Origin of the sequence: Pseudoalteromonas porphyrae, assembly GCF_001298125.1 — a bacterium.
In the GTDB taxonomy this organism is placed as follows: Bacteria; Pseudomonadota; Gammaproteobacteria; order Enterobacterales; family Alteromonadaceae; genus Pseudoalteromonas; species Pseudoalteromonas neustonica.
In genome coordinates, this window is the sequence record NZ_LHPH01000001.1 from 288,358 (window position 1) to 403,700 (window position 115,343).

Below are 115,343 nucleotides of genomic sequence, written 5' to 3' on the forward strand. Positions count from 1 at the left end.
CAATATTGCTACGCCCTGATACCCGCGACGCTTCGCTCTTCGTGGGTAATTTAAAGCGGGTCTGGGTGCTTTAAATAACGGCAACGTATTTACGTCAATAACTTGGTTTTTTAATGAATGTTGCTTTGCAATAACAGGTGCACTTGAAGACGGCGCGGCCATCGTTGGCTTTTTTTGTTGTATAGCAAGTTTAACTTTAGTGGGTGGCTCAACTTTCTTAGGGCTTACAGGTTTATCTGGGACTGGATTAAGTTGCTTTATGGTTGGCTCAGATAAGGCTGACTTTGTCGTTATGATTTGTTCTTGTGGTTTTGCTGCCAACTGTATTTTTTTACCGCTAAATTGGGTATTTGCCGCCTTAGTGCTCTTAACTACAGGTTGCACTTGGATCTGCGTTTCTACTGTTGGCTGCTGCATTTTTGAATTTACAATATTTATCGCAATGCGCTGCGCAGGTTGCGCTGTGCTCAATTTCAGTATTAAAGGCGTCGCAGGTTGATAAAACAACCACGTTAAATGACCACTAATAGATAAAATAAGGAAAATAATAAACTTCATAACTTTTAAATATAAATGCCAACTGTTAGTATTTGCATTAAATAATATCAACATTGGACTTTTTATGAAACCCCTCCTCACGTATTTAATTTTTATGATATTCGCTACGGCCTTCCCTCTAAGTGCGGCCACACAACCAGATAGTCCGCACAGAGTTGTTGTCTCCGGTGGTTCTATCACCGAGATCATTTATGCTCTTCAAGAGCAACAACGTATTATTGGTGTAGATAGCACCAGCGTATTCCCAGCTTCTGCCACTCAAAAACCACAAATAGGCTATGTACGCAGAATTAGCGCTGAAGGTATTTTGTCGTTAAATCCAGATTTAGTGCTTGGCGAGTCCGATACAGGGCCTAAAAAAGTCGTTGAACAGTTAAAAAAGACAGGGGTTAATTTAGTTATTCTCAATGAGCACGATAACTTTTTAGGAATTGAAAAAAAAATAAAAAACATTGCTCAGTTACTCAATGTTCCAGCCAAAGGTGACGTATTAGTTCAATCACTACAAGCAGACCGTAATGCACTAGCGCATATTTTAAAGCAAGCTAAAACAAAACCTAATGTGCTATTTGTACTTAGCGTACGCAGTGGCCAACCTATCGTTGCGGGTGCTGGCACATCTGCGAATGAGTTAATCACGGCTGCTGGCGGTGTTAATGCTGCAGCGAGTGCGATCACCAACTGGAAACCGCTTTCTACTGAAGCTGCATTGGCTATTAATCCTGACATCATCATTACAATGGGCCGCCATGGCGATGATCCACTGCCTAAAATAGAGAAACTCGCTCATTTTAAATACACTAACGCAGTAAAAAATGGTCAAGTACACAGTTTTGATGGCAGCTATTTATTGGGAATGGGCCCGCGTACGCCACAAGCTGTGGTTGAATTAGCACATACTTTTCATCCAAAAACACGCTTGCCTAGTGGCTATAACTACCAATTTTTACAAACAGCACAAAGCACCACTGATAAAGCAACAAACAAAACAAGTGACTTATAACGATGTTAGCTCTTGGTAGTACGCTCATTACCCAGCAACAGCAACGCCGTTTTGCTATTCCTGCTTTGTTTATAGCCTGTGTGCTGGTGTTTTTTATTGCACTAAGTAAAGGCGGTGTCGCCATTAGTATTAGCGAGATCATTGGCATAATTAACCACACTGCTGATGATCAGCTAAAAAATGCGATTATCTGGCAAATTCGCTTGCCTCGTTTAGTTCTTGCAATGGTTGTGGGTGCAGGTTTGGCTGCCTGTGGCGCAGCAATGCAGGCAATATTTAGAAATCCATTGGCTGACCCAGGTTTAATTGGCGTCTCTAGTGGTGCTGCCCTTGGCGCAGTCGCTACCATCGTATTAGGTACAAGCTTATTTGCAAATTTTAGTGATAGCTTTGGTATTTATGCCGTTCCTGTTGGTGCATTTTTAGGGTGCATTGGTGTATGCGTATTTATTTATCGGCTGAGTGCGCATAGTGGCCAATTTACGATTATTAGTTTGTTATTAGCAGGCATTGCTGTAAACGCGATTGTGGGTTCACTCATTGGCGTTTTAACATTAATAAGTAATGATCAGCAACTGCGTGATTTAACTTTTTGGAGTATGGGTTCCCTCGCCGGAAATCACTTTGCAATGATGACACCCACACTGTGTATTATTATAGCCAGTTGTATTGGTTTACTGCGTTTATCAAAGCCGCTTAATTTATACTTATTAGGTGAAGCACAAGCAAAGCATCTAGGTATTAATGTCACTAAACTTAAAAAGCAGGTGTTTATTTATACAGCACTATGCACCGGTGCAGCTGTGGCAATTACTGGAATTATTGGTTTTGTCGGTTTTATTGTGCCACATATTGTACGTTTAGTTTTAGGGCCCGATCATCGCTATCTCATGCCAGCCAGCATTTTAGGCGGAGCCTTAATGCTAGGACTAGCTGACTTATTTGCACGCACGGTGATGCTACCTGCCGAAGTGCCCATAGGCCTTATTACAAGTGCTATTGGCGGACCATTCTTTTTAATTATGTTATTAAAAACCTATCAGCAGCGAGGATAAATTATGCTTTCAGGCAGTAAATTAATGGCCAAAGTAGGTCAAAAAGTCCTTCTTAACAATGTTGATTTTACGGTAAAACCCCATGAAGTTGTGGTAATAATTGGGCCTAACGGAGCTGGTAAGTCATCGTTATTAAAAGCCTTGTGTGGTGATATTAGTTTATCCGGTGGGGTTGTTAGTATTAATCAACGCACATTGAACGAGTACACTATCGCTGAGCTGGCCAAACTTCGCGCAGTGTTAACACAAAGCTATGAATTAGATTTCCCATTTACGGTTAATGAAGTAGTTGATATGGCTCACTTTGCGCATCAAGAGCAATACAGTGCATTAGCGCTAAAGCAGTTTTCTCATGATGCAATGCTGGCTTTAGGGATAGATCATTTAGCACAACAATGCTTTACCCGTTTATCTGGGGGGGAAAAACAACGCACTCAACTTGCCCGTGTCTTGTGCCAATTACAGCCTAGCCTAGCGAATAAGCAAAATGCTTATTTACTGATTGACGAACCAACATCAAGCCTCGATTTATACCATCAATATGAAGTGATGGCTCAAGCACGCTTAATTGCAAAGCAAGGTGCTGGAGTTGTTGCCGTGGTGCATGATCTATCGTTAGCAGCGAGTTTTGCTGATCGTATTTATATGTTAAATAAGGGGGAGGTTGTTGCGCACGGCACCCCAGAAGAAGTACTTATTAATACTCGGTTAAATGAGGTATATAACATTGATGCTCGGCTGCAAGCTAATTTAGAAAATGTACTACCCCATATAGTTGTCGCTAAAACAGCGAGCTATAGTTAATCTTTACAAAATATGGATCGCATTAATAGTACGCTAATGCGATTCACTCTGAGTGAGTAAGCTGTGAGTCTACAATACAGCGGTTACGACCACTTTTTTTAGCTTTGTATAAGGCTTGATCGGCTTGTTTAAGTACCTCTTCAACGTTCAGTTGGTTCTGTGGCCAACCTGAAATACCTATCGAAATATTTATGCAACCAACAGGCTCAATGATTGTTTCTGATACACGCATACGTAGTCGTTCAGCCAATAGGTATGCGGATTCTCCTGTTGTACTAGGCAGTATAATGATGAACTCCTCCCCGCCTGTACGCGCTACAAAATCACTTTCACGGGTTACGTCCAGCACAACTTTTGCTAGTGATTGCAATACTATGTCGCCAATATCATGGCCGAATTCATCGTTAACCCGTTTAAAGAAATCAATATCGACGGCAAGTACAGTAAACGAAGTGCGATTAAAAATAAGCTGATCAAGCATTCGCTCTAAACTACGGCGATTGTGTAAACCTGTTAACGGATCTGTTTGCGCCTCATGGCGCAATACACCGATTTGATTTTGTAATAAGCCAACTCCCTTTAACATTGCTAAACGCAGTTCTGAGCTTTCATAATACCATGAACGAACCAGCTTTAAGTCTTGTGATGCAGCGGGGTTATCTAGTTTTTTTGCAGTTTCTGCAAGGCGCCTTAATGGTTGAGATATTAATTGTGCAAACACCCAAATTAAAATGAAAGTTGCAAAGCCCACTGGAATTGTACGATAGAGCACGTTCAACATGAGTCCATCAAGCGGGACCAATGTTGAGCTAATAGAGCGTTGTGTCACAATTCCCCACGGGGCTGATTTTAACAACGCATAACCGGCTAAAATAGCAGTGCCTTGACTGTTTATAATTTCCTGGGTACCACTTTCGCCTTTAAGCACGGCTTCTATGACTGAATTATTATAAACTTGCTCACCAATGCGCGAAACATCGGGGTGATAAAGCAACCGCCTATTTTTATCAACAACAAAAAGATAGGAGCCATCTTTATGAAAATGCACTTGCAGTAGGTCATGTAAAATACTGCTTTTCTTTAAATATAAAGTACCGCAGACATAGCCTATATAATTACTGTTGCGATCAAATAGCGGATGAGAAATAGAAATAATTAAATTACCTGCAGCCGACATATAAGGCTCACTTATCATCGCCTTTTTATTTGATAAAGCCTGTTTTGCCCCATAACTTTGCAGTGTTTCCCCTTCGAGCTGTAAACTCATCGGCGATAAACCTAAAACTAACCCCTGATTATCCACAATTACAATTGAATTAAAGCTATCTGTTTGTAAACGAAGACGATCAGCTTCTTGCGCTAAAATATTGCGGTCATTAAAGTGACTTTCTATTATTTTTGCAGAATAAGCTAATTGCTGCTGGGCTGATAGCAAGAAACGATCCGTAACAGACACTAATTTGGCAGCATAAGCATTATGATTTATTAACGTTTGAGATTGTAATTGTTGTTTTTGAACTTGATAACTGGAGTAAAAACTATTTAAAAACGTGATAATCGTAACTGAAATAGCTAAAAATAATATTAATTTTTTTAAATCTAGATTGATGTTGATTAGGCTTCGCAAAATAATATGTCTCTTTATATTAGCCTTACAACTCCCTGGCCATTATTTACGCGGTGAATACTAACAAGTTGTGTGTCTTTATTCTAGGAGCAAAAACTCTAAATATGATTTAGTACAAATTTAGAGTTTATCTGCGCCTTTAGTTATTCGTACTACACGCTAATTTAGATTGCGCAATGCACTGTTGTTGCGCTTGCTCTACACTTTCACCACCCATGCAATAATCTATACGGGTTGTTCTTTTTTCAACCCCTGCATTTTGGCCATCAGCGATTTTCCACTCACTATTTCTTAAAAGTTTTTTAGCTTCTTTTGGTAAGACTCTAGTAGGAATCGCAGATACCAATTCAACATCACTAACGTCACCGCTACTGTCGATATTAAAGGTATAAATCGCGCACCCTTTTATGCCTTTCTTAGCTAGAGCTATAGGGTATTTGGGTGTGTTGTTACTTTTACGTAGCCAAATTGCTTGAGCTACATCAGGGTAGAGGTGGGTTATTTGTACATCAGCAAAATGTGTTTTAGCAAAAAGCACAGGACTAAACAGCACCACCCCTACACTATAAAGAAAGCATTTCTTCGTCATTATTTATCCTTAATTAATAAATTACCTAAAAAGAGTACTTTATAGCAACTGCCAACGCAACCTGCTTTTTAATTTTATTATATAAATTCAAAGCCTTATATAAACTTTATAATCTCATTCCCAATGAAAATTTAATAAACACTACATGGGCTCAGCCGTGCCTAAAAAACATACTACTGCAAATTCAGCCACGAAAAATAAACAAGCCCTAAACTGAATGTGTATTTATACCCAGACCACCTCAAGATGCAGACTTCAGCGTTTCACAGGTGTTTAATATCAAGGCGTTACTTTGCAATAATGGCAGTCCCTTTTAAGAAGTAACAACGCTGAGAGTAAGCGCCTGTGAAACGCCCAACGTGTTGGTTTAAAAGCGATTTATACTGCGTTATTGATTTTAACAAGGGAACAACCATTATTTGCAATCAATGCCTTGCCTGAATCGCTTTTAACTCCAACTGAAACTGCATCTTGAGGTGGCTTGGGTATATTGCTACCGCCCCCATAAATTCCATACATACTACAGGTTGGAATATATTATTACGGAAAATTTAAAGTTCGAGTCCTTTCAGCTCCCTCTAAGATTTAATCTACATGCTTTATTTAAAGAAAAATAGCGTTTAACGATACATTTTGAATTTATATTTAAAATATGAGTGTGCTAGAATCAGTTTGCTTTTTAATCTTTTTTAACGTTATTATTAGGAATAAATTATTCAAAACAACAATAAGCAATTTTGCTTAGGAGCCTTCTGTGTTAAATAAGTTTGCCATATCATCAATTATCTTTGGACTAGGGTGTTTATTACCAATGAAATCGACCTTTGCAGCGACCACATTAACTCTTGAGCAACAGCTTGGCCAAAAGCTAATGCTTGATTTTCGTTATTATTGTGAACAAGACAGCGAACATTCTATTAAGAAAAAGTGCCGTACCCCTGTCACTCACTTACCTGCAGACTTAGCTAAAGTAATCACCAAACATAATATTGGTGGAGTTATTTTGTTTGCTGAAAATATTGAGAATATCTCACAAATCGTTAAATTAAATAACGCCATGCAACAAGCGGCTGCAAAGTCTAGCTTAGGTGCCCCATTATTTATTTCTATTGACCAAGAAGGCGGACGTGTTGCCCGCATTCCTCGAGATATTGCCACCTCATTTACCGGTAATATGTCAATTGGTGCAAGCTATGCAGTTCACGGAACTAAGTTTGCAACACAATCTGCGCAAGTGATCGCAGATGAGCTAAAAGCGGTGGGGGTTAATGTTAATTACGCACCAACAGTTGATGTAAACATGAACCCTGATAACCCGGTGATCAATGTACGCTCATACAGTGAAGACCCTGCATTAGTGAGTATTTTAGGTGCTGCCCAAGTAGCAGGTTTTGAAGGTAGTGGCGTTATTACTTCACTAAAACATTTTCCGGGGCATGGCGATACCAGTGTTGATAGCCACACAGGTTTACCAAAAGTAATGCATGATAAAGAAACGATTTGGCAGCAAGATTTACCGCCATTTCAACAAATTATTAAAGATCAGAACCCCGGTATGATCATGACAGCGCATATCCAGTACCCAGCGCTTGATAGCAGTACATTTGTTAGTAAAGATGGCAAAACTATGATCAAACCAGCCACTATGTCGCGTAAAATAATCACCAAATTATTACGTGATGAGTTAGGTTATCAAGGTGTTGTGATCACAGATGCGCTTGATATGGCAGGTATTAGTCACTTTTTTGAGCCTATAGAAGCCGTTGTAAACACCTTTGCAGCCGGTGTTGATATTGCTTTAATGCCGATTGAAATCCGTAGCCCAAAGGATTTAGTCGTACTTGATACGTTAATAACGCGATTAGTCAGCGAGGTTGAAAAAGGTAACTTAAATGCCAAAGAGATAGATATATCTGCTCAACGTATCATTAATTTAAAAAATAAATTTAAACTTACTACCGAGCTGAATGAATCACTCGCAACACAAAAAGCACACCATATTTTAGGTAATGCTAGTCATCGAAAGGTCGAAGCCGAGCTTGCGCTTGCGGCAATTACTGAAGTTAAAAATGATAAAAACACTTTACCGATTAAGCTTACGGCTAATAGCAAAGTACATATCATAATGCCCGATACGCGTAAGTGCATTGCACTTCAACAAGCAATTGCTGCGCAGACCCAACATATTGTTTCGTTCAGCTGTACCAGCTTGCAAGGGTATGAGCCAGCAACTACATTAAAAGCCATTACTGAAGCTGATATTATTATTGCTGGTAATGCGTTTCCAAATCAAAGCGCGGTAGAAATTGGCGGTATGGATGACCTTGCTGATAACCCAGCATTTGCAATTGCTAAGTCAGCGCAAACCGCGGCGCTTGAGAGCCTTCTTAAGCAAGCGCAACAGGCTAATAAAAAGACCATTTTTATTAGCCTTAGAGCGCCTTATGATATTGCGAAGTTTGGCCAATTTAGTGATGCAATTTTAGCTACTTATGCGTATAACATAGATGTAGATAATAACATTAAAGTATCAGGCCCTGCTTTCACTGCGCTTGCAAAAGTGCTTGTAGGCAAAGCACCTGCGCAAGGTGTGCTACCTGTGACAATTAGTGAAAATAACCACTAAATTTACGCTTAAGAGGATACTATGCAACATAATGCTTCGCTCACTACGCCTTACGCTATCAGGAATATGATCCGTAATGAAGATTACACAGGCCACACATCAGGCTTTGTACCAGGCTTTGTACAAGCTAACTTAGTGATCTTGCCCAAGCAGTATGCTTTTGATTTTTTACAATTTTGCCAAGCAAACAAAAAAGCTTGCCCGATTGTTGCTAGTAGTAGCGCTCCTGGTGCTATCACGATCCCAAATGTTGCGCATGATTTAGATATTCGCACAGACTTACCACGTTATCGGATTTTTAAACAAGGCCAATTGATTGAAGAAGTCACTAATATAAAAGAGCACTGGCGCGATGATTTAGTAACTTTTTTAATTGGCTGCTCGTTCTCTTTTGAAGAGTCGCTGCAAGCAGCTGGTATTGAAATTCGTAATATTACAGAACACAAAAATGTGCCTATGTATATGACTAATATTCCCTGTGAAAGTGCAGGTATTTTTCAAGCAAATATGGTTGTGAGCATGCGACCAATGAAGCCTGCTGATGCCATACGCGCGATTCAAATTTGTAGTCGTTTTCCGGATGTGCATGGTGCTCCTGTGCATTTTGGCGATCCGACGACTATCGGTATAAAAGATATTAACCGCCCAAACTTTGGTGAATCGGTAACAATAAAAGACGGTGAAGTACCTGTATTTTGGGCCTGTGGTGTTACACCTCAAGTTGCAATTGCCAATGCCGCACCTGATTTTTGCATAACGCATAGTCCTGGTCATATGCTGATCACTGATATTCAAAACGCTCATATATCTGCATTTTAAACGGAAACAAACATGAAGCTTAATTGTGATTTAGGTGAAAGCTATGGAGCATGGAAGATGGGCCTCGATGAAGCTGTTATGCCGCATATAGATATGGCAAACATTGCTTGTGGCTTTCATGGCGGTGACAGCGATGTTTTGGCGTATACTTTAGCGCTTGCTAAACAGCACACTGTAACTATTGGTGCCCACCCTAGTTACCCTGATAAGCAAGGGTTTGGTCGGCGTTCAATGGCATTAACACCGCAAGAGCTGACTAATTGCCTACACTACCAAATTGCCGCAATTGAAGGTATGGCTAAAGTGCAAGGGCTAGCACTTAGCTATGTGAAGCCACATGGTGCGCTTTATAATGACATGATGACTGATGAAACAATATTAACCACCGTCATGCAAGCCATTGCCAGCTATCCAAGTCCATTAAAGCTGATGCTACTTGCCACTGCGAATGCAAAAAGCCATCAGCAACTGGCAAAAAAGTACCACTTAACATTAATTTTAGAAGCCTTTGCTGATCGCCAATACACCGACGATGGACTTCTCGTTTCACGAAAAGTTGCCGGCAGCGTGCATGATAAACCGGCATTAATTTCGCAGGTCAAACAACTGCTCGCTACAGGTTGTGTAACAACACAGTCTGGTAAAAAACTCCCTTTACATGCTGATAGTCTATGTGTGCATGGCGATAACGCAGCTGGCATAATTCTTATTCAAGAGATCAAAGCACTATGCCAAACTTAGTAAGTGATGAGCAGCTAAGTCATACCATTGAGAACATGATGATTGAACAGAATTTGCGTGGTATGCAAAGCCTGTATGCGCACCAACTTACCGGCACTTATTTACGCGCTGCAAAGTCATTATTTAACGCAAAACAAACGGTGCTAATTGGCACAGGCTTTGCTGTTAAGCAAACCTTTGAAACTGATGGCCCTGTGGGGGCAATTGCTTTATATAACGCATTAATAGCACTTGGTAAACAGCCGATTCTAGTATGTGGAAACCCCCTTTACACCGCCTTAAAAAATGACTTTAATTGTTTTGAACTCCCCCTTAATAACTTTGTTGATGCTATGGCCTTTAGCAAAACAGCACTGGCTGATTTAAAACCAGATTGTGTATTGTCAATAGAGCGACCAGGGCTATGCCATGGTAATAAGTATTACAATATGCGTGGCATTGATATATCTGCAGATTGTGGTTGTTTTGATTTTTTTGTGAGCCAAGCCCCCTGCCCAACTGTAGCCATTGGCGATGGTGGCAACGAAATAGGTATGGGCAACTTATCACAATATATGTCTGAGCTAAGTATTACGCCTAGCCTTACTTGCTGCGATGAACTGCTGCTAGCTGATGTATCTAATTGGGCTGCTTATGGCCTGATCGCTTTTTTAAGTCGTTGGCACAACCAAGACTTACTCGCCAATATTAATACGCTGGGTATTTTACAGTACTTAAGTGAACGTGGCAGTGTAGATGGTGTTACCCAGCAAAATGAATTAACCGAAGATGGCTTACATGCCACGCATGGCCAACAACTCATCGCAAGACTACGTCAGCTTAGCGGTGTTGCCAATCAGAATGAGGATTTACAATGAGTACGGTGTATTTAAATGGCGATTATATGGATGCTGAGCACGCCAAAATCTCGCCTATGGATAGAGGCTTTTTATTTGGTGATGGTATTTACGAAGTGATCCCAGCTTACAATGGTGACATGCTTGGCTTTACCGCACACATAGAGCGTATGAACAATGGTTTAAATGAACTGGAAATTGTGCTTAATTATACGCCAGATACATGGCGTATAATTTGCGATCAGCTATGTAACAAAAACCAAGGTAAAAACTTTGGTATTTACCTGCATGTTAGTCGCGGTGCTGATACAAAACGAGCTCATGCATACCCTACTGGTATTACACCCACTGTATTCGCTTATGCGTTTGAGATACCCGAACAACCTGTAAGCATTATAGAGTCAGCCACAACATACACGGTTTCACTTGAGCAAGACAAGCGATGGCAACGATGCCATATAAAATCAACCGCATTATTGGGTAACGTAATACATTACCAACATGGCGCGGCGGCCGGCAATAAAGAAACTATTTTATATAATGGTCTTGGTGAACTTACCGAAGCCAGCTCAAGTAATGTGTTTATTGTTAAAGATGGCGTAATAAGTACGCCACCGTTAGATAATCAGATTTTGCCAGGGATCACCCGCTGGTTGATTATCAATATTCTTCACTCACACAGTGAGCTTAAAGTACACGAGCGCAGGATCAGCAAAGAAGAACTTCTTGATGCTGATGAAGTATGGATCACCAGTGCAACTAAAGAGGTCGGGCCTGTGATAAAAATTAATGACACACTTATTGGCACCGGTAAACCTGGTAAAACTTGGCAACGAGTGCAAAGTCTTTTTACCTTACATAAGTTTGATTATTAACAGCGGTAAGCGGTAAGCGGTAAGCGGTAAGCGGTAAGCGGTAAGCGGTAAGCGGTAAGCCATGTTTGTTTAGTCAAACATGGCTTTTTAAGTCCTAGAATTAACCAGTTGCCTAGGGCGTGTTGACCTTTGTGGATTGAAATTTGTTCAACCTAGGGGCGATTTAATCGCGGCGCGAGGTTTGTAACCTAGCGGGCTAAGTAAAAACCGAGTAACAAAGAGTCAATCGCCCCTAGGAAGAACCCTTTGGGCAACGCATGTTTGGTATTTATACTGCGTTATCACCTATTTATGGGGAACAACCACACGACATAGGCTCTGCCTTGCCTAAATACCAAACATACTGCTGCAAAATCAATCACGAAAGGTCAACACGCCCTAGTAGTTTTATTTTCTTGCCAGTTTTGCGGCTTGGTTTAACCACTCAACCCGCAGCTCTGGCGTTGAACTGATAATTGGACCGAAATATGCAGTTGAGATAACTTTAATGCCAGAAAAGCCTAAAATAGTGTGTTTTAGCTGCTTAGTCACTGGAGCACCTTGGACGAAACGATAATACCAAGCGGGGGTGTCAAGGGTTAACACAACTTCAGCTGTGCGGCCTTTTAATAGTTTATCGGGAATGGTTTTATTAGGCTGATATTTAAATGCAAAACCAGGTAGGAAAGTACGGTCAATCAACCCTTTAAATTTTGCAGGTAAACCGCCCCACCAAACAGGGATAAACAATACAATATGCTCAGCCCATTGTAACTTTGCTTGAAATTCGACTAAATCAGGCTCTAATGGCTGTCCGCTGTCATAACCATTGCTTAAGTCAGGGTTAAATTGCATAGTACTGAGAGACAGGTATTGTACTTCACTATGACTTGCCGCTACATATGCTTTTGCCAATGCATCACAAAAACTGCTACTTTTTGGATTTGCATCAATCACTAATATATTTCTTTTCATACTAACTACTCCTTTAAAAGCAGCAGCATACACCCTCCCCTAGAGGGCAGAGTCAAGCTTATCTAAGCATATTTTTATGTCTTGATGATAATAATCTAGCAATTTTTTTTGTTGCTCAAGTGCAGCTATATCATCCAATACTTGCTGCTTTTTTGCTTCGAGTAATTCCACAACAGCTGGCCAATCTAAGTCATGACGAGTGACTTTTAAACTTTTTAGTTGCGCTAAACTTAAACCCAATAACTGCGCGCGCTTAATAAGGGTGACAAACTCGACATCAGCGTTATCATAAATACGGTAGCTGCCTTGGCGTGTTATATCTGTTAGCAGTCCAATGTTTTCATAGTGTCTAATCGCCTTGACCGAAACACCTGAGCGCTTTGCCATTTCACCTATAAACACAGCTTACTCCTTCGCCTGCTTTTGCATAATATTAATGTATGAGTCAACGTCATACTTATTTGTATTAGCTGCTAAATAATCCAGTAACTGTGCATGCGCATCAACCGATACACTTAAATGATCCCCACCAACACCATGAAAAATAATGTTTATAAGTTGCACTTGGCTTGAGACATTGCGTACATAATCAATGAGCTGTTGCCCTGTAACATTCGATGGAGCCCATAAAACTGAGCGGCCATTATCATCAACCCCTTTAATTGCGATAAAATGCGCCTTAAGCGGCTCTATAAAGTCTTCACCTGCTGCTTGTGTATCAAAGCAAGGCGGTGTGAATGTACGCTGCGTTTTACCATCTATTGCATGTAAAAATACATTCGCGCTAAGCACCTCACGTATTGCACGTGCACGGGTGTAGCGATCTAAATCATGTTCATCACTGACCCATTCACGGTAAGGTTTTGAGCCACTGCATGGATGATATAGGCTATGATTACCTAGCTCATGGCCTTGTTTGGCAACAGCTTTCCACTCATTCATGCGTAATTGCATCGTTTGCGCATCGGGCAAGATATAAAACGACGCCTTAAAACCAAGCTTATTAAGCGCAGGTATTGCGTTATCAAGTTGGCTCGCTAAGGCATCATCATACGATAAGCTCACCGCAATCTTATCATCCTTGTTAGAACCGTGTGTTTGCGCGCCAGCAGGCATAGCAAAAACTAATGCTAACCACAGCGCTGCTGATCTTCTCATCTTCAATCCTTGAGTATAAAAATTTAAGCTGTTTGAATAAAACAAAATACATTGAGTTTATTGCCGTCTAAATCACGGAAATAGCCCGCATAAAATCCAGGCATTTCACGCGGACCAGGTGCGCCTTCATCTGTTGCACCTAATGCAATTGCTTTGGCATAAAATGCGTCAACCTGATCTGGGTTCTCTACAGCTAACGCGATCATCGTACCATTGCCCACTGTTGCAGACTGTCCATCATAAGGTTTTGTTATTGAAAAACCAGCCTTATCTGCACCACTGCTCCACGCGACAAAATTATCGGTCTCTAAAAAACGTGTCGCTCCTAATAAAGCGAGTAACTCATCATAAAACACCACCGCTTTGGCAAAATTATTCGTGCCAAACATTGTATAACCAATCATATATATTCCTTTTTCTTTACGATTAAAAATGCATCTCCAAGTTAACGTTAAGAGTGATGCTCGTCTACTGCTAATATGCTAAAAGGTAACAATTAAGTCGTGGCGTTTACTGTATTTATTATATTTTTAACGTATTATCAAGGTGTTAATTTTACTCTAAGAAGAAGTGTAAATCACTCATGGAATTTTCCCTTTATACTCAGCTTCCCCCCCAACTTCCCTACAACGCTTTTTGTTATGAGTTTGATAATAATTTTCTTGTTGAAAATGACTTTTTTCGTTATCAGATTTTTTCACCGCCACAACTACAAAAAGCAGTAGCAAAACGAAAGGCTGAATATTTGGCAGGCCGTTTTTGTGCAAAACAGGTACTTAGTTCACTCAATATTCACCCTTGCGATATTCTTTCAGGTAATGATCGCGCGCCAATATGGCCAGATAATATTATTGGCAGCATTACTCACACGCAAGGAATCGCCATGGCGATGGCATGCCACCGTGCGGATATTGCAGGAATAGGCATTGATATAGAGCAATTGATGAGTGACAAACAAGAACAAGAACTACAAAAGCAAATTTTGCATCCAGAGGAATACTCACAATTTAAGCAACTGGCTGAGCAAATATCGCACCCACTAACGATTGTTTTTTCAGCTAAAGAAAGTATTTTTAAAGCGTTATATCCAAGCGTAAAGCAGTTTTTTGGTTTTGAAGCCGCCAAGCTTATTGCTTTTAATGAGCAACAGCTACAATTTAAAATAACGAAAACACTCTCAGAGCAAGTGCCTCAAGGCACTTGCGTAACCGTATTTTATCAATGTAATAATACTGTTGTACTCACGGAGTGCGAATTTAAAACGCCCTTGTGAACTCAGCCATCCAGCACTTTTTCTACCTCAACAATTAAAGCTATATAGTGAATATAGTTACACTATTAATACGCACTTAGTGCAAATGCGTATTTAACTTGCCTTTTCAAGTTCAAGCTAGCCAATTTATCACCAACAACCAGCAGAATAAAATGTAACAGTATAGTTGTTGCACAAAATAAGTAACAAAAGTACAATTGATAATAATTACTATTACCACCACGGAGAGAAAGTGAAAATTAAGGACGTTTTAATCCCTGTTGCAGCATTAGTATCAACTACAGCATTAGCAAATACTGAAGAAACTAAGACTGCAAATCAAATGACTGTCATAGAAGTTACCGGTGAATTGTTATCAAGAAGCTTGCTACAAAGTGGCAATAGTGTTGTTGTTTTTGATGCCAAAACACTCGAAAACCGCCCTGAGCTTAGAACCGTAAGAGATGTTTTAAGTGAAATCCCTAATATTACTATGGTCACAGGCACTGGCAAAGCCCCCACAGTTCGAGGGATTGATGGTACTGGCGCCGCTGAAAATGCCAACGCATTTTTTGCTGGCAGCAGAGCACGACTAAACTGGCAAATTGACGGTAGATCAGCTACTTATAACGAAATAGTATTTGGCGATTTAGGTATTTGGGATCTCAATCAGATTGAGGTACTCAGGGGGCCACAAAGCACACTCGCTGGACGTAATGCTATCGCAGGTACTATCCGCGTTGAAACGCAAGATCCAACGTTCGAACAACAGTTTACAATTCGCGCCGAAGGAGGAAATTTAGACCAAAGACGCCTATCAGCCACTTATAATCAGCCGCTTACAGAGCAATTTTCTTTGCGTATTGCAGCTGACCAATTTGAACGTCGCTCTTCTGTTGATTATGACCCCTATGTTGGCGTTGAAGACCCTGCAGACATGGAAGGTCGTGCTATCAGAGGCAAGTTACTCTATGAAGGCGATGACGAATATAATACACGTATTGTAATCACACTAAACGACAACAAGTACAGTGGCCCAAATGGTGAAATTATTGATTACCCGTTTGGTGAAAGACGCTCTAATTTTCCACAACAGCCTGTGCATGTTACACATACAAAAAGCTTAGGCATTGAATACAGCGCTTCAATAAATGAGCAACTAGAGCTGGAAGTAACGGCATCAGCAACAGACTTTAATTTTGAGCGTAAATCAACACCTGACGGCTCTAAAGCTAATGTTGATACTAAGGAGTTTGTGGTAGAGCCGCGCTTACGTTATCAAGGTGATAATGGCGCACAATGGGTTATTGGTAGTCGTTACTATAGCTCTAAACAAGATGATTGGATTCAGTTTATTGTAAAACAGAGTTTTACTGATGATTCCAATAATTTTGCAATCTACTCAGAGGGCGCATTTCCATTTAGTGAAAACTTTGAGCTAACCGCGGGTTTACGCTACGAAAAAGAAAACCGTAAACGTGAAGGTGGCGATCCAGATAGGGCAATAGCGAAAATTGAATCAGATAATGATTACAGCGCCCTCTTACCAAAGCTTGGCCTTAGTTATCAAGTCAACGATGGACATACAATTGGTTTGCAATTATCTCGTGGCTATAACGCAGGAGGTGGAGGTATTTCTTTTGGTGCACCTATTGTGAACTATGAATACGACGAAGAATACGTAAACTCATTGGAATTATATGGTCGTCAACAATGGGCTGACAATAGCGTTAGCACATCGCAAAATTTATTTTACTCGCAATATAAAGATATGCAATTGCCCTTTGATTTAACACCCGAAAATACGCGTGATGAAGCTTATGTGGTAAGAAACGCAGACGAAGTTACCACTGTTGGTTTTGAATTTAGCGCAGATTGGCGTATTGATGAGCAATTTAACCTCTACGGTAGCTTCGCACTATTAGACTCCGAAATCACTGATTATCCAGGCTCAGGCTTAGAAGGTAACTCATTGTTTATGGTTCCTTCTGCTTCGATGAAGTTTGGCGGTACATGGCAGTCAAATAACTGGATTGTTAATATGAGCGGTCAGTACACTGATGGTTGGTATACCAATATTTCAAACGATGAAGGCAGTAAAACAGGCGCATTTGCCACCTTCAATACCAGCTTAAGTTACTCAATATCAGAGCAAGCTAAATTGTACCTTACAGTACGTAATATTTTTGATGAAGATGCGCCTGTTGCGCTATACCCAGGTACAGCACCTGCTGACAGTAATGAGCCAGACAGCCATTTTGATAAAGCAGTTTTAACTCAACCAAGAACCATTAGCGCAGGTTTACAGTATACATTTTGATCTAACTAATAATTTACACGGCAGGCTCGCTTGCCGTAAACCCTTCATAAAAACAATAACTAGGAGCCATACAATATGGCAATTCTAAAGCACGATAATAGCCTTTGGCCATTAGCCGTCACCGTTGCAGGCGGTGAATGCACACTCGAGATGCATTTAAACTCATTGCACGCATGGGATGATTGGTTTAAAAAAGCTGAGCCCTTTGTCGTTGTTCGTGTTTACAACGATGAAGAGTCTTTACAGCATCCAAAAGGAGCAGGCCCAGCTACGCAAAAGTGGTTAAAAGAAGGAGCGGCAGAGCAAATGCAGCAACATGTTCAAGCTATGTTAATTGTGGTTCCCGAACAGCAATTTGAACGAATGCAAAACATGAGTGTACAAAAAGCCTTTGGTATACCCGGTGCAGTCGTTGCATCACTTGATGATGCCCATGCTTGGCTAATGAAAACATCAAACCACAATAAGACACTTGAGAAAACAAGGTTTATGCAAATAGAGAGGCTTGTTCACACATTGATTCTTTAACCTGATGAACTCAGGTTATTTAGCGCTATTAGCTGCTGATTTTAAAAATCTATATTGATATCCATCAGGTAATTGCGCTTGAGGATAAAAAGCATGTGCTAATTCAACGAGAGCTTGCGGCGTTCGAGGGCCCATACTTAGCAAATAAGCAACATCAAAATTATGCACGCGTTTATTTTTAACTGCATTGGAAAACTTAAACGCGTTTAAAAGCTCTGAATTTGATTGCTGATCATGCACACCAATACTCATGGTAATAATCACATCGGGGTTTAAGACTAACGCAGCTTCACTAGATATTGTCTGCCAGTTAGTTACGCTAGACGCCATCACATTCTTACCGCCAGCAATACTAACGAGCTCATTTACCGTAGTATCAGCTCCTGCGACCATTAGTTGATTACTGCGAATAACCAAGACTTTAGGTTTAGTCGTTGCTTGTTCTAAAATATGCGTTAAGGCATCACGATCTACTTTTAGCGCTTGCGCTAACTCCGCTCCTTTGCTCTGGACTTGCAACAGGCTGGCTATTTGTTCTATTTTATTTTCAATACGCCAAAAGCTATCATTTTCATGCAAAATAACCAAATTAGCAGCGGTACGTTTTAATTGCTCTACTACTTTTTTAGGGCCTATATCGGCTTCCGCAAGGATAATATCAGGGTTTAATGACAATATCCCTTCAACGCTTATTTTACGCACATAGCCAATTTGAGGCTGTGTAGTGGCGACAGCAGGAAAAATACTACTGCTATCAACCCCAACAATGCGCTGTTGTTCACCAAGCGCATAAATAACTTCCGTTATTGAGCCCCCTGCAACCACAATTTTTTGTGGGTTAAAAGGTTGCGGGCTTGCATGGACGTAGCTATTAGCAAGTAAAGTAACAAACAAAATAAGGAAAAACACAAAGGGTTTCATTATCATCAAATCCAATTTGAAAACAAAAATAATAACAGTTTCTATTTTCAACTTATAGTTTTTGATTATAATTTTTTAAAGCACCATCAGGTTTGATATATATTTGGAAGCACAAAGTTCATGCTAGATCATTGCTTACAAAGCAACTTTTTAAATAACGCAAAATAAATATTCGTTAAGTTGCTAAGCTCACTAAGATGAATACGTTCATTTTCTTGATGGATGGTCCCATTAGTTAAACCTAACTCAATTACTTGCGGACAAATGTCGCTGAAAAACCGGCCATCGGAAGTTCCCCCTGACGTTGAAGTTTTCGCAAATAATCCTGTGCATCGATTAATTACTGTTTGGCATTCTTTTATTAGCGAAAGTTTATTTTTACTAATCTCTGCAGAGTAATAAGGGTTGCAAGCATGCGATGTCGTTAGTAAGAAATCGTTAGTCGTTCGCGTTACAATATGAGTAACTAAATGAATTAGATCATCTTCACTGTAAGCCGTGGTATAACGAATATTTAAATTAATTATTACACTATCAGGAATGACATTATCGCTGTACAGGCCTGAATCTATATGAGTAACTTGCATTGTTGTACCTAGCTGATTACTATCTCTATTATCCCAATCAAATTTCATTAAATCTTTTACAATGCTACAGGCATGATGGATAGCATTAATACCTTGAGTCGGATAAGCAACATGCGCACTTTTACCATTAATTTGAATGGCAAAACTCAACGCCCCTCTGCGTCCAATCTTTAGCATGTCACCGCACTGCTTTATTGATGTCGGTTCTCCAACAATACAATAATCCAAGTCCTGCTTTACATCTTTAAAGTGTTTTACAATTTCACATGAGCCGAATAAGGCATCGCCCTCTTCATCGCTGGTTATTAAAAACCATAGTCGCCCAACAAAGCTCCCTTCGAGTACTAGCATCTCAGCTGCAACTAAGGCTGCGGCAATACCGCCTTTCATATCTGCGATGCCTCGACCGATCAGGTAATCATTTTTAATTTCACCTGCAAAAGGTGGTGCTTGCCATTTATTAAGATTACCTACGGGCACAACATCCGTGTGCCCACAAAAACCTAAATTGGGTCCATCACCATTAGATATAACAGCAATTAGGTTACTCACCCCATGACTTTCAAATGTATCGATTTTTGCACCCAGCATTGATAACTTTTTTGCAATCCATGCTTGGCAACCTGCGTCATCCGGTGTTACCGATTCAAATTGCAGTAATTCACGTGCATACTCAATGACTCGACTTTGGTATTCGCTCTTTAACTCAGCCGTTAAAGTAAATTGTTCATCGATGATAAGGCTCACCTCATAATTAAATAAAGGGTATTGAGGGAGTTTGTTGCAAAAAAAGTTAAACAACAAACTCCCAGTAATAACTAATACTTTAAACGCACTATCAATCCACTGTTAGCCAACAATCAATATCATTACCTTGCCCATATTCAGCAGCCAGACATTGCGGTGCATCCTCTGATGATAATTGCGTATTATTAGTTTGATTCATACTGTTTGTATTTCTTGGCGTTGCTTATTAAGCTCAAGGTGAATTTGTGCAGATAGTTTTTTACGCGCAATTTTACCTATAACAGTTAATGGAATATATTCAACGTACGTCACTGTATCTGGCAGCATATAGCGTGCAACCCCCTGCGCTGCTAAGTATTGCCTTATGTCTTTGAGTGTTAATTTTGGCAAGTTTTGGTCTTGTGAAACAATAACTGCGCATGTTCGCTCCCCGAGTTGTTCGCAAGGTAGTCCCACAACAGCAACATCTTTTATGCCATGATGACAGGCTAAATGAGCTTCTAATGTTTCAACCGAAATTGTCTCTCCACCACGACGAAGAACCTCTTGGATTCGACCTTCAACAATAAGATGACCACTGCTTAGCCGCCTGACCTGATCCCCAGTACGATAATAACCATCTGTAGTAAATGATTTTTGATTGGCCGACTCCTCTTTATAGTAACCACGAATTGTATATGGGCCTCTAGTCAACAGCTCGCCACACTTTCCTTGTGCAACATCCAACCCTTGCTCATCCACCACCCTAACCTCATCCAAGTCAGATAATGGCCGCCCTTGAGTCTTGAACTTTAAAACGTTGGGATCTGAATCTCGAGTAAAATTAAGAAGTCCCTCAGCCATACCAAACACCTGTTGTAAATTACAATTAAGTTCATTACCGATTCTGCGTGCTGTCGCTTCATCAAGTTTAGCACCGCCAACTTGTAATAAATTAAGGCACGCCGCTGGAGGTGTTACTAATGCTGCATAATTAAGCCAAGTTTTCACTAAAGTCGGCACTAACGCCGTCATCGTAACTCCTGCGTTTTCAATATATTCAAATGCAATTTCAGGACTCGGCACTGGACACATAACTACACCAGCTCCCACCTCAATTGCGCCTAAAATACCCGGGCAGGCTAATGGAAAATTATGCGCCGCTGGTAATGCAACAAGATAGCGGTCTTGTGAACTCAACTCACAAAGCTTAGCACTGGCTTTTATATTATAGAGGTAATCTCTATGTGTTCTTGGAATTAACTTCGGTATTCCTGTTGTACCGCCTGAGCATAACAATAAAGCCATTTCAGCAGGATCCGCTGCGAGACCAGGAAACTCAAGTGCTGTAATTTGAGCTTCAGTTGCCTTAGTAAACCCTAATAAAGATAATATTGACGGATGCGGCTTTAAGTCTAGGCCATCCACAACAACATGTTTAAGTGTTGGAACTGTATTAAGTAGCTCATTAGCAAATACATGACAATCGAAACTAGTCGATTGTGCACTAACAAACCAAGCACGTGCTTGTGTTAATTTCACAAAATGCAAAATTTCACGTTGTCCATGTCCAGGTAACGCCATGACAGGAATAACGCCTAGCTGGAGTAAAGCGAAAAAGGTTAATACGAATGCATTATTATTACCCATTTGCATCACTACTTTATCTCCTCGCCCAAGACCAATACTGTGGCAATGCTCTACTATATTATTCACGACAGCGCTTATTTCTTGGCCTGTCATCTGTTGCCATTCACCAGATTGAAGGTCGGGGCCGCTGAGCAAAATAACATCAGCATATTGCTTAAGTTTTGCAGTTAACCAATTTGCAAAGTTTTCATTTCCCCACACCCCCTGCTCTTTGTACTTTCTGCTTATTTCTTCTGGCCAAGCATATAATCCGGCTTCGGTAGGCACAAACTCAGTCATAGTGATCCCTCCATTTCCAATTCAGCACTGAGTGCGTCATCATCTAAATCTAAGATTTCACAATACACTTGAGCAATTTGTAATACTTCTTCAACATCGGTCGAGTAAGTAATTGAAGCGGCAATGCCTGCAATAGAAGGTGAACTAAATAAGCTTTTCATGTCTATCGAATTGGATCCGAAGATTTCCCTAATTTGCGCGATTAACGAACTTGCTAAAACAGAATCCCCACCCGCAGCAAATAAGTTTTGATGAATATTACTACCATCCCCTCCGATCACTTCATGCCAAATAGAAGCTACCACACGAACTACTGGCATACTTAACGAGGTTTCATCATGTTTCACATTTTTAGTAATTACTGGCTCTTGGAGCTCAGCAACTGCTCTATTTTTGGGTAACGTATCACCAATATAGGTATTCCAATAATCCGGCTCAGTGACGAGGTTTACCACGGTATTACTGAAAAAATTAAACATTGCATCGAGCACACCATCAACAAAAGCATCCTCTCGACAATCCCAGTTAATTAAAATACCACCATCAAGTTCAGTTACTTGCGCATCAAGTAATACCTGTGGCCCTTGAGAAATAATCCAAATAGGATCCCCAAATACTCGGCGCACATTTGCATCAAATAACTCACCTAAATTTAATGCGCTTGTAAATACAACAGGCGCTGTTACTTGCTGCCCACGAGCACGCCCTAAATCTCTTAAAACATGAACTCCACCGTAGTCTGCGCGCGCTGCTCCCTCGTGCATACTAGATTGAACATCACGCGCTCGTGTTACAAAAGTTGCAGTCGGGCCAGTATCAACATCGAGGAGTATTGAACTACTAAAGTCGCCTACCACCTCTTTAATATTAGGGCCTGCGAGTGGACGTTGAAATAAAGGAACATTAAGAATAAAACGTGGATCTTTGCTCCATCCAGCCAGGGTTTCTGCCAGCACGGTTGCTAACACCACTGATGGGGTTAATCCATACTGACGACATTGCGCATATAATTGTGCTTTACGCTGCGGATCAATATTAAAATGGCGTCGTGTTGTAATAGGATGCTGCGATGAAGCTGCTTTTAAAGGTAGTAATGGGCCATTGGGTAAAGAAGCTAGCTGTGTTTGCCACCACATTCCCGAGCTTTCTTTTATTGACTCCCAATTATGCTCAATGGCCATTCGGCAATCTTTATAACTTATTGCTAAATCAGCAAGTTCTACATCAGGGTCATCGTATAACAGTGCAAGATCACGCAGTAGCGTGCGATAACTAACGGCGTCTGCGGCTATCATATCAATGTCTAAATGCAGGCGACTGTTACCATTTTCTAATAAGCTTAAAGCAACCGCAAATACTTCTCCTGACTCAATATCTAACATTTGTGATGAATAGGTCGAGCGATACTGCTCCAGTAACTGCTGCGCAACATCTGTAGGTTTATCCCGCAAATCATTAAAGATGACATGCACTGTATTATTACTTGGATTATGTATTTGCTGTCCGCTGGAACACACTTGTAAACGCAACGAGCTATGACGTTGAACAAGTTTCTCTATTGCTAGCGTCAAACGGGCTAAATCTAATGGCTGTGACTTATCATTGATTGCTGACAACTCAAATTCACAATACAGATGCGCTGATACACCGCCAAGCGGTTGATTAACATCACGTCCTAACCAATAAGCGTACTGCATAGGCGCAAGTGAAAAAGGCGCATGAGGAAGTTTCCCGATTTTTATTTTTGGGATCCCAAATATAGTGTCTTGTGTATTATCAGCAAGGCTGGTAGCCGATACCCTAAGATACTCAACCCATGCCCCCACAAATGGTTTTTTAGCTAAATCTGCAAAGTTAATATCATAACCAGCCGCTCGCCAAGTTGACACTAAGTTCATTAATGTGATCGAATCAAGCCCTGCTTCAATTAGGTTACATTCTGCTGATACAGCTTCAGGCTGTAAATTTAACGTATTACTAACGACAGCAAGTACATCTTCTAATAGCGAGGCTGAATTACTATTTTTATTCATTTGGGTAGTTTCCATTCTTAATGTTTGTCTTTACCAAATCATGTTGCTGACTTGGCGAGGATGTCTTGTTGCTTCAAACGCAGCAGCTCTAGCCGCTGTTGATGCAAAGAAGAAGTGCTTTTTTGATTTGCTTGCCACTGCATAAGTAACGCTTTTTCATCCAGTTTTCCGTTTACTGTTAGCGGGAATTTTTTAACAAATAGAAAGTCTGAAGGTAAATAGTGAACAGGGAGATGCTGAGATAGATAGTTTCTCAATGTTGCTATTGGTTGTGCGGTAAATGATTCCTCTGTCGCGATTAAAATAGCAATTAAGCCATCTGATAAACCACTGTCGAGGCATGGTTTTGCTATCACGGCTGCTCTTTGTATCTTTGCATGAGATTCTAAAGCAACTTCTATTTCACTCGGCTCAATACGAAACCCCCTTACTTTCAATTGCCTGTCTGCGCGACCAAAATAAAAGAGTTGACCATCAAGTTGCTTCGCTAAGTCACCCGAACGATACATCCGCTTCCCAGTGTGAAAAGGACTGGCAACAAATCGCATTGCGGTTAGATCAGGACGATTGATGTAACCGAATGCCACTTGATCTCCTGCTACATAAATTTCACCAATTTCACCATCAGCCACTTTTTCTAGATTTTCATCAAGTAAAAGCACCTCCAAACTAGCTAGCCCTTCACCTATTGGACTATTTTCAGTGCCACAAAGTGAATCACTTAGTGTTAGCCATGTTACGTGCACCGTTGTCTCTGTGATCCCGTACATGTTTATCAATTGCAATGTTTCGCAAGGGTAAAGCTGCCACCATTTTTTTACTTTATCCAAATTAAGTGCTTCACCACCAAAGACCACTTTGCGCAAGCATAGTGGTTGCTCACTCATTTTTAGAGCCTTACTTTCTGCGTCAATTAAGGCATAAAATGCTGAAGGCGTTTGATTAAGAATAGTGACCTTTTCTGCTCTCAAATATTGCACTAAGGCGTCTGGTGACCAAATTACACTTTTTGGAATAATCGTTAGCTTGGCTCCTGTGGTCAAGGCTCCCCACACTTCCCACACTGAAAAATCAAAAGCCAGTGAATGAAACAAAGCCCAAACATCAGTATGTGTTGCATCTAATAAAGGCATTGCCGCATTAATTAAAGCCAGAACTTGCTGATGCCCTACAACAACTCCCTTAGGGTTTCCCGTCGACCCTGAAGTAAAAATAATATAAGCGAAAGCACCTGCGGCTCTGTAAATAGGTTTCTCGTGCTCATCTGGAACAAAGTTAAATTGGTCCTCGACAAACAACAAATGACTCATAGCTTTAGTAAGTGAATCGTTCCCCCAAAGCGTCATGCTCAACTCTCGCTGAGTAACAATTACACTAGGCTGACTACAAGCAATTATCCAATCGATCCTTTCTTTGGGGTAGTCGGGATCAATCGGCACATAGCACGCTCCAAGTTGCAATATTGCTAACACGTGAATGATTTGCTCACAGTTTCTAGGCAATATTAAAGCCACGCAGTTTCCTGTACGAACACCACTTGCATAAAGTCGATGTGATGCCAAGTCAGCTTTTTGTTTAAGCGCTTTATATGTCAAGGAGCTATGTTCATCACTAACTGCGATGCGATTAGGGTGCATAACGGCTTGTTCAGTAAAGGATTGATACAGGCATGCTGTCCCTGCTGGCATCCCCTTATTAATCTGCTCCATATTAATTCCCATCCATCTCTATGAGTGATTTAGGACGTAAATCTGTCCAATTAGCATTTAGCCAACTCAAACAAGTATCACGTGTTTGAGGGCCAAAAACCTGATCCCAACCAGAGGGAATAGTTAATACTTCAGGCCATAACGAATACTGTTTTTCATGATTGATAAGGACTACAAATGCCATTGATTCATCATCGAAAATATTTTCACTCATGATTTAACTCCAAAGAGACTGTTGATGGGGGGTTTAATTCGCTGTTATTAAGTTGCGCAGAATTTTCGGCTTCATGACTTAATTTGTCACAACTATCGACAAGTGCTTGCAAATAGAACTCAAAATCAGTTAATAGCTGAGCGCTACGTTTTTTGCCCACTGCATGCGGGTCAAAGCTCAAACGGATCTTGGTTGTTGCACCAGGGTAAATAAATAAAGCAGCGGTTTGGCCAACCGAATCTTGCCACTTAACATCCTTCAACCCTGCCAATGCAACTGGTAATGTAAGTCCTTGAGATGAATTAACTTGTTTAATTGGCTCTGCGGTTTGTGTATCCGCATCAAGGGCATTTTCAATAACTAATAAAGTATCAAAAAATTCACCAAAACGATGAGTCGCCTCCAAATTATCCAACCTAACCGGAGCTAACGCTTGCCATTCAAATTGTTCAGTTTGCAACTGCTGCAACAAGTTAATTGGACTACTCAAAGGATCAGTCTTAATCCGTATTGGTACTAACTGAGTAACCAATCCAACAAGTGTTTCAATACCTGCTAACGACGCTGCACGACCAGAATCAAATAAACCAAATACAACATCGTCCTGATTAAGTGCATTACCCACTGTTTTAGCCCATGCCAATTGAAATAGCATGGCCGTAGATACATTAATCTTTGCAGCTAATGCTTTAACGTCTGCATTTACAGCAGCACAAAGCACACTAGATAATTCTTGTGAAGGAAATCGTTGTTGTCTTGTCGGGCATAATAATGAAGGAGCTTTTAAGCCATTTAGCGCTTTATTCCAATATTGACAAGCTATTGTAGGATCTTGTTTTTGTAACCAATCAAGATATTGACCCCAATGTAAATTTGGATAAGCTAAAGTGGCTTCAGCACTCATTCCTCCAAGCCACTCTTGCAAAATTCGAGGGGCTGACCAACCATCCAGCAGTAAGTGATGACAATGAATCAAAATTAGCCATTGAGTATCACTTATACGTATAGATAAAAATCGCATGAGTGGCGGAGCATCAAATTCAAAGCGATATTGGTACCATGCTGTGCGATGCTGCGCTAACAATGCTTCATATTGATCACTTGGTTCACCACGTAAATCTAAAGTTTCCCATACAGGATCGAGTATATCGGCAGTGAAAGTAGAAAATGTTTTCACAAAAAAGCCTGATCTTAGCGCGTCATGACGACGCAGGAGATCCGCGGCCCCAGCTTTTAAAGCACTTTCAGATATGCCTGGGGTGTGTTGATTAGAAAGAGTTATTTCCATTTGTGTTGTCCATGGATCTTCTAGTCCATGACAGTGGCGAAGCATTTCAACTTGTAGTGGCGTAGCTGGTTTAATTGTCAAATTATTACTATCAATAAGACCTTGCGCTTGTAGCCGTTGTTGTTCTTCAATAAAACAGTCGTGTAGTTGATGAAAAAGCTTATTTAACTCAGCTTTAAATCGTAGTAGATCACTATGGTGCAATTCGCTACTAGGTGCTATCGCATTAAAGTGAAGAGTTTTTATCCCTTTTTGTTGACAGTAGTAGGCTGTTAAATCTAAAGAATTTAGTAACGGCCAGTGATCGGAGCAAGCTTCAGTGAGCTGCTCAAGAAGCGGAGTTACTGACCATAAATCTGAATTGGAGGATAAATTTAAATCACCAAGAAAATTAAAACCGACTAACCATCCATTTACACCTTGTTGAGCAGGCGCGACACCTCTTGATGATACAAAAGGAGAGTCTTGCTGAATAATTTGACCACACCATTTGCGCAACACTGTTTCTATCAACTGGCTCGACATTTCATCCGATTTAGTCTTTAAAACATCACTATTGAGAGCCACATAAACTTCACGGGCAAACCAGCCAATAGTCCTGCTTAAATCTTGTGTTGGTTCCTGTACTTCTCGACCATGCCGCTCTAGTACCAAGGTAGGACAGCGATTATCTAGCGCTGGTTTTAATTTTGATGTAATAGCAGCTAAGCAACTTATAGCAGGTAATAGACTAGCCAGTGGAAGCGCTAACCTACGAGCGACAGTTAATGCAGGACATGTTTTATTATACGGTTCCAAGCTCCAAGTTAATGTGTGAGCGCTTGCTAACGTTCCAAAATTAGTTAAATTTGGCGCAGGTATATACTGCTGGCTTAATTTATTTATGTGATTGGACCAACTACGCCATGATGTTGGTACGGGAGGTAATTCAAGTTTTTCATTACTCACTTGCTGATTTCGGACAATCGCAAGGTCTTCAGCCAAAATATGCCATGATGAGGCATCTATGACTAAATGGTTTATGGCAAACCAAGCCCTTTGGTTATTATTTTCATTTTCTTTAACTAACAATACGGCAACCATAACACCGTTTTTAGGACTTAAATTACTACATAGTTGTTTTGCCAACTCTGCTGCTGATAATGCACCTGATTTTTCTAAAGTGGGTAAATCAGCATTTTCAGAATACACTCTATACTTATCATCACACTGTTGATAAGTTTGCTCACAATAAATAGTTTGGGTATTTTCAATCGGAACATTTAGGGATAACCCCCCCGTATCCGATTGCACCAATTGAGCTCGCAACAACCCATGGCGATTAAGTAAAGCATACACAAGCTCTTTTAGTTCACCAGCCGTCATACTTTCAGGCACTACTACACTTGCTAGTTGTGCAAATCGATCAAGCGGCGTCGCTGCATTAAGGTAGCGCTGCATTAATAAAGTTGAAGTAAGCTGGCCTTTATCATTACTATCGTGGCTAACCGCTTTACTATTTTGACTGTCTCCTAGGGGATCAACTTCGTGTAATTCTTTAACCAAATTCGCAATGCATTTTGCATTAAATACTTGACGAGGAGTTAGGTGGATCCCTTCTCGACGAGCGCGGCTGACTAATTTTACAACTGAAATACTATCGCCACCCACTGCAAAAAATCCATCGTCAATGCCTATTGTCTCAATCCCTAAAACGTCACACACTAAACTACATAGCTTTTTTTCCAGTTCATTGCGAGGGGCTCTTTTGGCAATAACACCTAAATCATCAGGTATCGACAGCGCTTTACGATTAATTTTTCCATTAGGTAATTTAGGTAGTTTTTTATTAATTACAAAATACTTGGGGACTAAGTGAGGAGGTAGAGCTTGCTCACATATATAGCGAAAGCGAGCTATTAAGTTTAAATTAGCCTCTTGATTGTCGCTGAGTTGCTCCATTTCATTTTCAATATAACAAATTAACTCCATCGCATTTTGAGTAACCGCTCTGGCAATTACAGCGCAAGGACATTTAATTAACAGCTCAATGGTTGACTCAACTTCGAGCGGCTCAACACGAAAACCTCTAATTTTTACTTGCTCGTCTATACGGCCAATGTATTCAATATTTCCTTGAGTTGTCCATTTTACTCTATCACCACTTAGATAAAGCCTTTCACCTTGTGCAGCAAAAGGATTAGCAATAAACTTGCTTGCTGTTAAATCACTACGATCAAGGTATCCTCTTGCTAATCCAGCACCAGCAATTGCAAGCTCACCAGGCACCCCTAAAGGCGCTAATTGCAAGCAACTATCTAAAACATATACTTGCCCTCCTGCAACCGGCCCACCTATTACCGGCTTTTCAGCTGCATTGGTTTTAGCAATCATTGCATCCACTGTTGCCTCTGTCGGGCCATATAAATTAAAGCCCAACGTACTAGGAAGGCTCTTTATACGTTGCCAAAGCTCTTGTTTTACCGATTCACCACCAAAACCCAATATTGCAGGTATGTGAGGTTCAATAAATTGCCCATTTGTATCTGTAAGTCCTGACTGTAACCACGGTAATACTTCATCTAGCATACTGGGCGTTAACTCGATAAAATCCATTTTTTTAAGCATTATCTCTTTGGCAAGAGTGACCGCGTCTTGCATCGTATTTGCATCAAATAAATAGACTTTATGGCCTTCAAACATCCACAGTGTAGGTTGCCATGAGGCATCAAAAGCCAAAGACCAAGCATGGCCAACTTTTAGCTGATTATGTTCTACAAGCGCAGAAGCTTCGCTATAGAGATCGTGTTTATGACTAGCAATAAGGTTAACCAGAGATGCATGTTTTACAACAACACCTTTTGGCTGCCCTGTTGAGCCTGATGTAAACGTAATACAGGCTGGATGAGATGGGCGCAATGGCCTGCATCTCTCTTCATTTGTAAGATTAAGATCACTATTTTTTAAACTTAATGCCTTATTCTCAATAACTAACAGACTGATTGTTTTAGTTTGTAATTCAGTCGCTTTAGCTGATTCAAATAAATGTGTATCACCGTTATTAATTACTATATTTGGCGCAGCCAATGTAAGTACTCGGTTAATGTAATCCTCTGGATAATTTGGATCTATAGGTACAATAGCGGCACCCGCCTTGAGTGTACCAAGCATCACAACGAACCATTCCAACTGGCGAGGCATTATTATGGCAACCCGATCTTCTGGCCCAATCCCTTGCGATACTAGCCACCTTGCGACTCTATTTGCTCTTGCATTGAGCGTTAAAAAACTGAGGTCATGCAGCACGTTTTGTTTTTGCAAAACACTTTTTATCGTTTCACTGCCAACTAACTCAACGGCAGTTCGATTTGGATATTTACTCACGGTACTCTCAAACCAAGCAACGAGCGTTGTTACTGGGCTTACAAAAGCATCGCGTTGACCCCATTTTATTAATTGATTTTCATCGGGTAATACAGTGGTAATGTTAGCTAGTGCAACATCTGGTTCTTGAACACAATGTTTAAGTAACTGTAGCAGCCGTTTTAAATGATTTGGTATGGTTTTTGGTCGATATAATGAAGCACGCCAAGTGGCTTGAAACTGAAGGCAGTTATCTTTTAATAATGCGTCAAAAGAGAGATCTGTTTGCGTTGTACCATTAAAATACTTTTCCCAATGTACATCTAAGTCATCGATTACGGGTGGAGCCATCCCATGGCTTAAGAAAGTCACCATAGTGTCTAATAATGGGTTTTGCGATTCCCCTCGTTTTATTTGTAATTTTTCAAGTAATAATTCAAAGGGTAAATCTGCATGTGAAAAAGCAGCACGACATTGTGTCGCACAATCACGGATCAGTTCACGAAAACAAAGTTTATTATCAACCTTAATCCGTAGTGGAATAACATTACCAAAATTACCTATCAGGTCACTCAGCTCAGGTAAATTACGATGCGAGGCCACTGTCCCTATCGTCACTTCTGATGCCCTAGAAAGCCGAGTCATTAATAAAGCAACCACCGCAATAATAGCTTCAAAAGTTGTAACTTGCTCTTCTCGTGCTAACGTAAGTAGCGTTTGTGTTGTTGCTTGATCAAGATTATCACTGTGCCAGCCACCATTTTCATTTTGCCTCACTCCCCGAGGGAAATCAGTTGGAAAATCAATAGGCTCAGGTAGCGGTGTAAGCTGTTTTTGCCAGAACGTAACCTGCTCTTTGCTTTGTTCGGAATCTTGTTGCCATTTTTCACGATGCCATTGAGCAAAATCTAAATACTGGATGGGTAACGGAGCGCGTTGTTTAGGTTGGCCGCTCTTAATTAGCGTATAGTATGTTGATAATTCGTTAGAAAAAATACCAAATGACGCCCCGTCCCAGACAATATGTTGCCCTACCATAACTAAAGTGTGATGACTGTCGGTCATTTTTACGAGAGCAAGTCGAAGTGTACTCTTAGTTGCAAGATCGAAAGGTTCTGTACTTGCATGTTGTGCTATTTCTTTAAGACGTACTTCTCGCGTCTGCTGATCTAAATCTTGTAAATCATATTCACACCACTGCAAAGGAAACTCATCAAGCACTTTTTGTCGAGCACCAACAATAGGGTCTGCATAATAGGAAGTTCGAAAAATACTGTGCCTCTTCACTAATTCAAAACAACTTTGCTGTAAAACACGCGCATCTAAACAACCCTTAAATTGCCACAAGACACAAACATTGTAAGCAGACGAAAGTGGGTCTAGTTGATTAAGTAACCACATCCTTTCTTGCGCATTAGAAAGCACATAACTGGTCTCATTTTTTGCTTTTGAAACTGTAAGACTTTGATTCAATGTCGATAAAGAGCCCGCATTATTATTCGGCATGATTATTTTTCGAGTTGCCGCCAATTTTCTCGCAAGCTTTAGCCTAAGTGCATTATCCATAAAACAGACCCTAAAATATAAACAATAATAATTTGCATTATTATTTACTGTAGTTATTATTGCAACACATTGATTGAAAATTAATCCCGTGTGTATGCAAAATGTATTTTGAAAAGGAGCATAAGATATTATGAAAACTAATTTTTCCAATGAAGGCACAACCCAAAGCGATGAGCAAAATTTAATCTTCGCACGAGCAGCCGCTCTAGCCGACAGTGGTATATTTAAAGAGTATTTAATTTACGAAGATAACGGTGAATGTTGGTTTGCAGGGGGTATTGTTCGTTCTATAACAGTATTTGCAACTCACATTGAATCTAATACCTCTGCAGGAAAGACTCAGCGCCAAGTTAACAGTGAAAACCTCTGCCAAGTCCTACAGCAAGAATTAAATACTTGGGATGGTGAATGGCAAGCATGCGGATGGTCTAGTTTTGAATTCGCATATGCCCTCAAATCACCAGAGCTATTAACCGAAGAAGAAAAAGCAGGCCAAGAAGCGTTATTATTTATTTGTGAGCCAAAAATAACGGTATCCCTAGGGAAAAAACCAACACTCATTAAATCTAAATCCAGTGAACTTGAGCAGCAAGTACGCTTAATACTAGAAAATGCAGTTGTACGAGCACACGTTCCTTACAAAAATGTCGAAATACCAGACAATATTAATTATAAAAATGCAGTTAAAAAGTCTGTCGCCAATATCCAAAATGGTTTACTAGAAAAAGTCATACTCTCGCGTAAGGTTCCCCTACATTTTTCGCCCGACTACACTGCTACATGGCTTCAGGGGCGTTCTATGAATACACCTGCTCGTTCATTTACAATGAATTTAGCTGGTTGGAAAATCACCGGGTTTAGTCCTGAAATTGTACTTTCAGTTAATGAAAACCGTAAAGTTACAACAGAGCCGTTAGCGGGCACTCGACGATTAGAAGGTAATCCAGACACAGATCAAAAAATATTTGATGAGTTACTAAGAGATCCAAAAGAAACCCACGAACACGCAATATCTGTGAGACTTTCAGTTGACGAAATGACTGAAGTTTGTGAACCAGAATCTGTACATGTACCACAGTTCATGGTTCAAAAAAAGCGAGGTTCTGTACAACATTTAGCTTCGAGAGTCTGTGGCACTCTAAAAACAGAATATAACGCTTGGCATGCATTCGAAAGCCTATTCCCTGCTGTTACAGCGTCTGGTATTCAAAAGCTGGCTGCTTTTTCAGAAATACGACGACACGAAGGCAGTAGCAGAGGGCTTTATGCAGGCGCAATTTTAAAACTAGATCACACAGGCGTTATTGACGCAGCATTAGTTTTACGCAGTGTGATGAGTAAAGGCGATCAGCACTGGTTACAGGCTGGAGCCGGAATTGTACTTGATTCAACACCAGAAAGAGAACTCACCGAAACCAGTGAAAAACTAGCAAGCATTTCACCTTGGGTTGTTGAAAAAACAAGCTAAATTAACGTAATTCATTAAATAAGGATACTTAATGAATCCTTATTCAGCTAATACCCACTGCTACACATTTTTATAAACAAAAGTAAATTTATGTAGCTGCTAAAAGTTGTTTTAAACGAGGAGTTCAAGCATGGCACAGCCACTAATACCTACATACGATATCATTGGTGTCGGATTTGGCCCATCAAATATAGCTTTGGCGATTGCCTTAGAGGAAATTAACAATAATTCCACCACACTAAATGCCTTATTTATTGATAAACAGCCAGAATATCAATGGCATGGTGATACTATTACGAGTCAAAGTGGGCTACAAGTCTCATTTTTGAAAGATCTTGTCACATTGAGAAATCCAACCAGCCCTTACTCATTCTTAAATTATTTACATTCTCATAATCGTTTAGTGGACTTTATAAATTTAAGTACTTTCTACCCAAGCAGGTTAGAATTTAATGACTATCTGCGCTGGGTTGCGGGTCATTTTTCAGCCCAATGTCAATACGGCGAAAAGGTCACCTCTATTGAGCCGGTTATGGATAATCAAAAAGTAAAATTGCTCAAAGTGATAACAACAGACATAGGTGGTACAAGTAAAGCTCGTTTTACTAAATCACTTGTTATGGGGACTGGAGGAACCCCTTTAATACCGAAGGTTTTCCAACCACTAAAACAAACCCCACTTGTATTTCATCATACTCACTACCTATCAAAAATGACTAAACTTATTCCAGTAAAAACAAAAGACTTACGCATTGCTATAATTGGTGGCGGGCAAAGTGCTGCGGAAGCTTTTATTGATATTGATGATAATTATCCAAACGCAAAAGTTGATTTAATTATGCGTGGCAATTCGATGAAGCCAGCAGACTCAAGCCCCTATGTGAATGAAATTTTTAACCCATCATCAACAGATTCTATATTCAGTAAAACACTACAAGAAAGAGAAGAACTATTAAAAGAATATAAATACGCTAATTATTCAGCTGTTGATTCAGCGATGATTGAGCAAATATATAATATTTTTTATCAACAAAAAGTAGCTATGGTGGAGCAACATAAGTATTGCCCTAATAATGAAGTAACTCAAGCATCTGAAAAAAGTGGACAAATAACACTATCTATACTTGATAAAAAATCAAATAAGCATGCCACGAATAATTACGATTTAGTGATTTTAGCTACAGGATATGAACGACCTAAAATGGCACCTATGTTAGAACCCATTAAAGACTATTTAGGAAACATTGATATTGACAGAAATTATCAAGTTAAAGCGGATGATCGTTTTCTTCCTTCGTTATTTTTACAAGGGCGCTCAGAATCAACACATGGCTTAAGCGACACATTGCTATCAGTACTTTCTATGAGATCAGCAGAAATTGCATTCTCATTGCAAGCCGAGTTGCGAGAAAAGGTTCAACAAGTTGCCACAACTGCTTTAGCTTGATCTCCAAAATGCACATTACCCTAATAGCGTTGTTATTTAAGTAATGTGCATCCATTACAATCGAGCTTATTTTTCAATGAGCTATAACCTTGAACAGATGGCACTGCTTAATACTAAGGAACTAAAACATAGCTCACCTTGCTCAATTTCAACCATCACCACACACCAATCATTATCATAACGGAGTTTTAATGTTAACCCTTTCACCGATTTCAAAAGCCATTGCAACTACTTTATTATTCAGCAATTATGCCCTCGCTGAACAAGCAGCGTCTGAAATCCCCCACAATAATACTCAACCTATTGAAGTGATTGATGTAGTTGGCTCTTACACGACTAAATCAATGGACTACTCAACGGGGTTAGACCTTTCAATACGTGAAACACCACAATCAATCAGTGTTATCACCCGTCAGCAAATTGACGACAAAGGTATTACTGAAATAGCACAAGCATTGCGCCAAACTACGGGGATTTCTATGAATCAGGCTGAAACAGACCGCGTATTCCCTTCTGCACGCGGTTTTTCGATTGATAATATACAATTTGATGGTTCACCAGTTCGCGGAGCTAATGGCGGGGTTGAAGGAGACTTTTTATCTGATATGGCGATATATCAGCGAGTTGAAATTATACGTGGCGCCGCTGGTTTATTAATGGGTGCTGGTAACCCATCAGCAGCTATAAACCTAATTCGCAAAAAGCCAATGACTGAACAACATGCGAAAGTAACTGTAAAAACAGGGAGTTGGGGATTAACTAGAACTGATGCAGATGCGTCAACTCCACTTGGGTTTGACGATAAGCTAAGTGGTCGTGTAGTTGCTGCATACGAAGACAGTGACTCTTACATTAGCTCATTAGAACGTGGTAAAACTGTGCTATACGGCATTGTGCAAGCTGACTTTACTGCATATACCAGGCTAAACATTGGTATTGATTATCAAAAGCATCATGTCAATGGGGTAAGTTTTGGTGAAACTGTTCCTATGTACTACAGCGACGGCACACGTACAGACTTACCAAGATCAAGTAATACAGGAACTGATTGGACCTATCGCAACAGAGATCGCACAGTGACTTTCGCATCTTTAAAACATCAGTTTGCAAATAGCTGGGAGCTTAATATTTACGGCAGTTATATGGATGGTCAATATGACGATGAACGCGTGTATGTGGTCGGCTATTTAGAGCCAGAGACACACTTAGGCTTAACACCATACCCAAGCGCAACGGCGGGTGAATGGCAGCAAGATAGTTTTGATATCCGTACAAGTGGACCTTTTGAGTTATTTGGCCGTGACCACCAAGTTGTTGTGGGTTATAACAGCAGTTTTGAAAAAAACTCACGCAGTCGTAGAGCAACATTAAATACAACGCCCGATTGGTCATTTGATGATTGGCAACATTTACCTTACCCAGAGTTTGCAGATCAAGCAGACCAGTTTTGGGGCTGGGAAACCAAACAAAGCGGCGCATACATTAGCGGCCAGTTTAGCTTAATAGATCCTTTATCTATCATCGTAGGCTTACGCACTAGCACTTGGGAGCATAGCATATGGGGAAACACGATCGTTGATGTTAATGCGTCTGGCAGTGGTATTTTAACGCCTTACCTTGGCCTAGTTTACGATATAAATAGCCAGTTCTCAGGGTATGCTAGCTTAACCGAAATTTATAATTTTCAAACTCAAATAGACCGCACTGGTAACTTACTCGAACCACTTGAAGGCGCGAACTACGAAGCAGGAGTAAAAGCTGAACTTTTTGATAGCAGTCTTAATTTTTCCAGCGCTATTTTTCTTGTCGCGCAAAGCAACCTCGCGACTCCAGATATTAAAGTTATCGTCGACGGTGTACCAGAACAGCGCTACAAAGCAGAGCAAGGTGTTACCACTAAAGGCTTTGAAATTGAACTTTCCGGTGAGTTAATACCTAATTTAGAGGTATATGCTGGGTACACATACCGTAAAGCCCGTAATGCTGATGATGAAGACGTTGTTCGTATTGCACCTGAAAATATGCTCAGGTTAAGTTCTTCCTACGACTTAGAGCAAACAATTAGTGGATTAACTGTCGGCGGTGGTTTACGTTGGCAGAGTGAAATATTCACTAATCGCCCAACAGGACCAAATGGCGAAACACCAGAACAAAAAGCTTACGCCGTTGCTGACTTATTCATGCGTTATAAAATAACAGCGGACGTATCGGCTTCAATAAATATAGATAACTTATTTGATAAACGTTACTTTGAAAGTGTCGGTGTATACTCTTTTGGCGCCTACGGACAACCTCGCAGTTACAGTGCGCAAATAACTTATCAGTTTTGATGTAATACCCTATTACCTAAAAAGCTCAGTTATATAACTGAGCTTATATTTTTTAAAACCGATAATTTAACTGTACTGAGTAATTACGAGGCGTGCCCGGTCTACTACTAAACCATGCCACTTTACCTTCATACTCTTTATCAAACGCATTATTAATATTCGCTTTGACATTTAAGTTATCCGTCACGTCATAGCTCGCCACTAAACCAATGACAGTATAAGCACTTAACTGTGGGTACTCAAAGCCTTTACCTGGGGCAAGAATAAAGCCATGCCTCTCACCCGTCCAATTAATAAATCCACCAAGGGTTAATCCAGCAAACAGGCCATCAAATTCATAATCCGTATTAAATTTAGCCACCTTATCCGGCACGATTTTAGAAATACGGCCTTCATTGTTATCTGCTAGGCTCAGATTGCTATACGCGATTGATGCACGCCATTGGTCATTGATATAGCCACTGATTTCAATTTCATAGCCTTTGGACTCAACACCATCAACCGTTTTATAGATACGGGCTGCCGCTGCACTTGTATCATTAATAGCGTAATTTTCTTGGTTAATCTTAAACAAAGCGAGATCAATATTTAAATTGCCATCGAGCGATGAATAACGTGCCCCTATTTCTTTATTTTTACCGACTGTTGGATCGAGTAAGTTCCCGTTTTTGTCGAATACCATTTGGAGTTCAAAAATGTCGGTGTAACTACTATAAACAGAAACCGCTTCTGTAACATCATAAGTTGCGCCAATGTATAGGCTAGTATCGCTGTTGTTGACCCAATCACTCAATACATGGCCAGCGCCTGCACGTGAGTCAATATCTTTATAATTTGCACCTAATAGAATATTAATAGGTTCAGCCACATTTAAATTAGCAGCAATACGGTAGTTCTTAGACTCTTGCTCTGAATTAGTGATTGAAGGTTCAGAAAATACAGGCATTGGAATACTTACGCTACTGCTAGGGTCATTCGCATTAATATCAGGAGAGTTTTTTGGAAATGCACGCTTTTCAAGTTCTGAAAAGCTGGCATCTGCAACACTAAACGTGACATTGTGTTCACGTGCTAACAACGTAAAGTTACCTGTTAGATTAAGTTCAGCACGCTCACTTTCATTCTCGCGATCAGAGTGGTTTATGAAAGAACGATATAACCCAGACTCAGCATCTGGTAATGAATCGCCACTAAAAAATATCCCATCTGACTCAACATCTGAGCGATGGTAACGACCCTGAATGGACCAATCATCATTCAAAGTATATTGTAGCTCAACCATTACGTTATCTTGATTGACATCTTCATACACCCAGCTCGGGGTATCATTGTGACTGGCATCACCATTAAATGCAGAGCCATCGCTATAGCTAAATGGTAAACCACTTGAAAACTCGTCTAATTCATCTTCTTGTTGCGACCAGAATACTGAAGCCGAAAGGTCATCTGTTAGCTCAGCGCTGATTGTCCCATAAATCACTTTACGTGCACTATTAACACGGTCTTGAAAAGAATCTGCGGTTTCATAAACCGCAACCGCACGTGCTTTTACTGAACCATCATTGGTCAGCGCACCTGTCACATCACCTTCTACTCGACGCTTCCCCCAAGAACCTAGCTCAGCATTTACGTAACCTGAAAAGCTCTCTTGTGCACGTTTTTGGATAAGATTAACAGTCCCAGATGGCTGCCCGACTTCTTGTAGCATACCCGTTGAGCCTCGGATCACTTCAACCGTCTCAAACATACTGGCATCAAGCAATGAACTTTGAAAGGTACGACCCGCCGATACCATACCGTCAACTAAATAACGGTTCATAGCAAAACCTCTTGAATACGCAAAACGATCACGTCCAGAAGGTGAAGGATCAGTATGAATTGCCGCACTGTGCTCAAGCGCATCACCCACAGAGTTTAAGTCATACAATGCGATATACTCAGCATCAATTAAAGAAATAGCTTGTGGTGTATCACCAATGGCAAGTGGTAATCCCGTTGCACCAATATTACGGTAGTGTTTGCCCAACACTTCTATTTTTTCAAGTTCCTTCGCATCGATTTTGGTTACATCATCCGCGTATGCAAACCCCGTTGTCCCAACCAAAATACCTAAACCTACCGCCTGTGCAACTTTAGAAAACTGCTTCATTTATTCCTCTCAATATTTATAAAATAATAATTAACACTGCGACAGGACGAATGTAGGCTATAAAAATTTAGTAAAAATATCGTAAAACACTTATTATTGAAGGCATTATACGCATTGCACCAAAAAATATGTTCAGGTTTTGTTCTTCCTATAACTTAGAGCAAGCAGTCAGTGGATTAACTATCGGTGGTGGTTTACGCTGGAGAAAGCTCAGTTATATAACTGAGCTTATATTTTTTAGAAACTATAAGTTAACTGTAACGAATAGTTACGTGGTTCGCCTGTACGTACCGTTGAGAAAGCAATTTTTGACTCATATTCTTTGTCCAGTAAGGAACAAAAATTTAAGTAAAAACTAGGGCGTATTGACCTTTCGTGATTGATTTTGCAGCTGTATGTTTGGTATTTAGGCAAGGCAGCGCCTATGCAGTGTGGTTGTTCCCCATAAATGGGCGATAACGCAGTATAAATGCCAAACATGCGCTGCCCAAAGGGTTCTTCCTAGGGGCGATTGACTCTTTGTTGCTCGGTTTTTACTTAGCCCGCTAGGTTACAAACCTCGCGCCGCGATTAAATCGCCCCTAGATTGAACTAATTTCAATCCACAAAGGTCAACACGCCCTAATAACCTTATTTATCTTCGCTATTACTTAGCCTCTTCGTAGTTGCTAATTAATAACAGTAAAAAGCACGAGTCTTAAACCTTCAGCCAGAATCACAAATGCGTAATAAACAACCATTGACAGTTATAGCCATCTAAATGCATAATGCGCATGAAAATAAATCTCATTAACATCTGAGGCCCTAAAATAAAACCAAAAGGAATTGGCAGTGTCGGTATCTGCAGTAAAGTGGTCAGATATTATTTATCAGAATAAGACCAAACTATTAGCATTTTTAAACTCCATTCTACACTGCCCTTATTTAGCTGAAGATGCCTTGCAAGATACCTTTATTCGCTTAGCGGCCATGAGCCAACAACAAAACCATGATGTAAAAAACCCCACAAGTTTTAGCTATCAAGTAGCCAGAAATATTGCTATTGATATGCTCAGAAAAAATAAACGCGATGCGTTAATTGATATGGATGGCATAGTATTAGATGGATTACATGACAGCAGCTCTGATATAGAAGCACATTTTTCACAGCAGCAGTTATCTGAATCCATTAACAAAACAATGAACAAATTATCAACTCGCCATAAAAATATAATCAGCTTTTATCGCCATGGTCGTTTGAAACAAAAAGAGATAGCCTCTGTGTATAAAATCTCACCTACGCTTGTTAACTTTATGATTAAAGAAGTGATCCATTCTTGCAAGGTTGAACTGACTCATTAAGGTGGGAGTGGTTACCCTTACCTGAAACAGCTTTACGCGGCGCAAGCAAGGGCTATACATTTCGAGGAAAGATAACTATTTTAGTGGTCGCCAGCATATCGCTAACAATAACATCACTGCAATTAGCCCATAAGGCAAGCCAATATCGATACTATAAACACCAGTACCAACAATAGGCCCGACTACAACACCCAATCCTTGCGCTGCTGAGATTGTTCCAGCAGCTGCGCCTTGTTCATGGGCTTCAACTGAATTAGCAGCCAATGCAGAAACAGATGGGAATACCCATCCCATGCCAAAGCCCGCCACGCCATAGCTAAGGCAAAGCACAAGCGGGGTTGATGCAAAAACCGTACAAGCAAACCCTGCTGCAGCAATGAGCCCCCCACATTTAATTAATCGTCGCGGCTGCCAGTCAAGCTTTCGTAATATTATTTGTGCAACTATCAATGTTACACCAACAATAGCCAGTGCAACCCCTGCTGTGCGCGCCGTATTTGCAGGCTCTAGCAATAATCGATCGAGGGCAAAAAAACCAACCGTGATCTGCGCAACCGCAACACTAAATGTAGCAACAAAGGCCACTATTACTGGCCAGCGTAAGCGCATATCGTTTAATTTTAGTGAGTTACCGTCCGGCTTTACGTGATGTTCTCGCCTTGGCAATACATGCCAAATTACAATCAATGCAATGGCGGGTAAAACAGCCGTAATGTATAAAGGTATACTTAAACTATAAGGGCCAATGAGACCTACAAAACTTGGGCCTATAACCATACCTGCGGCACTCGAGGCCCCGATCCCAGCCATCGCTGCTGCTCGCTGTTTAGGCGATATATGATCTGCCACTAATGCAGCGCTCGTTGCGGGCACCGCTGCATAGAATACCCCTGCTATACTCCGTCCTATCACAATGCCGACAAATGCGAGTCCCTGCACCATTACCGTTTGCATCGCAAAATCAATAAACAATGCCAATAACGCATAGCTAATAACAAAGCCAGCAAGCCCAAATAGCATCACTGGCCGACGGCCGTTACGGTCGCTTAGTTTCCCCCAAAACCGAGCCATAACAACCCAAGCAACACCGGCCACAGTCATTGCCGTGCCAAGCTGCCATGCTTCAAGCCCGATAACGCGTGCAATGGGCGCAGCCAAAGCTGCAAATGCCATTAGCGCCATAGTACACACAAAGGTTTCGAACATAAGCGGTTTCAGGCTAAATGGAGCATCCGTTTGTGGCACGGTTTCATTATTTACTAGGTTACTCATTCTCTGTCCTTATGATTGAGGGTATTGCACAGTTTTTATGCCGCTCCCCACCTTCAGGACATATCGCTTTAAAGTGGTTATCGTCTATTCCTCTGGTGAGATTTTCGGCATGAAGCTGTAAGGATTTTTTATTTTTTATCGACAAATACATGCTAAATTCTTAATAAAAGGTTGTTGAACAAAATACTTATGAATAAAACGATAAAAACAAATAATGCTCAACGTTTCCCAAAACACTACCACGAATAAAAATCATTCTCAACAAAGCTAATACTTATCATTATATATAATGAAAATATTACTTGGTGGCTACATTCAAGATTAAATTGTAAAACCCTTGTTTTACAAAGATGACTGTAAAGCCCCTTTACGCAGTTACATAGCCTATGCATTCCAGAGCTGTGTATAGTATCCACCACGTGATAACAAGCAATGATGACCCCCCGACTCCACTACTTTTCCATCTTTAAGTACAATAATATTATCAGCGTTTACAGTGCTTGAAAGTCGATGGGCTACTGTGATCACGGTCCGGTTTTGTAAAAGATTACTCATTGCTTGGACGATGTCTGTTTGGGTGATGGGATCTAACGAAGCTGTGGCTTCATCTAATAACACAATAGGCGCATCTTTTAAGAGCGCTCTGGCAATTGCAATGCGCTGTCTTTGACCACCCGATGATAATAAGCCACTATCACAACGAACCATTGGTTTAACGGTTGGTACTAATTTCTAAACTGATATATATGCAAAGGTGGCGTTAACTGATTGTTCGCCACTTTTATTTTTAGTAACACGCTTAATTACTCACAAAGGTGGGCGCTAAATTAAGCCGAGCTTCTTTTGGCAGCACGTCAAACTGTTTTCTAAAGGCTACACTAAAATGACTAATATTGCTGTAACCCAATGAAATTGCCGTTTCGGTAACATTATGGTCTTTGAGTAGACTCATAGCTTTGTTCATTCTTGCTTCTTGGAAGCAGCCGTATACTGTGTTATCAAACAATGCTTTAAAACCTTGCTTAAGCTTACATTGATTTAAACCTACCTCTTTAGCCACGTTTGAAATCGTCGGAGGGTTACTCAGATCAGAGAGCAAAAAATCTCTTGCAGCAATAAGTTGCTTCTTTTCTCGAAATGAAACTTGGTTGCCGCTATCAACTGATTTTAGTGCGCTCAGGTGCCAATATAGATAATCTAGCGTCGCAGAATGTAATAACAAAGGACTTGCTTGTGGCTCTTTAATAAGTTGGTGAATACGGTTTGCACATGCATTAACTTTACCATTCGATCCACTTTGTTTTACAAAGAATGAGTGACGATTACTCAACTCTATGCAACAGAGTTCTTCACCAGCAAGCTCAGTAAGTAGTTCTGGCTTTATCATGATATCTAAATTGCAAAAATCATGGCTGTGATATGAACAAAATTTTTCACCTGCTGAAAAGCCAATATTGAAGTCTCCGCAGCTACATTGCAAAAAATGATTGCCTACAGTAGCTTCGAATTTTCCCGCAAGAATGCTGTTTAAATGAATATGTTGCGCATCACTAGGAAACACATGTTTAGTATCAGCAGGACCCATATCATCTGCTGTAGATAAGCTTACTGATAAGCCGGGTAACAACTGGACAAAGTTATGTGCACTTACAATTTGTTGCGATTTATTCGTCATATCTATTTCAATGTCACTGCACAAAGTCATTTTAAACCTTATCAATCCTAACTGGGCTGGCTGCACTCATTGCAAAGAGCTTTGAGAGTGCATTTTTAAAACTATATCACAACACCCCGCAGTTGATAATAATTTTCATTTGTAAATAAAGTTAAATTAACTCCTTTATTAATTCATCAAAAAATCGACTTAACTAAAAACATCTAGGGGCTTTAACTCTGCTTTTCATCGCAATCAGCTGTATTTTTAACCTTTGTTACTTTATAACAGTAATAATGCTGTTTAATAACAAGGAATAAAAATGAAATTACTCTCCCCTCTTGCACTGCTGGCTGCGATGAGCTTTTGCGGCATCGCGGCTCAAGCTGACAATACCTTACAACTTGAAAACGTATTCGATCTTGAATACGCCAATCAACTTGAAATGACGCACGACGCTAAAACCGTGTATTTTGTGCGTAATCGTATGGATATAAAGTCAGACCGTAAAGTCAGTAATATTTGGTCTGTCGATAGTAATTCAAAACAACTGCAACCGCTTACTTCTGGCGTGCATATGGATTATTCGCCGGTGTTATCTCCAGATGAAACGCGCTTAGCATTTATTTCAACGCGTGATGGTAGCAGTCAGATTTATGTGAAATGGTTAAAAACAGGCGCTGTTGCAAAAATAAGTAATTTAACCAAAAGCCCTGGCAGTTTACATTGGGCGCCCGATGGTAAAAAACTTGTATTCAGCCAGTTTGTATCAAGTAAAGTATCATCTCCTGTAAATCTTCCTGAAAAACCTGAGGGAGCTGATTGGGCAAAACCTGCGATGTTTATCGACGATGTTTATTATCGTGCCGATGGCGGTGGCTACACTAAGTCGGGCTTTAATCACTTTTTTGCTATTGATGCCAATGGCGGTAATGCACAGCAGTTAACCTCTGGCGACTTCAATCATGGTGGCTCGATAAGCTTTGCAGATGATGGTAAAAGTCTATATTTTTCAGCAAATCGTCACAATGAATATAAACTCAAACCAACTAACTCAGAAGTTTATAAGCTCAACTTAACCAACCTAGAAATAACCCAAATAACCGACAGAGTCGGCCCTGATAACCAACCTCTCGTTTCGCCTAATGGCCGTTACCTTGCCTATACTGGGTATGATGATAAACGCACTAATTATGAAAACACTCAGCTGTATATTCGTGATTTAAAATCAGGTGATACCAGCAGTCTAACGGCAGATTTTGACAGAAGTGTTGGGAAAATTAAATGGGCAGATAACTCAAAAGGTGTGTACTTTAGTTACGCCAGTGAGGGACAAACCGTGCTCGCTTATCAACCACGAAACGGTAAGCGTAAAATAGTGACTGAAAATATTGGTAGTGTGTCATTCGGTCGTCCATATTCTGGCGGCGATTTTGATATTAGTGATGATGGCGAAGTGGCAATTACTCTTGCCGATACACAGCGCCCGTCTGATGTCGCAATAATTAAACGAGGGAAAACTCAACGTTTAACAAAGCTAAATGATGATGCCCTTGACAATAAAAAGCTGGCAAAGGTAGAAGAAATTTGGCTTAAATCAAACCACGATAGTTTACCTATTCAAGGTTGGATTGCCTATCCTCCGGGTTTTGATAGCAGTAAAAAATACCCGCTTATTCTAGAAATTCACGGCGGACCCGTAGCTAACTATGGCCCTCACTTTAGTGCTGAAGTTCAGCTTTTTGCTGCCAAAGGGAGTGTCGTTTTATACATGAACCCACGTGGTAGTGATTCATACGGAAAAGAGTTTGCACAAACCATCCATCACAATTACCCAAGTAACGATTTTGATGACTTAATGACGGGAGTTGATGCACTAATTGCTAAAGGTTTTATTGATGAATCTAAACTGTTTGTAACTGGTGGTTCAGGTGGCGGTGTATTAACTGCATGGATTGTTGGCCATACTGACCGCTTTGCTGCGGCTGTAGTTGCAAAGCCGGTGATCAACTGGATCAGTTTTGTACTCACTGCTGACTTCTACCCGTTTTTTGCCGATTACTGGTTCCCAGGTAAACCATGGGATCATATTGAACATTACATGAAGCGTTCGCCCATCAGTTATGTTGGTAATGTTAAAACTCCAACGATGCTACTAACGGGTGAAGCTGACTACCGCACACCGATTTCAGAGACAGAGCAATTCTATCAAGCACTTAAGCTGCAAGGCGTTGATACCGCAATGGTGCGCATTCCTGATGCCTCACATGGAATTACAAAACGCCCATCAAACTTGATGGCTAAAGTGGCCTATATTCAATGGTGGTTTGATAAGCACAGTAAATAAAAAGCTTCTAAAGACTAGGGCGTGTTGACCTTTCGTGATTGATTTTGCAGCAGTATGTTTGGTATTTAGGCAAGGCAGAGCCTATGTAGTGTGGTTGTTCCCCATAAATAGGCGATAACGCAGTATAAATGCCAAACATGCGCTGCCCAAAGGGTTCCTCCTAGGGGCGATTGACTCTTTGTTGCTCGGTTTTTACTTAGCCCGCTAGGTTACAAACCTCGCGCCGCGATTAAATCGCCCCTAGGTTGAACAAATTTCAATCCACAAAGGTCAACGCGCCCTAGGTTTTAGGGAAAACCTAGCGCCATCATTTAGTAATTACAATTTATCTTTTACTAACTCGCACTCATTACTTTTTGTAAACCCCCTTTACAAAAAGTGAGTGCTCATTTACATATCATCAAGTTTATACAAATATCGGACTTTGTGTATAAATCGAGTTAGTAAAATTTCGGTTTATGACATTTTTTGGTCGTTGAGTTGGTAAAAAATCGGTTTGAGTCACTGTTTATGGCGTTTAAGTTGGTAAAAAAGTGGTTTGTAATCAGTTAGAGTTAGTAAAAAATCGGTTTATATTTTTATTTTTATGCTCAAAAGCGCAGCTAAACATCGCATTTTGTACCTGTGATACTAAAAAACAGCCATATTTTCCTCTTAAATATGCCATCAGCACTCAGCTGATAAAAATCTGATCCATAATCATTATAAAAATAGCAGCTAGTTAAATACTGATCTGTGCTTGGTTAAATACTGATCTGTACTTAGTTACATACTGAACTGTGCTTGGTTAAATACTGATCTGTACTTAGTAAAATACTGATCGGTGTATAAAGCGCATTAAAAAAGGGCCTAAGGCCCTTTGCAACATTGTTGGATTGGATTTTTATTGGTTATTAAACCTATTAGAATTGATTCATAGTGTTTGCTTCGCCACCGGCTTTAAGCGCATTCTCACCTGAAAAGTATTCTTTATGTGTATCACCCATGTTAGAGCCCGCTAAGTCCTGATGTTTAACGGACGCTTGTTCACGGCGAATTTCTTGGCGTTGAACATCACGTACATAAGCCAGCATACCTAAATCACCAAAATAACCTTCAGATAGAATATCAGTGCTTAGTGCCGCTGTATGGTATGTTGGCAATGTGATTAGGTGATGGAAAATACCAGCTTCACGTGCGCCATCACGTTGGAAGTTCTGTACTAACACATCAGCAGCGACTGCAAGTTCAGTGGCATCCATCTCTGGCGCCATCAGTGCTTTATTATCATCAATACTTGGGTACGCTGATAGGTCACGACCTGCTTCCTGCCATTCTTGGTACACTTGCTCACGGAACTTAAGTGTCCAGTTGAATGATGGTGAATTGTTATAAACTAATTTAGCATCTGGCACTTGCTCCTTAACACGGTTAACAAGTTCAGCAATCTGTTTTACATGCGGTTTTTCAGTTTCAATCCACAGTAAATCAGCGCCTGATTGCAGGCTAGTGATACAGTCTAATACCACACGGTCTTTTTCTGTGCCTTCACGGAACTGGAATAAACCATTATCAAGACGAGTTGGCTTGCACAACTGACCGTTCAGTTTCATGGCGGTATCACCTTCTTTTAAGTCTTCTACACCATTAATTGGCGTTGTTTCTAAAAAGGCATTGTATTGACTCGCCAAATCACCTGGGGTTTGTGATACCGGTACTTTTTGGGTAAGGCTTGCACCCAATGAGTCTGTGCGCGCTACGATAATGCCGTTATCAATTCCTAGTTCTAAAAACGCATAACGAACGGCGTTAATTTTTGCTAAAAAGTCTTCGTGCGGCACGGTTACTTTACCTGCTTGATGGCCACATTGTTTAGCATCTGATACTTGGTTTTCGATTTGAATCGCACAAGCGCCTGCTTCAATCATTTTTTTAGCGAGTAAGTAGGTCGCTTCTTCATTACCAAAACCAGCATCAATATCAGCAATAATTGGCACTACGTGGCTTTCAAAATTATCGATTTTATCAAGTATCGTTTGTACATCGCCGCCTGTTGCTTTGGCGTTATCAAGATCTTTAAATAAATGGTCAAGTTCGCGGGCATCAGCTTGCTTTAAGAACGTATAAATCTCTTCGATTAGGGCCGGTACAGAGGTTTTTTCATGCATACTTTGATCAGGCAGTGGACCAAACTCAGAGCGAAGAGCTGCAACCATCCAACCACTTAAGTATACATAACTGCGCTTAGTGGTTTTTTGGTGACGCTTAATTGCCATCATCATTTGTTGGGCAGTAAAACCGTGCCAGCAACCTAGTGATTGTGTGTATTGGCTAGTATCAGCATCATAAGCGGCCATGTCTTCACGCATAATGTCGGCAGTGAATTGTGCAATTTCTAACCCTGTACGAAAGCGATTTTGTAAACGCATACGACTTGCGTATTCAGGGTTAATTGCTTGCCACGTTTTACCTTGTGCTTGGCAAAGTGTTGCTAATGTATCTGTTTCACGTTGATAAGTAGTCATAATAAAAATCCTTTGAACGGGTTAAAACTAAAGTTTATATATGTGAGAGAGGCCCAAGAGCTCATGCTCCGTAGCGCTTACACCAACATTAGGCCGATTTATAAAATTTAGTAAATTTATAGTTGTTATGCTGGCTATACATTTTATGAATGGCCAAAAAGCATCCATGGCAATGTTTTTACGTTATGGTTAGCACATAAGAAATTTATGCATCGCGACCGTTTAAAGGATAGCAATTATGACAACCTCCTCTCACAACCAGTTTGGGTTAACTGTAAATAACCAATTAGCCGACTTTATTAATAATCAACTATTACCTGGTACAGGTATTAGTGAACAACTTTTTTGGCAAGGGTTTACTGACATTATTAATGACCTTAGCCCTATCAATCGTGCATTATTAGTTAAGCGTGAAGACTTACAACATCAAATTGATTGCTATCATTTAACCAATAAACACTGGGATGCTGCGCAATATCAACAATTTTTGACTGACATTGGCTATTTAGTTCCTGAACCTAATGATTTTTGTATTGAGACTGAAAATGCCGAGCCTGAGATAGCCCTTACCGCAGGCCCTCAGCTCGTTGTGCCAGTAAGCAACGCACGCTTTGCACTTAATGCAGCAAACGCGCGTTGGGGCTCGTTATACGATGCGCTCTATGGCACTGATGTACTAAGTGAAGAAGATGGCGCAGAGAAAGGCAATACCTATAATTCGGTGCGCGGCTTTAAAGTAATGGCCTACGCGAGACAGTTTTTAGACAAAGCCTTACCGCTTGAGAATGGCTCTCATATTGAAAGCACTAACTATTCAGTAGTAAACGGTCAACTCATTATCACCTTACGAGATAGCTCTCAAACAGGCCTAAAACAGCCAGAACAACTCACAGGCTTTCAAGGTGAAGCACAAAACCCTAGCGCCATTTTACTAATAAACCATGGTTTACACATTGAACTGCAAATAGATCATCAACACACTATTGGTCAAGCTGATAAGGCGGGTTTAAAAGACGTTGTACTAGAGGCGGCACTCACCACTATTATGGATTGTGAAGACTCAGTTGCCGCAGTAGATGGTGAAGATAAAGTGCAAGTTTATCAAAACTGGCTCGGCTTAATGAAAGGCACACTGATTGAATCATTTACAAAAGAGGGAAAAACCATTGAACGTACCCTTGCCACAGATCGTCATTATAATGGTGTAAATGGCAAACCTCTGAGCCTAAAAGGCCGTAGCATGATGTTTGTGCGTAATGTGGGCCATTTGATGACAAACCCAGCAATTCAAGATAGCCAAGGCAATGATGTATTTGAAGGTATAATGGATGCAATGATCACGGTAACCGCCGCACTGCATGACTTAAACGGGAATAGCCCTGTAAAAAACTCCACCGCAGCCAGTATTAATATCGTCAAACCCAAAATGCATGGCCCTGAAGAAGTTGCATTTACCAATACTTTATTTAGCCGAATCGAACAGGTTCTACAACTACCAACAAACACTATTAAGATGGGTATAATGGATGAAGAACGCCGTACCTCAGTCAACTTAAAAGCCTGTATAGAAGCGGCAAAACAACGCGTGGTATTTATCAATACCGGATTTTTAGATCGCACAGGTGATGAAATCCATACCTCAATGCAAGCAGGCGTCGTCCTACCAAAAGCAGCCATTAAGCAACAACCTTGGATCAGCGCTTATGAAGACAGAAATGTCGATATTGGCTTACAAACAGGATTAAGTGGCCGCGCTCAAATAGGTAAAGGGATGTGGCCAATGCCTGATAAAATGGCACTGATGATGGAGCAAAAAATTGCTCATCCACAATCAGGTGCCAATACAGCATGGGTGCCCTCCCCTACGGCAGCCACCTTACATGCTATGCATTATCATGATGTGGATGTATTTACCTGTCAAAAATCGATTTCGCAACGCCAACAGGCAAGCTTAAGCCAATTACTAACTCCTCCTTTGATGGTAGATGCAAACTCGCTAAGCAAAGAAGATATTCAAGCTGAACTCGATAACAACGCGCAAGGAATATTAGGCTACGTAGTACGTTGGATTGACCAAGGTGTCGGTTGCTCTAAAGTGCCTGATATTAACCACATAGGCTTAATGGAAGACCGTGCTACATTACGTATTTCGAGTCAGCATATGGCTAACTGGCTACAGCATGGGGTATGTACGCAAGCACAAATTGAGAATACGATGGCAAAAATGGCAAAAGTCGTTGATGGGCAAAATGAAGGTGATCCGGCTTATATCAATATGGCGGACTCAACCCAAAGCCTAGCAAACAGTATTGCCTATCAAGCAGCCCTAGCCCTTATATTAGAAGGCGTTAAACAACCCAGTGGCTATACTGAACCATTGTTACATTCCTTTCGTATAAAATACAAAGCAATGCAACAATAACTCCCCTTCGAGTTTATACCCAAACCACCTCAAGATGCGAGTTTCAGTTGGAATTTAAAGCGATTTAGGCAAGGCATTGATTGCAAGTAATAGTGGTTCTATTATTAAAATCAATAACGCAGTATAAATCGCTTTAAAACCAACCCGTTGGGCGTTTCACAGGCACTTACTCTCATCGTTGTTACTTCTTAAAAGGGACTGCCATTGTTGTAAAGTAACGCCTTGATATTAAGCCCCTGTAAAACGCTGAATTCTGCATCTTGAGGTGGCTTGGGTATATTTGTGTCATATAGCCAACCTTCGGGTTGGCTTTTTTTTGCTTATTCATAACTACAGTGAATGGCTAACATTCAGCAATGATTACCAACCAACAAAAAACGTATTAAAAGTACGGGGCTTTATAAATCATCGCGATACTTCAATGAGTAAACTCGTACTGGCAGTATGATATGAAATACCTTGAGCGCGGTGTTTCAGTTCCCATAGGTACAGGTTTATAAAATTCTTTAAGTGATTTGTCCACCACTGAGAATACACAGTTCACAGAAAGGAAATTAATGACTTTTTTACTTAAGCTTTCTCGGTGTAGCGCGCAGTGCACCCTGCCCTCGCTGGTAAAATAGACTTGTCGTGTATAAATGACTACAGGAGCGCGGTGGATATTACTTTTAAGAGAGTATTTTGCCACCGCGAATCTCATTGTCGCGAGATAAACTCGCTGCTACCTTTAACTAACAACCGTAGCGTTGTGATAAATGTTTTGTACGTCGTCGCAATCTTCAAGCATGGTAATAAACTTATCAAAATTAGCAATGTCATCTACATCTGTAATATCTATGTGTACTTGTGGTACAAACGTAATTTCGTCAACTTCGAAATTAATGCCTTCAAATGCTTCCTCAAGAGCTGTTTTTGCCTTAAAATATTCTGTATGCGGGGCAAAAACAGATACTTTACCGTCTTCCACTTCTACATCGGTTACATCAACATCAGCCATCATCAGCGCTTCAAGTACGACCTCATCGTCATCACCACTAAAACCTAATACAGCAAAGTGGTCAAACATATGGGCAACACAGCCTGGAGTGCCTATTTTTGAATCGGTTTTAGTAAACGGTAAGCGCACATCTTTAATGGTGCGATTAGGGTTATCTGTTAAGCAGTCAACAATTACCATGCAGTTACCAGGGCCATAACCTTCATAACGGGCTGTTGAATAATCTTCCCCTGCTCCGCCCGCTGCTTTTTCAATTGCTTTTTCGATTACATGTGCAGGAACTTGGTCACGCTTCGCACGCTCAATTAAACGCTTAAGCGATTGGTTTACTTCTGGGTCAGGCTCACCGTTTTTTGCAGCAACGTAAATTTCTTTACCGTATTTAGAATTAACTTTGGTTTTAGCATTGGCTGTTTTAGCCATTGAACTTTTGCGGACTTCAAATGCTCTGCCCATCTTACGCCTCTATTGTAAACTCGATATATTGAAAACATTTTAACAATTCACGCTGTGTTGGGCTAGTAGTTAAATGAGTGTCAAATAACAATTATAATGTTTCATTTCACATGGCTAATATTTAAAAACATTAAACAACACTCTATTTAACATAATAATAAATTATTGAACGCTGGAGTGTAAAAAAAGTAACTCTTGTTGATCTTCTCTCAACTGATTTATTAACTTAGGCAGTTCACTAAAGTGACGAAGAATGTAATCTGCTTGATTGGCATATAAAGGCATTTCATCAGGTGCGTATAAGCACGCTCTCATATTTGCATTATGTGCAGCTTGAATATCATAAAGATAGTCTCCAACATACAAGAGATTTTTCTGGTCTATATTCCACAGCGTGGCAATTGCATTTAACGCACTCGGATCGGGTTTCGGTGGGGCATCACTTCGCGTAAGTACCGTTTGTATTGGCAGCGGATTATTTTTTAATTTAATCGCCACAGCGCGGTCATAATTGCGTGTCACAATTGCCATTGGTATAGCAAGCTCTTTAAGCTGTGTTATAGCTTTCGCAACACCGGGTAGTAAATAGGCATGCTGGGCATCCATAAGCTCATGCTGGTGAACAATGTTCATTGCTTCTTCGCGCATATATGGTGACGGTAAAGTGGCTATATAACTGAGTAAGTCAACCTCCTCAGGGCAGCCTATTTGAGCTCTAATTAATGTAAAATCAAGATCAGATGACACTAAAGTCCCATCTAAATCAAAAATAACCCCTTCAACAGAATGATGATGATATGTGTTCATACATTTCCTTGTATCTGATGTTCAGCGTTGTGTTCGCATCTTAGTAACTTACTTTAAGATAGTGTACGTGCTCAAATATGAAAAGGAACAAATCTAAATAATTTAGGATAAAAAAACGCGCACAGAAGAAATGTGCGCGTTGGTTGGGGGAACAGTCACTAATTAATTAGTCAGAATCTTTCTCTTTCTTTGGAAGTGGCTCAAAGCGCGCTTCTAGCCACGTGTCGTCTTGGGTAAAATGCAAGGTCTTGACCTTACCTTTACCTTCAACATTTACCATATTTACTTGTGCAGGCCATAACTCTCTCAAAGCCCCATGGCTCATGCGTATTCCTTCAATCCCTTGCGGAATAGGTGCTTCTTGATAAACCCAAAAGAATTTACCATCAATTTGTGCACCTACTTTACGTAACTTCAAAGGAACGCCTGCTAAGGTTTTCAAAGCAACATGCGATTCAATATATTCAGCAAAGCGTTGTTGATCTTTTTTGTTACTAATAATGTCTGCATTGCCCGCAAATAAATGCTCTACTGCATGTTCGGTATCATGTAAATAAAAACGATGCATTAATTCAATATTATTAGTGCGTTTATTGAATAAAACAGTTGTTACAGACGCTTTTAATTGATGTGCAAAACTGGGCGCTGCAATTAAAAAACATAAGGCAACAAGCAAGAATCGCATTATTGTTGCTCCTCATTAGCGTCTTTCGGCTCATCTTTTTTTAGCTCAGTTTTAATATCCTGCATGATATCGCGGCTAACTTTGGCTTTACTTTTATCACGCTTATACACTTCGATTCGTGATGGAATAATGCGACGAGGGTAATTGTTGTTCTCAACATCAACGTCCGCAGTTTCCCAGCGAGGGTCAACCGTTACAGATACCAAAGGCTTGTTTTTATCGGTAATAATAAGCTTTTGTACGTGCTTGTGATTACGACGCCAAATTTCCGCCGGGATTGCACGCTCTTCTTTGCTACCATCTTCATACGTTAACTCAAGTAAGATCGGCATAACTAAGCCACCTAAGTTTGAAAATTCAAGTACATAATAGTTTTTATCTTCTGCAACAGCGCGATCTAGAACTTTGCGTTCCCACGGCTTCAAGCCTTTTAAAAATTTGTTGTACGAGTTACGCTCTTTGTTGGTCACTGTAAAACGATCGTTTTCATCATAAAAATCGGTCACATCTGTGTTTTCATCAACCCACAACTTTTTACCTTCCGCTTTATTTCGTTCAATAAATAGTGGTGTAGGCTTAGCCGCTTCAATATCACGCAAGCGATTAAAATCGATATCTGGGTTCTTCGTGTCTAAACGCAGCTGATATACTTTATCTAACGAAATATCAACATGATCAGTCGTAAAGAACCAACCACGCCAGAACCAATCTAAATCAACACCTGACGCTTCTTCCATAGTCCGGAAAAAATCAGCTGGGGTAGGGCGCTTATACTTCCAGCGCTGGGCATATTCTTTAAAGGCAAAATCAAATAACTCGCGACCTAAAATCACTTCGCGCAGAATGTTCAGTGCAGCAGCAGGTTTAGTATAAGCGTTAGGGCCTAAACGTAATACACTATCTGACTGAGTCATTACAGGAACTTGGTTTTCAGATTTCATATACGCGACGATATCACGCGGTTCAACACCCCATGGAATTGTTGGATCCCACTCACGACCTGCAACACCATCTAAAAAGCTGTTTAATCCTTCATCCATCCACGTCCATTGACGCTCATCTGAGTTAACAATCATTGGGAAATAAATATGACCCACTTCATGGATAACCACGCCGATTAAAAAGCGCTTTTCGGCTTGAGAATAAGTACGCGTACCATCATCTTGTAACTTTGTACGCGGGCCATTAAACGTGATCATTGGGTATTCCATACCGCCAACAGGGCCATTGACTGACTGCGCTACAGGATATGGATAATCAAATGAATAACGAGAGTACACATCCATCGTATGGATCACTGATTCTGTTGAATATTTTTTCCATAAATCGCCCCCTTCTTTAGGGAAGAATGACATCGCCATTACTAATGGCTGCTCTTTGCCTCCTTGTTGGTAACCTTTGGCATCCCACATAAATTTACGCGAAGAAGCCCATGCAAAATCACGCACGTTTTCAGCTTTAAAGTGCCATGTTTTGGTTTTGTCTGAGCCTTCTTTTTCGTTCTCTAGTGCTTCTTCTTCAGTGACGATAAAAACTGGCCGTTTTGCTTTTTCAGCTTCTTTTAAACGGTTACGTTGAGTGCGGGTTAACACACTGCTGGCGTTATCAAGCTTACCCGTTGCCGAGACGATGTGATCAGCAGGAACAGTGATCTCAACATCATAATCACCAAACTCTAAGGTAAACTCACCACTGCCTAAGAAAGCTTTATTAGTCCATGCTTCATAATCAGTGTAAGCAGCTAAACGCGGAAACCACTGCGCAAGTAAAAATATATCATTGCCATCTTTTTCAAAGTGCTCGTAACCAGAGCGTGCACCTACGGCATCTTCTTCCACAATGTTGAAAGCAAAGTTCATACTAAATTCAACATCTTTACCCGGCTTAAGTGGCTCATTTAAGTCAATACGCATAAGGGTATCAACAACCGTTACTTTTAGTGCTTTACCGTTATCGTCTTTTACATCAGCAACGGTAAAACCTAATTCGTTATCACCCATAAATTGTTGACGACGCAATTGGCCTAAGCTCAACTTTGCTGGTTTTTGATCTGGGCGACCTTGTAATTTATTTGTATTAAAAGTTGATGTGCGCTCTGCAATTGAATCGCTTTTAAAAATATTTTGATCCAGTTGTAACCATAAATACTTTAAAGTGTGTGGTGAGTTATTTTTATATTCAATCGTTTGACTAGCCGTTAAACGGCGCTTTTTTTCATCTAACTTTACATCAATATCGTAGTTAACTTCTTGTTGCCAATAATTTTCAGCAGGAGCACCGGCTGCATTGCGATATACATTTGGCGTAGGCAATGCCTCATCAAGTTGGCGAAACTTATCAACAAACGAACCCTTAGTTTGCTCAACTGACGACGCCATTACAGTACTTGAAAGTGCCAGAGGTACTAAGAGTGCACCCAAGGTCATCACTGCTTTTTTCATAATTGTTCCTGTTAATTTTGTGTAATGTTACTGTGTCAAAATTGCATACACTATTCAATCTATTAGCGATAAACCCACGCATTTATAGGGTAAAAAATAATGTATTCCTAAATCTCTTACTTTTACAATAATATTGGTATCGTAAAGGGGGTTTACAGTCATAGATTCATGCAAATGTTTTACTGTTAGTACAGAAGCAAACTTGAAATCAGAGCAACTTGAACACGTTTTTGTAAAAGGGAAAGTATGAGATTTTACATCGTAACAAATGATCGTATTGCTACAATTCCAGCGCAAAACGCTCAACTGAATAAATACAAAAAACAGGCTTTAAATTCATCGATATTGCCGATTAATACGATGAAAATGATGCATTAAATCGTATACCTAAATATAAGAAAGTAGATACAATGTGGCTTGTTTTATGCAGTATTTTAGTGCTTTTAAGCCTAATTTCGGCTATTTATACGTTAATTACAAAATAGTGAAGTTTTTAGTTGATCTTTATAGTCATTTGTATTTAAAATCGCCCACTTTTTTGATTTGAGGGGTAAAAGAGCACAGCTTTTTCCTTCAAAAGTGTTTCGAAATAATGCAGAAAATGCGGTGGTCATATGGATTTTTATATCCTAAAAAAACAACAAGAACTAATTGCAATACCAGCCGACGAACAAAGCTGTAAACAATACTTAGACTCTGGGTATTTTTATATTGATAAAGTAGCGGCCTGCAACGAAACAAATGCATTAAAAGTGTTGCAGTCAAAACAAACTAAAGCACTCAAGGTGCCATTAATTATGGCTTTATTTGCTTTACCTCTTGTTCTTTTTGCTTGGTACAGCCTAAGTAATTAAAGATTAAGCTTTTCACCCTTGCATCTTAATATAGCTTGGGTATATTGACGCTCTTAACCGTTTTTAAGAGCGTGACATGAAAGTTTTACATACCTCAGATTGGCATTTAGGCCAGCATTTCTATGAACACAGCCGTAGCCAAGAACATCAACAATTTTTTAATTGGCTGATTGATACGCTCGCTAACGAAAACGTCGATTTATTACTCGTTTCAGGTGATATTTATCACACAGCAACGCCTGCAGCGAGTGCTGAAAATCAGCTTTATCAATTTGTAAAAGACGTAAAAAAACGCTGCCCTAATTTACATATTGTTATTATTGCTGGAAATCATGACTCAGCAAACAGAATTATGACCGCACAGCCGTTACTTGCCCAATTTGATACCCATGTAGTAGGGCGCTTTGATGTGAATAACCCAGATGGGGTGGTCATTCGTTTGAACACTGATTTTATCAACACTCATATCATTGCTATGCCCTTTTTACGCGCAAGTGATGTTAGCCTCCTCAGCAACAATGAAAACGGCCAAGATTACGCTCAGGGCATTGCTAAGGCCTATCAGCTTAGCACTGAATGCGCATTACAAGATAAACCCGCTATCACACCTTTAATCGTGATGGGGCACTTACATGCCAAAGGCGGGGATATCTCCAGCGACTCAGAACGCAATTTAGTCATTGGCGGTGAAGACGCTGTCACTGCACAGGTATTTAGTACCAATGCAGACTACGTCGCACTTGGGCATCTACATAAAGCACAGAAAGTGGCTAAATCAGATTTTATTCGTTACAGTGGCACACCAATGCCTATGTCGTTCTCAGAGCGTCACTATCAACATCAAGTCTGTCTTATTGAATTTAAAACCAGCGAAAAAGGGACTATCGAAACCACTGTAAACCCCCTTTACATTCCACGTACAAATGACGTTATTTTACTGCCCGAAGGTGATTGCGTGCCCCTTGCGCAATTATGTGAGCAAATAACCGAGCTGGACTTAAGTAATCATGCTCATGCCCCCTATTTACGAGTGAAACTCAGCGCAGGTGACACCGATACCACCTTTAGAGAGCAAATTGAGAATGCTCTAGAGAATAAAGATATACACTTTTGTGGCATAGAGCGTGTTCGTCAAACAAATAAAGAGCACAACACACCGGTATTTGAAGACTTAACGCAAGTAGAAATGCTCAACCCGCACACACTATTAGAGCAAGCCTTTGCAGCAAATAAAGATTTAGCGGGTGAAGAAGTATCAAACGAACTTAAAAGTCTACTAACTAATGTAATTGCTGAGCTTGAGGAGCAAGAACAACAATGAAAATCCTCGCGGTACGAATTAATAATTTAGCATCAATCGTCGATGCACAAATAGACTTTGAAAGCGCGCCTTTGAAAGACGCGGGCTTATTCGCAATCACAGGGGATACCGGCGCAGGTAAAAGTACAATTTTAGATGCTATTTGTTTATCTTTATATGCTAAAACCGCACGTTTAGGTGGCGACCATGGTAATAAAGTCGAGTTTCAAGGTGACAATATTAGACTCAATGACGCCCGTAATTTATTGCGCCGTGGAGCAGGGCAGGGCTTTGCAGAAGTTGACTTTATAGGCCAAGATAAACAACGTTACCGTGCTCGATATGAAATAGCCAGAGCAAGAGGCAAAGCAAACGGTAATTTAAAAAGCGCAGAACACACGCTATTTAGCCTGCCAGATGAGTCTTTACTTGTCAGTAGTAAAAGCGCTACCAGTAAAGAAATTGAGCGCATTATAGGTTTAAGTTTTGAGCAGTTTTCGCGTGCGGTATTATTGGCACAACATGAGTTTGCCGCTTTTTTAAAAGCCAGCGCAGATGAACGCGCACAGCTCTTAGAGTGCCTAACGGGTACCGATAAATTTAGTTTAATTGGTAAACGTATTTATGAGCGTCATAAAGAGCAACTCAGTAAATTAGAAATACTAAAAGCAAGCGTAGCTAGTTATACACTATTAACAGATGAAGAATTGGCAACAAAAACAACCGTACTTGCTGATTTGAAAAAACAAATTGAATTAGCGAAACAAGACTTAGCCAACACCGAACAAGGGATTAATTGGCATAAACAAGCCAATACATTAGATAAAGCCCTACAGGCTGCATTACAAAACCAACAACAAGCAAACAACGCGCTTGAACTTATTGCTCAAAAAAGTGAGCAAGCAAAACAGGCACAAAGTACACTTGAAATTAAAGATAATCGCCGTCGTTTTAAAGATTTAACAGTTCAAAATACAGAGCTAACAGCTAAAATCAGTGATTTAAAAAAAATTGACCACGCAGCATTAATCACGGATCTTGCTAGTACATTAGAAACACACAGCGATACGCTAAAAACGGCGAAACAACAAAAGCAAAGTGCTGAACCAGTTATAGCTAAAGCACGCGAGCTCGACAACAACATTGCGATACAAGCACAAGCAATTACAACCATCACTCAGCAAACCGAAAAAGAACAAAAACAACTAACTCACTTACAACAGCAACATAAAAAAAACCACACAGATCATAATGAGGCTGTAAAACTCACAGAAAAACACCAGCAATGGCTAGAACAGCACAACCAACTCAAGCAATTAGCCAGTGATTGGAATTACCATAAACACAGTTTTAATCAGTTTTTAAGTGCTAAGCAGCAATTAAGTATAACAACAGAGCAAAGCCAAAAGTTAAAAAACGAGCAAATAGAGCAAACCGAGTTACTCGCCAAACATAATGAAAAAGTTACGTTTAATGAGCAAGCGCTTATACACGAGCAACAAAAACTAAATCAATTAAATACGCAACAAAATGAATTTAATATTGAGCATTACGACGCCCAACTTAAAGCGATTGATTATTTAAAAGAGCAGCGTGAACGTTATAAACAATTTAACCTTGAGCTTAAGCAAAGTACGCAGCAACAAAGTTCGACTGCAGCAAAGCTTGCCCAAAGCCAACAAACACAAACATCGCTTAAACAAAAACTAATTCAATGCGAGCAAGCGCTTAAACACAGTGAATACGCACTGAATCAAGCACGCCTACGTGCCAGCGAAAATGTTGAGCATTTACGCACGCAACTAGCACCCAATGAGCCATGTGTAGTCTGTGGTGCAACCGAACATCCATTTGCCAATAACCAAAACCAGCAATTTGATAATTTAATAACTGATTTTGAAAACAACTTTAACAACGTTAAGCAACACTATGATCATGCTTTAACTGAGCTTCACCAACATCAAACACAGCATGCCGTCTTAGTTGCCGAGCATACTCAGCATAGTCAAGCGATACACACTGCACAAAACAAGCAACTTGAAATTAAAAACATCATGCAAGCGGCCCGCAGTGAGTTGAATGAGCTTACCCCTGAGCAACTTAATACCACATACACACAACTTAGTGAGCAAAAAGCACACTATTTTGAAACTCAAAAAACACAGCGCAGCTTACAAGAGAAAGTAAATCAGCTGCAAAGTACATTAAAAACAGAGCAACAAACTCAACAAGTTTTACACACTAAGCATGTTGATTTAACCAACCAACAAAACCAACTTAGCAACAAGTTGGACGAACTAAATACACAAATTAATGAGCTGAGCACAGCGCTTAATTCGCAGTTTGAAAAGGCCGAGTTTTGGCAGCAATTGCAAAATAACACATTAAATTTAACTGACTTAAATCAGCAAGTAGAGCAATTTCAGCACGCCCAAGAACAGCTAGAGCAAAGTCAAAAACGCCGTGATGCTGCGGATCAACAAATACAACAATTAACCCCACTTATAACCGATGCTGAGCTAATACTAAAAACACTCAATGACGACTCAAGCACAGCTCAGCAACTGCAAAGCACAACGCAAAGTGAACGTTTAGCGCTATTTAATGGGGAACACATTAGTGCAGACGACTATCTGGCAAAACTAACAGCTCAACAAGAACAATGCCAAACACAGCTTAATGAGAGTCAAAAAGCCCACGATAACGCAATTAAAAAGCGCGACGAACACGCTATAAGCCTTAAGAACGATGAACAACGCCTACTTGAAAATACTCAAGATCAAGTTTCACTTAGTGATCGTTATAATGAATGGTTTGCTGAATTTAAAACCCTGTACGTTGATGCTAGCCATGCACAGGTCGAAATTTTACTAACTCTAAGCGGTGAGGATATTAAAGCGCAATTAACACAACACGCGCAATTAACCCACGCTTTAGTTGATGCCAACGCCGCATTAAAGCAGCAGCAAAATGCACATGCGCAGCATCAAAATAACGATAAACCAAAGCATGATCATAGCGAGCTTGTTGAGCAATTAAATAGTATAAACGAGCAATTAACAGCGCTACACAAGTCACAACTTGAAACCAATACGGCGCTTGAGCAACACAATCAAAATAGTCATCTACTGCAGAGCAAACAAGCTGAATTGATCACATTACAAGCGCAGGCACAGCAGTGGCATTTACTAAACAAAGTACTCGGTGATGCAACAGGTAAAACCATGCGTAATTTAGCGCAAACACAAACACTAAAAATACTGCTTCATTATGCAAATAGCCACTTACGCACTTTGAACAAGCGCTATGAGCTCACTGCAATTGATCAAACTTTAGATATCGCTATTGTTGATAAAGATATGGCAGATGAAAAACGTTCGGTAAATACTTTATCAGGCGGGGAGTCATTTTTAGTTTCCTTGGCATTAGCGCTTGGCCTTGCATCGCTGTCATCAAACAAAGTTAGCATTAACTCTTTGTTTATTGATGAAGGCTTTGGTACGTTAGACAGTGAGACTCTTAGTATTGCCATGGATGCACTCGATTCATTACAAGCACAAGGTCGCAAGGTGGGAGTTATTTCTCATGTAACACAAATGACTGAACGAGTTGCCACACAAGTACACGTCGCTAAAAAGCCTGGTGGTTATTCAACTATTTCGATTATTTAAAGGATTGATACTATGCCAACATTTACCAATGACGAAGCAACTGAGTATGACTCACGCATAACCCGACTCGTCCCAGGTTATGATTTACTCCATAGCACCACCGCGGCACAGCTAAAAGCAACGCTGGGCGATCACGCGCATATTTTAATCGTAGGTTCTGGCACAGGCAAAGAAATCGCACAGCTTGCTACACTTAACCCAACATGGCGTTTTACCGCGCAAGATATCTCAATTGATATGCTTAACATCGGCCAACAGCGCTTCGCAGATATGGGCATTAGTGAACGCGTGACAATTCATGTAGGGGATGTGGCAACGTTAACAGACCCTGTAGATGCTGCAATATGTTTGTTAGTACTACACTTTTTAGCTGACAATGGCGATAAGAAAACCATGCTAAAAGCAATTTCTAAACAGCTAAAACCGCAAGGGCAACTATATCTAGGCGACCTAATGCGCCCAGAGACGACCTTTGAACGTGATGCTCAGTTTATATTATGTCAGCAGTTGGGCTTAACTGAAGTGGGTATCGAGCGAATGAAACATAATTTTGAGCATGAGTTTTTTGCTCTAGATAGAATGCGTTTAGCCGATCTACTTAATGAGTCTGGTTTCAACACTGCAAAGCTGTACTTTAAAGCGTTAAGCTTTAGCGGTCATGTTATACAAAAACGCTAATAATGGCACTGGGTTAGTCCATGTTTAATAATGTCGGCTAACCCCTGTTATCATATAGGTTACAGTTAACGCATTGTTCAGCAGGAAATAAGAGATTGATTTTTAAGTGTAATTTATTGTTATTAATCTTTGTACCCAATAAACTTGCAACCTAGAAAAATACTGTTACGCTATATATTCATCTTTTACAGGACGTAAACCAATGAATAAATGGATTTTTTTAATCATCCTAGGTTTTAGTAGCCAAGTAAATGCAACAACGCATACTGAATGTAAACTACTAAAAAAAGAACGTACATCCATATATCAGCAGCTAAACCAAAGTGCGTTACTCGTTAACGTCCAGCAATTAAAAAAACGTCACGCGATCCTTACAGCCAGTTTGTCCCAGCATTGTAATAAAACGACACCAAGTAACGCACGCATGACTTTGCCTTTAGTAGATAGCGTTAATACGTATGAAAAAAAACAAACAACCTTACAAGAAGCATTTCATTTATTACCCTCTAGCTGCGATTCTGCCACACTTATAAGGAATGCCCATTGGTGTAATACACAAAAAAAACCTCTATCGACAGCAAAAGTAAGCACAATGATAAAGCAGATTGAAATAGAATCAGATGACCACATTTTTAATATTTCACACTCATTTGAAAGCGCGACAATAACGACTATTTCACCATCTAAAGTTAAGCAACTAAGCCAAAATAACTTATTTCATAACGCAATTATTGTTGTCGCCGGGCTATTTTTTCTAAGTGTGGCCATATTACTAGGATTGTGTTGGCGACAAACACGTTCAAATAACAATACCTACTTTATATTTAGACCTTAACAGATAATTCTGTAGCGGCAGATAGTTGCCGCACTCATGCTTAATAAAGATTAACCGCTTTGCAAGCAACCTTACTGATACCCTCCTACTGTCCAATACTAAGTAACTTTGCCCACGGACTCGACCTATCCTCTAAGTTTTTTCCCAATTCATCTGGAGCAATGCCTCCTAATAAAGCATTTTTTTGATCTTCTAACTGCGCTGTAAACCCTTTAATTGCATCAATAAAATCTTCTTTATCTGTTGCTAATAATGACTGAGATTCTTTTATATCATTTTCAGCCAGGCTTAGCATTTCTTGGCGAAGCCCCAATTCTTTATAGGCTAAAAAATCAATCCCTAAGGAATTAAACAAAGCAGCTTCGCGCATTTCATCTCGTTCAATCACCACTTTTATAGGGACTTCCATTATTTCTTGAATCGACAGCTTATAAAAATCTTGCTCGTAAGTCCGTGTATCGGGGTTTTTCTGTAACTGAGCACGAACTTCATATTTAATATCTTGATAAAGCGCCTTGGCTTGTTCAGACACGTTCTCATGGTTATTGGCAACATTAACAGCCATGTCGACTTTAACCGGCTTAGGTGCTTGTGCGTGCTGTAGTTTTTGAGAAAATTCTGTGTGCTTATTGATGCTACTTGTATGAGAGTAATCCGCTGTTGGGTTAATAGCCGCATACCCAGCTATCGCCTTGATCATTGAGATTGAAGACATAATAAATCCTTGTTGTGTGTTCCCCCTCTGATACAGCAATTTCAATACCAGCTTTAAAAAAAGTCTAATATCTTAAACGACCAATCTATATTCATTCCTACCCAAAGGTGCTTATTCTGCAGTTTACGTATAAAGTGATATTTAGCATTAAATAGATCCGCGTTAATAAAGGGTATTGATATGGAAAACTTAGGTTTTATTTTCGGAATTATAGGGATGTCGATGGGCCTTGCTGGCTTTATATTTAGCATCGTAGCAATGTCAAAAATAGATAAACTTGAAAGTAAACTCAAGCAACTTGATGTCTTAAATCAAGATTTTAAGTTGGACTAGCGCGGGTATTCATGATGTTTAATAAAGATAAACAGGCCTTAATAGTTACAATTAAGGCCTGAATCTAACCAGCATAATGCAGAGAAAGTGCTTAATACTTCCTCCGTTGCATTTTTACAAGTAATTAAAAATTAGTCATCCGTTTTTAATTGCTTAGCGCGCTCCTCTGCGGCAATTAATTCAGGTGATTTTGGTACAATTTTTTTAGGCTCAATTGTTGGCTTTTCATTTGAATCAGGTGCCCAAGTGGGATCTAAAGATAAGTTGGCAAATGGGTTCGCTTTTTTAGCTTGTGGATCAGCCTTTGTTTCAACTGCTTTTTGTTGCTCTGCTACTAATTCATTGTTTAATGCGGTAAGTGCTTGCGCAACTTCATCATTTTCAGCCATATTTTCGGTCTCAGCATTTAATGCAGTAACAGCTTCAACGGATACCAATGGCTCATTTTTAATCGGCTCAACAACGGTTGTCGCAACAGGCACCTCATGTGAGCTTGAAACTTCAGGGTGAATGTTTTGCGGCTGGGTAGGCTGGGTATCTTCAGTACGCTCACTAGGCGTGTCACTTGGCTTCGCCTCATCGGACTCAATAGGCTCTTTAGTTGGTTCACTCTTTATAGGTTTAGTCCCAGGTAAAGGCGCATTAGGATCAAATATGCGAATTTCTGGCTCTTCAAAATCATGTTCATTTTTAAAAATACGTTGGGTTAGATCAATACGGTTGACTGTAGGTTTTTCTACCGGTTCATTAGGCGTAATTGCAGGCACACAGTTACTGACTTCTTGTGTGTCTGTAACAGGCTCGACTGATATTGGTTTAATAGTAGATTGAGGCGCTTTTACTGGTGTAGTTAATTCAGGCGCTGGCGTTATTGGCTCAACCGCCGTTTTATTTTTTTCTCGTATACGAAAAACGATAAATGCAGCTAATAACAATACACCTAAAAGCAACATCGTAGGAATTAATAATGATGCTGATTCTGTTTGTTGACTTTCAACAACGGGGGGGACATATTTCACAACAGCTTGTGTCGGTTCAGTTTGAACGGTTAGCGGTTCAACTGTTTCTGCATTGTTTGTTTCTGCATTGTTTGTTTCTGCATTGTTTGTTTCTGCATTGTTTGTCTCTTCACTTATGTCAATAATTGCGGGGGTGCTATCTTTTACTTGTTCTAGTGTATCATTGCTATTTACTGACTCCGCTTGTGCACTATTAGCTGCACCCGCTTGAGTGTCAAGGGGGTTTACAGTAACTGTTTGTGTTACTTCTTCTGTTAAAACTTCTATTGGTTCAACAGTCGCTGAAGTATCAGCATGAAAAGTCGGTTCATCTATTACATTCGACTTTGCCGATTCTTGTTTTTCAACTTGGATAGGCGGCGCTTTGCTGCAATTTTTTTTGTAGTCTCTGGCAGCATTGCGGTAACTTTGGCTACTTGTATTATCTTTATGTTGCTGCATTTGCTGCTTATACAAAATACATAAAGCTTCACTGTATTTAGCAAAACTATTAAAACTACAAGTGAGTAAAAAAAATAAGCTAAGTCGTATAAATAAGGTCATCATTAATCTATTAAAGCAAAATAACACAATGACCCCAGTTTAATAGCACTGAAGAAATTAATCTAGCCACGTATTGCTTATTCTATCACCATCAACGCGCGATACTCATCGTAAGCAAATTGATCAGTCATACCACTAATATAGTCTTGGATAAGCCTACACCTGTAATAAAACTCGTAAGCCAATACATGATCAGGCTCTGCTTGCATTGCGTCAATGGCTTGTGAATAGCTGTTCAAATGCTTTTTAGATAGCTTTTTAAGTAATCTAGTTTCAATTAAAAAGCGTTGGTCGCCTTTAGTAACCCGTTTAAAATCGTCATGGCTTAATTGTAATAACGGCTTATAACAATCAAGTAAGCCATTAATAATGCGATAACCTTGTAACTCAAGTTTTTCAACTTCTTTATGAGAAAAAACATGTTCTAAAGCAACCTGTTTTAGCGTTTTAGTTACCGCATGTAAATGACTTCTATCTTCTAATAGTGCTTGATTGAAATCGCCATGAAATACCGCTTCAATATTGTTTATAAAGCGCTTAGCTGCATAATTTACAAGTGGATGTAACAATGAAACGCGTAAATATATAAAAAACTCACTATTAAAATTATAGGGTTGTTGCGCCGCCTTCTCTAACGCATAATTTACTGCTTTTTCAACCATCAGCTGATGTTCACCATCATTAATAGCAAAGTTTATTAGCGCTTTTTTATAATGCAACTTGAGTTTTTCGCATAATAACTCAACGCTTATAATGTCTTTCTCAACGGCATCTTCAATATCTGCCAGACAATATGAAATATCATCTGCCGCTTCCATTATGTAACTCGCTGGGTGGCGACACTGTGGGTCTATTTCAAGTGCCTTTTGCAATGATTCTACAAAGTTTTTTTCGCTAAAGTAAAAACCCACTTTTTTCATTAAATAATTTTTGCTCTGAGGAATATCTGCTTTTTGCATTGTGGCGGGACGAGTGTATTTTAATATTCCTGCCGTTTGGCTGTACGTTAAGTTTAGACCAAGCAGTGAATGAACAATACGAATACCTTGTGCATTGCCTTCAAAATTACATACATCTTGCGCTAAGTGCTTAAATATAACACCAATACCTGTGTGCGGATCTGCACAGCGCTGTGGTATCAATGCAGTGAGGTTCTTGTCAAACCAATGATTAATTGCTGCTTCACCAAAATGTCCAAATGGAGGGTTACCAATATCGTGCATCAGGCAAGCCATTTCGACCAAACTTTCCAAGGGGCGCTCTAAATCTATTAAACCAAACTCACGCTGCTGCTGATCGCTTAAGTAATTAAAAATACGCTGCACGATAAAGCGGCCAACTTGTTGTACTTCAAGCGAGTGGGTAAGTCGAGAGCGCACCGCAGCATTGCGCTCTAATGGAAAAACCTGCGTTTTTTGCTGCAACCGACGAATAGCAGCGCTGTTAATTATACGGCCACGGTCGCTTTCAAGCGCAGTTTGTAAATTAGGTGTGGAGCGAACTTCTCGAGCGGGGGTTATTTTTTTAGTAAAATCGATCATAGTAGTTCCTTCTTAAAGTCTTTTTAAATTAACAGCTTTATCCAACAATTCTAAATTAATACGTTATATTTATAAAAAAATATCGTTAAACTCAGCAATTATAAATTTTTTATTACCGAACGGAAAAATTATGAAGTGGCTCATCCATCTCTTGCTATTAACTTTTTTAGCTTTTAGCTCCTTAACTATAAGTGCTAAAACCGACAATACTGTCGTACTTATCTCCCTTGATGGCTTTCGCTGGGATTATATTGAAAAACACAGCGCACCCAATCTAGCAAAAATGGCGGGTTCTGGTGTACGTGCGAAAAAAATGCGCCCTGTGTACCCAACTAAAACATTTCCAAATCACTTGTCGATCATAACCGGTTTACTTCCGATTAATCATGGTATTGTTGATAATCGTTTTTGCGATAGTGACCGTAATGACTGCTACAGCATGGGCAAAGGATTAAAAGATAGCACATGGCTCAAAGGCATCCCTCTTTGGAATTTAGCCTCTATGCAAGGGCTAAAATCTGCCACCTATTTTTGGCCAGAGTCGGATGCGCGCTTTAACGGTATGACCCCTGATTACTTCTACCATTATTCAAAACATAGTGATTACCAACAACGTATTGATCAAGTGATTCAGTGGCTAGAGCTACCTAAAGCACAGCGCCCACGCCTTATTGTTAGTTATTTTTCATTGGTCGATAGCATGGGTCATGAATATGGCCCTGATGCAACACAAACCCGAGATGCTGTTCATCAGTTAGATGAGTTAATGGGTCAGCTACAGTCACGTATTGCACAGCTGTCGCTTAATATTAATTTAGTGATTGTTTCTGATCATGGTATGAGTGCGGTTGAACCACAGCAAAGTATTGCCCTAAGCAGCCTACCTAAAGATGAAAACTTTATGGTTAAAAATACTGGCCCACGCGTGCTCTTCTATGCAAATAAAGACAGTAAAGCCGATATTCCAGCTTATAAAGAACGTTTAATGAATGCCGCAAAGGGCCGCTATATTGTGCTAACCGATGCACAGCGTAAGGGATATCATTATCAAAATAATGGCCGTACTGGCGATATTATTTTGCAAACTACCGCTCCACGAGTATTTTCAAATAAAGGTAAAGTAGATTACCTTGGCACCCATGGCTATGCCTACACTGATGATATGGCTGCAACTTTTATTGCTAATGGCCCAGCATTTAAACAAGGCTTATTATTAGATGAAGTCAATAATCTTGATATTTACCCGCTGATAGCCAAAGTCCTCGGAATTAAAATACTCAATAAAATCGATAGTGATGGGACAACCTTGTGGCCTGCGTTAGTAGAGTAAGCCGCTTATTGTTACGTTAAAGCTCTGATAGCGATTTAATCGCGAGAGCTTAGCTCAATGAGAATTGAGTCAAGCCCTCGCGTCCTTAGAAAACCCTTTATACCCAAGCCACCTCAAGATGCCGTTTCAGTTGGAGTTAAAAGCAATTTAGGCAAGGCATTGATTGCAAATAATGGTTGTTCCCTTGTTAAAATCAATAACGCAGTATAAATTGCTTTTAAACCAACCCGTTGGGCGTTTCACAGGCGCTTACTCTCATCGTTGTTACTTCTTAAAAGGGGCTGCCATTGTTGCAAAGTAACGCCTTGATATTAAACACCTGTGAAACGCTGAAGTCTGCATATTGAGGTGGCTTGGGTATAGACAGGACATGTTTTATCTTTGTGCTCCATTGTCGTCTGTTTATGAAATAACCCTGTCTGATTTTCTTAGTTTGCTGCCACCACCATATTTGAATAATACTTGCTGATAACATTACACGGTGGTTAATTCCTACGTTATAAACTCTTTATAATCCGACAATAAAATAAATTGTAAACTAGGTTAATTGATTGTTACCAGATATTGTGCCTATAATAGCACATAGCTAGGTGATGTATCGTTTAACCCCATTAAGGATTGACCAATGAATATTAAAAAATCTATAACATTGGCTGTGATGACAGCGTTGTCTACTATACCGTGGCAGAGCACCGCAAACGATGTATGGCAACAGTCAATTTCATATACCGCTGGCAGTGAAGTATGCTTTGCAAGCACGCTATACAAAGCACGTTGGTGGGCCAATCCAGGTGAAGAACCAGGCTCATCACAATGGGGGGCATGGGTTGCGAAAGCTGACTCAACTGTATGCGATAATACTGTTTCCCCGCCTGTTGAGCCACCGGTCGATCCCGTAGACCCACCAGTTGAACCAATTGATCCTCCAGTAGAGCCCATAGATCCACCGATTCAGCCACCGGCAGAACCGCCAGTGACACCGCCATCTGGTGACCCATACGAAACAGGCGTTACAAAAAATCCCGCTGGCGGTTATTTTATTAACCCTGCATTAGTGGCAAACACCGAGCTTGAAAAAACATCTTCGCCATTATTTAGCAAAGTAAAAAATACGATTCGTAAGCTTGATAATGCAAGTGTTGAATCTGTAACCCCACTAAGAGCAGCTAACCCTCGCAATGTTAAGCGCTTAGAAGCGATATTAGATCAAGCCAGTTTTGAGTTTTTATTTGCTCAACGTGCACCTGAATATACCTATCGTAAGTTTTTACAAGCGGTGGCAAAGTTTCCTGCTTTTTGTGATGATTATGATTCAGAGCAACAAGCCGAGGCAGTGTGCCGTAAAGCACTGGCAACTATGTTTGCTCATTTTACCCAAGAAACAGGTGGCCACGATCCGCATTCGGCCATTCCACAATGGCGCCAAGGCTTATACTTTATACGTGAAGCTGGCTGTAGCGAAACCAGCGCAGGTTGTGGTTATAACAACTCATGCGGACCCTCAACATGGCAAGGACAAACATGGCCATGTGGTACTGACGAGCAAGGGTTATATTTAAAATATTTTGGCCGTGGTGCAAAACAATTATCGTACAATTATAATTATGGCCCATTTTCAGACGCGATGTTTGGCGACGTAAATGTACTACTTAATAACCCTGAGTTAGTAGCTGATACGTGGCTTAATTTAGCCTCTGCCGTATTTTTCTTTGTGTATCCCCAGCCACCAAAACCAGACATGATGTCGGTTGTTGACGGCTCATGGGTACCAAATGAAGCAGATATCGCTCGCGGTATTAGCCCAGGTTTTGGTGCTACAATTAATATTATTAATGGCGGTATTGAATGTGGCCACGGCTACGACAAACCACAAGCACTTAACCGTATTGCATATTACGAGCAATTTGCAGCGTACTTAAATGTACCTATTGATAATAATGAAGTGCTCAATTGCAGCAACCAAGACAGCTTTACAAATGATGGCTCAGGTGCGCTTAACATTCATTGGAGCGAGGATTGGAGCTGGAAACAATACCGACCAGATGGTAAAAGCTTTGAATGCAAATTAGTGCCTTATCAAACACCTTATTTTGCCCTAAGTGAAGGTGCTTACAAACGCTGTGTAGAAGAGAAATTTAACGCAACAGTAGAATAACGCAAGATTAAATAACAGCCTTGGCGCATAAGGAGCCGGCTAAGGCTGTTATTACTTGAGCTCAATTTAGGTTACTTATAAACGCTGTTTTGATTTACTCTCCAACAAAATAAAACTTAACCCGATTAATGGTATATTCGTTGTTACTGGGTTAAACGCGCCAACAAGTAATTGTGGCTGTAAAACAATAACAAAAAATAACAACCCAATTAATCCTACAATATTGAGCCAGACGACTGTTCGGTTTTTATAAAACAAAATAAAAATTAAGCCAAATACCAGCTCACCAACACCCGCTGCTTTTGTTATTAAATAAGAAATTTCATCCGAAAAACCAAGACTTGCTGTCATCATTTTTTCAATCGGATCAATGTGTAACAATTTTGGAAATAGTCCATGATAGAGCCAGCTAAACCCTATAATAAATCGGGCAATTTGTGTTAATGACATCTAATAACTCCATATGCTTTTAGTCAGATAATCCCTATTACATTAAATGAGTGTACTGTTATACCCAAGCCACCTCAAGATGCAGTTTCAGTTGGCGTTAAAAGGGACGGACAAAGTAACGCCATGGTATTAAGCTCCTTTGAAACGCTGAATTCTACTATGAAATAACTCAAACATTGAGCGATGATTATTCATAGCCATCAATTTTTATATCTAAGCGGGATGTTAACTGCAGTTGCGGTATGAGAAGAAGGAATTTTTATAGAGTTAAATTATTTAATATAAAGAGTAAATAGCGCAGTACCAACACTGCGCTATTTAAATCATGCTATATAACTGTTAAACGTTTAAAACGTGTATTTGCAACCAATAGGCAAAATGCACCTAACGCAAGTAACAACATCACGCCGTAGTGTACGCCTTGCAACTGAGCCGGCTGTATTTGCTGTGAAGGTTTAAATAATGGAAAACGTTCAATGTCTTCGGACGTGATCGCTGTATCATTAAATAAATAAGGGTATATAAATTCTCTAATTTGTTGATGGTAAGCGCTCACCTGCAACAAGTAAGCTCGTTGACCCTGTGCATCACTGCCAGCTAATTGATCAAGCGCTTGTTGATACAACAAATTAGGCGAAAGCCAGCTCACTAACGCTAAGTTACTCGAGCGCGCTTGTTGTTGAGTTAAATGATCTTGCCAATGCTGATCAACAGCAAGGTCGCTAAGTTGTTGCATCGCATAATACCACTTCCAATGAAAGCGTCCGCTAAACTGCGTTTTTTCGCTGTACTGCGGGTATTGCTCAACAAAGCGTTGCAATGAGTCTTGCATATCTTGATCCCAACCATCATTTAAAATTAAGCGTTGCTCTATGCTGGCTTTTAGTGCGGGCTGCTCATTAAATTGTTGGTTAAGCACAAGATGAATAACACCAGGAATTAACACAGCAAACCCTAGCCACACGCTAATAAATGCCAAACTATTAAACAAGCCGTTCATATTAAAACTAATGATCAAAGTGGCTACTAAAAACCAAAAAGCACAATAGACAAGGCTAAGTCCTAAGGCTTGTATAAATAGTCCATCAAACGGTAATGAAAGTAGCATTGCTGCAACTAAAAACAGTAAAACAATGATCCCTGCGACTAAATAAAAACGCAGTAACAAAGCGCGGATAATGCTTTTCACAGCCGCATTACCAGCAAAGGCACTAAGCAATCTAAAACGCCCCGATTGACGCTCATCGCTGAGTAAATTAACGCACAATACACCAATCAAAATTGGCAGCATGTAGGCTAATACGAACCCTAAATCAAAACCGCCAGCACGGTATTTCTCAGGGTTGATCACCTCTTTGTTATAAATTTGCCCCTGTAACGCCAAAGCATTGACTTTCATCGCCGCGAGGCTATTTTGACTTTGCCCTACAAACAAAGCAGCCCAAGGTGAAAGCTGCCATTGAGTAGGTGCTTTTGCGTAATAAGCAAGAGAGCCAATTTCAGGTAGCGACTCACGTGCTTTTATATGCTCTCGCTCTTTATCAAACACCACTTGCGCTATGATTTGATCTTTACGCACCTGTTTGTAACCTTGTGCGCCTAAATAAATCGCTAGTAAAGCACTGACAAAAAAGACCAATAAACTTATTTGATTTGCACGCGGTGATAGTAAACGCTTTAATTCAAACTTAAGCATGGATAAATGCCCTCCGTTGCACACTCGGTGTTACAAGCACACCGAGTAATAAAGTAATGACCGCTACAAAAGCCAGTATTGCCGTTAAGCTATTGCTTAATGACCAACTTAAACTTGCTGGCTGATAGTGAAACTCAGGGAAATCTTGCCATAAAGATGCAGATACGCGCTGCTCACGGTCATTATGATGGTCAATCTCTTGTGTGTGTATTGTATTTAAACGTTGAATACGTTCAAAACGATGTTGCTCAGCTTGCTGCTCAAATGAAAAGAAATGTCGGCTATCGGCACCACTTATCGCCATTGATAAATCGCGTACGGCTAAGTAAGGATTAAGCCAATAAAAGTAACCAATAAACTCACGCTGTGCTGCAAATTGATCAAGCTGTGTTTGGTAGTGACGTTGATAAATTTCAGCACTAATTCGCTCACCTTCTTGCATTATTAAGCCACCATAATTAACAGGGAGTTGCTCAATGGTATCAACGCCATATTGAGTTAATATTCGCTGTTTAAACTCATTGAAGTGGGGGTCGTTCGGATTATGGCTATCGCCAACTTTACGAATGTCTGTTTGCACTTTTAACGCCAGCATATTACGGCTTTTATGCGGGTGTAATTGTTGGGCAATATCAGCAAGTGTTCTCGGCGCTAATACTAATAGCACAAACCACACGGTAATTAACGCTGTTAAGCTGTGTTTTGGCATACGGGTTAAGCTAGAAACGAGTAAAATGACACAAACCCAAAATAAGCAGTACCCTAAATACAGTAAAAACAACAAGCCAATACGAAGCAGCACTTCAGCACTTAGCACTGCATCAGCCAGCGCACTTATCATTATCGAGGCAATAAATACCGGCAGTAAAAACCCAATACTAAGCAGTAAATAAGCAAATCCCTTACCAAGGAGTAAATGATTAAATTTAACGCCAATGGCCAACAATTGCTTTAAAGTCCCTTTTTGCTGGTCGCCGCTAATGCATGAGAAACCTAATGCTATTAACAGTAACGGCCAAACAAACAGTAATAAATTAGCAACCGAAAGTTCAGAAAAACGCAGCAAGCTTGCCTGGCTATCATTGGCAAAGTTAGCGCTATTTTGTTTATGTGCTTCTAAAAAAACACTGTTACCCACCCAATTATTCACACCAATGTCAAAATAGCTCAACGCGCTGGGCGGGCGAAATGCAAAGTGACCAAAGTGCGCTACTCGGTGCGGGTGGCGATCGGGTTGAGCTAACCATTGCTGCTCTACCATATGTTGTGAGCTAATTTGTAAACTGCTACTTTGTTGGTATTGCTGCCAACTTGTTACCAACGCCACCGCGAGCAGTACTTGCATGAGTGCAAATAACAACCACAATGTGCGATTTTTTACTTTTTGTTTTAGCTCGTGCTTGCACACTTGCCAACTAATAAAATGAGACATAGTAATTCCTTTTAAAATCGATACGACACGCTAAAGTTAATCGCACGCCCATCGGTAGGAGAGTGAATTGTTTCATCACCCACTAAGTAAACATAATCTGAGTAGCTATCAAATAGGTTATTGATCCGCAGCCCAGCATTTCCCCAGCCCAAATCATAATCAAAGGCTAAATCAACTAGTTTATAATCACCGTATTGCTTATCTTGGATAACATTACTGACATAGTAATCACCTTGAAAATGACCAAACAACGACACTTTAAGTTTGTTAACCGGACGGTAGATGATCCCTGCCGTTGCAGTAAACTCAGGCACGCCTAATAACCAATTACCTTTTTGAGCAATTTTTGCTTCACCGGGTTCGACCAATTTTGCTTCTTGACGGGTATACGATGCAAAGCCAGACCACTGCGTATTGATATCAGCGCTCAATGCGAGATCCCAGCCTTTACGTTTGGTTTCGCCGATGTTTTCAAACCCACCTGAACCATCCGTTTTTGGCGTTAACTCGTCTTTGGCGTCTTGCTGCCAAACTGATAAGCGCGTATTTAACCAATCAAATAACTGCCATTTTGCACCCGTTTCAAATCCATAGTTTTTAGAGAAATCAAACCCTGAGCTTTGCTCATTTATATAGGCTTTGCTGCCTGTAGGTGCTTGGAAACTCACACCATAATTAGCAAACAGATTTAGTCTATCGGTCATCTCGTAAAGCACATTAAACTTAGGCTGAAGGGTAATACCCTCATCATTTATGGTTTTGTATTGCTCGCTTATGCCATCGAACAAATCACCACTGAAGCCATCAAAGCGTAAGCCACCACTAATGAGTAAACGCTCACCTCTGTACTGTAACTGAGTAAAACCGCCATAATTGTTATAGTCAAAATCCCAATTTCTAAATTGCTTTTGGCGTACTTTCGTTACCGTTACAAAACGTTCATTACTGTTATCTTGCGCTTGATAATCAAGACCCATACTGAGTAACCAAGTAGGGCTAAACGTTGCACTTAATGTAGCTACTGCTCCGTATTGACGATCTTTTTCTAGGCGTTCTTGCTGAGCTGAAGATGCTGTGTACTGTAAATAACGATGACGATCAAATTGTTGTATGTAGCTTTTAACACTCAACTGCCATACAGGGTCAAACGCATGATCTAAATGCATACTTAAATGACGTGTTTGTTTATCGCCACTGTCGTTTTGTGCGTAATCGGCAGATTGAGTGGAGTCACGATGCGCTTCTTGCTCAGTTAGGTAACCCGGGGCATCAGCTTCATAGTCAAAGTAACGTGCAATAACACCAAGCTCTGTATTATTGCTTGGTTGGTAGAACCACTTTCCTGAAAAAGTATGTTTTTCAAGGGCGCTATGATCTCGATAACCTTTAGTATCACGCACGCCTATAAAATAATGCTGAGAAAAACCATTATTTACATCACCAAAATACCCTTGTGCTTCATAGGTATCAAAACTACCAGCCAAAAATTCAACTTCCTTTGCGTCATCACGACGGCTGGTCATATTAATATTACCTGCTAAGTTATGCAGGCCATAACGCGCATCTTGGTTGCCTTTAACCACTTCGATAGACTCCACTTCCATCGGAAATAAAGCATCCATTTCGCCTAAACCAACATGTAAGTTGCTCGGTATGCCATCAATTAACAGTTTGGTATGTGGCATCGACCCTTCACCATTAAAGCCACGCATGGCGACGTCTGTTGATACGACACCTTGATTAAAGCGCGAGAAATACACACCAGGTATTTTAGTGAATAAATCCACAGTGATATTTACATGCTCATTTTGTAATTGATCACGATTAACTACATCAACAGAGCCCACTAACTGAACATCTTTAGCGCCATTACTTTGACCATGAACCTCGATCACATCACCAATAAATAATGTTGAATCTTTATTTTGCTCATCATCAGCAAAGGCAATCGTTGAGAAGCTCAAGCAGCTTAATAAAGCAATATTAATTGGCGAAATACGGGTACTACACATGATTGTTATCCTATTTTTTATACGAGTTCAGGTTCTGACGATTTAATATTTTTTGACTGTGCTTGCTGCGGTAATTCATCACCGCTAATAATGTGGTGGTAGTTAGCTTCAAGGTCATCGAGCGAAAGATTTTTATTATCAAGTAAAGTGCGTAGTTGACCCTGCTTCATAATGCCTATTTGTGTTGCGAGACAATGAGCGCAATACAAATCATGGGTAACCATTAAAATTGCGGCGCCGCGCTGAGCAAGTAAATCAATAATTTTAATAAATTCACGCGTGGCACTTGGATCAAGCCCTGATGTCGGCTCATCAAGCAGTAGTACTTTGGCTTTACGTAAAATAGCAAATGCAATACCCACCTTTTGGCGCATACCTTTTGAGTAGCTGCTTAGAGGGTTTTTCCATGCACTTTGTTGCAAACCTGTTTGGGTAAGCGCCGCTGCAATTTCTTCATTTGTGGTCGATTGCTTTGTAAGTGAGGCGAGGTAGTGCAGATTTTCTATTGCATCAAACTCTTCGAATAAATTTACTTGCTCTGGTAAATAAACTAATTTTTGCTTACTTTTTTCAGGCTCTAATTGCACATCAATACTATCGATTGTCATGCGCCCGGAGTCAGGTTCAATAAAGTTTAACAGTAAATTTAAAGTGGTACTTTTACCTGCACCGTTTGCACCTAATAAACACGTAACTTGCCCTGCAGGTACAGATAAACATAAATCATTTAGTGCGTGGTTATCGCCGAACGATTTACTTAAATGGCTAATTTCAATCATTACATAATCCCTATTGCATTATTTTGATATAACATAACTTTTGTTATGTTATATCAAAATCACATTTTCAACAATAAGAGTTATTCTCAAATTAGATTTAAGCAAAAGAGGCTCGCTAAGCTAAGGTCATTACCTCAGCATAAAGAGCCTCTTAACCCAAATTATGGTTAGAAATTAAGTAAATTGGCGGGTGAATATTGATCCGTGAGTACTTTTGTATCACTTGGCCAGTCTTGGTTGTTTTTAGTTGAGCGCATGCCTTTGCTCACAGCATCAATATCTATACTATATGGGGCTAATAACGGCGCTAATTTTTTTACTCGCTCAGTAAGGTGTTCTTTAGTCGGGGCTTTGTTAAACCCGGCTAAAATGATCCGATTACTCTTTTTAGCCGTCGTTACATTAATAAAATCACCAAATACCGCATGATATGTAGCTGATTCATGTTCATATAATTTGCTTGATGAAAAGGTATTAGCCGCAACAATTCCTCCCTCAGCTAAAACACTTTTTATCTCTTCAAAAAACTCTTTTGTGAGTAAATGCTCAGGAATGTAGTCGCCATTAAAGGCATCAAGAATGATCCAATCAAACGTTTGTTTTTTAAGTGCCGCACGTTTTATAAAAATACGGCCATCTTGCACCTTTGAAGTTACTTTTTCGCTTTCTTTAAAATCAAAGTAATCCCGCGCAACTTTTATCACTGCAGGGTCAATTTCAACATTTTTTATTGTCGCTTGCGGGTAAAGCTCATGAATTACATTTGATAATGTACCGCCGCCGAGGCCGATAATTAACACATTTTTTGGGTTATCGATCATCAATAAGCTGGCAAACGTTAATTTCGTATAGTTAAACACCAACTTTTTCGGTTTGCTTTTATACATACAACTTTGGCTACTTTGACGTGTTTTTTCGTCAAATTTTAAGCAACGTAAATCACCTGTTTCTTCCACTAAAATATTACGATAAAGCGAGCGCTCGCTGTGAATAACCTTTGCAATGCTCGCATTTGAAAATAATGTTACACCAACAAGTAGCAAACAACGAACCGTTAGCTTACGCATAGACAGGCTCCTTTATTGTTAGCTTATCAAGTGCAATAGCGAATAACCCAAGGCAACCAATAAATGAAGCAAATCCAATGATAATGGCATTAACGTCAAATGCTAACACCATATAAAATGAAGTAATAATTGTGCCCAACGCACTGCCTAATGTGCTAACAAAGTACAAACCGCCAGCCACTTGACCACTGTGCTCACTGTCGGTGACCAATAAGCGAACGGAGTAGGGCGAGATCATACCTAAAATAATCGTGGGAATAAAAAACAGCGCTGTTGATGCTAACAACGAGCCATAGCGGCTATCTTCAACGTGCGTAAAAATAAACGCCATAATTGGTTGAGCAAACAATGCGATAGGAAGTACGGCAATACTGGCGAGTAAAAAGATTAAGCCGTATTTTGTTAAAGAGGGTCGTTTAATCGATAACTTACCACCAAGCAAATAGCCAAACGATAAGCTCAGCATAAATACTGTAATAATACTGCCCCAAATATGCACACTACTACCAAAAAAAGGCGCTAAAATTCGTCCCCCTAGAAGCTCAATTCCCATGATACTAAAGCCGCTACTAAAGGCTAAAAAATAGATAAGTCCATTGGTTTTATTTAACATTCATTTTAGTTCTTGTTGTTTAATGTTTAAACCATCTTAACGTGATGAAGAGCCATAGGCTAGACTTAGCCGATTAATTTATGAGCTGTAAACCCCATTTACAGCCCATAAATAAAAAGCCCATATACTTTAATTTGTAGGGTATGATTTAACTAGGTCGTATTTTACGAGCAAATACGTATTAAAAATAATAAGGACATTTATGAAAAGAAGTGGTGCGTTATTTGGTGGTGTGTTTTTTTTAGCTGGGTTTGCTGTTTTTTATTTTACGGTGTTATCGCCTGTAATTGACGCAGCTAAAATGCAATTTTGGCATGTGGCACAAGCACAATTAATCAGTGCTGATGTGTCCAGCTTTGAATCACGTGATAATGAAGGCCATTACACTACATTGTATAAGCTTGATATGCAATATAAATATCAAGTCGATGGACAAGAGTACATTGGTTATCGGCCTCAGGTTAACAACCAGAGTAACAGTGACAGTAGCCGCGCATATTCACTCCTTGGTCAAGCCCGAACTGAGCAAAACTCACCTGGCGGGTTAATGATTTGGTATAACCCAAATGACGTTAGTGAATCCGTATATGATCGCTCTTTAAGTGTTAAGTTCCTGCTGCTTATGTCACTTTTTAGCGGTATATTTATGGCTGTAGGCATAGGTGTTTTTATTTATACCGGCTCTCAATCAGCACAGCCGCTAACAAACGTCGATGAAAAAAAACCATGGACGACCCGAACACAATGGGCGTCACCCGTTATTTATTCTGGTGCTAAAAAAAGTGTTAAATATGCTTGGTACTTTGCGCTTTTAGGCTGCTTATTTAGCGGGGCATTTTCTGTAGGCTTATATGGCGGCAATACATTCACTACGGTGCTTGCTGCATTGTTCTTAGTTTTACCTTTGTGGTTAATTATTCGGGCAAGAAAAATTCAAAAACAATGGTTACATTTTAAAGAAGTGCCATTGACCATTAATCCTTACCCAGGTGTGATTGGCGGTAAAGTGAAAGGCAGCTTAACTATTCCCGGTCAAACAAGTACAGCCACGACGTTTACAGCAACATTAAAATGCACCGAACATTTAACCAAACGCAGTGGCACTGAAAGAAAATCGAGTCGCTGTATCGTTTTTTCAGTAGAAAAAGACCTTACACCTAGAACAAGCGCTAAAGGCGCAGGCCTTGATTTTAGTTTTGATGTACCCCCAGGACAGCCTCAATCAAGCACGCCAAGTAAGCGCTACCATGAGTGGGCATTGGTTATTCAAGGCGAGATTGATGGACATAGTTTTGACCGTGAATATATCATCCCCGTATTTGTGACAGCGCAAAGTGTATCGGTGGAGCAAGAATTAAAAAATCAGCCATTAACGCCAACCGAACAATCAGCAATGCATGCGCGCTTAACGATTGATGAAGATACCACGACACAAGCACTGACCCTGCAAACGCCAGGCGCTAAAGAGTGCCTGTTTATTATAGCCCTAGGGGCGATATTTTTTATTGTTGGGGTGTTAATTGCAACTTTAAATGGCTCTTTTTTTGGTATTGTATTCTCCGCGATGAGCTGCCTATTTTTAGCTTTAGGCATTTGGGGCTACGGGCGAAACTGCAAAATTAAAGTCAGCAGAAATAGCTTGCAACTGGATGTTTACTTCTTCTCTAAGCATGTACAGGCATTATCATTTACAGCGTCTGAGATAAAAGATATTGACGCTTTTGTATCATCAAAAGTCCAAACCAGCGGCAAACAATCCAGTGAGAAGTTTTCACTGCACTTGATAACACACTCAAACAAAACGATTAACCTAGGCGGAGATTTCAAAACAATAAAAAATGCCTTACACCTGAAACAAAAAATAGAACGCATTTTAGGCTGTCGCTTTGCTAAAAATAGCGACTAGTACCAATAAATCAGCATGGCTTTAATTAAACGAATATAAACCTCCCTCCAGATAGCTTAATTGGCTGATCTGGCGGGAGTAAATGGGTAAACTACCTCCCCATTTAAGCAATACCCACAACATACTATGACAAAAATTACGCTACTGACTTTTACTTATATATTGCTCCACTCTTTTAACGCTCACAGTAACCAAATGTACAATCTTGATGGTTTAACTGAAATACAGTCCGCATCAGGTTATTTACCAGCCATTGTGCAGCAGAACGTAAATGTAAGAACATCCCCAAACAGAAGTAGCAATAAACTGGGTTTGTTAGCAGGTGGAACGACTGTGCAGGCTGAGTTTTCATTAGATTCTGATTGGGCTAAAGTTTACTTTGATAACCAAAATGCATATATATACCCAAGCCACCTCAAGATGCGAGTTTCAGTTGGAATTTAAAGCGATTTAGGCAAGGCATTGATTGCAAGTAATAGCGGTTCTATTGTTAAAATCAATAACGCAGTATAAATCGTTTTAAAACCAACCCGTTGGGCGTTTCACAGGTACTTTATCTCATCGTTGTTACTTCTTAAAAGGGATTGCCATTGTTGCAAAGTAACGCCTTGATATTAAGCCCCTGTGAAACGCTGAATTCTGCATCTTGAGGTGACTTGGGTATGCATAAGTCAGCACTGATAAAGCAACAATACAAAGCTGATATACACTACTCAATTAAAAGTAATGAAAGCGCTGTATTCTCGATGTCAGGATGGCATTACCCACACTTACCTGGCAGTTACTTCCTAAATTATCAAAGTAACAAATTTGGACACGCGAGCTTTGGACCATTAGCGGGCAGTGGTATCTCAGAGATTGATACCAAATTATTTAAAATCAAACACCCTGATACTAACGCCTACTTAATAACAACCCATATATCTGGGAGTCGAAGCTACTATACTTCTTATTTAGCAATTGTGAATAAGCTCAAGCTGACTGTTTTTCAACTTCCAACCCACACCACAACTGATCAAATAAACTATAGCATTGAAGACGGGCGTCTAGCATTTACTGGTAAGTCATTTCATTCTTGCTGTGATTACGATGCTTTAACAGCCAACATAAATCTCGAGACCTTAAGTTATACCGCAACCCAGCAAACTTACACATTAAATGACAGCGGTGAAACAAAGGCTCCTGCACCTGAAAATATACCACTGACCATTAATGAAATTAAATTAGCAAAATCAACAGGTTTATAATGTAATTCAAACGGGCGCTAATAATCTTCGCGCCCTTTTAGCTCACTAAAATCGCTCATTATCCATTTTTTATAACCTGCTCTGGTTTTTAAATGCATGTGCCACTTTTCAACATGTGGTGGTAAAGTGAACGTTAATCCCTGTGATATTAAACGGTAAATTATCGCGCCAACACAAATATCAGCAAGAGTAATTTTTGATCCTGCCAAATAAGTAGATTGTCTAAGCTGTTGCTCAACAAGTGCTAAACAGTTATTACACGCCAGTAAATCTTGATTTACTTTATCCATACAACGTTTACTCGCAGGGGTGCGATAATACCCCCAAAAAGTGCCCATAAAAGCTGGCTGAAACGTCACTTGTGACCAGTCCAACCAGCGCTCATACAAAGAGCGCTCAAAAGGGGAGAGAGAATACCAATCATCGGCCCCATAACTAGCTGCTAAGTAGCGCAGTATAGTGTGCGACTCCCAAATGATATTACCACCATCGATTAACACCGGGACTTTTTGCATTGGATTTAATACTATAAACTCAGTGCTATCAAGACCCCCAAAACGCCCGCCCACTTCAATGTGTTCATAATCCAAAGCAAGCTCATCAAGAAACCATAAAACTTTTTGCACATTAAAAGAGGTTGTTCTACCATAAATTTTCATCAAACATCTTTTTGTTTTTAAATAACCTAAATATTGGCTAAGAGGTTTAGCGGCATATTAATTTATTATCCAAATTCAGGTTAAACATAATCAGCAAGGCTTAAGCCTTCTTTTTTACAGACCTTAATTATTGCATCTCGTTTAGCTAAGCGGCGTAAATAAAGGCCAAGGTGCTTAAAAGCAAGCGGTGGCTGTTTAAATTCATCCGCCCATATGGCGAGCATAAATAAATAAAAGTCACACACTGTAAGTTGCTCGCCAACCAAAAATTTTTTATCTGCCAGCTCTGTATCCAAGAGCCCAAGCATGGCCGTTATTCGGCTTTCTTGAGTAGCAGTAATATTTGCAATTGCATCAACGTTATTAGTATGGTTTTGCGGATAAAAATGCACCATAAGTTCAGCTTGCAGGGTGTTTGTTAGATACATGATCCATTGTAAAAATAGCGCGCGTTCTGGTTCACCAACTTGAGGGATTAATTTATTCTTTGGATTTGATTCAGCTAAATGAATACAGATTGCAGCGCTTTCAAATAGCACGCTTTCATCATCAACTAAAGTAGGTATTCGCCCAGCAGGGTTTAAGGCTAAATAGTTTTTTGCTTTGTGCGCATTGGTTTTTCGATCAACCAGCACGAGTTCAAAATCGGCGTTGAGTTCTTCAAGTACAAAGTGAGGGGCCATACTGGCGTTCAGCGGGTAGTAAAAGAGTTTATACATGAAAAATGGCATCCATTCGCTGTTATTTTTAGGCAGCTAATTTTACCTTATACGTGTACAAAAAGGCTATTTAAATAGCAAACCTGATGCATTTAAATCAGGCATATCAGGTTAATAATACGCGTTAAATAAGACATCAATATGGAAGAACAACATATTGATGCCTATTTTTATCTTCATTTTAACCAAAGCGACTTCAATTTATATAAGAGCAAAATTTAATGCGCCATTTACGGTTTCTTTTAACACACCCATTGCAGCATTTATTGCCTGTTCAACCGCGAGTAGGCCTAACCCTTCGATAGTAAGTAGTACAGAACGAGTTGCATTTTTTTGAATATCGTGGTGCAACTTTGCTTGTTCCTGCGTAATTACTCCCGTTACCTTCAATTTTTCAATCATTATGAAGTTTTCAGCTAACTTTTTAGACTCAGCCTCAGCATAATCTTTTACATCAGGCCACTTATCCGATAATGTATCTTTAAATGCTCCAAACATATTTGCAGCTAGTTCTCCCGCATCTAAATTCATATTTACTCTCCCTCTAATTTAGGCAATTATTCACCACGTTTTTTAGCTAACTCTAGCTTTAAAATTGCGGTAATACTTGAATTAAAACTACTTCTTAATGTAACAACCTGTTCTGGTTTAAAACAATCTATCTTGTGTAGTTGTTCAAGCGTATCAATGCTGTTCCCAAGCAACGCAACCAATTGTTCGGTTTTTTCATTTTTTTCTAAAGCCCCAGCGCGTACACTAATCGCGCTCACTTGCACTTTTGTATCTTGATAAAACGTTATATGTTTTTCATATTTACATTCAGGCTTATTAGCGAGCCCTTCAGCTTCAATAAAGAACGTTTCTACTCTTTTTTGTAATTCAGTAACTGCGTTATCGGTTTTTTCATCGTAGCTGCTTACTAACTTCACAGTGCAACCTGATGAGAAAATCACCAAAGTGATTATGATTAGAAAGGCTTTAAGCAGCCTAAATTTAGAGCTATACAATTTATATTCCATAATATTATCCTTATGCCTTCATATATTAATCGAAGAGAAAGTGAAGGGAAGCTTTCTCTCCCCATATTCAGGGGGAAACCGTTTGTTAAACATTCAAAAAAATAAGCGAGTCATAAATTCTATTAATCTGGGGTTTAAAGAAGTTGGCAATGCCCCTTTGGATCCCAATTACCCTCTAAAATATGTTTTTCAACTAAGGATCCTATTAAATACGGTGGCTCACAATTAGCCGTTTTTCTATCTTTTTTAATACTTGGGTGCGAAAGCCCAATACGATGAGTAACCTCGTGCACAATTGTATTTGCTATTGAAGCGCTTGATCTTGGTAAAGACCAACGGTTTAACAAGATAGGGCCTGTTCCATCACCTTCAAAAGCGTTTGTGCCATAAAAAACCGTATAAAATAACCCTTTTACACCACCAAATGTCGATACCTGCAGCCCTTGAATTTCTTGTATTAAACGATCTGTAATTGTAGATGTGTCAATGCCGAGCCAAGCAGTGCTATATCTTCCCGTATTAGCATGAAGCTTTACAAAATTTTCTAGATCATTTTTAAACGCGTGTGATGAAATCACGTCAATCGCTTGGTTCGATGCAACTAAAAACAATTTTCTATGCTTTGTAGGGACTGTTGTTTTTCCTAGGCATACAGTATTGAGTGTACTAGTTCCACAACCTCCAGGATTAACAGTTGTAAAAGACGTACAACCAGTAATAAACAGCACGCTTAAGGTTAGAGTGGCAATTTTCATGGGCAGCCTCCGTTGCCAAGTTAAATCTAGCGAACAACCCTAGACAGGAATTACAAAACAAAGGTAGCTGAAGACTAAGTAATAAACAGTACGAAATTTCCTAAATTTACCATTTAATAATAATGCTATCACAGTCTCATAAACCACGCTTGAGACCAACTCTGATCATCCCCTTGTTTTTGAAATAAACTTATAGGTGATCTTATATACACAAAGCACCTCAAGATGCAGAATTCAGCGGTTCACAAACGTTTAATATCAAGGAGTTAGTTTGCAACACTGGCAGTCCCTTTTAAGAAGTAACAACGATGAGAGTGAGCGCCTGTGAAGTACCCAAAGGGTTGACTTGGGTATAAATAGATTGCTTGCCATGATTAATAATTAAAAAGCGGTAAGCGCACATTCATGCACTTACCGCTGTAAATTTAACCAAGTAACGCTACTGCCTAAAACTAGGCATTAAAGCAGGGATCCCCGGTAATAAGCCAACCAATGCCATTACACCCGTTAATACTACAAACATAATTAATGGGATGATCCAACGACTCATAGGCGTTAATTCAGAGCTTCTTTCCTTACAGCCTATCAAACCTAAGTTATCCAGTAGCATGGTCAATGACCAACCAAACGCAGGGTTGACCAAGGTTGATGCAAATACCACGATAGCGGCTGATTGTGTTGTTTTGCCAACACGGGTCATTTCCATGCCCGCTTCAAGTAATGGTATAAAAACCCCCACTATGAGTGCAATACACAGTACCGGTTGCCAAATAGCAAGGTCCATTGGATAACCCCATAACCCTGCAACAATACAAAACAGAGCGGTTAAAATAGCCCCCGCTGGTATTGGGCGCTTTGCAATAGCCGCAGGGACAATGTATGTGCCCCACGACGAGGTAAAATTAGAGCCCCCTAAAAGTGAGCCAAATGTTTGCCTTACCGAGGCGCTAAGCATGGTATCGTCAATGTTCATTTGAACTTTTTCAGTACGTTGCGGATAGCTAATTTTTTGAAACACTTGATGCCCTAAAAAATCAGGAGACCACATAGCAACAGCAAGAATTGCAAATGGCAATACCACTATAAAGCTTTCAAGTGTAGGTAAACCGAGCATCCAACCAGTATTTTCACCCCACCAATACATAGGGTTCATGTTAGGTAAGCCCGGTGCTGTTTTAAATTCAAACGGTGCGCCTAATGCAAATGCCGTTAACCCACCTAATAGGCAACTAAGCGGGACTGCTAACCAGCGCTTTTTAAAGTGCTCTAATAACGCATACAGTAAAATAGTTGCCAAAATAACGATGAAAGCAATATGGGTCATTTGAATTTCTTCCGCCCAAGCAAACAATTTTTTTACTTGTGAAATAGTGCCAATAAAACCTAAATAAAGTAATAACCCGCCACATACGCCTTTACTGGTGAGTCGAGCAAGTAAGCTCCCTCCTTTACTAAAAGCAAGGATCAACCCAAACGCACCAATGAGTAAGCCAAATGCCATTGGGTGTCCTCCCGCCGCAACGACGATTGGAATTAATGGAATTAGCGGCCCGTGTGTTCCCGCTAAATTGGCTGTAGGTAAAATAAAACCGGAAAACAAAATAATAAAGAAAGAAACAATCAGTAGCTCATAGCGTACGTTTTCTAAAATAAATGCGTCACTTAACCCGAGTTGACCAGCAAACGTAGCTGCAATGGCACCAACCATAACAACTTTACCTATTGTGCCTGCCATTGCTGGAATAGTGTCTTCAAATTCGAAGCGGTAATCTCTAAAAGGTAAATTAGGACGCCAGCGTTTTGGCTGCATAATTTGCAGTTCATGTTCGAGATATTCATCTCGGCTTTCAAATTCAGAACTAGGTTTGTGAAGATTTTCATAGCTATCGGTAACTGCTTTTTCACCCGGTCTCTTTTTCGCTTGAGCCTCATCGTATGGCGTTGTGTTCATGGCTTCTCCTGCAACATAGTTGCTTACTCAAAATAAAAATACAGCTTTGTTTAAAGCAAATAAATATTGAGGTTGCAGAGTAAATCAGGCAGCAGATAATTGCGATTAGGCAAAAGGTCTTGCATGGTGAGCTTTTTGTTAGTGAAAACATTTAATTTGAGGTTTTAAAATCTAAATAAAATTTAAAAATATTGTTTTAAATCAATTTACTATTATTAAAAAAATGAATTAACACTTAAGTGTAAGTGATTATTTTACAAGCTAAAAACGTGTAATATCTTAGGTATACGCCTTTAGTCTAATAAAATCGCGAATTGCCCAGCTCAAATACAGTAAACGGTTTTGTTAACTGCCCTGATATAGTATCCTCACGGTGGTTTTACTTAAGTGCCCACTGGCTCTACGTAGCCAAAAATAGTTAAGTGTAAATAACGACACCTTCTTCTCCCTTTCAAAAATGACACAATACAAATGAATGAAATAACGATAGCAACTCACAACGGTAATTTTCATGCAGATGATGTTTTCAGCATTGCCGCACTCAAAAGCATTTACCCTTCTTTTAAACTCATACGTACCCGCGATTTAGAGCTTATAAATAAGGCTGATATTGTGATTGATGTAGGGGGTGAACATAACCCTGATACTGGCCGCTTTGATCATCACCAACGTGGTGGGGCAGGCGAACGTGAGAACGGCATTCCTTATTCTTCATTTGGTTTAATTTGGCAAAAATATGGCTTAACACTGTGCAATGGCGATCAAGACGTTGCAAATTCTGTTGATTCTAGTCTAGTGTCAACAATCGATGCCATTGATTGTGGTCACGTTGAAGGTGTATCAAAAGGGATTAGCCTAAGCCAAACCATCTCCATGTTTAATCCTACGTGGCAAGAAGAAAGCGACTTTGATAGCTGTTTTAATGAAGCTGTTGAGTTTGCATCTCGTATTTTAACGCGATTCATTGCAGCAGCAAGCGGCGGCATTAACGCCAAAGCCATTGTTGCTCAAGCAGTCAAAAATGCAGAAGATCCTAGAGTAATCGTATTAGAGAAATACACGCCATGGAAAAAAACAGTCCATGCATTATCTGACGACGCTTTATATATGGTTTACCCTTCGCATTCTGGGCAATGGATAATTCAAACAGTGCCTGCTGAGCTTGGTTCGTTTGAAGACAGAAAACCGTTGCCAAAAGCGTGGGCAGGTTTATCAGACAAAGAGTTTCAAGATGCAACGGGCCTCGATGACGCTATGTTTTGTCACAATGGGTTATTTATTGCCGGTGCAAAATCGTTTAGCAGCGCAATGAAAATGGCCGCGATTGCACTTGCTGAATAACGAAGCTGCAGCTTAAATTATAAACGTAACAACGTTACTTGTTACGTTTTGTTTAAACTAATTTATACCACTTATCAATTTTAACAATTAGCTTTTAACAATAGACTGATTATTTATGTGCTGCGGATAATTCCAGCAACTGCTTTGCAGGCAGTGGTTTACTAAAATAATAACCTTGCACAAAATCACAATTTAAATCATTCAACAGTAAAAGCTGCTCTTTAGTTTCAACACCTTCAGCAACAACTTTAAGCCCTAAACTGTGCGACATCGCAATAGTTGCTTTAACTAAGTCACAGTCAGGCTTATTTTCAGTTATGCAATTAATAAAGCTGCGATCAATTTTTAGTACGTCAAATGGGTATTGCCTTAAATAGCTTAACGACGAATAACCTGTACCAAAATCATCCATTGATAATTTTATTCCTAACGCATTAATTTCAACTATCGCGTCGTGAATAAAAGATTGCCCCGTCATCAGCACTCCTTCCGTTATTTCAAGCTCTAAACTATCGGTATCAATCTGTTTATCTTTGAGTATATTTTTTATAAAATTAAGTAACTCAGTATCGCGAAATTGACGAGGCGATAAATTAACAGCCATAGTGTACTTTTTTTGTTCAGTATTTTGCCACAGATGTAAAAACCAAAGCGCCTGTTTAATAACAAAGCGTCCGATTGGTACAATAAGACCCGAATTCTCAGCAATAGGAATAAACTCTTCAGGTGTTACGTTACCTAAAACAGGGTTGTTCCAGCGAAGCAGTGCCTCAGCGCCAATGATATGCCCCTTTTTTACATCAACTTGAGGTTGGTAGTATAATTCAAATTCATTTCGCTCTAATGCACCGCGCATTTGCCCTTCAATTTCAAACCGCCGCTGCATAATAATATTCATTTCTTTCGTAAAAAATGAATAGGTGTTTCGCCCAAGCGCTTTAGCTTGGTACATGGCAGTATCGGCACAGCGTAATAAATCAGACGCGCAATTCCCATTTTTAGGGTATATAGCAATGCCAATGCTCAAAGTAAGAACGAGCTCTCTGCCATCCACTTCAAAAGGTTTTCTAAAGGTTTTAAGTAAGTTTTCAGCAATGACAAGTGCATTATGATGTTCAGTTAAACCACGCAGCAATACAATAAATTCATCACCGCCAAGGCGACCTACAGTATCTTCCTTTCGTAAAACTTGCTGTAAGCGCTTAGCCGATTCGATTAAAAGCTTGTCACCAACCTCATGCCCTAATGAGTCGTTCACTTTTTTAAAATCATCTAAATCCAAAAAAAACACCGCGGCCTTTTCGTTACTTCTTTGCGCTTCAATAAGTATTTGAGATAAACGATCGAGCGCTAAAAAGCGATTTGGTAATGAAGTTAAACTATCAAAATAGGCCTGATGTCGAATAACCTCAGCAGATTTGTATTGCTCTGTAATATCACGAATAATCAGCATTACTTGATGATATTCGGATAATAGACCAATTCTCGCTTCAAAATAAACAACACCGTGGGGCATAGTCAGCGCATACTCAAAACTTACCATTGTTTTTTGTTGCAATGCTTTTGCAATATGGGATTGAAACTTACTCGCAACTTCCTCAGGTAACACATCAGCCATATTATTACCGATAAACTGCTCAGGTGATGCATAAAGATGTTCGTCATCACTGGCGTGATAATCAATAATAGTTCCGCATTCTTCCATCAAAAAGAATAAATCGGGTATAGCACCAAATATTGTTTCAAGCATATGGTCTTTAAATATTGCCTGAGCTTGAGCCTGCTTAACATCGCTTAAGTCAATATCAATGCAATACATTTGTTTAATATTATGCTGATTAGTGAACATTACATGGCTGGAGAAAACGATGATATCCTTCCCACTTTTATCACGTAATATAGCCTCTGACGCTGGAATTTCTATACCATGCTTTACCCAGTCACTGTGCGCCGCAATCACTCCCTCACGCATAGGCTCAGGTATAATCAAATCTTCAAGTTTTTTCCCTTTAGCCTCCTCTTCGGTATAACCATAAAGAAGTTCACTACCTTGGTTCCAGTAAATAACTCGTCGTTCTTGATCATACCCCTGAACAGAAATAACATTCACAGCATCAAATAGTTGGTGTAACGGATCATTGATAGCATACTGATGAGTTAACATATTAACGACTGTTTTAGAATTCATGCTAAGGCGTAAACCAATAATTATTTTATTTAATAATAGGATGAAATGATTGAATTAGCATATTTAAAATTAATAATTTCAACCTAGGGCGCGTTGACCTTTGTGGATTGAAATTTATTCAATCTAGGGGCGATTTAATCGCGGCGCGAGGTTTGTAACCAAGTGGGCTAAGTAAGAATCGAGCAAAGCTTCCGCGTCCTGCTCACGCCCCTTACCTATATCCGTGTTGTAGGCAACAAAGAGTTAATCGCCTCTAGGAAGAACCCTTTAGGCAGCGCATGTTTGGTATTTATACTGCTGAAAAATCAATTACGAAAGGTCAGCACGCCCTAGCAACAAAAAAATTTCAATCGACTTATGCCTTAATCACACCCAGTACTAAAACTGATATTTAAGGGTGAACTAAATTCATACCACAATTATGTTGTTCACTTATGACACAAACAAAATGTAATCCCCCTTTACAGTTTGGCTCTGATTTCTGCAAAGTAGAATAGGGGTTAAACTTAACCCCTTACGATAGACGCTAATTTTGACATTCAAAGATATTGGCATTGTTATAAAGGAACATATTGATATTAAGCTTCTATGAAACGTTAAATCCAATATTTTTTGGTAGCTTAGGTATATGTACTACAACCTAATAGGTTTTCTACGAGTGGAATCTAAATAATCGATGGTTGCAATCGTTTTAAAGCACTGATCGGGATCTAGTTTTTAATCGTTAATACCCTATCATTGATTTAAGCAAGTATGTTGCAATCAACTAAACTGTAACTGTAGCAAGTAATAGTTTGAGTTTTATTTATCAATAAAGGAGCTAGAAATGAGCAATTCAGGTGCTGGGAAATGCCCCGTCATGCACGGTAGCAACACACAAACGTCTAATTCCAATACTGATTGGTGGCCCAATACATTAAATTTAGACATTCTCCATCAACACGACACTAAAACAAATCCCTATGGAAATGAATTTAATTACGCCGAAGAATTCAAAAAGTTAGATCTTGAAGCCGTTAAAACCGATTTAAAAAACCTAATGACACAAAGCCAAGATTGGTGGCCTGCCGATTGGGGGCATTACGGTGGTTTGATGATCCGTATGGCATGGCACTCAGCTGGTTCATACCGTTTAGCTGATGGCCGTGGCGGTGGTGGCACAGCTAACCAACGCTTTGCGCCTTTAAACTCTTGGCCTGATAACGCCAACCTTGATAAAGCCCGCCGTTTACTTTGGCCTATAAAGAAAAAATACGGCAACAAATTATCGTGGGCTGATTTAATCATTCTAGCCGGTAATATGGCATATGAATCAATGGGTTTAAAAACTTTTGGCTTTGCCGGTGGCCGTGCAGATATCTGGCACCCAGAAAAAGACGTATATTGGGGCGCTGAAAAAGAGTGGCTTGCACCAAGTGATGAACGTTACGACAATGTCGAAAAACCTAGCACCATGGATAATCCATTAGCGGCCGTCCAAATGGGCTTAATTTATGTCAATCCTGAGGGCGTAAACGGCCAACCTGATCCGCTTAAAACCGCTGAGCAAGTGCGCGAAACCTTTGCTCGAATGGCAATGGATGATGAAGAAACCGCAGCACTTACTGTAGGTGGTCATACGGTAGGTAAAACGCATGGTAATGGCAGCGAAGAAAACCTTGGCCCAGAACCAGAAGCAGCCGACGTCTTTGAGCAAGGACTTGGTTGGAATAACCATAAAACACGTGGCATAGGCCGCGATACCATGACTTCAGGCATCGAAGGCGCGTGGACCACACACCCAACTAAGTGGGATAATGGCTACTGTTACTTACTTCTAAATTACGAGTGGGAGCTTACCAAAAGTCCTGCGGGTGCAAACCAGTGGGAACCTGTAAACATTAAAGAAGAAGATAGACCTGTTGATGTTGAAGACCCGTCAATTCGTTTGAACCCAATCATGACCGACGCCGATATGGCAATGAAGATGGACCCTGCGTATCGTAAAATTATCGAACGCTTTAATGATGATTTTGAGTATTTTAGCGATGTATTTGCACGTGCTTGGTTTAAGCTTACCCATCGCGACTTAGGCCCAAAATCACGCTACCTTGGTGCTGATGTGCCAAGCGAAGATCTGATCTGGCAAGACCCAATCCCAAGTGTCGATTACACCTTATGTGATACTGAAATCAGCGCTCTAAAAGTTAAGCTGTTAAATAGTGGCATCAGTGCCAGTGACTTGATCAGCACCGCATGGGATAGCGCACGTACTTATCGAGGCTCTGATCATCGCGGCGGAGCCAATGGCGCACGCATTCGCTTAAGCCCACAAAAAGACTGGCAAGGTAATGAACCAGAGCGCTTGGCAAAAGTATTAGCTTCGCTTGAACAAATACAATCAGGTTTAAGCAAACCAGTTAGTTTAGCGGACTTAATTGTACTCGGTGGTACAGCCGCGGTGGAACAAGCTGCAAAAGCAGCTGGGGTAAATGTAACTGTACCGTTTTCGCCAGGACGAGGTGATGCAACTGACGAAATGACCGATGCAGAGTCATTCGATGTGCTTGAGCCAATTCACGATGGTTTTAGAAACTGGCAGAAAAAAGACTACACCGTATCAGCTGAAGAGTTGCTGTTAGAGCGCAGCCAACTCATGGGTTTAACCGCACCAGAAGTCACGGTATTAATTGGCGGTATGCGTGTATTGGGCACTAACCACGGTGGCAGTCACCATGGTGTGTTCACTGATAACGTGGGCACATTGAGCAATGACTTTTTTGTTAACTTAACCGATATGAATAATCGCTGGGAACCTGCCAGCAAAAGCACCTATAACATTGTTGAGCGCAGCTCTGGCAATACAAAGTGGACCGCCACTCGTGTTGATTTAGTGTTTGGCTCAAACTCCATCCTACGAGCGCTTGCGGAGTTTTATGCTCAAGACGATAACAAACAACGTTTTGTAAAAGACTTCGTTAATGCATGGGTAAAAGTAATGAACGCAGACCGCTTTGATATTTAATCAAAACATCGATTATTAATTAAAGCACAAAAACCAAGAGCGCGAGGGTATTAACCCTCGCGCTTTTTTATATCAGAAACCTTAAATCTGAATTTGTAAAACAATATAAACTGTAAACCCCCATTACGGTTTGGCTAAAAATACCACAGTAAAGCGTGTGTTATTTAGTCTGTTAAATTGTTCAAAGGTTTATGCATATTACAATTACTCAGCAGCCATATTGGAAAGTTGTTGTGCAAGCTCAGTTGCTTGGCTATAGGCATTGCTTAACGATTGTTGATGACGAGCATCAGCAAACTCCTGATACTCTGACGCTATCTCATGAATCGTTGTAACACCTAAATATTTGCTTAAACTACGTAAATGCGGCACTAAGTGGCTCATGTGCTCACGAATACCGCCTTGCTCAAAACCAAATTCACCAGTTGATGTGATCACAATCAATGTTTTTCCGCCCAGCAAAGGCTGTAGCGGGAAGTCACCACGGGCCAGATCAAAATCAAAGGTTTTGTTGATCCGAATAACTTGATCAAACCACGCTTTTAGTTGCGCTGGCATGCCATAGTTGTACATAGGCGACGAAATCACAATAATATCAGCCTTACTCACTTCAGCAATAAATTGGTCTGACTCTAAAAGTATGTGCTTTTGCTGTGCTGACTTTTTGTGCTCTGGTGTAAATACTGCGCCAATCCACTCTTGGGTAATAAAAGAGGGTGGGTTCACACCTACATCACGATAAATATACTCACCTATATCTTGTTGCTCTCTAAAGGTATGAATAAAACGCCTAGCAATATTTTTAGAGATTGAATCGTGATCTGGGTTATCGTTTTTGGCAGCTCTTACGCTTGCATCAATGTGTAATAGGGTAGTCATAGTGTTTATCCTCATAGTGAACATGGGGCAATCATCTAACTTAAAGCGCTATTTCACAAACGAGTTAACCTCACCTATAAATGAGTTATAATCACCTATAGTTATTCCACTTTTTCGCAGGTATCACTTTATGCAAGTCTCACTACAAGCACTTAAAGCCTTTGAAGCTGCGGCACGTTTAGGCAGCTTTAAAGCCGCAGCGAATGAGCTATCACTCACGCCAACCGCAATTTCGCACCATATTAATAATCTTGAAAGCCGTTTAAACGTCGATTTATTTTACCGCCAAGTCAGAAAAATCACCCTCACACCGACTGGTGAATATTTAAGTGCCGCAACGAGCGACGGCTTTAACCGCATAGACCAAGCATTAGCAACGGTGCAAGCCACAGGCACAACCGTTAAAATTACCACCACCTCGTCACTGGCCGCACTGCGCTTAATACCTGCATTACAGGAGCTATCAGCTAGCCAGCCTAATCTTGAGGTAGATATATCAACCAGTGAAGCCGTTGATAAACAATTGCACACCTTGCCCATTCGCTTTGGGGAACGTCTGCATATAAACGCTGGCGACATTATAAAAACCGAACGATTTAACGTATTCGGCTCATACAAAGTCGCCGATATCCCATGGCAAAATGGCCCCGTTACGCTCTATACCACAAAATGGAAAAACAAAGCACTGAGTGAGCCACCACTTAAACAATGGCTTACTCAAAACAACTTAGATCCTGCGTTATTTAGTATTAAAACATTTGACCAAGAACTATTTGGCATTCAAGAAGCCACGGCAGGCTCAGGACTGGTGTTTTGCTCAACCACGCTGGTACAACGATTACTAAATACCGAGCTACTTAAAAGCTTTGATACCCACGCAGTTGAATCAGAGTTTTGCTACTACATACCAAATAAACAGCGCTTTTCAACTAGAGATACACGCCTAGTTTTAGAGTGGGTAGAAGGGCTGTTGGATTGATGTCGTTAGATTTATGAAACACAGTTTGTTGTGAATTTAGGTGATTATAAGTCTGTTTAGACATTAATTCACAGAATACTGTTAATTTGGGATTGGTACTCAAAGCCATAATAAAATAGACATGGTGGTTAGTGGTAAAAGTTAATTTAGTTATTATGCGATAGTTTTAAATGAATAACGGTCTAAAGTTAAGAGCCCTTTTAGTCCTACCATTAATTCACTGCGCCAGAAATAAGTATTTAAATACAATATATTAATTAAATTATTACTAGAAAATTTACAATAAACAAAACACACTTATCTGTTTTCACTATTGACTATTAAAATATTCAAAGGGATACTCGTCCTAATTCCTAGGACTTGGGACAAGAGGTTGGAGATGAAATGAAAAGTCAAGATGTTTTATTGTTACTTAAAATAATTTCAATGCATGCAGATCTTGATGGTAAAGATGTTGATACAGATATTATTCAAATTGATGATACTTGGGCGGATTGGGATGATAAGGGGTTAACACCTACTTTTACAGAAATGGATCAAATTGAAAGCCAGTTTTCATTAAGAAACTTAGAAAGCTTAACAGGAATAAGTAAATCTCAGATTAGTCTTAGTCTTAATCGCATGTACAACGTAGGACTTGCCAAAGTAGACCGCAAACTCAAAGTACCCAAAACAAATATTAAAGCCTTTTTAGAATTTATTGCCTATGGTATTCGATACGTTTTTCCTGCAAAAGAGGGAGTGATTGGCCGAGGGATCGCTACGTCAATAGCAGCTCCTGTTCTCAGAGGTAAGCTAATGACATCTGGAGAACTTCAGCCAGTATGGTCAAACCCAAGAGGTAATACGAAAGGCTTATTAGTTGAACCATTACATCCAAAAATATTTATAGCAGTACAACAAGATGCACAGTTATACGCCATGTTAGCATTAGTTGATGCCATAAGAATAGGTCATCCGCGAGAACGAAATTTAGCATTAGAAATGCTCAATAACATATTTAAGGTAGCAAAATGAATACAATTAATCTGCAAAAAGAGATGTTAATAAAAGTTGCTACAGCACTTGGAGAGGACCTGATCAGATCAATGGTATTTGTTGGTGGTTGCACAACTGGGTTGTTGGTCACAGATGAGTTTACTAAAGAGCAAATAAGGTACACTGACGATGTTGACCTCATTGTTGATATCATGGGGTATGCAGCTTGGACCGATTTACAAGAACAGCTTAAAACGAAAGGGTTTTCTATTGATATGGGTGAAGAAATTATGTGTCGTATGATACTTGATAACCTGAAAGTTGATTTTATGCCAGTTGATAAGAGTGCGCTTCGTTTTACCAATATATGGTATAAAGATGCGGTAGCAACCGCAGAAGACTATGTACTTAATGATACACTGACCATTAAATTAATAACGCCAGAGTATTTTGTAGCCACAAAGCTTGAAGCCTATTTAGGCAGAGGAAAGGGAGATGCTCTTTCAAGCCATGATATTGAAGACCTGCTTAATATTTTTGATGGCAGATCGTCAATAGTTAATGATATCTCATCAGCCTCAGAAGATTTAAAAAATTATGTTAGTGAACAGCTTAAGAGCTTAATGGAAGATGATAATTTTGAGTATGCGGTTCAAGGAACTTCCAGAAACAGCTCTGACAGAGAGCAGTTGATCTTTGAGCGCATTGAGGGCTGTATTGCGTATGACTGATCCTTCCTCACTAAAATTGATACACCGAACTCAGCAAGGATCTGAACGAGAAGAAAACAAAGATTACTTTTCGATTATAAACTCTGATTTTGGCACTTGGGTATTCGTGATTGATATATCAACCTCATCTATCGCTACAACAAACCTAGCTAAAAGGTTTAGTGAAAATTTCCATGATTGCCTCCAAAATTTACTTCTAAATAGTGTTAAGCATTTTTCAGAAAAAGTAACACAAGCTAAGCCTCAATTTGAGAGTTATTTTGAAGATCCTGTAAAACGTAATCAGATTATCCAAAAAGCTTTTAGCGCAACTAAAAAAGAATTGAAAATCGGTGTCGCCAGCTTTTTGTCACTGTATCGTAATTATAGCTCCAATAAAGTTTATAGCTTCAGTGCAGGTGATTGCCGCTTAGGCTTAATCAATAATAAAGGTATTGAATGGTTATCGCCTGTTCATACGGGGGCTAACCCATCAGGCAATAACTTTGAGAACTCAATGAGTCAAGCACCTGAGCGTCATATATTAACTAAAAGTTTAAATTTGAGACGGAAATTTGAGCCTGAAACATTTGAATTAGACTCTTCAACCGATGATGTCTTAGTTCTAGCTACAGATGGCTTTTGGATGGAGTTGAATGAGGCGCAGCAGCAAAGCTTCATCAATAAACCTAACGTATGTTTTACTGATAAATATTTGGTTGATGATACTTCGGTATTACTTATTACCTGGTCTGCTTCTGAACAAAAGATTCCCCCTCAATTTGATTGTAGTTTAACGTTTGAATTACAGTCATCATCAAAAATATCAACAAATGATAACCTATTGGTTATTAACAGCATAAGTAGCGGTTTTAGTCGGAATATCTATAAGAAGAGAGATAATAGTGGATATTAATCTGTTCGATTGTGGATTTTTTGGGTTTCGTTGCACTCTACCCACCTTTGTAAACCCCCATTACATTTTGATTAAAAAAGCCACACGTTATTTGTTAGTGTGTGGCTTATAGTCTCTAAACTAACTAATCAAGTTACTGATTCAATAAGTTCTTTTCAAAAAATTCGGCCATCATGGTGTGATAGTGCAGGGTTGTGCCTTTACCTTCACGTAGGCTGTGTGAGCGGTTTGGGTATGAGAAAAACTCAAACTGTTTGTTGTGCTTAACGAGTTCATCAATTAAGCGCTCTGAGCCTTGGTAATGCACGTTGTCATCGCCGGTGCCGTGAATCAGCAATAGCTTACCAGTTAGGTTTTTAGCAAACGTGATAGGCGAGGTATTGTCGTAACTTTCAGGATCGGTATTTGGATTACCCGCATAACGCTCTTGGTAAATAGTGTCGTATAAACGTATATCTGGCACTGGCGCTGAGGCAATACCCACTTTGAACTTATCACCATGGCGGAACAATAAATTAAGCGTTGAGCTACCGCCACCTGAGTGACCCCACACGCCAACACGATCGGTGTCTATTACATCCCAACGTTTAGCCATGGCATCAAGTGCATCCACTTGATCTTGCACGGTAATAGAGCCGATTTTTTTATAAATCGATTTACGCCAATCGCGGCCTTTTGGAGCACGAGTACCTCGGTTATCAACCGATGCGACAATAAAGCCTTTTTGGGTTAACAGTGATTTGTACAAATAGCTATTGCCTTCATAGCGGTCTTGCACTGTTGAGCCCCACGGTTCACCGTATACGTAAAAAACAATCGGGTATTTTTTATTTTTATCCATGTTCTCTGGGAACATAATGTAGCCGTCAAGCTCAGTGCCGTCTTGCGCATTCACTTTAAAAAACTCATGGCTTGGTAAGCTTTGCTCAGCCAGTTTTTCTTTTAGTTCTTTATTTTCAACTAACGTTTTTACATTACTGTGGTCTGCCACTTTAATGATTTCTTTTGTTGGCGGTGTGCCAAATTTAGAATACGTGTGCATCGCCCATGAGGCATCTTTAGACATGTAATAGCTGTTTGAGCCTTCAAACTCAGCAGGGGTTACACGCACAGGTTTGCTACTGCCATCAAGTGGCGTGCTATATAAATAGCGCTGACCTGGATCGTTTGGTGAAGCAATAAAATACATGACGTTTTTGTCTTCATTGATCGTGAGCATATCAACAATATCGTAATCGCCAGGCGTTAGGTCAATAATGGTTTTGCCATCGCGCGATACACGGTAAAGATGACGCCAGCCGTCACGTTCGCTGTGCCAAATAAAGAATTTGCCGTCTTTTGACCAATTGGCTTTATAAAACCATTCGATAAACGCATCGTCTTTATCTTCTAAAATTTTAGTCAGTTGCTGCTTTTGCCAATCAAATAACCACACTTTATTTTGGCTTTGCGGGCGGTTTAAATCTTGGATCATTAACTCATCCCCAGTGCCTGCCCAGCTGATGCGCGGAATGTAGCGATCGCGATTATCACCTTCAAGTTTGGCCCAGCGGGTTTGTTTGTCGCTAAGGCTTACCACACCAACACGAACTGCTGAGTTAGTTTCACCGGCTTTAGGATACGGAAACGTTTTGAGAGTAGGGTAGAGCTCATCGGTGTTGTTGATCATAGTGAAAAATTTAACACCGCTGGTATCAAGCTGCCAATAAGCGATTGATTTGTTATCGGGGCTCCAACGAAAGCCATCAGCAATGGTGAACTCTTCTTCGTAAACCCAATCAAAGTTGCCGTTAACAATGGTGGCGCTGCCATCGATTGTGAGCGCAGTTACATCGTTACTGCCAACCGCTTGCATATAAATGTTGTTATCGCGCACGTAAGCCACTTTTGAGCTATCTGGCGAAAATTTAGCAAACATGAGCTTAGTAGGCTCAACGTCTGCGCCACCCAATTGCTGTAATTGGTTAGTCTCAAGGTTGAGTAACCAAAAGTCTCCGCGGCTGCGTGAGCGCCAAACTTGCTCGCTATTGGTAAATACCATGAGCCATTTACCATCTTTTGACCACTGGTAGCTTTCTATTGCCAACGGCTCTTCAGCGCCTTCTGGGTGTAGCTTTTCAAACTCAACTAATACCTTACGGTCAGTACCATCGGCATTGTAGAACACAATGTCGTTACCTTTTATGCCATTGTCTTTGTCATCATCAGCTTTTTCGTCATCCGCTTTAGTATTATCAGCGTCGTCTTTTTTATCTTTTTCGCTCTCACGCGCTTCAAGCACTGTGTAGCCAGTGCCATCGTCTAACCATTTAAAGTAAGTGCTACGCTGCGCTTTAAAATATTTATCTTTATAGATTTGTTCAAAGCTCAGAGGGTTACTTATTTGGCTTGTAGCGGCTTGTGTGCTGCCACTTTCGGTCATTGAGCAGCCAGATAACGATAACCCAGCGAGTACCGACAGTACTATAGCGGTGGATTTGAATAATTTCATGTAAGTTCCTAAAGTGGAGTATTTGCTTATTGTCGTTATTTTTAAGGGTTGTCTAACACATTTATCCGATACAAAAATAATGTTAAACAACTTTTACTTTAGCAAATTTTGTACTTAATATCAGAACACTTATCGCAAGCATTCACGCATTGAACTCAATTATTGCATGCAATATGCAATGCTAGCAATTTTTTCTGCTTAATAGCCAAACGACTGCATTGGCAGGCTTAACACCTTTAACGCCATTGGTAATGGCATCACACGTTATTAACTTTAGCGAATAGATGCGATGATAATGATCAAACACTTCCTGAGCGCTAACGCTGTATGGTGTGCCATCATGCTTAGATTGGTCATACACACAACAAATAAGCAATTGCGGGGCACTCTTTGTAATATTAGTGATATGTGCAGTGTATTTTTTACGTAATTTGAAAGGCAAAGCAACCAAGGCACCGCGATCATATATAGCATCGACTGATCCAAGTAACTCAGTTGTTAAAGCAAAAATATCGCCGACCCAAATAGTCACATTACCCGCGCAATACTGCGTCAGTTGACCATACTGAGTTAGGGTGGGTGCTAAACCTAAATCGATAAATAACGCCTTAATTGCACTTACACTAAGCTCAACACCCACAACATGCATTCCTTTATTAAACAGCCAAGCAATATCCTTTGTTTTACCACACAAAGGCACAAAAATACGGCTATCAATAGATGGGACTAAGTTAGTAAAATAACGATCTAAGTAAGGATTTACATTGTTTTCATGAAAACCAATATCGTCATCTTTCCATCGCTTTAACCAATAATTAGCTGACATAACGATCCTCTAAAATAGTAGTAAAACAATTGAACTGATATAAATCCCCACACCAAACACGCAGTGCGATACACAACTTTTGACTCTGGCTAAAGCAGGTTTAGGAGTTTTACTAGCAGCAATCCCCAAGCCTAGCGCCGGTTGCATAATAAAAAGCGGCATACACACGGTCGCTAAGCCGAATAACAACGCAGGTACTAAGCTTGGTGATGCCAGCCAGCTGGATGATACAAGCAGTAAGAAGACTAAGCTAAAAACGATGCCTATTACATAGTGAGTAAACCAGCCAATAACACATTCGTATTTTTGAGTGGGTGCCTGAGCAATCGCAGCATGCTTAAATTGGCCTTTTCGCATTAAACTTACCCAACGGCCTACCATGCAAAAATTTAAAGCACTAATGCCAAACACCTTGGCAAGTAATAGCGCCCATACGTCGAGCACAGCTGTAGCACCTACACCAATCGCTATAACAGTAACCCAATCAATACCTTCAAACATAAAAATACTCTTTACTAAGAAAACTTAGTAATCATGATATACACTTACACAAACGTTAAATACAAAGCTTTAATCAAACTTAAATTGCAAAAGTGGAATCATGTTAGATGATATAGTGTTATTTGTGCATATAGTGCAGCAAGGTGGGTTATCGCAAGCTGGGCAGTATTTATCGCTGCCTGGTGCGACGGTCACCCGGCGTTTACAACGTCTTGAGTCTCGCCTTGGGCAAAAGTTACTACACCGTTCTGCGCGCCAATGTACGCTGACACAGCAAGGGCAGGTGTACTATCAAAGTTATGCAAATTTAGTTGAGCAATTTGAACAAACCAGTCATCAACTTAATCAACAAAAAGAACAACTAAGCGGTAAACTCAAAGTGCTTGCGCCGCTTAATATTTGCCATGGTTTTTTACGACCCATGTGGTTGTCGTTCACTAAAGCGTACCCTGATATTCAATTAGAGCTTGTTTTGGGTAACCAGCTTGAAGACATCATAAAAAACCAAGCCGATTTAGCCCTAAGAATAGGCCCACAGGAAGATTCACTGCTACAACAAAAAAAGCTCGGACAAGCAGATTCTATTTTGGTGGCGACCCCTAACTATTTAACTAGCACCGCTGAACTTAAAGAGCCAAATGATCTTAAACAGCACCGCTTAATTGGCACTACGCTTAGAAATAAATGGCCGCTGACCAATACCAAAACTCGCGCCAGTTACACGCATATGTGCCGCTTTAATAGCATTTATAACGATACAAGTTTTGTGAAATATCAAATATGCGATCATCAAGGGATAGGATTACTACCGCGATTTGAAATTATAAATGAGCTTAAAACAGGCAAGTTAGTAAGGGTTTTACCTGAATGGCAAAGTCTACCAAGGGAGATTTTTGCTATTTGGCCAAGCGGGCGTTTACTTAGTAAAAAATCGGTTTGTTTACGTGATTACATGCATATATTTATACAACAGCAACTACCAGAGGGCTAAGTGTTTGTGTGCCACTGATATTCCATTTGCTTCGCCGTAAGCTCAGCATGTTCAGGGCTTATTAACTCTGCAACTAGCGCTAAACTCATATCAATTCCCGCAGAAATTCCGCCTGAGGTGGTAAACTTACCTTGCGATACCCAGCGTTTATTGGTGATCACATTTAGGCTTGAGAACATAGCAGCAAGATCAGCTTGATCTTCCCAATGTGTGGTAACCGTTAAGCCACCAAGTAAATCAGCTTTGGCTAATAAAAAAGCACCAGTGCAAACCGAGGCTACTTTAGCAGCAGCGTCAGCGGCTTCTCGTATCCAGTTAATTACGGCCGTTTTTTCAAGTTCATAGGTATGTACACCACCAACAACTATTAGCAAGTCTATCGCCGGATGATTATCAAAACTGTAATGGGGGTTTACACTAAAGCCTGCACGCGCAAGTACTGGTTTGTTTTGCTCGGCTACAAAAAATACCTGCCAATCATTATCAGCTAAGCGTTTTGCCGTGCTAAACACTTCAAATGGGCCTGAAAAATCCAGCACTTCTGCATCATTGTAAATATATATACCAATGTTCATCACTTGTTTTCCTTATGCTTTAGTATCATTTACGTCAAAAATTAGTTTTAACCACCTTAAATTTTTAGTCGTTAGATGTGCTTGTTCATGCAGTGATTCATCATCGTATACATCTTTATAAACATGACAAATTGCAACATCGGTAAGCTCACGCCACGTTTCATCTCCTAACTCAGGTATAGAACATTCACCTAAGTTAAAGCTGGTTAAAGGGTCATGCTCTGCTTCGGTTGTTCTAAGTGTGAGCTCCAACTCTTGCAAAATAGGGTTTATTACTTGCAGTGTATTAGCAGCCTCAAATTCTTGAATGATATTGTTTTGAGCTGTTTTGATTTCTTTTTCAAGTTGATATTGGGAAAATTTATCCGCAGAAGCACGCAAACCATATTTGTTCAATAGGCCTGTGACGCTTGGCAACACTGCTTTAGCTGCTATACCTGCCCCTAATAAAGGATTTGCTATGGCAGCAAGGCCACCGACTAATAGCATACCGTAAGTAAGCTTTTGATCTAACGCGTCTATATCATTTGCTAGTGACTGCAAGGTATTCGTTTGCCCAGTCGCTTGTGCTCGCATTATCTCATCAGTGCTGTTTAGCATGTAGAGCCTAAGTCCGGCTTCAGCGTGTTCGTTTGGGAAATGAAACACTCGTCGTTTAGGCAAGTTATTCACTTCGGGGACACCTTTAGGCAGGCAGCGCATGGTGTGTAGAGCAAATTTATACTCTGATAATTCGAAAGGGATTACAAAATAATGTTTTTCGTCAAACGATAGCGGGCTTACTTTTCCACAGTGCTCTAACGACATGAAAATAGGGAGTCCATTGACCTTTTCTTTTGCTAAAACATAGCCTTTACTAAACTCATCGGTGAGTTTATCTGATGCTAATTTTAGCGTAGCAATTCCTTTGTTTAAAAACTGTTTCATTCTCTTTATTAATCCAATTCTAGTTGGGCTCGTTCAACACTTTCAGCGGGTAAGTCTTTTTGCACTGAGACACCAAGCTCTTTAAACTCAGAGGCTTGTTTAATTAAGTTACCTTTACCACGATATAGCTGAGAAAATGCTTTGTCGTAGCTTTCTTTGGCTTTATCTAATTGTTTACCAACACCTTCCATACTGGTTAAAAAACCATTGAGCTTATTATAAAAACGCTCAGCACGATTAGCTAACTCTTTAGAGTATTTGGTTTGCTCTTCAAAGCGCCATAACTGTTTAACTATATTTAAACTTGTGAGTAGGGTAGTGGGAGTCGCAACTAGAATGTTTTTTTCAATTGCTTGTTGGTAGATATCACTTTGGTATTTAAGTGCTTCAACAAAAGCAGACTCTATTGGCACAAACATCACCACAACCTCTGGTGAATTAATTCCTGGGAGGCGATCATATGATTTACTCGCCAATTCATTAATACGCGCTTTAACAGCCTCTACATGCTCTTTAATCGCTTGTTGCGCTTGAAGTTCGTTATCTGCATTTACATAGCGGGTGTAAGCATTGAGTGACGTTTTAGCATCTATAACCAAATGGCGACCTTGCGGTAAATATACCACTACATCGGGACGAAGGCGGCCATCGTCAGTATTAAACGACACCTCGCGTTTGTAATCAGTTCCAGCGCGCAGGCCTGCGCTATCTAACACGTTTTCAAGCATAAGTTCTCCCCAATTACCTTGGGTTTTCTTTTGCCCTTGGAGTGCGTTACTGAGCCTATCTGCCTGATCTGTTATTGCTTGGCTTTTGGCTTGTAAATGCAGTAGCTCTATTTTAAGTGCCTCGCGCTGTTTTACATCTTCAACGTGAATAGACTCTAACTTATCCCTAAAGCCTTTTAACTCGCCTTGCACAGGTTTTAATAGTTGTTCAATGCTCTCTTGGTTTAAAGCTTTAAACTTTTGCGATTTTTCTTCAAGGATTTGATTCGCTAAATTTTCAAACTCTTTTTTTAGCTGCTCTTTACTTTGTTTGATGTGTTCAAGCTGCTCTTCAAAGTGTGTTTGCTTTTGTTCAAGTACAGTGCGCATTGTACTAAGCTCTATGCCACGGGCATTGTGTTCGCCACGCAGGGCTGTTAGTTCGCTTTCCGCTTTACGCCAATAATGGTTGTACTGTTGGCTTTGTTTTTCTTGCTCGGTAAAACGTGTTTTAAAATGTTGGGTTTCATCACGTTGCTCTTGATGGCTTCGCTCGAGCAAATCGTGTTCATCTAATAAGGCGCTGTATTGTTGTTGCTTTTCACTAAGTTGATTTTGTATTAGTAGCAGTTGCTGTTGGTGCTCACTCATTTGCTGCGATAAGCGTTTACCTTTATTTGAGTAAACGAGACCTAGAAGTACGGCACCAGTGGTAACACCGACCCCAACACTCACCCAATCGATGCTTGTAAGTAGCTGTATATACATAAATAAACTTCATTAGCCTAAAGACACTTAATCATAACGAAGATCAAACAAGCAAGATAGCCATATTTGGCTCTAAGATACAGGTAAACATAGATGATTTAATTCAAACGAATAACCAAAAACACGTTTGTATTACGCGCTTCCCCCATTAAAAATATTACACGCTATTACAAATAAACGTAATAGCTTTTATTAGTAAAAAGTATCACCTACAATAAAACTCGTACCAAATAAGTACCGACTACACCAACTGTAACAAGGAAAGATAAAATGACGATTGCTCAACACCCTGATATTCAAGTTCCATGTAATGAAGACAATTTTTCGCAAACAGCCCACTTTACGCTGCTTCCGCATACAAGTGAAAGTTGGCTTACCTTCCATGTAAACACAGAAAGTAGCACACTTTTAACTGAAACCTTAAGTATCGAGTTTCAAAACCCAAAAGGCACAACCCCAGCCGGGCTTGCAGTAAAACAATTTGCTGAGCTTGTTGTAACACTTGATCAATCTGTTGCTGATGAATGGGTGTTTTATGGTAATGGTGTTGAATACTGTGGTGCTGGCAGTAACTGCCAGTATAACATTTCAACCTCAATAGATGCTTCAGGCAAGGTGCTTACTTTAAAAGTAACAGATGTTGGAGCGACCTATGCGTTTGCAGGGGTCGATACAGGTAACTTGGATAAAGTAATCGAAGTAACGCAAGGTGAAGATACAGCTTACTTACCTATTAGCTTTAGATATGTTGCAAAACATAATTCAGGTCAAATTTATATGTCGCAAGATCCTAAGATTGTTGTACGTAGACCAGGGGCAACTCTTTAATTTAAAGTAAAGCCACAACTAAAAGAAGAGTCATATTGCTGCATTAATGTAATAAACTCTTCTTTTTTGCACCAAGGTTTAAACCAAGGTAACTTAAACCACATCGGGTGGTAACCAATTGTTAATGACTTCTCTATATACATTATCGCTGATTGGTATTCACCAATAACGCTATAAACAAGTGCCGCAGTAAACACATACTCATAGTGCTCTGACGAGATACTAATTGCTTTATTTAGTGCCTGTAATGCAAGTTTAGCCTCGCCTAATTGGCTATGCGCTTGCGCCACCTCTAAATAACCATCAAGAGTCTGTTTATCTTGCGTCAATTCAATGACTTTTAGGTAATTAGCTGGGTATGATTCAATCAGGCTAAGCGCCTTTTGTGTATCCGCTAAATTAAGCCTAAAGCTAACATGTTCAGGGTTTATATCAACTGCTTGCTGGGCAACTATTAATGCTTGTTCAAACTCACCTTGCAATGAATAAGCAATACTTAAGTTACTCAAATCTGTACTATCAGCCTTAATATTTATAGCCTGTTTATATTGCTTTATAGCAATTACTAAATCACCTTCGGTAAGTGCTATATCAGCCAATAATTGATTAGCCATATAATTTTGTGGGCTGACACTTATCACCTCATTAAGTAACTGCTTTGCTTTTTCAATATCACCTTGCCACCACATAACTAAAGCTAAATTTTGCTTAATTATAGGATTCGTCCGTATTTTTAATGCAAGTTCAAACGCACTTTGAGCCTCAGATAACTTATCTTGATGTAAATACAGCATTCCCTTTAGTTCATAAAGAGTTAAGGTGCTAGCGCCTACTTGTTCAGCTTTGGCCAAATACTGTGTAGCCGCAGACCAATCTTGTCTAGCAACCGCTATCAACATGGCATTTTTAGCAAATGCAGGGGTATTTTGATATGCCAACGGCGAGTTAAAAAGCAACTTACTGGCAGTATTTAAATACTCATCCTGTTGAGACTGCTGGTATAAACTCAGTGCAACCTCACGTAATAACTCATAGTTAGCGTATAACTGCGGGGTTTGTTCAATCGCGCTACTAATTTGCATGAATAGCCGTTCACTGTAATCGCCTACATGCTGCACTTTTTGATACAACTCGATATGTTCAATTTGTACTTTGTCGCTCAACTGCGACATTACAACATATTTATTATCAAAATCAGGGTAAAGTGCAGTTAATTGCTGACTGCTTGAATGGTGCATTTGACTATAATTATCAATAATAATAGGCCATTGCTTACGTGCTTTGACCGTCCAATTAGGTGCTTCTAAACGAACTAACGTTAAATAACATTGTGGCTGCATACAATTGAGTTCAGCTCTTACAGCTTCTTGCATACCTGTTGCAATACTTAACTGTTTTAACCTCTGTGTTAAAGTTTGTTGGTTGTTACTATCTTCAATAACTTTTATTTCATCTTCTGAGATAAGGTGTAAGTGTTTACTATTAATAATACCCTGTCTAACGGCATCATCTATCGTAGCTTTTACCATATTTATATCAGCTTCGAAAAGCGGAGGTACTTTTATTTCAGGGGCTAAAAATACAACATAATGTTCTTCTGGTTTATGTACTTCAAACTTATACATTAAGCCTGTGGTTATGGCTGCAATCCCCATCACTGCACCTAAAATCACCCACTTTTTAGGTGCTTTTGTTTTTACGACTAATTGATCAAGTGGAATTGTCTCTTGCGCTAAAATTTCTTGCTGTTTAATAGCAATAATAATGTCTTGTAACCTGCGTTCGACGCTTTGAGCATTTACGGGACGACGTGATTTTTTTCGCTGTAGTAATTGATTGAGTAAATCACATAATTCATTGGGTAGTGCGGGAATTATCTCGTGTGCATTGCTGGCTTTTCCATTTGCAATATTATTAGCTAATGCTTGCGCGGCCCCTTCACCAAAGGGATGACGGCCACTAATAAACATATATGCTAGTATACCAAATGAAAATAAATCGCTTTTAAAATCAACAGGCTCTTTTCTTATCTGTTCAGGTGACATCGCACTTGCACTGCCAAAACTCAGCCCCTGAACAGACTCACCAGTATCAGTATTATGTAAAGCGGCAATACCAAAATCTGTAATTTTTAATACGTTTTTCTCAGTATCAATTATGATATTTGCGGGCTTTAAATCGCAATGAATTACTTGCTGACTATGTGCATGAGACAAGCCTGCACATAGCTGTAAAAGTATGTTCAGTTTATCCAACAAACAACAAATATGCTGTTGCTGGAACTGTTGTAAGGTTTTGCCTTTCAAATACTCCATAACAATGCATAGTTGGTCTTCAAACATCAGTACATCATGTATTTGCACAATATGTGGATGATTAAGACGAGCTAATAATTGTGCTTCATTAAGAACGTTGATATCTGCCGCCGATTGTGTGGAATTAACTTTAATAAGTTTAATTGCCACATAGCGCTTCAAACGGGTATCTTCAGCAAGATAGACAGAGCCCATTCCGCCTTGATTAAGTAATTTTATTAATTTGTAATTAACGATTGTTGTATTAAATTTTTCCACGCTGTTATGCGGTTGCGACATTCGAGGTTCTCTCTAACTCATGCCCTTTGTATATTTCAAAGGTTTTACCTGCAAAGCGAACTCTGCGTAATTGTCGCTCAATAATATTTTCAGCATCATGAACATGCGTTAAAACTTCAGAAAACTGTTTGCGGGCACGATGAATCTGAATATTTAAATATCGCATATCAACCCCTAAGTCTTTAACTAACCGATCTGTTTCTACCCAGCCTTGGTTAGCGGGTGTAACACCACGCTGTGCGTCTTCAGCACGATATCGCGCTAAATTAAGTGTTAGATAGTGATGACAGCGAGCATGTAAATCAATTTCTTTGTTATTGTACTTTATTGTAAGTTCAGAGATTTCTTCATCAAGGCTCAGGTTAAAATGAAACTCCAAATCATTAATATACAACTGTGGCACACTGCTCATTTGTGTTACATCGTCTATATGACTAGATAGAAACATCCAACGAGAATCGCCAAGGGTAATTATATGATTATCTTGCAACACTTCAGGGTCATCTTGTGTGGCGTCATCTAATGATTCTAAGTGCCACTGACCACTGCTGTTTTCAAAAACAACAACATGATCAGGATTGTGCTCAGGTACTAGATGATAATGACTAAGCGAAATGACGTCTGTTGTTTTTTTATTATACTCATCAAGTCGAATTAATTGATCTGCAGGTGCTGCTAGGTTTTTTACAACATACGTTGTTTCTGAGTTACCTGAAAAATATATTTTGTCGCCAATGCAAAGTAACTTGGGCTCATCTTTTACAAGGCGTTTATTGTTTAGCCACGTTCCATTTAGGCTTAAATCTCTAATAAACCATTTACCGTTTACCCATTCAATAATAGTATGGATTTTAGATACACTCGGATCACTTACCAAAGTATCGACTGAGTATTGATAACGACCAAAGGTATGATGTGCGTATAAAAAACAATAATCGTTTGTACGTTTATCAATTAAATGAGCCATAATTGCACCTTGTTCTATCGTTGAATACAGAAGCCAAATGTATCAGTAAAAATTCCTTACATTTTAAAGCTAAACGCAAGAGATTTACATTACTGAGTATATTGATAATTAGTGAAGATTACACTTCGAAAAGTAAATAATATGTACTTTTTTAAGGTAATTGTGCCCAATATCATAAAAAACAAAACAATCCTAAGTATATGAACTCATTTCTTATCTAATACACACCAGTAGGGTGGCTATTTTCAACTAAATAGATTAGTTATTTTTTATAAATTAAATCAATAGGTTCGTAAACCTCTTAATCAAAATTAGGTTAATGGATATGGATAAAATTAAAACAAAAAAAACCAGCTTAAAAAGCTGGTTCAATCATTACTAAATTTAGTAACCAATAGGGGGGAAATCAACATGATACTTGGATAAACTGCAATTCATCAACAAGCACAGTAGTAGACGTCGCCTTACTTATTAAGTTCAAAAATAATTAAAATTTAATTTAGTCTCTAAGCTACGGGCATAAAAAAAGCCAGCTCAAAGCGGGCTGGCTCAATCATTACTAAATTTAGTAACCAAATAGGGAAATCAACATGTTGCTTGTGCAAACTGCAATTTAACAACAAGCACAATAGTAGACGCCGCCTTACTGATTAAGTTCAAAATAATTAAAATTTAATTTAGTCTCTAAGCTACGGGCATAAAAAAAGCCAGCTCAAAATGGGCTGGCTCAATCATTACTAAATTTAGTAACCAAATAGGGAAATCAACATGTTGCTTGGATAAACTGCAATTCATCAACAAGCACAATAGTAGACGCCGCCTTACTGATTAAGTTCAAAAATAATTAAAATTTAATTTAGTCTCAAAGCGACAGCCATAAAAAAAGCCAGCTCAAAATGGGCTGGCTCAATCATTACTAAATTTAGTAACCAAATAGGGAAATCAACATGATGCTTGTGCAAACTGCAATTTAACAACAAGCACAATAGTAGACACCGCCTTACTGATTAAGTTCAAAATAATTAAAATTTAATTTAGTCTCAAAGCGACAGCCATAAAAAAAGCCAGCTCAAAATGGGCTGGCTCAATCATTACTAAATTTAGTAACTAATAGGGGGAAATCAACAAGTCGCTCGGATAAACTGCAATTCATCAACAAGCACAATAGTAGACGCCGCTTTACAGGTTAAGTTCAATAAAAGATCCTCTATTTTGAGTATCTTTTTTTAATTTTTGATCAAAGACAACATTTGTTCTTCATCTAACTTAGTAAAACTCATTGATTTATCAGTAAATAATGCATCAACAAGGGCTTGCTTCTCTTGTTGCATTTTAAACACTTTTTGCTCAATTGAATTCGCCATAATTAATTTATAAACAAAAACGGGGTTTGTTTGACCGATCCTATAAGCGCGATCTGTTGCTTGCTTTTCAACGGCAGGGTTCCACCATGGATCAAAGTGGATCACTGTATCAGCCTGAGTTAAATTAAGACCTGTTCCACCCGCTTTAAGACTAATTAGAAATACAGAGGTGTTACCACTGGTAAATTCATCTATTACTTTATCGCGATGCCGTGTTTGCCCTGTAAGTAAGCTAAAGCTAATTGATTGTTCATTAAGTTGTGTGGCAATAATGTCTAAGGCGCTAGTAAATTGGCTAAAGATAATCACTTTACGTCCTTCGCTAAGCATCATAGGTAGGTGATTACTGATCCAATCTAACTTCGCGCTGCGTGCAGTAGTATGCTCATCAATTAATTGCGGATGACAACAAATTTGCCTTAACTTTAATAACGCATCTAAAAATGCAAGCTTGCTTTTTTGCATACCTTGCGCGGCAAATAAATCGATCATCTTTTCTTCAAGTGCTTCAGTGATCCCTTGATAAATTGCTTTTTGCTGTGATTCAAACTCAAATTCTTTTATCAACTCAGTCTTTAAAGGTAGCTCTTGTGCCACTTCAGCTTTAGTACGGCGCAAAATAAATGGCATTATTAATGACTTTAATTCGTGGGCACGCTCACTATCACCATCACGCTCGATCGGGGTTTGAAAATGTTGTTTAAAATGGCTTTGCGAACCCAGTAATGATGGCATAGCAAAATCGAGTAACGATTTAAGTTCAAAGAGATTATTTTCGATCGGTGTCCCACTTAAGCAAAGTTTAAAATCGGCATTTAAACGTTTAACCAATCGCGATACCTGTGCGCTGTCATTTTTAATATATTGCGCTTCATCAAGTATAATGTTTTCAAAATATAATGGTGAATAATAGGCTATATCACGTTTTAGTAGCGGGTAGGTTGTTAAAATACACTCTGCTTGCGCTAAATGTGATAATTGTTCGACTCGTGCAGAACCAAATATTGTTGTCACTTTTATGTCACTGGCAAACTTAGTGATCTCGTTTTGCCAATTACTAACTAAGCTTGTTGGACAAACAATCAATGTTGGTCCAGCTTGTGGGTTTTGTTTAGCATTGGCTAAAAAAGCAATGACCTGAAGCGTTTTACCCAGGCCCATATCATCGGCAAGAATACCACCGAGTTGATGGCGTTTTAGAAAATGTAACCAATCAACGCCTTGTTGCTGATATTCGCGAAGTTGAACCCCCGAGTTTAAGCCCTGCAATTTATACTTAACGTCTTTTTTTTGTATTGTTAGCTCTGCTAAATAACGTTCTAAACTATCGTCAACTAAATTAACATTAATACACTCCAAAGCCATTAATTCAGGTAAAAACGACAGGGGTATAAGTAACTCATCTCGTGTTTTTATAAATTCAAACCGCTGCTTAAACTCAGTTAATAAATTGAAGACCGATTTCTCAATTACCCCGAATTGTTTACCCTCAGTGTAATAATAAAAATGTTCACTTTGACGGTTTAATGACTGATACTCAGGGTTATCGTTAGCTAAAACATGGGCAGCTTTTAAATTTGAGATCAATATTTTACTAACAACTTGATGTCCTTTTCCTCGTTTAATATCGAGACAAGGCGTTGTTAAACTTTTTTTGATCACTAATTTTTTATCGCTAATTTTCCAGCCTCGCTGGCGAAGCATTGGAATTACTTCAAATTTAAACCAATGGTTATGAGTAATGGACTGTTTACTAAAGATAAATGTATTTTGTAAAGCCCCTTTACATGATTCAAATCCAAGGTTAATTAATTCATTTAGTACTGTATTCTCAAGCGCTTTATTAAGTAATTTAACCGGCGCGGAATTAGGCTGATAAAGCTGACCTTGATAATTAAATTGCAAACTAAATTGTAACTGCTTTTTATCATTACTTACGTCTATCACCGCGTATGCATCAGCAATGCGTTTCAATTTCTTTTTTTCTACAGGCTGATAATGGGGAATAACACCATCACCAAAATTGGCTACTAATTGCTTATAAACACGTTCGAAATTGGTGGTATGAATTGCTGGTATAGATTGAATATGTGCAACTTCTTCACCACTGAGAGGTGTACGTAAACGACCTATTTTTAATGACTCTGTTTCAATGTAAGTGGGTGGGGTTGTTTTTAATAGCAGCCAAGGTGATTTATCGCATAAATCAATATTTAAATGCGTAAGATCTTTTTTATGTGTCCAACTAAAGCTGAGTTCTTTAGCGCTATCCGCTTTGATTGAACTACGGGAGCGTCCAAAAAACAAACGCTGCGTTGCTATTAGTTGTTGTAGTGCAGTAAAACCCCATTGGCCTTTGAGCTCAAGATGACCTAAGGCGTTTTGTGAACGTATCCAACTGAATAATCGAAAATCACTTTCAAGCAGGTCTATAGGTGTAACAAAGCTATTAAGCTGTTGCTCAGTTAAATTACGGCCTAATGTATAATTATGCTCTTTTGAATAGGCTGCAATCTTTGGTGTAAGAATAACGCGAGTATCTTCAACATCAAGTACGAATAACAAAACATTTTTTACTGTCGTAACTTCTGTTTGCTTTAACGTTTTAAGCTCATCAAACCAATCATTTATTATGTAATCTTGGCCGTATTCACCTGAATGCTCAATTTTAAGTTTAAGTAAAACCGCAGCTAAATGACGACAACTTGTTTTTGCATTACATGAACAATGACGTTCAACTGAAAACCCAGTTGGTAATTTTTTGATCTCAATATGCTGATTAAAGGTATTCCCTTCATTACCGAGCATAGACGCATCAATAACAGAAAAGTCGCTATTATATTCAAGGCAATTAATTTGACCATTCGCTAAATATTCTTTTGCTCTACTTAGTACATTAGGTTTAAACAACTGTTTTATAAACCGTTCAGATAGAGGAAATTGAGTAGCTTGTTCTTGTTTTATTTCTTCAAAAATAGCTAACAGGTCATTCTTTGATAAATTAGCAGACATAGTGCTCGAAGCATTAAAAATAAAGAATAATTTTACCAGTATATGATTTATATGTACTGAGCTAAAGCATTAAAACAACAAATTATACTTGTTGGAGCTGGTGAGTTGGTAAAAAATAGCTTTGTGCATAAAAAACAA

Annotated in this window: 86 protein-coding genes (1 of these 86 running past the window's edge); 36 read left to right on the plus strand and 50 right to left on the minus strand. The window is 39.7% G+C overall.

Going from position 1 to position 115,343, the window contains the following annotated elements; all coding sequences use genetic code 11:
* Positions 1-612, minus strand: the 5' portion of a protein-coding gene (locus ADS77_RS01210) for an energy transducer TonB (RefSeq protein WP_054452487.1). Its footprint begins 186 nt before the window's first position; the window shows 612 of its 798 coding nt (coding positions 1-612); it begins with the start codon at positions 610-612; its stop codon lies beyond the left edge, outside the window.
* Between the two features lie 10 nt (positions 613-622).
* Here ADS77_RS01210 and ADS77_RS01215 point away from each other — a divergent pair, with 10 nt between their 5' ends.
* Genes ADS77_RS01215 through ADS77_RS01225 form a run of 3 tightly spaced genes read left to right on the plus strand, consistent with a single transcriptional unit; the run spans position 623 to position 3,420 of the window.
* On the plus strand, positions 623-1,561 hold the full coding sequence (locus tag ADS77_RS01215) for a hemin ABC transporter substrate-binding protein (RefSeq protein WP_054452489.1): 939 nt from the start codon (positions 623-625) through the stop codon (positions 1,559-1,561).
* A gap of 2 nt (positions 1,562-1,563) precedes the next feature.
* The gene (locus tag ADS77_RS01220) at positions 1,564-2,616 is read left to right on the plus strand and encodes a FecCD family ABC transporter permease (protein WP_054203983.1); all 1,053 of its coding nucleotides are present in this window, start codon (positions 1,564-1,566) and stop codon (positions 2,614-2,616) included.
* Between the two features lie 3 nt (positions 2,617-2,619).
* Positions 2,620-3,420: a heme ABC transporter ATP-binding protein gene (locus tag ADS77_RS01225; protein WP_054452492.1), complete on the plus strand. Its 801-nt coding sequence runs from the start codon at positions 2,620-2,622 to the stop codon at positions 3,418-3,420.
* A 43-nt stretch (positions 3,421-3,463) separates the two neighbouring features.
* Here the strand turns inward: ADS77_RS01225 and ADS77_RS01230 are convergent, their stop codons facing one another.
* On the minus strand, positions 3,464-5,047 hold the full coding sequence (locus ADS77_RS01230; RefSeq protein ID WP_099458972.1) for a sensor domain-containing diguanylate cyclase: 1,584 nt from the start codon (positions 5,045-5,047) through the stop codon (positions 3,464-3,466).
* Positions 5,048-5,186: 139 nt separating this feature from the next.
* On the minus strand, positions 5,187-5,636 hold the full coding sequence (locus ADS77_RS01235; RefSeq protein WP_054203981.1) for an energy transducer TonB: 450 nt from the start codon (positions 5,634-5,636) through the stop codon (positions 5,187-5,189).
* An 811-nt stretch (positions 5,637-6,447) separates the two neighbouring features.
* Between ADS77_RS01235 and ADS77_RS01240 the strand changes: the two genes are divergently transcribed.
* The 5 genes from ADS77_RS01240 to ADS77_RS01260 are packed head-to-tail and all read left to right on the plus strand — an operon-like array spanning position 6,448 to position 11,533.
* Entirely contained in the window at positions 6,448-8,262 is a 1,815-nt protein-coding gene (locus ADS77_RS01240; RefSeq protein ID WP_054452685.1) for a glycoside hydrolase family 3 protein, read from the plus strand.
* Positions 8,263-8,283: 21 nt separating this feature from the next.
* On the plus strand, positions 8,284-9,081 hold the full coding sequence (locus ADS77_RS01245) for a putative hydro-lyase (protein ID WP_054452495.1): 798 nt from the start codon (positions 8,284-8,286) through the stop codon (positions 9,079-9,081).
* Between the two features lie 12 nt (positions 9,082-9,093).
* Positions 9,094-9,822, plus strand: a complete 729-nt coding sequence (locus ADS77_RS01250) for a 5-oxoprolinase subunit PxpA (protein ID WP_054203979.1) — start codon at positions 9,094-9,096, stop codon at positions 9,820-9,822.
* A complete protein-coding gene (locus ADS77_RS01255; protein ID WP_054452498.1) occupies positions 9,810-10,679 on the plus strand; it encodes a glutamate cyclase domain-containing protein in 870 nt (289 codons plus the stop codon). Before ADS77_RS01250 ends, ADS77_RS01255 begins: the two co-directional genes overlap by 13 nt.
* Positions 10,676-11,533 carry an aminotransferase class IV gene (locus tag ADS77_RS01260; protein ID WP_054203977.1) on the plus strand — a complete coding sequence of 286 codons (858 nt, stop codon included), beginning with the start codon at positions 10,676-10,678 and terminating at the stop codon, positions 11,531-11,533. The genes ADS77_RS01255 and ADS77_RS01260 overlap by 4 nt, the downstream gene beginning before the upstream one ends.
* 387 nt (positions 11,534-11,920) lie before the next feature.
* Here ADS77_RS01260 and ADS77_RS01265 read toward each other — a convergent pair whose 3' ends face one another.
* The 4 genes from ADS77_RS01265 to ADS77_RS01280 are packed head-to-tail and all read right to left on the minus strand — an operon-like array spanning position 11,921 to position 14,049.
* Complete coding sequence (locus ADS77_RS01265; RefSeq protein ID WP_054452500.1) at positions 11,921-12,487, minus strand: NAD(P)H-dependent oxidoreductase; 567 nt, start codon at positions 12,485-12,487, stop codon at positions 11,921-11,923.
* 39 nt (positions 12,488-12,526) lie between these two features.
* On the minus strand, positions 12,527-12,889 hold the full coding sequence (locus ADS77_RS01270) for a MerR family DNA-binding transcriptional regulator (RefSeq protein WP_054452502.1): 363 nt from the start codon (positions 12,887-12,889) through the stop codon (positions 12,527-12,529).
* Between the two features lie 3 nt (positions 12,890-12,892).
* The gene (locus ADS77_RS01275; RefSeq protein ID WP_235575681.1) at positions 12,893-13,645 is read right to left on the minus strand and encodes a polysaccharide deacetylase family protein; all 753 of its coding nucleotides are present in this window, start codon (positions 13,643-13,645) and stop codon (positions 12,893-12,895) included.
* A 23-nt stretch (positions 13,646-13,668) separates the two neighbouring features.
* Entirely contained in the window at positions 13,669-14,049 is a 381-nt protein-coding gene (locus tag ADS77_RS01280) for a VOC family protein (RefSeq protein ID WP_054203974.1), read from the minus strand.
* Positions 14,050-14,228: 179 nt separating this feature from the next.
* Here ADS77_RS01280 and ADS77_RS01285 point away from each other — a divergent pair, with 179 nt between their 5' ends.
* From ADS77_RS01285 to ADS77_RS01295, 3 genes are all read left to right on the plus strand, one after another.
* Positions 14,229-14,918 (plus strand): 4'-phosphopantetheinyl transferase, encoded by a 690-nt coding sequence (locus ADS77_RS01285; RefSeq protein ID WP_054203973.1) that lies wholly within the window; start codon positions 14,229-14,231, stop codon positions 14,916-14,918.
* 232 nt (positions 14,919-15,150) lie between these two features.
* Positions 15,151-17,217 (plus strand): TonB-dependent receptor, encoded by a 2,067-nt coding sequence (locus ADS77_RS01290; RefSeq protein ID WP_054203972.1) that lies wholly within the window; start codon positions 15,151-15,153, stop codon positions 17,215-17,217.
* A gap of 75 nt (positions 17,218-17,292) precedes the next feature.
* A complete protein-coding gene (locus ADS77_RS01295; protein ID WP_054452504.1) occupies positions 17,293-17,745 on the plus strand; it encodes a hypothetical protein in 453 nt (150 codons plus the stop codon).
* Between the two features lie 15 nt (positions 17,746-17,760).
* Here the strand turns inward: ADS77_RS01295 and ADS77_RS01300 are convergent, their stop codons facing one another.
* The 7 genes from ADS77_RS01300 to ADS77_RS01330 all read right to left on the minus strand — a co-directional run bounded on the left by ADS77_RS01300 (position 17,761) and on the right by ADS77_RS01330 (position 32,060).
* The gene (locus tag ADS77_RS01300; protein ID WP_054203970.1) at positions 17,761-18,666 is read right to left on the minus strand and encodes a hemin ABC transporter substrate-binding protein; all 906 of its coding nucleotides are present in this window, start codon (positions 18,664-18,666) and stop codon (positions 17,761-17,763) included.
* 128 nt (positions 18,667-18,794) lie between these two features.
* Complete coding sequence (gene dapE, locus ADS77_RS01305; protein ID WP_235575683.1) at positions 18,795-20,054, minus strand: succinyl-diaminopimelate desuccinylase; 1,260 nt, start codon at positions 20,052-20,054, stop codon at positions 18,795-18,797.
* A gap of 141 nt (positions 20,055-20,195) precedes the next feature.
* On the minus strand, positions 20,196-21,908 hold the full coding sequence (locus ADS77_RS01310; RefSeq protein WP_054203968.1) for a (2,3-dihydroxybenzoyl)adenylate synthase: 1,713 nt from the start codon (positions 21,906-21,908) through the stop codon (positions 20,196-20,198).
* Positions 21,905-23,941 (minus strand): condensation domain-containing protein, encoded by a 2,037-nt coding sequence (locus ADS77_RS01315; RefSeq protein ID WP_054203967.1) that lies wholly within the window; start codon positions 23,939-23,941, stop codon positions 21,905-21,907. Before ADS77_RS01315 ends, ADS77_RS01310 begins: the two co-directional genes overlap by 4 nt.
* 38 nt (positions 23,942-23,979) lie before the next feature.
* Complete coding sequence (locus ADS77_RS01320) at positions 23,980-25,650, minus strand: amino acid adenylation domain-containing protein (RefSeq protein WP_054452507.1); 1,671 nt, start codon at positions 25,648-25,650, stop codon at positions 23,980-23,982.
* 1 nt (position 25,651) lies between these two features.
* A complete protein-coding gene (locus tag ADS77_RS01325; protein ID WP_054203965.1) occupies positions 25,652-25,864 on the minus strand; it encodes an MbtH family protein in 213 nt (70 codons plus the stop codon).
* Positions 25,857-32,060: a non-ribosomal peptide synthetase gene (locus ADS77_RS01330; RefSeq protein WP_054452509.1), complete on the minus strand. Its 6,204-nt coding sequence runs from the start codon at positions 32,058-32,060 to the stop codon at positions 25,857-25,859. Before ADS77_RS01330 ends, ADS77_RS01325 begins: the two co-directional genes overlap by 8 nt.
* Positions 32,061-32,190: 130 nt before the next feature.
* On the opposite strand from ADS77_RS01330, the gene ADS77_RS01335 reads away from it, so the two are divergent.
* From ADS77_RS01335 to ADS77_RS01345, 3 genes are all read left to right on the plus strand, one after another.
* Complete coding sequence (locus ADS77_RS01335) at positions 32,191-33,528, plus strand: salicylate synthase (RefSeq protein ID WP_054452513.1); 1,338 nt, start codon at positions 32,191-32,193, stop codon at positions 33,526-33,528.
* A gap of 130 nt (positions 33,529-33,658) precedes the next feature.
* Positions 33,659-34,975 (plus strand): lysine N(6)-hydroxylase/L-ornithine N(5)-oxygenase family protein, encoded by a 1,317-nt coding sequence (locus ADS77_RS01340; RefSeq protein WP_054203962.1) that lies wholly within the window; start codon positions 33,659-33,661, stop codon positions 34,973-34,975.
* Positions 34,976-35,166: 191 nt separating this feature from the next.
* Positions 35,167-37,305, plus strand: coding sequence for a TonB-dependent siderophore receptor (locus ADS77_RS01345; protein ID WP_054452517.1), 2,139 nt, complete (start codon positions 35,167-35,169; stop codon positions 37,303-37,305).
* Positions 37,306-37,357: 52 nt separating this feature from the next.
* Here ADS77_RS01345 and ADS77_RS01350 read toward each other — a convergent pair whose 3' ends face one another.
* On the minus strand, positions 37,358-39,454 hold the full coding sequence (locus ADS77_RS01350) for a TonB-dependent siderophore receptor (RefSeq protein ID WP_054452520.1): 2,097 nt from the start codon (positions 39,452-39,454) through the stop codon (positions 37,358-37,360).
* A gap of 831 nt (positions 39,455-40,285) precedes the next feature.
* On the opposite strand from ADS77_RS01350, the gene ADS77_RS01355 reads away from it, so the two are divergent.
* Positions 40,286-40,795, plus strand: coding sequence for an RNA polymerase sigma factor (locus ADS77_RS01355; RefSeq protein WP_054203960.1), 510 nt, complete (start codon positions 40,286-40,288; stop codon positions 40,793-40,795).
* A gap of 75 nt (positions 40,796-40,870) precedes the next feature.
* Here the strand turns inward: ADS77_RS01355 and ADS77_RS01360 are convergent, their stop codons facing one another.
* The 3 genes from ADS77_RS01360 to ADS77_RS01370 form a co-directional block, all read right to left on the minus strand.
* Positions 40,871-42,067 carry an MFS transporter gene (locus ADS77_RS01360; RefSeq protein ID WP_054452524.1) on the minus strand — a complete coding sequence of 399 codons (1,197 nt, stop codon included), beginning with the start codon at positions 42,065-42,067 and terminating at the stop codon, positions 40,871-40,873.
* A gap of 384 nt (positions 42,068-42,451) precedes the next feature.
* Positions 42,452-42,775 (minus strand): ATP-binding cassette domain-containing protein, encoded by a 324-nt coding sequence (locus tag ADS77_RS01365; RefSeq protein ID WP_054203958.1) that lies wholly within the window; start codon positions 42,773-42,775, stop codon positions 42,452-42,454.
* A 91-nt stretch (positions 42,776-42,866) separates the two neighbouring features.
* The gene (locus tag ADS77_RS01370; protein ID WP_054452525.1) at positions 42,867-43,772 is read right to left on the minus strand and encodes a helix-turn-helix transcriptional regulator; all 906 of its coding nucleotides are present in this window, start codon (positions 43,770-43,772) and stop codon (positions 42,867-42,869) included.
* A 271-nt stretch (positions 43,773-44,043) separates the two neighbouring features.
* On the opposite strand from ADS77_RS01370, the gene ADS77_RS01375 reads away from it, so the two are divergent.
* Complete coding sequence (locus ADS77_RS01375; RefSeq protein WP_054452526.1) at positions 44,044-46,068, plus strand: S9 family peptidase; 2,025 nt, start codon at positions 44,044-44,046, stop codon at positions 46,066-46,068.
* Positions 46,069-46,970: 902 nt separating this feature from the next.
* Here ADS77_RS01375 and ADS77_RS01380 read toward each other — a convergent pair.
* Positions 46,971-48,572: an isocitrate lyase gene (locus ADS77_RS01380; protein WP_054452527.1), complete on the minus strand. Its 1,602-nt coding sequence runs from the start codon at positions 48,570-48,572 to the stop codon at positions 46,971-46,973.
* Between the two features lie 238 nt (positions 48,573-48,810).
* Here ADS77_RS01380 and ADS77_RS01385 point away from each other — a divergent pair, with 238 nt between their 5' ends.
* Positions 48,811-50,994, plus strand: coding sequence for a malate synthase G (locus tag ADS77_RS01385; protein ID WP_054452530.1), 2,184 nt, complete (start codon positions 48,811-48,813; stop codon positions 50,992-50,994).
* A gap of 727 nt (positions 50,995-51,721) precedes the next feature.
* On the opposite strand, the gene ADS77_RS01390 is transcribed toward ADS77_RS01385, so the two are convergent.
* The 4 genes from ADS77_RS01390 to ADS77_RS01405 form a co-directional block, all read right to left on the minus strand.
* The gene (locus ADS77_RS01390) at positions 51,722-52,447 is read right to left on the minus strand and encodes a YebC/PmpR family DNA-binding transcriptional regulator (protein ID WP_054203953.1); all 726 of its coding nucleotides are present in this window, start codon (positions 52,445-52,447) and stop codon (positions 51,722-51,724) included.
* A gap of 162 nt (positions 52,448-52,609) precedes the next feature.
* Complete coding sequence (locus tag ADS77_RS01395) at positions 52,610-53,254, minus strand: HAD family hydrolase (protein WP_054203952.1); 645 nt, start codon at positions 53,252-53,254, stop codon at positions 52,610-52,612.
* Between the two features lie 166 nt (positions 53,255-53,420).
* Positions 53,421-53,939 (minus strand): DUF6702 family protein, encoded by a 519-nt coding sequence (locus ADS77_RS01400; protein ID WP_054203951.1) that lies wholly within the window; start codon positions 53,937-53,939, stop codon positions 53,421-53,423.
* Positions 53,939-56,380, minus strand: coding sequence for a M1 family metallopeptidase (locus tag ADS77_RS01405; RefSeq protein WP_054452533.1), 2,442 nt, complete (start codon positions 56,378-56,380; stop codon positions 53,939-53,941). Before ADS77_RS01405 ends, ADS77_RS01400 begins: the two co-directional genes overlap by 1 nt.
* 614 nt (positions 56,381-56,994) lie before the next feature.
* On the opposite strand from ADS77_RS01405, the gene ADS77_RS01410 reads away from it, so the two are divergent.
* From ADS77_RS01410 to ADS77_RS01430, 5 genes are all read left to right on the plus strand, one after another.
* Positions 56,995-57,234 carry a hypothetical protein gene (locus ADS77_RS01410; RefSeq protein WP_054203949.1) on the plus strand — a complete coding sequence of 80 codons (240 nt, stop codon included), beginning with the start codon at positions 56,995-56,997 and terminating at the stop codon, positions 57,232-57,234.
* A 76-nt stretch (positions 57,235-57,310) separates the two neighbouring features.
* The gene (locus ADS77_RS01415) at positions 57,311-58,555 is read left to right on the plus strand and encodes an exonuclease SbcCD subunit D C-terminal domain-containing protein (protein ID WP_054452540.1); all 1,245 of its coding nucleotides are present in this window, start codon (positions 57,311-57,313) and stop codon (positions 58,553-58,555) included.
* Positions 58,552-62,205 carry an AAA family ATPase gene (locus ADS77_RS01420; protein ID WP_054452543.1) on the plus strand — a complete coding sequence of 1,218 codons (3,654 nt, stop codon included), beginning with the start codon at positions 58,552-58,554 and terminating at the stop codon, positions 62,203-62,205. Before ADS77_RS01415 ends, ADS77_RS01420 begins: the two co-directional genes overlap by 4 nt.
* A gap of 12 nt (positions 62,206-62,217) precedes the next feature.
* Entirely contained in the window at positions 62,218-62,883 is a 666-nt protein-coding gene (locus ADS77_RS01425) for a class I SAM-dependent methyltransferase (RefSeq protein ID WP_054452547.1), read from the plus strand.
* A gap of 202 nt (positions 62,884-63,085) precedes the next feature.
* Positions 63,086-63,718, plus strand: a complete 633-nt coding sequence (locus ADS77_RS01430) for a hypothetical protein (RefSeq protein WP_054452552.1) — start codon at positions 63,086-63,088, stop codon at positions 63,716-63,718.
* An 85-nt stretch (positions 63,719-63,803) separates the two neighbouring features.
* Here ADS77_RS01430 and ADS77_RS01435 read toward each other — a convergent pair whose 3' ends face one another.
* Positions 63,804-64,433, minus strand: coding sequence for a hypothetical protein (locus ADS77_RS01435; RefSeq protein ID WP_054452554.1), 630 nt, complete (start codon positions 64,431-64,433; stop codon positions 63,804-63,806).
* A gap of 180 nt (positions 64,434-64,613) precedes the next feature.
* Between ADS77_RS01435 and ADS77_RS22475 the strand changes: the two genes are divergently transcribed.
* Entirely contained in the window at positions 64,614-64,766 is a 153-nt protein-coding gene (locus tag ADS77_RS22475) for a hypothetical protein (protein WP_167349693.1), read from the plus strand.
* 131 nt (positions 64,767-64,897) lie between these two features.
* Here the strand turns inward: ADS77_RS22475 and ADS77_RS01440 are convergent, their stop codons facing one another.
* Positions 64,898-66,328 (minus strand): hypothetical protein, encoded by a 1,431-nt coding sequence (locus ADS77_RS01440; protein ID WP_054452555.1) that lies wholly within the window; start codon positions 66,326-66,328, stop codon positions 64,898-64,900.
* Between the two features lie 77 nt (positions 66,329-66,405).
* Positions 66,406-67,869, minus strand: coding sequence for a dGTPase (dgt, locus tag ADS77_RS01445; protein ID WP_054452560.1), 1,464 nt, complete (start codon positions 67,867-67,869; stop codon positions 66,406-66,408).
* Positions 67,870-67,999: 130 nt separating this feature from the next.
* Between dgt and ADS77_RS01450 the strand changes: the two genes are divergently transcribed.
* Both ADS77_RS01450 and ADS77_RS01455 read left to right on the plus strand, forming a co-directional pair.
* Positions 68,000-69,199: an ectonucleotide pyrophosphatase/phosphodiesterase gene (locus tag ADS77_RS01450; protein WP_054452563.1), complete on the plus strand. Its 1,200-nt coding sequence runs from the start codon at positions 68,000-68,002 to the stop codon at positions 69,197-69,199.
* Between the two features lie 625 nt (positions 69,200-69,824).
* Positions 69,825-71,354, plus strand: coding sequence for a glycoside hydrolase family 19 protein (locus ADS77_RS01455; protein WP_054203940.1), 1,530 nt, complete (start codon positions 69,825-69,827; stop codon positions 71,352-71,354).
* A gap of 75 nt (positions 71,355-71,429) precedes the next feature.
* Here ADS77_RS01455 and ADS77_RS01460 read toward each other — a convergent pair whose 3' ends face one another.
* From ADS77_RS01460 to ADS77_RS01490, 7 genes are all read right to left on the minus strand, one after another.
* Positions 71,430-71,804 carry a DoxX-like family protein gene (locus ADS77_RS01460; protein ID WP_054203939.1) on the minus strand — a complete coding sequence of 125 codons (375 nt, stop codon included), beginning with the start codon at positions 71,802-71,804 and terminating at the stop codon, positions 71,430-71,432.
* 328 nt (positions 71,805-72,132) lie between these two features.
* Entirely contained in the window at positions 72,133-73,500 is a 1,368-nt protein-coding gene (locus ADS77_RS01465) for a DUF3526 domain-containing protein (RefSeq protein ID WP_054452566.1), read from the minus strand.
* Entirely contained in the window at positions 73,493-74,932 is a 1,440-nt protein-coding gene (locus tag ADS77_RS01470; RefSeq protein ID WP_054203937.1) for an ABC transporter permease, read from the minus strand. Before ADS77_RS01470 ends, ADS77_RS01465 begins: the two co-directional genes overlap by 8 nt.
* An 11-nt stretch (positions 74,933-74,943) precedes the next feature.
* Positions 74,944-76,944, minus strand: coding sequence for a TonB-dependent receptor (locus ADS77_RS01475; protein WP_054203936.1), 2,001 nt, complete (start codon positions 76,942-76,944; stop codon positions 74,944-74,946).
* A 17-nt stretch (positions 76,945-76,961) separates the two neighbouring features.
* On the minus strand, positions 76,962-77,723 hold the full coding sequence (locus ADS77_RS01480; protein WP_054203935.1) for an ABC transporter ATP-binding protein: 762 nt from the start codon (positions 77,721-77,723) through the stop codon (positions 76,962-76,964).
* 167 nt (positions 77,724-77,890) lie between these two features.
* A complete protein-coding gene (locus tag ADS77_RS01485) occupies positions 77,891-78,790 on the minus strand; it encodes a spermidine synthase (RefSeq protein ID WP_054203934.1) in 900 nt (299 codons plus the stop codon).
* Entirely contained in the window at positions 78,783-79,403 is a 621-nt protein-coding gene (locus ADS77_RS01490; protein WP_054452572.1) for a fused MFS/spermidine synthase, read from the minus strand. The genes ADS77_RS01485 and ADS77_RS01490 overlap by 8 nt, the downstream gene beginning before the upstream one ends.
* Positions 79,404-79,605: 202 nt before the next feature.
* Here ADS77_RS01490 and ADS77_RS01495 point away from each other — a divergent pair, with 202 nt between their 5' ends.
* The 3 genes from ADS77_RS01495 (at position 79,606) to ADS77_RS01505 (ending at position 82,556) form a co-directional block, all read left to right on the plus strand.
* Positions 79,606-81,309, plus strand: coding sequence for a DUF3592 domain-containing protein (locus ADS77_RS01495; protein WP_054452576.1), 1,704 nt, complete (start codon positions 79,606-79,608; stop codon positions 81,307-81,309).
* Positions 81,310-81,504: 195 nt separating this feature from the next.
* Positions 81,505-81,753, plus strand: coding sequence for an SH3 domain-containing protein (locus ADS77_RS01500; protein ID WP_152960574.1), 249 nt, complete (start codon positions 81,505-81,507; stop codon positions 81,751-81,753).
* A gap of 218 nt (positions 81,754-81,971) precedes the next feature.
* Positions 81,972-82,556, plus strand: a complete 585-nt coding sequence (locus ADS77_RS01505) for a hypothetical protein (protein WP_054452580.1) — start codon at positions 81,972-81,974, stop codon at positions 82,554-82,556.
* 17 nt (positions 82,557-82,573) lie between these two features.
* Here the strand turns inward: ADS77_RS01505 and ADS77_RS01510 are convergent, their stop codons facing one another.
* The 6 genes from ADS77_RS01510 to ADS77_RS01535 form a co-directional block, all read right to left on the minus strand.
* Entirely contained in the window at positions 82,574-83,215 is a 642-nt protein-coding gene (locus ADS77_RS01510; RefSeq protein ID WP_054203930.1) for a glutathione S-transferase family protein, read from the minus strand.
* Between the two features lie 80 nt (positions 83,216-83,295).
* Positions 83,296-83,934 (minus strand): glutathione S-transferase family protein, encoded by a 639-nt coding sequence (locus ADS77_RS01515; protein ID WP_054203929.1) that lies wholly within the window; start codon positions 83,932-83,934, stop codon positions 83,296-83,298.
* Between the two features lie 201 nt (positions 83,935-84,135).
* Complete coding sequence (locus ADS77_RS01520; RefSeq protein ID WP_054452581.1) at positions 84,136-84,465, minus strand: hypothetical protein; 330 nt, start codon at positions 84,463-84,465, stop codon at positions 84,136-84,138.
* Between the two features lie 26 nt (positions 84,466-84,491).
* The gene (locus ADS77_RS01525; protein WP_054452582.1) at positions 84,492-84,953 is read right to left on the minus strand and encodes a hypothetical protein; all 462 of its coding nucleotides are present in this window, start codon (positions 84,951-84,953) and stop codon (positions 84,492-84,494) included.
* 134 nt (positions 84,954-85,087) lie between these two features.
* The gene (locus tag ADS77_RS01530) at positions 85,088-85,708 is read right to left on the minus strand and encodes a hypothetical protein (RefSeq protein WP_054452583.1); all 621 of its coding nucleotides are present in this window, start codon (positions 85,706-85,708) and stop codon (positions 85,088-85,090) included.
* 439 nt (positions 85,709-86,147) lie between these two features.
* A complete protein-coding gene (locus ADS77_RS01535) occupies positions 86,148-87,659 on the minus strand; it encodes a DUF3360 family protein (RefSeq protein ID WP_054452584.1) in 1,512 nt (503 codons plus the stop codon).
* A gap of 471 nt (positions 87,660-88,130) precedes the next feature.
* Here ADS77_RS01535 and ADS77_RS01540 point away from each other — a divergent pair, with 471 nt between their 5' ends.
* The gene (locus tag ADS77_RS01540) at positions 88,131-89,000 is read left to right on the plus strand and encodes an MYG1 family protein (RefSeq protein ID WP_054203926.1); all 870 of its coding nucleotides are present in this window, start codon (positions 88,131-88,133) and stop codon (positions 88,998-89,000) included.
* Between the two features lie 109 nt (positions 89,001-89,109).
* Here ADS77_RS01540 and ADS77_RS01545 read toward each other — a convergent pair whose 3' ends face one another.
* Positions 89,110-91,188 (minus strand): bifunctional diguanylate cyclase/phosphodiesterase, encoded by a 2,079-nt coding sequence (locus ADS77_RS01545; RefSeq protein ID WP_054452585.1) that lies wholly within the window; start codon positions 91,186-91,188, stop codon positions 89,110-89,112.
* Between the two features lie 826 nt (positions 91,189-92,014).
* Here ADS77_RS01545 and katG point away from each other — a divergent pair.
* On the plus strand, positions 92,015-94,192 hold the full coding sequence (katG, locus tag ADS77_RS01550; protein WP_054452590.1) for a catalase/peroxidase HPI: 2,178 nt from the start codon (positions 92,015-92,017) through the stop codon (positions 94,190-94,192).
* Positions 94,193-94,396: 204 nt separating this feature from the next.
* On the opposite strand, the gene ADS77_RS01555 is transcribed toward katG, so the two are convergent.
* Positions 94,397-95,071, minus strand: coding sequence for an FMN-dependent NADH-azoreductase (locus ADS77_RS01555; protein WP_054452594.1), 675 nt, complete (start codon positions 95,069-95,071; stop codon positions 94,397-94,399).
* Between the two features lie 130 nt (positions 95,072-95,201).
* Here ADS77_RS01555 and ADS77_RS01560 point away from each other — a divergent pair, with 130 nt between their 5' ends.
* The 4 genes from ADS77_RS01560 (at position 95,202) to ADS77_RS01575 (ending at position 98,654) form a co-directional block, all read left to right on the plus strand.
* Positions 95,202-96,050: a LysR family transcriptional regulator gene (locus ADS77_RS01560; protein WP_054452597.1), complete on the plus strand. Its 849-nt coding sequence runs from the start codon at positions 95,202-95,204 to the stop codon at positions 96,048-96,050.
* Positions 96,051-96,434: 384 nt separating this feature from the next.
* Positions 96,435-97,067 carry a hypothetical protein gene (locus tag ADS77_RS01565; protein WP_054452601.1) on the plus strand — a complete coding sequence of 211 codons (633 nt, stop codon included), beginning with the start codon at positions 96,435-96,437 and terminating at the stop codon, positions 97,065-97,067.
* Positions 97,064-97,759 (plus strand): hypothetical protein, encoded by a 696-nt coding sequence (locus tag ADS77_RS01570; protein ID WP_054452604.1) that lies wholly within the window; start codon positions 97,064-97,066, stop codon positions 97,757-97,759. The genes ADS77_RS01565 and ADS77_RS01570 overlap by 4 nt, the downstream gene beginning before the upstream one ends.
* Positions 97,752-98,654, plus strand: a complete 903-nt coding sequence (locus ADS77_RS01575; protein WP_054452607.1) for a hypothetical protein — start codon at positions 97,752-97,754, stop codon at positions 98,652-98,654. Before ADS77_RS01570 ends, ADS77_RS01575 begins: the two co-directional genes overlap by 8 nt.
* Positions 98,655-98,787: 133 nt before the next feature.
* On the opposite strand, the gene ADS77_RS01580 is transcribed toward ADS77_RS01575, so the two are convergent.
* The 3 genes from ADS77_RS01580 to ADS77_RS01590 form a co-directional block, all read right to left on the minus strand.
* Positions 98,788-101,145 (minus strand): S9 family peptidase, encoded by a 2,358-nt coding sequence (locus tag ADS77_RS01580; protein WP_054452610.1) that lies wholly within the window; start codon positions 101,143-101,145, stop codon positions 98,788-98,790.
* A 181-nt stretch (positions 101,146-101,326) separates the two neighbouring features.
* A complete protein-coding gene (tmpT, locus tag ADS77_RS01585; protein WP_054452611.1) occupies positions 101,327-101,971 on the minus strand; it encodes a thiopurine S-methyltransferase in 645 nt (214 codons plus the stop codon).
* Positions 101,972-101,980: 9 nt separating this feature from the next.
* Positions 101,981-102,472, minus strand: coding sequence for a DUF2938 domain-containing protein (locus ADS77_RS01590; RefSeq protein WP_054452614.1), 492 nt, complete (start codon positions 102,470-102,472; stop codon positions 101,981-101,983).
* Positions 102,473-102,572: 100 nt separating this feature from the next.
* Between ADS77_RS01590 and ADS77_RS01595 the strand changes: the two genes are divergently transcribed.
* Positions 102,573-103,463: a LysR family transcriptional regulator gene (locus tag ADS77_RS01595; protein WP_054452616.1), complete on the plus strand. Its 891-nt coding sequence runs from the start codon at positions 102,573-102,575 to the stop codon at positions 103,461-103,463.
* On the opposite strand, the gene ADS77_RS01600 is transcribed toward ADS77_RS01595, so the two are convergent.
* From ADS77_RS01600 to rmuC, 3 genes are read right to left on the minus strand one after another with little or no spacing between them, the layout of a single operon-like run.
* The gene (locus tag ADS77_RS01600) at positions 103,460-104,038 is read right to left on the minus strand and encodes a DJ-1/PfpI family protein (RefSeq protein ID WP_054452619.1); all 579 of its coding nucleotides are present in this window, start codon (positions 104,036-104,038) and stop codon (positions 103,460-103,462) included. The two genes, ADS77_RS01595 and ADS77_RS01600, sit on opposite strands and share 4 nt — an antisense overlap.
* 12 nt (positions 104,039-104,050) lie before the next feature.
* Positions 104,051-104,965: a hypothetical protein gene (locus ADS77_RS22595; RefSeq protein WP_235575684.1), complete on the minus strand. Its 915-nt coding sequence runs from the start codon at positions 104,963-104,965 to the stop codon at positions 104,051-104,053.
* An 8-nt stretch (positions 104,966-104,973) separates the two neighbouring features.
* The gene (gene rmuC, locus ADS77_RS01610) at positions 104,974-106,440 is read right to left on the minus strand and encodes a DNA recombination protein RmuC (RefSeq protein ID WP_054452622.1); all 1,467 of its coding nucleotides are present in this window, start codon (positions 106,438-106,440) and stop codon (positions 104,974-104,976) included.
* A 270-nt stretch (positions 106,441-106,710) separates the two neighbouring features.
* Between rmuC and ADS77_RS01615 the strand changes: the two genes are divergently transcribed.
* Positions 106,711-107,268, plus strand: coding sequence for a hypothetical protein (locus ADS77_RS01615; protein WP_054203912.1), 558 nt, complete (start codon positions 106,711-106,713; stop codon positions 107,266-107,268).
* On the opposite strand, the gene ADS77_RS01620 is transcribed toward ADS77_RS01615, so the two are convergent.
* From ADS77_RS01620 to ADS77_RS01630, 3 genes are all read right to left on the minus strand, one after another.
* A complete protein-coding gene (locus tag ADS77_RS01620; RefSeq protein WP_054452623.1) occupies positions 107,265-109,862 on the minus strand; it encodes a serine/threonine-protein kinase in 2,598 nt (865 codons plus the stop codon). The two genes, ADS77_RS01615 and ADS77_RS01620, sit on opposite strands and share 4 nt — an antisense overlap.
* Positions 109,846-110,829, minus strand: coding sequence for an FHA domain-containing protein (locus ADS77_RS01625; RefSeq protein WP_054203910.1), 984 nt, complete (start codon positions 110,827-110,829; stop codon positions 109,846-109,848). Before ADS77_RS01625 ends, ADS77_RS01620 begins: the two co-directional genes overlap by 17 nt.
* Before the next feature lie 1,226 nt (positions 110,830-112,055).
* On the minus strand, positions 112,056-115,205 hold the full coding sequence (locus ADS77_RS01630; protein ID WP_054452626.1) for a DEAD/DEAH box helicase: 3,150 nt from the start codon (positions 115,203-115,205) through the stop codon (positions 112,056-112,058).
* Positions 115,206-115,343 lie beyond the last annotated feature (138 nt).

Excerpts from the sequence above, each read along its gene's own strand:
- ADS77_RS01215 (WP_054452489.1), top strand. The coding sequence starts at position 623 with ATGAAACCCCTCCTCACGTATTTAATTTTTATGATATTCGCTACGGCC.
- ADS77_RS01220 (WP_054203983.1), top strand. The coding sequence starts at position 1,564 with ATGTTAGCTCTTGGTAGTACGCTCATTACCCAGCAACAGCAACGCCGT.
- ADS77_RS01225 (WP_054452492.1), top strand. The coding sequence starts at position 2,620 with ATGCTTTCAGGCAGTAAATTAATGGCCAAAGTAGGTCAAAAAGTCCTT.
- ADS77_RS01235 (WP_054203981.1), bottom strand. The coding sequence starts at position 5,636 with ATGACGAAGAAATGCTTTCTTTATAGTGTAGGGGTGGTGCTGTTTAGT.
- ADS77_RS01240 (WP_054452685.1), top strand. The coding sequence starts at position 6,448 with ATGAAATCGACCTTTGCAGCGACCACATTAACTCTTGAGCAACAGCTT.
- ADS77_RS01245 (WP_054452495.1), top strand. The coding sequence starts at position 8,284 with ATGCAACATAATGCTTCGCTCACTACGCCTTACGCTATCAGGAATATG.
- ADS77_RS01250 (WP_054203979.1), top strand. The coding sequence starts at position 9,094 with ATGAAGCTTAATTGTGATTTAGGTGAAAGCTATGGAGCATGGAAGATG.
- ADS77_RS01255 (WP_054452498.1), top strand. The coding sequence starts at position 9,810 with ATGCCAAACTTAGTAAGTGATGAGCAGCTAAGTCATACCATTGAGAAC.
- ADS77_RS01260 (WP_054203977.1), top strand. The coding sequence starts at position 10,676 with ATGAGTACGGTGTATTTAAATGGCGATTATATGGATGCTGAGCACGCC.
- ADS77_RS01265 (WP_054452500.1), bottom strand. The coding sequence starts at position 12,487 with ATGAAAAGAAATATATTAGTGATTGATGCAAATCCAAAAAGTAGCAGT.
- ADS77_RS01275 (WP_235575681.1), bottom strand. The coding sequence starts at position 13,645 with ATGAGAAGATCAGCAGCGCTGTGGTTAGCATTAGTTTTTGCTATGCCT.
- ADS77_RS01280 (WP_054203974.1), bottom strand. The coding sequence starts at position 14,049 with ATGATTGGTTATACAATGTTTGGCACGAATAATTTTGCCAAAGCGGTG.
- ADS77_RS01285 (WP_054203973.1), top strand. The coding sequence starts at position 14,229 with ATGGAATTTTCCCTTTATACTCAGCTTCCCCCCCAACTTCCCTACAAC.
- ADS77_RS01295 (WP_054452504.1), top strand. The coding sequence starts at position 17,293 with ATGGCAATTCTAAAGCACGATAATAGCCTTTGGCCATTAGCCGTCACC.
- ADS77_RS01300 (WP_054203970.1), bottom strand. The coding sequence starts at position 18,666 with ATGAAACCCTTTGTGTTTTTCCTTATTTTGTTTGTTACTTTACTTGCT.
- ADS77_RS01310 (WP_054203968.1), bottom strand. The coding sequence starts at position 21,908 with ATGACTGAGTTTGTGCCTACCGAAGCCGGATTATATGCTTGGCCAGAA.
- ADS77_RS01315 (WP_054203967.1), bottom strand. The coding sequence starts at position 23,941 with ATGAATAAAAATAGTAATTCAGCCTCGCTATTAGAAGATGTACTTGCT.
- ADS77_RS01320 (WP_054452507.1), bottom strand. The coding sequence starts at position 25,650 with ATGGAGCAGATTAATAAGGGGATGCCAGCAGGGACAGCATGCCTGTAT.
- ADS77_RS01325 (WP_054203965.1), bottom strand. The coding sequence starts at position 25,864 with ATGAGTGAAAATATTTTCGATGATGAATCAATGGCATTTGTAGTCCTT.
- ADS77_RS01330 (WP_054452509.1), bottom strand. The coding sequence starts at position 32,060 with ATGGATAATGCACTTAGGCTAAAGCTTGCGAGAAAATTGGCGGCAACT.
- ADS77_RS01335 (WP_054452513.1), top strand. The coding sequence starts at position 32,191 with ATGAAAACTAATTTTTCCAATGAAGGCACAACCCAAAGCGATGAGCAA.
- ADS77_RS01340 (WP_054203962.1), top strand. The coding sequence starts at position 33,659 with ATGGCACAGCCACTAATACCTACATACGATATCATTGGTGTCGGATTT.
- ADS77_RS01345 (WP_054452517.1), top strand. The coding sequence starts at position 35,167 with ATGTTAACCCTTTCACCGATTTCAAAAGCCATTGCAACTACTTTATTA.
- ADS77_RS01350 (WP_054452520.1), bottom strand. The coding sequence starts at position 39,454 with ATGAAGCAGTTTTCTAAAGTTGCACAGGCGGTAGGTTTAGGTATTTTG.
- ADS77_RS01360 (WP_054452524.1), bottom strand. The coding sequence starts at position 42,067 with ATGAGTAACCTAGTAAATAATGAAACCGTGCCACAAACGGATGCTCCA.
- ADS77_RS01365 (WP_054203958.1), bottom strand. The coding sequence starts at position 42,775 with ATGGTTCGTTGTGATAGTGGCTTATTATCATCGGGTGGTCAAAGACAG.
- ADS77_RS01370 (WP_054452525.1), bottom strand. The coding sequence starts at position 43,772 with ATGACTTTGTGCAGTGACATTGAAATAGATATGACGAATAAATCGCAA.
- ADS77_RS01375 (WP_054452526.1), top strand. The coding sequence starts at position 44,044 with ATGAAATTACTCTCCCCTCTTGCACTGCTGGCTGCGATGAGCTTTTGC.
- ADS77_RS01380 (WP_054452527.1), bottom strand. The coding sequence starts at position 48,572 with ATGACTACTTATCAACGTGAAACAGATACATTAGCAACACTTTGCCAA.
- ADS77_RS01385 (WP_054452530.1), top strand. The coding sequence starts at position 48,811 with ATGACAACCTCCTCTCACAACCAGTTTGGGTTAACTGTAAATAACCAA.
- ADS77_RS01390 (WP_054203953.1), bottom strand. The coding sequence starts at position 52,447 with ATGGGCAGAGCATTTGAAGTCCGCAAAAGTTCAATGGCTAAAACAGCC.
- ADS77_RS01395 (WP_054203952.1), bottom strand. The coding sequence starts at position 53,254 with ATGAACACATATCATCATCATTCTGTTGAAGGGGTTATTTTTGATTTA.
- ADS77_RS01400 (WP_054203951.1), bottom strand. The coding sequence starts at position 53,939 with ATGCGATTCTTGCTTGTTGCCTTATGTTTTTTAATTGCAGCGCCCAGT.
- ADS77_RS01405 (WP_054452533.1), bottom strand. The coding sequence starts at position 56,380 with ATGAAAAAAGCAGTGATGACCTTGGGTGCACTCTTAGTACCTCTGGCA.
- ADS77_RS01410 (WP_054203949.1), top strand. The coding sequence starts at position 56,995 with ATGGATTTTTATATCCTAAAAAAACAACAAGAACTAATTGCAATACCA.
- ADS77_RS01415 (WP_054452540.1), top strand. The coding sequence starts at position 57,311 with ATGAAAGTTTTACATACCTCAGATTGGCATTTAGGCCAGCATTTCTAT.
- ADS77_RS01420 (WP_054452543.1), top strand. The coding sequence starts at position 58,552 with ATGAAAATCCTCGCGGTACGAATTAATAATTTAGCATCAATCGTCGAT.
- ADS77_RS01425 (WP_054452547.1), top strand. The coding sequence starts at position 62,218 with ATGCCAACATTTACCAATGACGAAGCAACTGAGTATGACTCACGCATA.
- ADS77_RS01430 (WP_054452552.1), top strand. The coding sequence starts at position 63,086 with ATGAATAAATGGATTTTTTTAATCATCCTAGGTTTTAGTAGCCAAGTA.
- ADS77_RS01435 (WP_054452554.1), bottom strand. The coding sequence starts at position 64,433 with ATGTCTTCAATCTCAATGATCAAGGCGATAGCTGGGTATGCGGCTATT.
- ADS77_RS22475 (WP_167349693.1), top strand. The coding sequence starts at position 64,614 with ATGGAAAACTTAGGTTTTATTTTCGGAATTATAGGGATGTCGATGGGC.
- ADS77_RS01440 (WP_054452555.1), bottom strand. The coding sequence starts at position 66,328 with ATGACCTTATTTATACGACTTAGCTTATTTTTTTTACTCACTTGTAGT.
- dgt (WP_054452560.1), bottom strand. The coding sequence starts at position 67,869 with ATGATCGATTTTACTAAAAAAATAACCCCCGCTCGAGAAGTTCGCTCC.
- ADS77_RS01450 (WP_054452563.1), top strand. The coding sequence starts at position 68,000 with ATGAAGTGGCTCATCCATCTCTTGCTATTAACTTTTTTAGCTTTTAGC.
- ADS77_RS01455 (WP_054203940.1), top strand. The coding sequence starts at position 69,825 with ATGAATATTAAAAAATCTATAACATTGGCTGTGATGACAGCGTTGTCT.
- ADS77_RS01460 (WP_054203939.1), bottom strand. The coding sequence starts at position 71,804 with ATGTCATTAACACAAATTGCCCGATTTATTATAGGGTTTAGCTGGCTC.
- ADS77_RS01465 (WP_054452566.1), bottom strand. The coding sequence starts at position 73,500 with ATGCTTAAGTTTGAATTAAAGCGTTTACTATCACCGCGTGCAAATCAA.
- ADS77_RS01470 (WP_054203937.1), bottom strand. The coding sequence starts at position 74,932 with ATGTCTCATTTTATTAGTTGGCAAGTGTGCAAGCACGAGCTAAAACAA.
- ADS77_RS01475 (WP_054203936.1), bottom strand. The coding sequence starts at position 76,944 with ATGTGTAGTACCCGTATTTCGCCAATTAATATTGCTTTATTAAGCTGC.
- ADS77_RS01480 (WP_054203935.1), bottom strand. The coding sequence starts at position 77,723 with ATGATTGAAATTAGCCATTTAAGTAAATCGTTCGGCGATAACCACGCA.
- ADS77_RS01485 (WP_054203934.1), bottom strand. The coding sequence starts at position 78,790 with ATGCGTAAGCTAACGGTTCGTTGTTTGCTACTTGTTGGTGTAACATTA.
- ADS77_RS01490 (WP_054452572.1), bottom strand. The coding sequence starts at position 79,403 with ATGTTAAATAAAACCAATGGACTTATCTATTTTTTAGCCTTTAGTAGC.
- ADS77_RS01495 (WP_054452576.1), top strand. The coding sequence starts at position 79,606 with ATGAAAAGAAGTGGTGCGTTATTTGGTGGTGTGTTTTTTTTAGCTGGG.
- ADS77_RS01500 (WP_152960574.1), top strand. The coding sequence starts at position 81,505 with ATGTACAATCTTGATGGTTTAACTGAAATACAGTCCGCATCAGGTTAT.
- ADS77_RS01505 (WP_054452580.1), top strand. The coding sequence starts at position 81,972 with ATGCATAAGTCAGCACTGATAAAGCAACAATACAAAGCTGATATACAC.
- ADS77_RS01510 (WP_054203930.1), bottom strand. The coding sequence starts at position 83,215 with ATGAAAATTTATGGTAGAACAACCTCTTTTAATGTGCAAAAAGTTTTA.
- ADS77_RS01515 (WP_054203929.1), bottom strand. The coding sequence starts at position 83,934 with ATGTATAAACTCTTTTACTACCCGCTGAACGCCAGTATGGCCCCTCAC.
- ADS77_RS01520 (WP_054452581.1), bottom strand. The coding sequence starts at position 84,465 with ATGAATTTAGATGCGGGAGAACTAGCTGCAAATATGTTTGGAGCATTT.
- ADS77_RS01525 (WP_054452582.1), bottom strand. The coding sequence starts at position 84,953 with ATGGAATATAAATTGTATAGCTCTAAATTTAGGCTGCTTAAAGCCTTT.
- ADS77_RS01530 (WP_054452583.1), bottom strand. The coding sequence starts at position 85,708 with ATGAAAATTGCCACTCTAACCTTAAGCGTGCTGTTTATTACTGGTTGT.
- ADS77_RS01535 (WP_054452584.1), bottom strand. The coding sequence starts at position 87,659 with ATGAACACAACGCCATACGATGAGGCTCAAGCGAAAAAGAGACCGGGT.
- ADS77_RS01540 (WP_054203926.1), top strand. The coding sequence starts at position 88,131 with ATGAATGAAATAACGATAGCAACTCACAACGGTAATTTTCATGCAGAT.
- ADS77_RS01545 (WP_054452585.1), bottom strand. The coding sequence starts at position 91,188 with ATGAATTCTAAAACAGTCGTTAATATGTTAACTCATCAGTATGCTATC.
- katG (WP_054452590.1), top strand. The coding sequence starts at position 92,015 with ATGAGCAATTCAGGTGCTGGGAAATGCCCCGTCATGCACGGTAGCAAC.
- ADS77_RS01555 (WP_054452594.1), bottom strand. The coding sequence starts at position 95,071 with ATGACTACCCTATTACACATTGATGCAAGCGTAAGAGCTGCCAAAAAC.
- ADS77_RS01560 (WP_054452597.1), top strand. The coding sequence starts at position 95,202 with ATGCAAGTCTCACTACAAGCACTTAAAGCCTTTGAAGCTGCGGCACGT.
- ADS77_RS01565 (WP_054452601.1), top strand. The coding sequence starts at position 96,435 with ATGAAAAGTCAAGATGTTTTATTGTTACTTAAAATAATTTCAATGCAT.
- ADS77_RS01570 (WP_054452604.1), top strand. The coding sequence starts at position 97,064 with ATGAATACAATTAATCTGCAAAAAGAGATGTTAATAAAAGTTGCTACA.
- ADS77_RS01575 (WP_054452607.1), top strand. The coding sequence starts at position 97,752 with ATGACTGATCCTTCCTCACTAAAATTGATACACCGAACTCAGCAAGGA.
- ADS77_RS01580 (WP_054452610.1), bottom strand. The coding sequence starts at position 101,145 with ATGAAATTATTCAAATCCACCGCTATAGTACTGTCGGTACTCGCTGGG.
- tmpT (WP_054452611.1), bottom strand. The coding sequence starts at position 101,971 with ATGTCAGCTAATTATTGGTTAAAGCGATGGAAAGATGACGATATTGGT.
- ADS77_RS01590 (WP_054452614.1), bottom strand. The coding sequence starts at position 102,472 with ATGTTTGAAGGTATTGATTGGGTTACTGTTATAGCGATTGGTGTAGGT.
- ADS77_RS01595 (WP_054452616.1), top strand. The coding sequence starts at position 102,573 with ATGTTAGATGATATAGTGTTATTTGTGCATATAGTGCAGCAAGGTGGG.
- ADS77_RS01600 (WP_054452619.1), bottom strand. The coding sequence starts at position 104,038 with ATGAACATTGGTATATATATTTACAATGATGCAGAAGTGCTGGATTTT.
- ADS77_RS22595 (WP_235575684.1), bottom strand. The coding sequence starts at position 104,965 with ATGAAACAGTTTTTAAACAAAGGAATTGCTACGCTAAAATTAGCATCA.
- rmuC (WP_054452622.1), bottom strand. The coding sequence starts at position 106,440 with ATGTATATACAGCTACTTACAAGCATCGATTGGGTGAGTGTTGGGGTC.
- ADS77_RS01615 (WP_054203912.1), top strand. The coding sequence starts at position 106,711 with ATGACGATTGCTCAACACCCTGATATTCAAGTTCCATGTAATGAAGAC.
- ADS77_RS01620 (WP_054452623.1), bottom strand. The coding sequence starts at position 109,862 with ATGTCGCAACCGCATAACAGCGTGGAAAAATTTAATACAACAATCGTT.
- ADS77_RS01625 (WP_054203910.1), bottom strand. The coding sequence starts at position 110,829 with ATGGCTCATTTAATTGATAAACGTACAAACGATTATTGTTTTTTATAC.
- ADS77_RS01630 (WP_054452626.1), bottom strand. The coding sequence starts at position 115,205 with ATGTCTGCTAATTTATCAAAGAATGACCTGTTAGCTATTTTTGAAGAA.